At 36.2% G+C, this 93,903-nt stretch carries 100 protein-coding genes and 2 pseudogenes (1 of these 102 running past the window's edge); 35 read left to right on the top strand and 67 right to left on the bottom strand.

Annotated features, from left to right (window positions below; all coding sequences use genetic code 11):
• Positions 1-16: 16 nt before the first annotated feature.
• Both ACFQO1_RS08540 and ACFQO1_RS08535 read left to right on the top strand, forming a co-directional pair.
• Complete coding sequence (locus tag ACFQO1_RS08540) at positions 17-124, top strand: T9SS type A sorting domain-containing protein (RefSeq protein ID WP_380216794.1); 108 nt, start codon at positions 17-19, stop codon at positions 122-124.
• 117 nt (positions 125-241) lie between these two features.
• Positions 242-772, top strand: coding sequence for a hypothetical protein (locus ACFQO1_RS08535; RefSeq protein ID WP_380217582.1), 531 nt, complete (start codon positions 242-244; stop codon positions 770-772).
• Positions 773-776: 4 nt separating this feature from the next.
• On the opposite strand, the gene ACFQO1_RS08530 is transcribed toward ACFQO1_RS08535, so the two are convergent.
• The 4 genes from ACFQO1_RS08530 to ACFQO1_RS08515 form a co-directional block, all read right to left on the bottom strand.
• A complete protein-coding gene (locus ACFQO1_RS08530; RefSeq protein ID WP_380217581.1) occupies positions 777-1,745 on the bottom strand; it encodes a YpdA family putative bacillithiol disulfide reductase in 969 nt (322 codons plus the stop codon).
• The gene (gene rpe, locus ACFQO1_RS08525; RefSeq protein WP_380217580.1) at positions 1,746-2,405 is read right to left on the bottom strand and encodes a ribulose-phosphate 3-epimerase; all 660 of its coding nucleotides are present in this window, start codon (positions 2,403-2,405) and stop codon (positions 1,746-1,748) included.
• 57 nt (positions 2,406-2,462) lie between these two features.
• Positions 2,463-2,876: a BLUF domain-containing protein gene (locus tag ACFQO1_RS08520; protein WP_380217578.1), complete on the bottom strand. Its 414-nt coding sequence runs from the start codon at positions 2,874-2,876 to the stop codon at positions 2,463-2,465.
• Positions 2,877-3,066: 190 nt separating this feature from the next.
• On the bottom strand, positions 3,067-3,930 hold the full coding sequence (locus ACFQO1_RS08515; RefSeq protein WP_380217577.1) for a sigma-70 family RNA polymerase sigma factor: 864 nt from the start codon (positions 3,928-3,930) through the stop codon (positions 3,067-3,069).
• 266 nt (positions 3,931-4,196) lie between these two features.
• On the opposite strand from ACFQO1_RS08515, the gene ACFQO1_RS08510 reads away from it, so the two are divergent.
• Positions 4,197-5,195: an NADP-dependent oxidoreductase gene (locus ACFQO1_RS08510; RefSeq protein WP_380217576.1), complete on the top strand. Its 999-nt coding sequence runs from the start codon at positions 4,197-4,199 to the stop codon at positions 5,193-5,195.
• 74 nt (positions 5,196-5,269) lie between these two features.
• Here the strand turns inward: ACFQO1_RS08510 and ACFQO1_RS08505 are convergent, their stop codons facing one another.
• Together ACFQO1_RS08505 and rpsO are read right to left on the bottom strand one after the other, a co-directional pair.
• Positions 5,270-7,492: a polyribonucleotide nucleotidyltransferase gene (locus tag ACFQO1_RS08505; protein WP_380217575.1), complete on the bottom strand. Its 2,223-nt coding sequence runs from the start codon at positions 7,490-7,492 to the stop codon at positions 5,270-5,272.
• A 333-nt stretch (positions 7,493-7,825) separates the two neighbouring features.
• A complete protein-coding gene (rpsO, locus tag ACFQO1_RS08500) occupies positions 7,826-8,095 on the bottom strand; it encodes a 30S ribosomal protein S15 (RefSeq protein ID WP_380217574.1) in 270 nt (89 codons plus the stop codon).
• 171 nt (positions 8,096-8,266) lie between these two features.
• Between rpsO and ACFQO1_RS08495 the strand changes: the two genes are divergently transcribed.
• On the top strand, positions 8,267-9,082 hold the full coding sequence (locus ACFQO1_RS08495) for a hypothetical protein (protein WP_380217573.1): 816 nt from the start codon (positions 8,267-8,269) through the stop codon (positions 9,080-9,082).
• Positions 9,083-9,135: 53 nt separating this feature from the next.
• Here ACFQO1_RS08495 and ACFQO1_RS08490 read toward each other — a convergent pair whose 3' ends face one another.
• The 4 genes from ACFQO1_RS08490 to tamL all read right to left on the bottom strand — a co-directional run bounded on the left by ACFQO1_RS08490 (position 9,136) and on the right by tamL (position 14,602).
• Positions 9,136-9,921 carry an OmpA family protein gene (locus ACFQO1_RS08490; protein ID WP_380217572.1) on the bottom strand — a complete coding sequence of 262 codons (786 nt, stop codon included), beginning with the start codon at positions 9,919-9,921 and terminating at the stop codon, positions 9,136-9,138.
• A gap of 87 nt (positions 9,922-10,008) precedes the next feature.
• Positions 10,009-10,875, bottom strand: a complete 867-nt coding sequence (gene accD, locus ACFQO1_RS08485; RefSeq protein WP_380217587.1) for an acetyl-CoA carboxylase, carboxyltransferase subunit beta — start codon at positions 10,873-10,875, stop codon at positions 10,009-10,011.
• A gap of 43 nt (positions 10,876-10,918) precedes the next feature.
• Positions 10,919-11,986 carry a class II fructose-bisphosphate aldolase gene (fbaA, locus tag ACFQO1_RS08480; RefSeq protein WP_380217571.1) on the bottom strand — a complete coding sequence of 356 codons (1,068 nt, stop codon included), beginning with the start codon at positions 11,984-11,986 and terminating at the stop codon, positions 10,919-10,921.
• Positions 11,987-12,031: 45 nt separating this feature from the next.
• On the bottom strand, positions 12,032-14,602 hold the full coding sequence (tamL, locus tag ACFQO1_RS08475) for a translocation and assembly module lipoprotein TamL (RefSeq protein ID WP_380217570.1): 2,571 nt from the start codon (positions 14,600-14,602) through the stop codon (positions 12,032-12,034).
• 35 nt (positions 14,603-14,637) lie between these two features.
• Between tamL and ACFQO1_RS08470 the strand changes: the two genes are divergently transcribed.
• Positions 14,638-15,363 carry a TrmH family RNA methyltransferase gene (locus ACFQO1_RS08470; protein ID WP_380217568.1) on the top strand — a complete coding sequence of 242 codons (726 nt, stop codon included), beginning with the start codon at positions 14,638-14,640 and terminating at the stop codon, positions 15,361-15,363.
• Here the strand turns inward: ACFQO1_RS08470 and porT are convergent.
• Together porT and ubiE are read right to left on the bottom strand one after the other, a co-directional pair.
• Positions 15,350-16,072, bottom strand: coding sequence for a type IX secretion/gliding motility protein PorT/SprT (porT, locus tag ACFQO1_RS08465; RefSeq protein ID WP_380217567.1), 723 nt, complete (start codon positions 16,070-16,072; stop codon positions 15,350-15,352). The two genes, ACFQO1_RS08470 and porT, sit on opposite strands and share 14 nt — an antisense overlap.
• A gap of 2 nt (positions 16,073-16,074) precedes the next feature.
• Complete coding sequence (ubiE, locus tag ACFQO1_RS08460; RefSeq protein WP_380217565.1) at positions 16,075-16,806, bottom strand: bifunctional demethylmenaquinone methyltransferase/2-methoxy-6-polyprenyl-1,4-benzoquinol methylase UbiE; 732 nt, start codon at positions 16,804-16,806, stop codon at positions 16,075-16,077.
• 123 nt (positions 16,807-16,929) lie between these two features.
• Between ubiE and trkA the strand changes: the two genes are divergently transcribed.
• On the top strand, positions 16,930-18,279 hold the full coding sequence (gene trkA / locus ACFQO1_RS08455; protein ID WP_380217564.1) for a Trk system potassium transporter TrkA: 1,350 nt from the start codon (positions 16,930-16,932) through the stop codon (positions 18,277-18,279).
• Positions 18,279-19,784, top strand: a complete 1,506-nt coding sequence (locus ACFQO1_RS08450; RefSeq protein ID WP_380217563.1) for a TrkH family potassium uptake protein — start codon at positions 18,279-18,281, stop codon at positions 19,782-19,784. Before trkA ends, ACFQO1_RS08450 begins: the two co-directional genes overlap by 1 nt.
• A 14-nt stretch (positions 19,785-19,798) precedes the next feature.
• On the opposite strand, the gene purT is transcribed toward ACFQO1_RS08450, so the two are convergent.
• Genes purT through ACFQO1_RS08435 form a run of 3 tightly spaced genes read right to left on the bottom strand, consistent with a single transcriptional unit; the run spans position 19,799 to position 23,258 of the window.
• Positions 19,799-20,959, bottom strand: coding sequence for a formate-dependent phosphoribosylglycinamide formyltransferase (gene purT / locus ACFQO1_RS08445; protein ID WP_380217562.1), 1,161 nt, complete (start codon positions 20,957-20,959; stop codon positions 19,799-19,801).
• A gap of 3 nt (positions 20,960-20,962) precedes the next feature.
• Entirely contained in the window at positions 20,963-22,153 is a 1,191-nt protein-coding gene (locus tag ACFQO1_RS08440) for a pyridoxal phosphate-dependent aminotransferase (RefSeq protein ID WP_380217561.1), read from the bottom strand.
• A gap of 4 nt (positions 22,154-22,157) precedes the next feature.
• Positions 22,158-23,258, bottom strand: a complete 1,101-nt coding sequence (locus tag ACFQO1_RS08435; RefSeq protein WP_380217560.1) for a fatty acid desaturase family protein — start codon at positions 23,256-23,258, stop codon at positions 22,158-22,160.
• Between the two features lie 124 nt (positions 23,259-23,382).
• On the opposite strand from ACFQO1_RS08435, the gene rsmG reads away from it, so the two are divergent.
• Positions 23,383-24,012: a 16S rRNA (guanine(527)-N(7))-methyltransferase RsmG gene (gene rsmG / locus ACFQO1_RS08430; RefSeq protein ID WP_380217559.1), complete on the top strand. Its 630-nt coding sequence runs from the start codon at positions 23,383-23,385 to the stop codon at positions 24,010-24,012.
• Here the strand turns inward: rsmG and ACFQO1_RS08425 are convergent.
• Both ACFQO1_RS08425 and pruA read right to left on the bottom strand, forming a co-directional pair.
• Positions 24,009-24,578, bottom strand: a complete 570-nt coding sequence (locus ACFQO1_RS08425) for an NUDIX domain-containing protein (RefSeq protein ID WP_380217558.1) — start codon at positions 24,576-24,578, stop codon at positions 24,009-24,011. The genes rsmG and ACFQO1_RS08425 overlap by 4 nt on opposite strands.
• A 64-nt stretch (positions 24,579-24,642) precedes the next feature.
• A complete protein-coding gene (gene pruA, locus ACFQO1_RS08420) occupies positions 24,643-26,268 on the bottom strand; it encodes an L-glutamate gamma-semialdehyde dehydrogenase (protein ID WP_380217556.1) in 1,626 nt (541 codons plus the stop codon).
• A 154-nt stretch (positions 26,269-26,422) separates the two neighbouring features.
• On the opposite strand from pruA, the gene ACFQO1_RS08415 reads away from it, so the two are divergent.
• Positions 26,423-27,124, top strand: a complete 702-nt coding sequence (locus ACFQO1_RS08415; RefSeq protein WP_380217555.1) for an NRDE family protein — start codon at positions 26,423-26,425, stop codon at positions 27,122-27,124.
• A complete protein-coding gene (locus tag ACFQO1_RS08410; protein ID WP_380217554.1) occupies positions 27,121-28,140 on the top strand; it encodes a DUF6695 family protein in 1,020 nt (339 codons plus the stop codon). The genes ACFQO1_RS08415 and ACFQO1_RS08410 overlap by 4 nt, the downstream gene beginning before the upstream one ends.
• Here ACFQO1_RS08410 and apaG read toward each other — a convergent pair.
• The 4 genes from apaG to ACFQO1_RS08390 are packed head-to-tail and all read right to left on the bottom strand — an operon-like array spanning position 28,109 to position 32,453.
• Positions 28,109-28,495: a Co2+/Mg2+ efflux protein ApaG gene (gene apaG / locus ACFQO1_RS08405; protein WP_380217553.1), complete on the bottom strand. Its 387-nt coding sequence runs from the start codon at positions 28,493-28,495 to the stop codon at positions 28,109-28,111. The genes ACFQO1_RS08410 and apaG overlap by 32 nt on opposite strands.
• Position 28,496: 1 nt before the next feature.
• The gene (locus ACFQO1_RS08400; protein ID WP_380217552.1) at positions 28,497-29,708 is read right to left on the bottom strand and encodes a DUF3667 domain-containing protein; all 1,212 of its coding nucleotides are present in this window, start codon (positions 29,706-29,708) and stop codon (positions 28,497-28,499) included.
• A gap of 46 nt (positions 29,709-29,754) precedes the next feature.
• Positions 29,755-31,143 carry a pyridoxal phosphate-dependent decarboxylase family protein gene (locus tag ACFQO1_RS08395; protein ID WP_380217551.1) on the bottom strand — a complete coding sequence of 463 codons (1,389 nt, stop codon included), beginning with the start codon at positions 31,141-31,143 and terminating at the stop codon, positions 29,755-29,757.
• Positions 31,144-31,199: 56 nt separating this feature from the next.
• Positions 31,200-32,453: a type IX secretion system plug protein gene (locus ACFQO1_RS08390; protein ID WP_380217550.1), complete on the bottom strand. Its 1,254-nt coding sequence runs from the start codon at positions 32,451-32,453 to the stop codon at positions 31,200-31,202.
• A gap of 191 nt (positions 32,454-32,644) precedes the next feature.
• Here ACFQO1_RS08390 and ACFQO1_RS08385 point away from each other — a divergent pair, with 191 nt between their 5' ends.
• The 7 genes from ACFQO1_RS08385 to nqrF all read left to right on the top strand — a co-directional run bounded on the left by ACFQO1_RS08385 (position 32,645) and on the right by nqrF (position 39,188).
• Entirely contained in the window at positions 32,645-33,997 is a 1,353-nt protein-coding gene (locus tag ACFQO1_RS08385) for a Na(+)-translocating NADH-quinone reductase subunit A (protein ID WP_380217549.1), read from the top strand.
• A gap of 34 nt (positions 33,998-34,031) precedes the next feature.
• Positions 34,032-35,249 (top strand): NADH:ubiquinone reductase (Na(+)-transporting) subunit B, encoded by a 1,218-nt coding sequence (locus tag ACFQO1_RS08380; protein ID WP_380217548.1) that lies wholly within the window; start codon positions 34,032-34,034, stop codon positions 35,247-35,249.
• A gap of 2 nt (positions 35,250-35,251) precedes the next feature.
• A complete protein-coding gene (locus tag ACFQO1_RS08375; RefSeq protein WP_380217547.1) occupies positions 35,252-36,004 on the top strand; it encodes a Na(+)-translocating NADH-quinone reductase subunit C in 753 nt (250 codons plus the stop codon).
• Between the two features lie 3 nt (positions 36,005-36,007).
• Positions 36,008-36,655 (top strand): NADH:ubiquinone reductase (Na(+)-transporting) subunit D, encoded by a 648-nt coding sequence (locus ACFQO1_RS08370; RefSeq protein WP_380217546.1) that lies wholly within the window; start codon positions 36,008-36,010, stop codon positions 36,653-36,655.
• Positions 36,656-36,734: 79 nt separating this feature from the next.
• Positions 36,735-37,106 carry a four helix bundle protein gene (locus ACFQO1_RS08365; RefSeq protein WP_380217544.1) on the top strand — a complete coding sequence of 124 codons (372 nt, stop codon included), beginning with the start codon at positions 36,735-36,737 and terminating at the stop codon, positions 37,104-37,106.
• Positions 37,107-37,141: 35 nt separating this feature from the next.
• Positions 37,142-37,879, top strand: a complete 738-nt coding sequence (nqrE, locus tag ACFQO1_RS08360) for an NADH:ubiquinone reductase (Na(+)-transporting) subunit E (RefSeq protein WP_380217543.1) — start codon at positions 37,142-37,144, stop codon at positions 37,877-37,879.
• Between the two features lies 1 nt (position 37,880).
• The gene (nqrF, locus tag ACFQO1_RS08355; protein WP_380217542.1) at positions 37,881-39,188 is read left to right on the top strand and encodes an NADH:ubiquinone reductase (Na(+)-transporting) subunit F; all 1,308 of its coding nucleotides are present in this window, start codon (positions 37,881-37,883) and stop codon (positions 39,186-39,188) included.
• 103 nt (positions 39,189-39,291) lie between these two features.
• Here nqrF and ACFQO1_RS08350 read toward each other — a convergent pair whose 3' ends face one another.
• The 9 genes from ACFQO1_RS08350 to ACFQO1_RS08310 are packed head-to-tail and all read right to left on the bottom strand — an operon-like array spanning position 39,292 to position 46,132.
• The gene (locus ACFQO1_RS08350) at positions 39,292-40,080 is read right to left on the bottom strand and encodes a DUF6090 family protein (protein ID WP_380217541.1); all 789 of its coding nucleotides are present in this window, start codon (positions 40,078-40,080) and stop codon (positions 39,292-39,294) included.
• A gap of 19 nt (positions 40,081-40,099) precedes the next feature.
• Positions 40,100-40,864, bottom strand: coding sequence for a DUF6090 family protein (locus ACFQO1_RS08345; RefSeq protein WP_380217540.1), 765 nt, complete (start codon positions 40,862-40,864; stop codon positions 40,100-40,102).
• Positions 40,865-40,867: 3 nt separating this feature from the next.
• Complete coding sequence (locus ACFQO1_RS08340) at positions 40,868-41,617, bottom strand: DUF6090 family protein (protein ID WP_380217539.1); 750 nt, start codon at positions 41,615-41,617, stop codon at positions 40,868-40,870.
• Complete coding sequence (locus tag ACFQO1_RS08335) at positions 41,614-42,375, bottom strand: DUF6090 family protein (protein WP_380217537.1); 762 nt, start codon at positions 42,373-42,375, stop codon at positions 41,614-41,616. Before ACFQO1_RS08335 ends, ACFQO1_RS08340 begins: the two co-directional genes overlap by 4 nt.
• Before the next feature lie 6 nt (positions 42,376-42,381).
• Positions 42,382-43,164 carry a DUF6090 family protein gene (locus ACFQO1_RS08330; RefSeq protein ID WP_380217536.1) on the bottom strand — a complete coding sequence of 261 codons (783 nt, stop codon included), beginning with the start codon at positions 43,162-43,164 and terminating at the stop codon, positions 42,382-42,384.
• Position 43,165: 1 nt separating this feature from the next.
• Positions 43,166-43,909, bottom strand: coding sequence for a hypothetical protein (locus ACFQO1_RS08325; RefSeq protein ID WP_380217535.1), 744 nt, complete (start codon positions 43,907-43,909; stop codon positions 43,166-43,168).
• Positions 43,906-44,652 (bottom strand): DUF6090 family protein, encoded by a 747-nt coding sequence (locus ACFQO1_RS08320; RefSeq protein WP_380217534.1) that lies wholly within the window; start codon positions 44,650-44,652, stop codon positions 43,906-43,908. The genes ACFQO1_RS08325 and ACFQO1_RS08320 overlap by 4 nt, the downstream gene beginning before the upstream one ends.
• The gene (locus ACFQO1_RS08315; RefSeq protein WP_380217532.1) at positions 44,649-45,371 is read right to left on the bottom strand and encodes a DUF6090 family protein; all 723 of its coding nucleotides are present in this window, start codon (positions 45,369-45,371) and stop codon (positions 44,649-44,651) included. The genes ACFQO1_RS08320 and ACFQO1_RS08315 overlap by 4 nt, the downstream gene beginning before the upstream one ends.
• Positions 45,368-46,132 carry a DUF6090 family protein gene (locus ACFQO1_RS08310; protein WP_380217531.1) on the bottom strand — a complete coding sequence of 255 codons (765 nt, stop codon included), beginning with the start codon at positions 46,130-46,132 and terminating at the stop codon, positions 45,368-45,370. The genes ACFQO1_RS08315 and ACFQO1_RS08310 overlap by 4 nt, the downstream gene beginning before the upstream one ends.
• A 206-nt stretch (positions 46,133-46,338) precedes the next feature.
• On the opposite strand from ACFQO1_RS08310, the pseudogene ACFQO1_RS08305 reads away from it, so the two are divergent.
• The 3 genes and pseudogenes from ACFQO1_RS08305 to ACFQO1_RS08295 form a co-directional block, all read left to right on the top strand.
• Positions 46,339-46,509: pseudogene (locus tag ACFQO1_RS08305) on the top strand (DUF4846 domain-containing protein); the annotation flags it as partial.
• Positions 46,509-46,871, top strand: a complete 363-nt coding sequence (locus ACFQO1_RS08300; protein ID WP_380217530.1) for a Na(+)-translocating NADH-quinone reductase subunit F — start codon at positions 46,509-46,511, stop codon at positions 46,869-46,871. The pseudogene ACFQO1_RS08305 and the gene ACFQO1_RS08300, both read left to right, overlap by 1 nt.
• A 1-nt stretch (position 46,872) precedes the next feature.
• A complete protein-coding gene (locus ACFQO1_RS08295) occupies positions 46,873-47,883 on the top strand; it encodes an FAD:protein FMN transferase (protein ID WP_380217529.1) in 1,011 nt (336 codons plus the stop codon).
• Here ACFQO1_RS08295 and ACFQO1_RS08290 read toward each other — a convergent pair.
• From ACFQO1_RS08290 to ACFQO1_RS08260, 7 genes are all read right to left on the bottom strand, one after another.
• Positions 47,880-48,647 carry a class I SAM-dependent methyltransferase gene (locus ACFQO1_RS08290; RefSeq protein WP_380217528.1) on the bottom strand — a complete coding sequence of 256 codons (768 nt, stop codon included), beginning with the start codon at positions 48,645-48,647 and terminating at the stop codon, positions 47,880-47,882. The two genes, ACFQO1_RS08295 and ACFQO1_RS08290, sit on opposite strands and share 4 nt — an antisense overlap.
• Positions 48,648-49,460 carry a type I methionyl aminopeptidase gene (gene map, locus ACFQO1_RS08285; protein ID WP_380217527.1) on the bottom strand — a complete coding sequence of 271 codons (813 nt, stop codon included), beginning with the start codon at positions 49,458-49,460 and terminating at the stop codon, positions 48,648-48,650. It abuts the gene before it with no gap.
• 9 nt (positions 49,461-49,469) lie between these two features.
• Positions 49,470-49,874, bottom strand: a complete 405-nt coding sequence (locus ACFQO1_RS08280) for a BT0820 family HAD-type phosphatase (RefSeq protein ID WP_380217526.1) — start codon at positions 49,872-49,874, stop codon at positions 49,470-49,472.
• 41 nt (positions 49,875-49,915) lie between these two features.
• Positions 49,916-50,557, bottom strand: coding sequence for a thioredoxin family protein (locus tag ACFQO1_RS08275; protein WP_380217525.1), 642 nt, complete (start codon positions 50,555-50,557; stop codon positions 49,916-49,918).
• A gap of 8 nt (positions 50,558-50,565) precedes the next feature.
• Positions 50,566-52,080, bottom strand: a complete 1,515-nt coding sequence (gene gpmI / locus ACFQO1_RS08270) for a 2,3-bisphosphoglycerate-independent phosphoglycerate mutase (RefSeq protein ID WP_380217524.1) — start codon at positions 52,078-52,080, stop codon at positions 50,566-50,568.
• A gap of 60 nt (positions 52,081-52,140) precedes the next feature.
• Entirely contained in the window at positions 52,141-52,902 is a 762-nt protein-coding gene (locus ACFQO1_RS08265; protein WP_380217523.1) for a M48 family metalloprotease, read from the bottom strand.
• A gap of 65 nt (positions 52,903-52,967) precedes the next feature.
• Positions 52,968-53,711 (bottom strand): M15 family metallopeptidase, encoded by a 744-nt coding sequence (locus ACFQO1_RS08260; RefSeq protein WP_380217522.1) that lies wholly within the window; start codon positions 53,709-53,711, stop codon positions 52,968-52,970.
• A gap of 44 nt (positions 53,712-53,755) precedes the next feature.
• On the opposite strand from ACFQO1_RS08260, the gene ACFQO1_RS08255 reads away from it, so the two are divergent.
• Positions 53,756-54,190, top strand: a complete 435-nt coding sequence (locus tag ACFQO1_RS08255) for a GNAT family N-acetyltransferase (RefSeq protein WP_380217521.1) — start codon at positions 53,756-53,758, stop codon at positions 54,188-54,190.
• On the opposite strand, the gene pepE is transcribed toward ACFQO1_RS08255, so the two are convergent.
• On the bottom strand, positions 54,180-54,887 hold the full coding sequence (pepE, locus tag ACFQO1_RS08250) for a dipeptidase PepE (RefSeq protein WP_380217520.1): 708 nt from the start codon (positions 54,885-54,887) through the stop codon (positions 54,180-54,182). The two genes, ACFQO1_RS08255 and pepE, sit on opposite strands and share 11 nt — an antisense overlap.
• Before the next feature lie 77 nt (positions 54,888-54,964).
• On the opposite strand from pepE, the gene ACFQO1_RS08245 reads away from it, so the two are divergent.
• The 6 genes from ACFQO1_RS08245 to ACFQO1_RS08220 all read left to right on the top strand — a co-directional run bounded on the left by ACFQO1_RS08245 (position 54,965) and on the right by ACFQO1_RS08220 (position 60,452).
• Complete coding sequence (locus ACFQO1_RS08245) at positions 54,965-55,780, top strand: carboxypeptidase-like regulatory domain-containing protein (RefSeq protein ID WP_380217519.1); 816 nt, start codon at positions 54,965-54,967, stop codon at positions 55,778-55,780.
• A gap of 1 nt (position 55,781) precedes the next feature.
• Positions 55,782-56,552 (top strand): carboxypeptidase-like regulatory domain-containing protein, encoded by a 771-nt coding sequence (locus ACFQO1_RS08240; RefSeq protein ID WP_380217518.1) that lies wholly within the window; start codon positions 55,782-55,784, stop codon positions 56,550-56,552.
• A 50-nt stretch (positions 56,553-56,602) separates the two neighbouring features.
• Positions 56,603-57,112, top strand: a complete 510-nt coding sequence (locus ACFQO1_RS08235) for a DUF6702 family protein (RefSeq protein ID WP_380217517.1) — start codon at positions 56,603-56,605, stop codon at positions 57,110-57,112.
• A gap of 68 nt (positions 57,113-57,180) precedes the next feature.
• Positions 57,181-59,487, top strand: coding sequence for a M1 family metallopeptidase (locus ACFQO1_RS08230; RefSeq protein WP_380217516.1), 2,307 nt, complete (start codon positions 57,181-57,183; stop codon positions 59,485-59,487).
• 113 nt (positions 59,488-59,600) lie between these two features.
• Positions 59,601-59,888: a Sec-independent protein translocase subunit TatA/TatB gene (locus ACFQO1_RS08225; protein ID WP_380217515.1), complete on the top strand. Its 288-nt coding sequence runs from the start codon at positions 59,601-59,603 to the stop codon at positions 59,886-59,888.
• A complete protein-coding gene (locus tag ACFQO1_RS08220) occupies positions 59,889-60,452 on the top strand; it encodes a phosphatase PAP2 family protein (protein WP_380217514.1) in 564 nt (187 codons plus the stop codon).
• Positions 60,453-60,463: 11 nt separating this feature from the next.
• Here ACFQO1_RS08220 and ACFQO1_RS08215 read toward each other — a convergent pair whose 3' ends face one another.
• From ACFQO1_RS08215 to ACFQO1_RS08150, 14 genes are all read right to left on the bottom strand, one after another.
• On the bottom strand, positions 60,464-61,105 hold the full coding sequence (locus tag ACFQO1_RS08215; protein WP_380217513.1) for an O-methyltransferase: 642 nt from the start codon (positions 61,103-61,105) through the stop codon (positions 60,464-60,466).
• Between the two features lie 75 nt (positions 61,106-61,180).
• Positions 61,181-62,263: an amidohydrolase family protein gene (locus ACFQO1_RS08210; protein ID WP_380217512.1), complete on the bottom strand. Its 1,083-nt coding sequence runs from the start codon at positions 62,261-62,263 to the stop codon at positions 61,181-61,183.
• Positions 62,264-62,272: 9 nt separating this feature from the next.
• On the bottom strand, positions 62,273-63,058 hold the full coding sequence (locus tag ACFQO1_RS08205; protein WP_380217511.1) for an SDR family oxidoreductase: 786 nt from the start codon (positions 63,056-63,058) through the stop codon (positions 62,273-62,275).
• Positions 63,059-63,103: 45 nt separating this feature from the next.
• Complete coding sequence (locus ACFQO1_RS08200) at positions 63,104-64,552, bottom strand: aldehyde dehydrogenase (RefSeq protein ID WP_380217510.1); 1,449 nt, start codon at positions 64,550-64,552, stop codon at positions 63,104-63,106.
• Positions 64,553-64,554: 2 nt separating this feature from the next.
• Positions 64,555-65,394, bottom strand: coding sequence for an alpha/beta hydrolase (locus ACFQO1_RS08195; RefSeq protein WP_380217509.1), 840 nt, complete (start codon positions 65,392-65,394; stop codon positions 64,555-64,557).
• 9 nt (positions 65,395-65,403) lie between these two features.
• Positions 65,404-65,805: a RidA family protein gene (locus tag ACFQO1_RS08190; RefSeq protein WP_380217508.1), complete on the bottom strand. Its 402-nt coding sequence runs from the start codon at positions 65,803-65,805 to the stop codon at positions 65,404-65,406.
• 2 nt (positions 65,806-65,807) lie between these two features.
• Positions 65,808-67,214, bottom strand: coding sequence for an FAD-dependent oxidoreductase (locus ACFQO1_RS08185; protein ID WP_380217507.1), 1,407 nt, complete (start codon positions 67,212-67,214; stop codon positions 65,808-65,810).
• Between the two features lie 6 nt (positions 67,215-67,220).
• Entirely contained in the window at positions 67,221-68,477 is a 1,257-nt protein-coding gene (gene kynU, locus ACFQO1_RS08180; protein ID WP_380217506.1) for a kynureninase, read from the bottom strand.
• A complete protein-coding gene (locus tag ACFQO1_RS08175) occupies positions 68,477-69,169 on the bottom strand; it encodes a hypothetical protein (RefSeq protein WP_380217505.1) in 693 nt (230 codons plus the stop codon). Before ACFQO1_RS08175 ends, kynU begins: the two co-directional genes overlap by 1 nt.
• Before the next feature lie 102 nt (positions 69,170-69,271).
• Positions 69,272-69,400 (bottom strand): hypothetical protein, encoded by a 129-nt coding sequence (locus ACFQO1_RS08170; protein ID WP_380217504.1) that lies wholly within the window; start codon positions 69,398-69,400, stop codon positions 69,272-69,274.
• A gap of 52 nt (positions 69,401-69,452) precedes the next feature.
• Positions 69,453-69,611 (bottom strand): lmo0937 family membrane protein, encoded by a 159-nt coding sequence (locus ACFQO1_RS08165; RefSeq protein WP_380217503.1) that lies wholly within the window; start codon positions 69,609-69,611, stop codon positions 69,453-69,455.
• Positions 69,612-69,721: 110 nt separating this feature from the next.
• Positions 69,722-71,257 carry a cryptochrome/photolyase family protein gene (locus ACFQO1_RS08160; RefSeq protein WP_380217502.1) on the bottom strand — a complete coding sequence of 512 codons (1,536 nt, stop codon included), beginning with the start codon at positions 71,255-71,257 and terminating at the stop codon, positions 69,722-69,724.
• Positions 71,254-72,549 (bottom strand): DASH family cryptochrome, encoded by a 1,296-nt coding sequence (locus tag ACFQO1_RS08155; RefSeq protein ID WP_380217501.1) that lies wholly within the window; start codon positions 72,547-72,549, stop codon positions 71,254-71,256. The genes ACFQO1_RS08160 and ACFQO1_RS08155 overlap by 4 nt, the downstream gene beginning before the upstream one ends.
• Positions 72,546-72,689: a DUF2256 domain-containing protein gene (locus ACFQO1_RS08150; RefSeq protein WP_380217500.1), complete on the bottom strand. Its 144-nt coding sequence runs from the start codon at positions 72,687-72,689 to the stop codon at positions 72,546-72,548. The genes ACFQO1_RS08155 and ACFQO1_RS08150 overlap by 4 nt, the downstream gene beginning before the upstream one ends.
• A 94-nt stretch (positions 72,690-72,783) precedes the next feature.
• Between ACFQO1_RS08150 and ACFQO1_RS08145 the strand changes: the two genes are divergently transcribed.
• Complete coding sequence (locus ACFQO1_RS08145; RefSeq protein ID WP_380217499.1) at positions 72,784-73,581, top strand: class I SAM-dependent methyltransferase; 798 nt, start codon at positions 72,784-72,786, stop codon at positions 73,579-73,581.
• Between the two features lie 66 nt (positions 73,582-73,647).
• Here the strand turns inward: ACFQO1_RS08145 and msrA are convergent, their stop codons facing one another.
• From msrA to ACFQO1_RS08125, 4 genes are all read right to left on the bottom strand, one after another.
• A complete protein-coding gene (gene msrA, locus ACFQO1_RS08140; RefSeq protein ID WP_380217498.1) occupies positions 73,648-74,331 on the bottom strand; it encodes a peptide-methionine (S)-S-oxide reductase MsrA in 684 nt (227 codons plus the stop codon).
• 11 nt (positions 74,332-74,342) lie between these two features.
• Positions 74,343-74,591 carry a DUF7218 family protein gene (locus tag ACFQO1_RS08135; protein ID WP_380217497.1) on the bottom strand — a complete coding sequence of 83 codons (249 nt, stop codon included), beginning with the start codon at positions 74,589-74,591 and terminating at the stop codon, positions 74,343-74,345.
• 94 nt (positions 74,592-74,685) lie between these two features.
• Positions 74,686-75,465 (bottom strand): zinc ribbon domain-containing protein, encoded by a 780-nt coding sequence (locus ACFQO1_RS08130; RefSeq protein WP_380217496.1) that lies wholly within the window; start codon positions 75,463-75,465, stop codon positions 74,686-74,688.
• A 3-nt stretch (positions 75,466-75,468) separates the two neighbouring features.
• Positions 75,469-76,584, bottom strand: coding sequence for a Nif3-like dinuclear metal center hexameric protein (locus ACFQO1_RS08125; RefSeq protein WP_380217495.1), 1,116 nt, complete (start codon positions 76,582-76,584; stop codon positions 75,469-75,471).
• Positions 76,585-76,661: 77 nt separating this feature from the next.
• On the opposite strand from ACFQO1_RS08125, the gene lpxK reads away from it, so the two are divergent.
• Positions 76,662-77,672 carry a tetraacyldisaccharide 4'-kinase gene (lpxK, locus tag ACFQO1_RS08120; protein ID WP_380217494.1) on the top strand — a complete coding sequence of 337 codons (1,011 nt, stop codon included), beginning with the start codon at positions 76,662-76,664 and terminating at the stop codon, positions 77,670-77,672.
• Here the strand turns inward: lpxK and ACFQO1_RS08115 are convergent.
• The 4 genes from ACFQO1_RS08115 to ACFQO1_RS08100 all read right to left on the bottom strand — a co-directional run bounded on the left by ACFQO1_RS08115 (position 77,669) and on the right by ACFQO1_RS08100 (position 83,059).
• Positions 77,669-79,918 (bottom strand): tetratricopeptide repeat-containing hybrid sensor histidine kinase/response regulator, encoded by a 2,250-nt coding sequence (locus ACFQO1_RS08115; RefSeq protein WP_380217493.1) that lies wholly within the window; start codon positions 79,916-79,918, stop codon positions 77,669-77,671. The two genes, lpxK and ACFQO1_RS08115, sit on opposite strands and share 4 nt — an antisense overlap.
• Positions 79,919-79,972: 54 nt before the next feature.
• Positions 79,973-80,968 carry a type I glyceraldehyde-3-phosphate dehydrogenase gene (gap, locus tag ACFQO1_RS08110; RefSeq protein ID WP_380217492.1) on the bottom strand — a complete coding sequence of 332 codons (996 nt, stop codon included), beginning with the start codon at positions 80,966-80,968 and terminating at the stop codon, positions 79,973-79,975.
• A 10-nt stretch (positions 80,969-80,978) separates the two neighbouring features.
• Positions 80,979-81,851 carry a lipoyl synthase gene (gene lipA / locus ACFQO1_RS08105; RefSeq protein WP_380217491.1) on the bottom strand — a complete coding sequence of 291 codons (873 nt, stop codon included), beginning with the start codon at positions 81,849-81,851 and terminating at the stop codon, positions 80,979-80,981.
• Between the two features lie 77 nt (positions 81,852-81,928).
• A complete protein-coding gene (locus ACFQO1_RS08100; protein ID WP_380217490.1) occupies positions 81,929-83,059 on the bottom strand; it encodes a glycosyltransferase family protein in 1,131 nt (376 codons plus the stop codon).
• Between the two features lie 32 nt (positions 83,060-83,091).
• Between ACFQO1_RS08100 and ACFQO1_RS08095 the strand changes: the two genes are divergently transcribed.
• The 3 genes from ACFQO1_RS08095 (at position 83,092) to ACFQO1_RS08085 (ending at position 86,174) form a co-directional block, all read left to right on the top strand.
• On the top strand, positions 83,092-84,183 hold the full coding sequence (locus ACFQO1_RS08095; protein ID WP_380217489.1) for a glycosyltransferase: 1,092 nt from the start codon (positions 83,092-83,094) through the stop codon (positions 84,181-84,183).
• Positions 84,176-84,598, top strand: a complete 423-nt coding sequence (locus ACFQO1_RS08090) for a sugar 3,4-ketoisomerase (protein ID WP_380217488.1) — start codon at positions 84,176-84,178, stop codon at positions 84,596-84,598. The genes ACFQO1_RS08095 and ACFQO1_RS08090 overlap by 8 nt, the downstream gene beginning before the upstream one ends.
• A gap of 67 nt (positions 84,599-84,665) precedes the next feature.
• Positions 84,666-86,174 (top strand): glycosyltransferase family 39 protein, encoded by a 1,509-nt coding sequence (locus ACFQO1_RS08085; RefSeq protein ID WP_380217487.1) that lies wholly within the window; start codon positions 84,666-84,668, stop codon positions 86,172-86,174.
• Here ACFQO1_RS08085 and ACFQO1_RS08080 read toward each other — a convergent pair whose 3' ends face one another.
• On the bottom strand, positions 86,175-87,104 hold the full coding sequence (locus tag ACFQO1_RS08080) for a glycosyltransferase family 2 protein (RefSeq protein ID WP_380217486.1): 930 nt from the start codon (positions 87,102-87,104) through the stop codon (positions 86,175-86,177).
• Positions 87,097-87,999: a glycosyltransferase family 2 protein gene (locus tag ACFQO1_RS08075; protein ID WP_380217485.1), complete on the bottom strand. Its 903-nt coding sequence runs from the start codon at positions 87,997-87,999 to the stop codon at positions 87,097-87,099. The genes ACFQO1_RS08080 and ACFQO1_RS08075 overlap by 8 nt, the downstream gene beginning before the upstream one ends.
• A 62-nt stretch (positions 88,000-88,061) precedes the next feature.
• On the opposite strand from ACFQO1_RS08075, the gene ACFQO1_RS08070 reads away from it, so the two are divergent.
• The gene (locus ACFQO1_RS08070) at positions 88,062-89,714 is read left to right on the top strand and encodes a S8 family peptidase (protein WP_380217484.1); all 1,653 of its coding nucleotides are present in this window, start codon (positions 88,062-88,064) and stop codon (positions 89,712-89,714) included.
• On the opposite strand, the pseudogene ACFQO1_RS08065 reads toward ACFQO1_RS08070, so the two are convergent.
• Positions 89,715-90,100, bottom strand: a pseudogene (locus ACFQO1_RS08065) (acyl-CoA thioesterase).
• Positions 90,101-90,193: 93 nt separating this feature from the next.
• On the opposite strand from ACFQO1_RS08065, the gene ACFQO1_RS08060 reads away from it, so the two are divergent.
• Positions 90,194-90,832: an NAD(P)H-dependent oxidoreductase gene (locus tag ACFQO1_RS08060; RefSeq protein ID WP_380217483.1), complete on the top strand. Its 639-nt coding sequence runs from the start codon at positions 90,194-90,196 to the stop codon at positions 90,830-90,832.
• Here ACFQO1_RS08060 and ACFQO1_RS08055 read toward each other — a convergent pair.
• Positions 90,829-91,266, bottom strand: a complete 438-nt coding sequence (locus ACFQO1_RS08055; protein ID WP_380217482.1) for a hypothetical protein — start codon at positions 91,264-91,266, stop codon at positions 90,829-90,831. The two genes, ACFQO1_RS08060 and ACFQO1_RS08055, sit on opposite strands and share 4 nt — an antisense overlap.
• A gap of 152 nt (positions 91,267-91,418) precedes the next feature.
• Between ACFQO1_RS08055 and ACFQO1_RS08050 the strand changes: the two genes are divergently transcribed.
• Positions 91,419-92,222, top strand: a complete 804-nt coding sequence (locus tag ACFQO1_RS08050; protein WP_380217481.1) for a DUF6503 family protein — start codon at positions 91,419-91,421, stop codon at positions 92,220-92,222.
• A gap of 59 nt (positions 92,223-92,281) precedes the next feature.
• On the opposite strand, the gene ACFQO1_RS08045 is transcribed toward ACFQO1_RS08050, so the two are convergent.
• From ACFQO1_RS08045 to ACFQO1_RS08035, 3 genes are all read right to left on the bottom strand, one after another.
• Positions 92,282-92,872: a superoxide dismutase family protein gene (locus ACFQO1_RS08045; protein WP_380217480.1), complete on the bottom strand. Its 591-nt coding sequence runs from the start codon at positions 92,870-92,872 to the stop codon at positions 92,282-92,284.
• A 111-nt stretch (positions 92,873-92,983) separates the two neighbouring features.
• Complete coding sequence (locus ACFQO1_RS08040) at positions 92,984-93,724, bottom strand: LVIVD repeat-containing protein (RefSeq protein ID WP_380217479.1); 741 nt, start codon at positions 93,722-93,724, stop codon at positions 92,984-92,986.
• On the bottom strand, positions 93,721-93,903 hold the 3' end of the coding sequence (locus tag ACFQO1_RS08035; RefSeq protein ID WP_380217478.1) for a hypothetical protein. The gene runs 342 nt beyond the window's last position; the window shows 183 of its 525 coding nt (coding positions 343-525); its start codon lies off the right edge, out of view; the stop codon is at positions 93,721-93,723. Before ACFQO1_RS08035 ends, ACFQO1_RS08040 begins: the two co-directional genes overlap by 4 nt.

The following is a 93,903-nucleotide window of genomic DNA, read 5'->3' as shown; positions in this document are numbered from 1 at the left end:
TGTAAACTTAGACGGAATGATTGGAGAAAGAACTATTGATGTTTCTTCTCTTGCTTCTGGAGTCTACATGGTACAGATCTCTGGTGAGAACAACGTAGTTGTAAAAAGATTAATCATCGAGTAATCGATTAATCATATTTAACCAACCAAAGAAACCCTGTTACGAAAGTGACAGGGTTTCTTATTTTTAGTTGTTTTTTATTTTATAAATTGTTTATTTTAGATTGAAATAAAATAGAACATGAAAAACATTTTGGGAATAGGATCAAGAATTGAACATTCAGAATATGGAAAAGGGGTAGTAACTAATGTTACTTCTAATATGTATTGGGTCACATTTATAGATAAAGGACTTGAAACAATTGATGTAGATTCTGAGTTTGATGTAATTCAAGCTGTAGAAGATGAAGTTGATACCGTAAGTTTTTATGAGGTTGAAAATAGCCTGAGAGAGATTTTAAAAAAATGGAGTGATGTTAGTGAAATAGTTCCATTGGCAGATAAATATAAAGGAGGACTTTTAGTGTTGCAGCCTAAAGATGTAACTATGGCCAATAAGGAAATTCCTATAAATACTTTTTTTCATAAAATTGTAATGCTACGCGATCGTTTACGTGTTATGGAGCAAAAAATAAACAGTAGTAAATCTTTAGATGATCAGGATAAGGTTGATTTACAGCAATATATTACCCGTTGCTATGGTAGTTTGACTACCTTTAATGTGCTTTTTAAAAATAGTTCACAACATTTTAAAGGAGAATCTTCTAAGTAATAAATTAAAGTTTTAAGACAATATCATTTAGAATTTTTCTAGCATGAATTCTGGAATTCTCAATAAACCATTTATGAGTTTCAGTACCACCACATATTACACCAGCAAGGTATAAGCCTTTGACGTTACTTTCCATAGTTACATTATTATACTCGGGAATCATATTCTCTTTAGAAAGCTTAATCCCCATTGCTATTAAAAATTCAAAATTTGGTCGATAGCCCGTTAATGCTAGAACATAGTCATTATTAATGATGACTTCACCTTCAGGAGTTTGAATAACAACTTCACTTTCTTCAATTTTAGAAACTTCAGCATTGAAATAGGCTTTGATACTTCCTTCTTTTATTCGGTTTTCAATATCTGGTTTCACCCAGTATTTAACTCTTTCGCCAATACTTGCCCCTCTTACGATCATGGTCACTTTGCCTCCTTTACGCCAAATCTCAAGAGCAGCATCCACAGCACTATTGCTTGCTCCTACAACAATAATATTCTGTAGTGAATAGGGATGAGCTTCTTTATAATAGTGTGAAACTTTTGGCAGATTTTCGCCAGGGATATTAAGCAATTTTGGAATGTCATAAAATCCTGTTGCAATAATTACATTAGTTGCATGGTAACTTTCACTTTCAGAAGCTATTAAAAAAACAGATTCTATTTTTTTTACTGAAAGTACCTTCTCGTATAGATTAATTTTTAATTTATTTGAAGTGACCAACCTTCTATAATACTCTAAGGCATCATTTCGGTTTGGTTTTGCATTTGAACTTATAAAGGGTATTTCGTCTATCTCTAACTTTTCAGAAGTCGAAAAAAAAGACATGTTTAACGGATAGTTGAACAACGAATTTGTCAGAGCTCCTTTTTCGAGTACCAGATAAGACACATTATTTTTTTCACATTCAAGTGCGCATGCAATTCCAATAGGTCCTGCTCCAACAATAACAACATCCAGAATAGTTGCAGACATTTACGATACAATTTTCTTTAAATCTGCGATAGTTTCAGTAGGATTACTTGCCTTAAATACATAGCTACCTGCGACCAAAACATCTGCACCAGCACCCATTAACTGCTTTGCATTTATATTGGTGACGCCGCCGTCAATTTCAATTTTTGTAGAAGCGCCTTTTTCAGAAATAAGTTGTTTTAATTTTTTAACCTTATCATAAGTGTTTTCAATAAAACTCTGTCCGCCAAACCCTGGGTTTACACTCATTACACAAACTAAATCGATATCACGGATAGTGTCCTCCAATAATGAAACACTTGTATGCGGATTTAGTGCTACTCCAGCTTGCATTCCTTCAGCTTTTATTGCTTGTAGGGTACGATGTAAGTGGGTACAGGCTTCATAATGTACCGTTAAAATATTTGCTCCCAATTCAGAAAAAGTTTTAATGTAGCGATCGGGATCAACAATCATAAGATGCACATCGATAGTTTTGATTGCATGCTTAACAATATCTCTTAAAACAGGCATTCCAAAAGAAATATTTGGAACAAAAACACCGTCCATGATATCAATGTGAAACCAATCTGCTTCACTCGCATTAATCATTTCTACGTCTCTTTGTAAGTTAGCGAAATCTGCTGCTAAAATAGAGGGAGCAATTAATTTAGTACTCATATAAATTGACTTTCAGCAAAGGTACTAATTTATGCTGAAGGTTTAGAGTAATAGCTATTATAGTTCTGCTGGGGCCGAAATGAAGGGTGTTAGTAATCTTTTTATTTTTTCTGAAGTAGAATTATAGCGGGTGCGACTCAAATATTCTTGAATTCTTCTTAAATCTGAAGGCGTTTTAACTACATTAAAATTCGAGCTATAATCTGAAAATACATTAAATTCGGTTTCTCTTCTTATAATTTCGAACACACCTGAGTGCCTATTATCTTTAAGAATTGAATTTTGATATAGGTCTTCAATAATGGTTTTGTCTCCTTCCAGTACCTGAAAAAAATTACCTAATCCTTCAAGTAAAATCCCATTGATGTTTTTTAGATTATTCTTTTTAACAGTTTTCTCAAATATTTCATTGATGAACTCTTCAGTTAGGTTTTCTGAAGCTTTACTAACATAACAAATAGTATATGACATTGTTGTTTTTTTGTACACTAAAATTACTAAAATAATTTTTCAGTAGTAACAATATCAATTTAATTATAAATAGAATCCAAAAAAAACCTCCGGTAATCACTCCGGAGGTCATTCATCAATCAAAAAACGAACAGTATGTTACAATACCCGCATCACCAGGTATCAATACTGTAAGTTACCGTTATTAGGACTAGCCTAAATATGTTTTTAAGATCTTGCTACGAGAGGTATGCTTCAACCTTCTAATTGCTTTTTCTTTGATCTGGCGTACACGTTCACGAGTCAAATCGAATGTTTCTCCTATTTCTTCTAACGTCATAGGGTTTTGACTTCCAAGTCCGAAATACAGCCTAATGACATCTGCCTCACGAGGTGTAAGTGTTTCCAGTGCTCTTTCGATTTCGGTACGTAATGATTCATGTAATAATACACGGTCTGGATTTGGAGATTCCCCACTTCGCAATACATCGTAAAGATTGGAATCTTCTCCTTCAACGAGCGGCGCATCCATGGATACATGACGTCCAGAATTTTTCATTGACTCTTTAACATCATTGATCGTCATGTCCAATTCTTTTGCAATTTCTTCGGCAGAAGGTGGGCGCTCGTGTGCTTGCTCTAGAAAAGCAAATGTTTTATTAATTTTATTGATGCTTCCAATTTTATTGAGTGGTAAGCGTACAATACGTGACTGTTCAGCTAATGCTTGAAGGATAGATTGTCTAATCCACCATACGGCATAACTAATAAATTTAAAACCACGTGTTTCGTCAAAACGTTGTGCGGCTTTAATAAGACCTAGATTCCCTTCATTGATCAAATCTGGGAGTGTTAACCCTTGATTTTGATATTGCTTTGCTACCGATACAACAAAACGTAAATTAGCTTTTGTAAGTTTTTCAAGTGCGCGTTGATCGCCAGCTTTGATTTTTTGTGCCAATTCTACTTCTTCGTCTGCGGTAATTAAGTCAACTTTTCCAATTTCCTGAAGATACTTGTCTAATGAAGCAGTTTCTCTGTTCGTAACCTGCTTTGTAATTTTGAGTTGTCTCATTTAAAAAATACTAAGATTTAGGTGTGCATACATGCGTTCTACTTAGTTATACGTAAAGAGTTCAAAAAAGGTTACAAAATAAATAGAAAAAAATTCATTCCCTTTTTATAGCTTTTAATTTTTTAAAGTCATTTAGGTAATGGCATGTCTGCTTCAAAAGAACTTCGCTGTAATTTATGATAAAGGCTTGAAATTTTTGTTAATCTTATGAGAAATAGTCTTTCAAAACTTTTATTTTTTTTACTATTAAATTAAAATAGAAAATAATGGATAACAAACAGATAATATTGAAAAAGAGACCAGAAGGTAACCCTGAAGAAGCCAATTTTGAAATACAAGCTATTAAAACTCCAGAGGTAGAAGAAGGTGCTTTGTTATTAAAATCGGTTTATATATCAGTTGACCCTTACTTGAGGGGTCGCATGCGTGATGAAAAATCCTATATACCTCCCTTTGAGATTGGAAAACCTATTGAGAGTAGTGTGATTGCAGAGGTGTTAGCATCAAATAATTCGGAGTACAACAAAGGAGACTATGTACACGGAATGCTGCCATGGAAACTTATACAAGTTCACAGCGGTAATGAGCTTCAAAAAGTTGACAAAGAGCAGGCACCATTAAGCGCTTATCTTGGTATTTTAGGTCTTACAGGAATTACAGCCTATGTAGGTCTCAATAAAATAGGTGACCTAAAAAAAGGGGAAACCTTGTTAGTTTCAGGAGCTTCGGGTGCTGTGGGAAGTACGGTAGGGCAAATAGGAAAAATTAAAGGCTGTCACGTAGTAGGTATTGCTGGAAGTGATGAAAAACTAACTATAATGAAAGAAAAATTTGGCTTTCATAGTGGAATAAACTACAAAACTACCAAGGATATGAATTCAGCTGTTAAAAATGCTTGTCCCGAAGGTGTTGATGTGTATTTTGATAATGTTGGAGGCGAAATATTAGATGCAGCATTGGCAAATATTAATAGATACGGGCGTGTCATAAATTGCGGAGCTATTTCTTTGTATAATGCTACTGAAACTCCAAAAGGCCCCAGACATGAAACAACACTGGTTAAGAAAAGTGTAAAAATGCAAGGGTTTATAGTTCGGGATTTTAAGGATGATTTTGAAAGTGCTACAAAGCAGTTGGGTTCCTGGTTACAATCTGGCGAACTAACTTATAGTGAAACCATAAAAAATGGCTTTGATACTTTGCCTTCAGCCTTTATTGGTTTATTTGAAGGAGAGAATAAAGGAAAGATGGTGGTAAAAGTATAAGTGCTTATAAATACTTTTAAAAAAAACGCCTTTCAGAAATGAAAGGCGTTTTATATTGTAGGTATTACTACTATTTAGTCACGTTTATTACGATTGTCGCGACCACGATTATCTCTACTGCCGCGATTAGTACGATCTCCTCGGTCTTCGCGAGGCGGACGCTCTTTAAAACCTTCAGGTTTTGGTAAAATCGCTTTTCTCGATACTTTTTCTTTTCTAGTACGCTTATCCACACCAAAATATTTCACATCAAAAACATCACCCATATTTACCACATCACTTACATTTTCGGTACGTTCCCAAGCCAATTCAGAAACATGTAATAACACCTCATTTCCTGGAGCCTCTGTATATTCTACAACAGCACCAAAGTCTAACATCTTAATTACTTTTACCTCATATACAGATCCTACTTCTGGTTTAAAAGTAATCGAATCAATTTTTGCTAACACTGCGTCAATTCCTTCTTGACCCGTTCCAAGAATTTCAACAATTCCCTCTTCGGTAACAGGATCTTCGTTGATTACAATCGTTGTTCCTGTTTCTTTCTGAAGTTCTTGTATTACTTTCCCTCCTGGTCCAATTAAAGCACCAATATAATCGTTAGGTATACGTACGGTAACCATTTTAGGAGCGTAAGGTTTCACATCTTCTCTTGGCGCAGCGATCGTATCAGTTAAGTGCTTTAGAATATGCAAACGACCATCACGAGCTTGTTTTAATGCTTTTACTAAAATCTCGTAAGACAATCCTTTTACTTTAATATCCATTTGGCAAGCCGTAATACCATCTGCGGTACCTGTTACTTTAAAATCCATATCACCTAAGTGGTCTTCATCTCCAAGAATATCTGATAAAACAGCATATTTTCCAGTATCTCCATCAGAGATTAATCCCATAGCAATACCAGATACTGGTTTTATCATTTGTACTCCTGCATCCATCATCGCCATTGTTCCTGCACATACGGTCGCCATAGAAGAAGAACCATTCGATTCTAATACTTCAGAAACCACTCGAACTGTATAAGGGCAATCTGCTGGCACCATTCCTTTTAATGCACGTTGTGCAAGATTTCCGTGTCCAACTTCACGACGTGATGTGCCACGAATTGGTCTAGCTTCCCCTGTACAGAAAGGAGGGAAGTTATAGTGAAGGTAAAATGTTTCTTCTCCTTCATAACTAGGCATATCAATTTGGTTTGCTTCTCTAGAAGTTCCTAACGTTACTGTGGCTAACGCCTGAGTTTCTCCACGTGTAAATACGGCAGAGCCATGTACCGATGGAAGGTAATCTACCTCACACCAAATAGGACGAATGTCCACAGTTTTACGACCATCTAATCGTACACCTTCGTTCAAGGTTAAATCTCTGATAGCTGCTTTCTCTGCTTTGCGATAATATTTTGAAACCAATCCATCATACTCTGCTAACTCTTCTTCAGAAAAAGTGGCTTTGATCTCTTCTTTAATTTCGTTAAACGCGTTGCTTCTTTCATGTTTTGCAGAACCAGCTTTTGCGATAGCATATACTTTATCGTATGCCATGTCATATACCTTCTTCTCAAGATCTGCATCCTCACGTTCGGCAGGATATTCACGAACTTCTTTCTTTCCGAATGCTTCAGCTAATCTCAATTGCGCTTCACATTGTTTTTTAATGTGCTCATGTGCAAACTTGATAGCTTCTGTCATTTCTTCTTCAGAAATCTCTTTCATCTCACCTTCAACCATCATAACACTGTCTGCGGAAGCACCAATCATCATATCGATGTCAGATTCTTCTAGTTGAGCTCTTGTTGGATTAATGACAAACTCACCATTAACACGTCCTACTCTTGCTTCGGAAATAGCACACTCAAATGGAAGGTCTGATAACTGAATTGCAGCAGAAGCGGCAAGTCCAGCCATTGCGTCTGGCATTACATCATCATCATGAGACATTAACTGAATCATTACCTGTGTTTCAGCATGGTAATCTTTTGGGAATAACGGTCGTAATACACGATCGACTAAACGCATCGTTAATACTTCTCCGTCACTAGGTCTGGCTTCTCTTTTAAAGAAACCTCCTGGATAACGCCCAGATGCTGCGAATTTTTCGCGGTAATCTACCGTTAAAGGTAAAAAGTCCAGGTCTTTTTGTTCGTAGTTTGAAACTACGGTACATAATAACATACATTTTCCAGACTGTATCACGACAGAACCGTGTGCCTGTTTTGCTAATTTTCCAGTTTCGATAGAAATCTCTCTACCGTCACCAAGGTCAATAACCTCTTTAAATACTTTGGGTATCATAAAAATTGTGTTTTTCTTCCGTAAAAACGGAAGTTTCATCCAAGCTATTGCCGCTGGCAATACCTGTGGAAATTATTAATTTGGTCAACAATCGATTATCGACTGTAGTGTTGTTGTGTTGTTGTGGTTGACCAATGAAAAACCTAAGGGTAGCTTTTCTATGTATTATTTCAATTTTAGTACACTAGCCCTAAGAGTAGTATTATTGAAATTTAATATTCTAATTTTAAATAGTCAATCCTTTAGGGGAGGAATTACAGACTTTTTAGGTGTTTTTCAAAAACAAATTCTGAAAAAACAAAGGAGGCGCCTAGCGCCTCCTTTACAATTATATTATTTACGTAAATTAAGCTCTTTTACAATAGCTCTGTAACGTAAGATATCTTTCTTCATTAAATAATCTAATAATGAACGACGCTTACCTACTAACTTCACAAGAGAACGCTCTGTGTTATAGTCTTTGTGGTTTGCTTTTAAATGTCCTGTTAAATGCTCAATTCTATAAGTAAAAAGAGCGATTTGTCCTTCTGCAGAACCAGTATCTGTCTTAGATTTACCGTGCTTTGCGAAGATTTTTTGTTTTTCTTCTGGTGCTAAATACATGCCAATATTATTAAAATAATTTTTATGTATGAATACGTCTCTCGTAATCAGGCTGCAAAAATAAGTAAATTAGTTATACTAAACTATATGATGCCGATTTTTTTACATGTGTAATACAATTTTTGACACAAATTTAAGTTTTAAATTATATCCACAAAAAAACCATCTTATATGAAAATTCCTTTTTTAAAACTTTTTGCCATATGTTTATTGGCAGTACTTTTTGCAAATTGTGATGCAGAATCCATTCAAGAAGAATTTAATTTTTCTGCCGAAGATAGTGCCCGCGCAGCACAAACCGATAATGTTGCCGATGGTGCTTTGAGTATTATAGAAAATGCCTATACAGAAAATGAAGAGCCTCGTGGTGTTGCTGTAACCACCTTATTTCCAGATTGTACTACAATTACCATTCAACCTAATGGCAATGGGGGAAGCATTTTGTTAGATTTTGGAACAGGTTGCGAATTAAATAACGGTGCATTTGTAACCGGAAGTATCCAAATTCTATATGGGCCCTTGGACGGTGGTACTAGAACTCTCACGTATGAGTATACCAATTTCACCTATAATTCTAACGGAATTTCTGGAGGAGGAACTGTAGTAAGAGTAGTAGATAATGGTAATGGAAATCCACAATCTACTGTCACAGAAGATATCACAGTTTCATTTCCAAATACCGAAATAACTGCAACGCGTAACGCTACCCGAATTTCAGAATGGGTAGAAGGAGTTGGTAGCGGAAACTGGCAGGATAATGTGTACCATATCACTGGAAATTGGGAAACAATATTTACCAACGGATTTTCAAGAACTGGAACTGTAACCGATAAGCTGGTGAGAAAATTACAATGCCGCTACCTGGTTAGCGGATTGTTAGAAATTTCGCAACAAAATATTACTGGTGTGATAGATTGGGGAGATGGCAGTTGTGATAATCGTGCTACCCTCGAAATTAATGGACGTATCTATGATATTGTGCTATAATAAAATAAAATTCAATCCTACTATAAAAGAACTCACTTTACGGTGAGTTTTTTTTATTTAGAAAGGATCTCAATTTCAACGCGCCTGTCATCATCATCGGTTTTGCCTAACGGAAACAAAAATGCCAATCCTTCATATTGCATTCTGTCTTTAGAAATCCCTTTTTCAACCAAATAATTATATACCGCTGCTGCTCGTGCTTCTGAAAGATTTTGGACGCGTGTGCGGTTGTTCATTCCATCGATACTGGATGGAATACCAAGCCTTCCGCAGCAAACATGACCACTGATTTTAATTTTTACTGAAGGATTTTCAGTTAAAAAGAAGAAAAGTTTTTTTGCTACAGGAATACTGGATTCTCGAATAATATCAACGCCTGGATAAAATTGCATTCCCTGAAGTGTTATCTTTTCTCCTGAAACGGCAGTTTTCATTTCATTCTCTAAAGTTGGTTCTGGTACCACTTCTTTTTTCGTAATAGTATGAAATTGTCTTGTTACAATAATATCTGCTCTTCTATAAGCTGCCGAAGGATCGTCAATTTCACCAAAACCTATGGTTTGCACATTTATTGAATCTGAAAAAGCTTCAGCAATATTAGTTGCTCTTTTGTCTGAAAGTTTCTGGTTGTATTCAAAGCTGGCAAAGCTATTGGCATACCCATTAATTTTCAAAGAGATGATGGGCAGCGTGTCAGACTGAATGCTGTCAATTTTTTGAAGGTGTGCTGTGGTTAAAGCCGAAACATCATTTTCAAAATACAAAGAAACGGTATCTATTTTTTGTTGGGCAAAACAAATGTTTCCGAAGAGAAAAAGAAAAAATGTGACTTTTTTCATTAGGATGTAGTTTATGATGTAACGGAAAACTTTATACCTATAGTGTATAAAAAAACCTTCAGTTTTAAGCTGAAGGTTTTAAAGATATTAAGCTGACTTTTCTCTAAGAGGTCTATTTAATACTAAATCCAAGTAGAGGTTAATCTTTCTTTTTAAATCTTTTCTATGTGTTATAAAATCAAGGAATCCATGATCCAGGACAAACTCTGCTGTTTGAAAACCATCGGGTAATTCTTTACCAGTTGTATCACGCACTACACGTGGTCCAGCAAAACCAATTAGCGCTCCAGGCTCACTAATATTAATATCTCCTAACATCGCAAATGAAGCGGTTGTTCCTCCTGTAGTTGGGTCTGTACATAAGGAAATATATGGAACCCCAGCGTCTGCTAGTTTAGCCAATTTAGCACTTGTTTTAGCTAGTTGCATTAATGAAAGAGCAGCTTCCATCATACGAGCACCTCCACTTTTACTTATCATTAAAAACGGTATGTTATGCTTTAGTGAATAATCTGCAGCACGTGCAATTTTTTCTCCAACAACACTTCCCATAGAGCCGCCAATAAAGCTAAAATCCATACAGGCAACAACTAGGTCTTCTCCCATAGATTTCCCAACTGCAGTTCTTACAGCATCTTTCAATCCTGTTTTTTCTTGCGCCGCTTTTAATCTATCTACATATTTTTTGCTGTCTTCAAATTCCAAAGGGTCTTTTGACGTTAAATTTTTATCCAGTTCTTTAAACTTATTATTGTCAAATAGAATCTGAAAATATTCTTTACTTCCTATACGAACATGATACCCATCTTCGGGACTCACAAAATAATTGCTCTCAAGTTCATCACTATCAACAATTTTTCCAGTAGGGGATTTGTACCATAACCCTTTAGGGACATCTTTTTTGTCTTCTGTAGGTGTTTGTATTCCTTTTTTTGTTCTTTTAAACCAAGCCATAGTATCTTCGGTTAAATGAGTTTCATTAATCAAGTAAACTCTGTTATAAAGTATTTATATTATTAAGATCCTCAAAAGCCTTTTTTAATCTGCTTTTAAATGTAAGCTCGCCTTCGCGAAGCCACTTTCTTGGATCATAGTATTTTTTGTTTGGAAGTTCGTTTCCTTCAGGATTCCCTATTTGTGTGCGTAGGTATTCGATATTGGTTTCCATATAATCTCTTACCCCTTCATTATACGCAAATTGTAAATCGGTGTCTATATTCATCTTTACCACACCATAGCCAATAGCTTCTCGAATTTCATCTACTGTAGAACCGCTTCCGCCGTGAAAAACAAAATCGATAGGATTGTGTCCTGTTCCAAATTTCTTTTGCACATATTCCTGTGAATTTTTTAAGATTATAGGTGTCAATTTTACATTTCCAGGTTTGTAAACTCCATGGACGTTTCCGAAGGCAGCTGCGATCGTAAATTGATCACTCACCTTTAACAACTCTTCGTAGGCATAACTCACTTCTTCGGGCTGTGTATATAATTTTGAAGAGTCAACATCTGTATTATCCACACCGTCTTCCTCTCCTCCCGTAATACCCAATTCTATCTCCAAGGTCATCCCCATCTTGCTCATACGCTCCAAATATCTTTTACAAATCTCGATGTTTTCTTCAAGAGGTTCCTCAGACAGATCTATCATATGAGAACTGTACAACGAGTGTCCATGTTGCTTATAGTATTTTTCACTGGCATCTAAAAGGCCGTCAATCCAGGGTAATAATTTTTTTGCACAGTGATCGGTATGCAGGATTACAGTAGCTCCGTAAACTTTAGCCATTTCATGAATGTGTTTGGCTCCCGCTATGCCACCGGCAATTGCTGCTTTTTCATTGGTATTTGAAAGTCCTTTACCTGCATTAAAATGGGCTCCTCCATTTGAAAACTGAATAATCACTGGCGCATTTACTTCGGCAGCAGTTTCCATAACTGTATTTACAGTTGTGGATCCAGTGACATTAACAGCAGGCATGGCAAAGCCTTTTTGTTTTGCTAGTTGATGAATTTCCTGAACGTTTCTCCCAGTTGCTACACCTGGTTGGATATTGTGACTCATAATTTGTTTGGTATATTCACTACAAAAATAAGGAAATTATGTGGTTTAAAAGGGATAGTTGATCCCTATGTTATAGACTGCGTTGGTGAAATTGTAATCTTTAAACCAGCGTTCGCCTACGGGTCTTGCCGGATCGTGAGTTTTAAACCCTATGTCAAAGCGAATTACAAAAAATCCGAAATCATAACGTAAACCTATACCAGATGCTACTGCAATTTCTTTTAGATCGGCAATTCCATCAAATCTAAATGCAGGATCATCTACGTCATCAAAAGCATTCCAGATATTTCCGGCATCAATAAAAAACGCGCCTTTAAATCCGCCAAAAATTGTATACCTATATTCAGCATTAAACGCCAGTTTGAAGTTTGCCTCATTAAAATCGAGAACGCTCCCACTGCTACCAGGACCCAAATCATAGGCTCTCCAGCCTCTGTTGTCGTTGGTTCCTCCTGCAAAATAACTACGAGTAAAAGGAATGGAATTACTATTGCCATACGGAATTGCGATGCCTCCAAAAGCTCTTACAGCCAAGACATCTCGATTTAAAAATTCCCAGTGTTTAATATATTCTGTTTCTGCTTTTGCATACTGAGAAAACACAACATCTGAAATTTCAAAATTTCCGTTTTCGTTTTTTGTAGCACCAGCAACACTTGAAATTGCAGACAATAAGTTTCCGGCACTTTCGATTTTCCAGCGCCATTTAGAGAAATTATTGTCAAATATATTGGTGCGTGTATCTCGGTTCCAAGTAAAGTTTGAAGCAAAAATTAAGTTATCTTCGGTAAGTCGGGCTTGTCTTTCAAATATTCGTAAAACATCTCTAAAATCTTCACGCTCTATATTAAGATCTGGAAATTGATTGTTAAGAACGCCTTCAATAAAAAAATCGGCTTCATTAAATCCAGTTCCGTCTTCAGGAACAATAAAATCATTACTTTCAGGATTCATAAATTCATACCCAACCTCCTGTGCGATATCTTCAAGCTGATTAAGAGAGCTTCGGTATACGTTGTAATAATTACCCGGATTTACATTGCGTACGTATTGCACATTAAGTAGGTCAAAACGGTAGTTCTTTATTTTTGAAGGCTTCCAAGCATAGCTATAGATCCCGCTAAAATTTTGACGGTCCAGTCCGATATTATTTTGCACATTAAAACCAGCACTAATACTGGTAGCCGGCGACATGTATTTAGGTATAATTTTATCTGTACTTGCAGGAAATACAATTCGGGGAAAACTTAATTTTACATTGGCGCCAATGTCTGAAGTATCAAAAAAACTTCCTTCTTTATCTGCCGACGAACCTACGCTTCCGCCTGCAGTGATTTCTAGTGTCTCTGCTCTTCGGAAAACATTCCGAATTAAAAAAGTAGAACTAAACCCAGTTCCGAATGGCTGAATGGTAGAGGTGTACGCATCAAGATCGACACTAGCAGTATATTTCTTTTTTGGACTTAATAAAATGGTAGCTATTAATCCAGTACCCGTAGTATCTGTTGCATCTTCTTGATAGCTTATATTAGGATATTTAAAGATTTTTAAATCACTTATTTGATTATAGGTAAGCGTACGGTCTATATCCTTAAAAATTTTCTTGGGTGTAATGGATACCGCATTGGTAATTGCTTTAGGTTTAAATTTTAAATCGTCATAACTATATAAGGTGTACCCATTGTAAGATGCCGAATCTTTAAAAACCTCATTTCTATTAGAAAAATTATAATCTGTAACTATGCGTACTTCATTAACTTTAAAAATTTTAAAAGGTTCTGTATAGGTAGTGTCTCCAATTTCTATTTTCCTATCTGGAATGATATATTTAATATTTGCCTTATGATTAGTATTTACTGTATCTCCTTCAAAACCAACATAATCCTGATCAAAATGATACAATCCAGAATTTCTGAATTGAATAGTCAATCGGTCTCGTTCATTTAAAAAATCATTGGCAGCATATTGTTTCCCAGATTCAATAAAGGTATTTTTCTTTGAAGCCTGAAAGAGTGAATCTACTATAGGGGAGCTAATATCTTCAGAAATTGAATCCACATAATAAGGTCTAAATCGCTCCACGTTATAGGTGACCGATGCTCTTTTTTTCTTAGAACTGTCAACCTTAATTTTATAACTTGTTTCGGTATTAAACCATCCAAAACTTGCATAATATCGTTTTATACGTGCTGCAGATTTATCTGTTTTCTCTTTATCTATAACAACAGGAGCATCTCCACTTTTTTCCAGCCACTTGTTAAAACCTACATAGCTATTTCCTAACTCATTGGTTTGTTTTTTTGATAAGAATTTGTTTAATCGTGCCTCCCGTTTGGGTTTTTTATGCAACCATTTAATATATGTAGAATCGGGTTGAGGATCTGCTATATTGTAAATATGCAACCCAATAGGAATACCCAGTAAAGGAAAAGTTGTATTTGGTTTTTGGTAGATTTGACTTAAAACTCCTGTATCTGTCACTTCAGTACTGTCAACAATAACAGTGTTTTCTGTGAGTAAGTATTTGTCGTCGGGCACTCTTTTAACTGCATTACAGGCCGAAATTAATATGATAAGTACTAAAAATAGTGATATTTTTGTGAGGCTTCGAGTCAAGAGGGTTGTTATTTGTATTTCAAAAATAAGATAAATTGCTTAGTAAAGGTCAAATAAAATTAATAACGAGTTTACAGCAAAAAAAGTACCGTGATTCTACCGGACTTTTTTTTGCAGAAGGACCTAAAGTAATAAGTGAATTACTTTCTGAAGGGTTAAAATTACACAGCTATTTAGCTACGGAAAAATCTTCAGACGATTTAAATTATGTTCAAATTACTGAAAGAGAGTTGCAAAAAATAAGCGCTCTAAAAAATGCAAATCGGTCATTGGCTGTTTTTCACATTCCGAAGAAAAAATCAATAAAAGCTGAAGGTTTGACCGTAGCATTGGATGCGATTCGAGACCCTGGAAATTTGGGAACCATCATTCGCTTATGCGATTGGTTTGGAATAACCCAATTGATCTGTAGTCCAGATACGGCAGATTGTTATAACCCAAAGGTGATTCAGGCGACTATGGGGTCTATTGCGAGAGTAGCTGTACATTATGTTGATTTAGAAAAGTATCTAAAAAACACTAATCTCCCTGTGTACGGAGGAGTGATGGATGGGAAAAGTGTTTATGCTGAAACCTTCCCTAAAAATGCGGTTGTAGTCCTTGGAAATGAAGCAAACGGAATCTCTAAAAGCATTCAAAAATTGCTTACTCATGCGATTACCATTCCGCAGTTTGGAGCATCCAAAGACACCGAAAGTTTAAACGTTGCGACCGCAACTGCAATTTTGTTAAGCGAGTTTAAAAGAACTACTGAAACGTAAAATTAATAAGAATAGCTCTGGTGTATAGATTATCTATATTACTCGTCCAGGGGCTATTAGGGTCGTCATCACGAACTAGCTCATTACTGGTAGCAAACACTCCCCGAATAGAAGGAGTGAATTTAAAATAGTAGAGGTAAAAGTCAATTCCAAAGCCTAGTTCAAAAAAAGTGTTTCCCGTTTTTGTCCTAAACTGTCCTTCAAAGTTGTCTTCGGGGTTATTTTCATTACTCGAGAGGTTAAACGAAGTCGATAATCCACCCACAATGAAAGGTTTAAAATTGTTGAGACGTGCCGTAGAAACCTTTAAGAGTAGGGGCACGTGAATATAGGTAGATTTTATTTCGCGTAAAAAGTCTTTTTCTTCTGTAAAGCCAGGAAAATAAAGATCTCTCTTTCCGTAGTACAAGCCAGGTTCTAAGCGGAGATTTAGGTGTTTTGTCAATCGCATATCGCCAATAAGACCTACGTTAAACCCTACTTCTTCATCTATTAAGATGTCGGTGTTCTCATCACCAAACTGTTCGTTGTATTCAATCTTAAAATCGAAGCTGTTGAATCCTAAAAAGTAGCCCCAGGTAAGCGTGCGTTGGTCGTAATCTCCCTTTCCGGCATTCCCGAAATTCTGTAATTTTTCTTTTGTAAACAACTGTGCTTCTGCTGTTGAAACGAAGAATAATAAGGTTAAGATTAGAAATAAATACTTCATAGTTATTTAGTAGCGGTATAAATTGTGGCTACACCAAAAGTTTGGGGGTTATTTTTCACTGTCTTAAACCCGATTTTCTTTAAAATATTGTTCAGGGCTTCACCATGTGGAAATTTTGAAGCACTTTCACTTAGGTACGAATACGCTACTTTATCTTTTGAAAATAGCTTCCCAATGATAGGGAGAATTCCTTTAGAATACGCATAATACCCTTGCTTCCAAGGGAATTTTGTAGGAACGGAGGTTTCAAGGATCACAAAAAGGCCATCAGTTTTAAGAACGCGAAGAATTTCTGTAAGTCCTTTCTCTAAATTTTCAAAATTACGCACTCCAAAGGAGACGGTAATAGCATCAAATGATTCATTTTCAAACGGAAGCGCTTCGCTATCCCCTTTTACAAAAGTTAATCTTTCTGAAAACTTTTTATTCGCTACTTTTTTTCTTGCTACCGAAAGCATTCCTTCAGAAAGGTCCAGGCCTGTAACAGTCGCAGATTCTATTTCTGAAGCAAATTTGATAGCAAGGTCGCCTGTTCCGGTTGCAATGTCTAATATAGTTTTAGGATTTTTTTCAGCAACAAGTCTGATAACTTTCTTACGCCATTTGGTGTCGGTTCCCAATGAAATTATACGATTGAGTCCATCGTAGTTACCAGAAATGGTATCGAACATTTGTTCAACCTGCTCTTTCTTATTGAGTTCTGAATCCTTATAGGGTGTGATTTTTTCTTTCATAGCGTCTTGCTGTTGCTTTCTTGAAAGCAGCTGCAAAATTACCAAAATTTAAAGAAATAACGATGCCTTTATTATATTCCTGTTTCATATTTGTACCTTTGCATCTATATCCCAGAATAACCTATGAAAATTATCATTGCCGGTGCCGGTGAAGTTGGGTTTCATTTATCCAAACTTCTATCTTTCGAGTCACAGGATATTACGCTTATAGACAATAATAAAGAAGCATTAGTGAACGCAGATACCCATTTGGATATTCGTGTTATACGTGGCGATGCAACTTCAATTTCAGTTTTAAAAGATGCGAAGGTTGATTCGACAGATTTAGTCATAGCAGTGACTTCTTCAGAAACTACAAATATCACTGCTTGCGTTTTAGCCAAGCAACTTGGAGCTAAGCGAACCATTGCGAGGATATCTAACACAGAATTTATTGACAATAAAGATGAGGTAGGGTTTACAAAATTTGGAATTGATGAACTTATTTCGCCAGAGTCACTGGCAGCAAATGAAATAGAATTGCTTCTGAATCAAAGTGCATTTAATGACACGTATGAATTTGAAGGAGGTGCATTGACCATGATTGGGCTTCAGTTGTCAAAAACAACAGCTTTTGTTGGAAAAACAGTAAGTGAAACAGCCGAGATGTACCCAGGACTTACTTATATGCCTATTGCCATTCAGCGATTTGGAACTCAATATACATTAATTCCAAGAGGAGATACTCGTTTTAAAGAAGGGGATCAAGTATACTTTACTACGACTAAAGAAGGTGTAGAGGAAATTTATAAATTGAGCGGAAAAGACCGGGAAGAGATCAAAAATGTAATGATCCTAGGAGGAAGTAATATAGGGTGTAAAACAGCTAAGGATTTATGTCAGCGTCGCTTTAATGTAAAACTTATTGAAAATGATAAAAATAAGGCTTATGAAATTGCAGATGCTAATTCAAGTTGTCTAGTAATTCATGGGGATGGTAGAAATGTTGATTTACTCAATGAAGAGGCCATTGACGATATGGACGCATTTATTGCGGTAACAGGAAATAGTGAAACCAATATCATTTCCTGTTTGGTGGCAAAATCAAAAGGAGTAAAAAAAGCCATCGCCTTGGTTGAAAATATGGATTATTTTCAATTATCCCATTCTATAGGTATTGACACGCTGATTAATAAAAAATTACTTGCTGCTAATAATATTTTTCGTTTCGTTCGTAAAGGAGACGTTGTCGCAATGACAAAATTGAACAATATGAATGCAGAGTTACTTGAATTTATCGTTTCACCTTCAGCTTTGGTTTGTAATAAAACAATTAAAGCGATCAACTTACCGCTATCTGCAATTATTGGCGGAGTTGTTCGCGATGGAAAAGGTCAGGTACCTTTAGGAGATTTTAAAATTCTTAGTGGTGACCGAGTCGTCGTTTGCTGCCTGCCACAATCTATAGGTAAGATCGAAAAGCTCTTTATCTAATGCGTGCGCTTTCAAAGATTAACTTTAAAATTATTGCCCATATCATGGGTCTTCTGTTAAGTGTAAACGGAGGGTTTATGCTTCTTTCTGCAATTATTAGCATTGTATATAAAGATGGTGTAGTTCAGGAAATGTTACTCTCTGGAGTAGGCACCGTTTGTTTTGGTCTTGCAGTCATGTTTTTAACACGTAATCACCGTAAAGAAATACAAAAAAGAGAGGGGTATATTATAGTAACTTTTGGATGGGTTTTTATGTCGCTCACAGGAACTATCCCATATCTAGCGACAGGTGCAATTACAGAATTTACCAATGCATTTTTTGAAACTATGAGTGGGTATACCACTACGGGTGCCACAATATTGACAGATATTGAAGTGCTTCCCAGAGGCGTGTTATTTTGGCGTAGTATTACACACTGGATTGGCGGTATGGGAATTATTGTTTTGGCAGTGGCAATTTTACCATTATTAGGAATAGGAGGGATGCAGCTTTTTGCAGCCGAAGCTCCAGGTCCTGGAGGAGATAAACTTCACCCTCGAATTACAGATACTGCCAAAAGATTATGGCTTATTTATGTAGGATATACGCTAGCAGAAACCTTATTGCTTACCGTTGCAGGGATGAGCTTTTTTGATGCCATTAATCACTCTCTAAGCACTCTGAGTACAGGAGGTTTTTCCACTAAAAATGCAAGTTTAGCGTATTGGAATGATACGCCTTTGATTCAATACATAGTCATGATTTTTATGTTTCTGGCAGGAACTAATTTCGTATTAAGTTATTTTGCTTTTAAAGGGAAGTTTTCTAGAATTTTTAAAGATGAAGAGTTTAGATCTTATCTCATTTTTATTGTAGGATTATCTGTTATTGCTGCCTTCGTTATTTTATGGCAGTCAGATATTACTGCTTCGTCGATTAGTCACCCTATGGTTTTAGGAAGGGTTGAAAGTACGATTCGACATGGCTTTTTTCAGGTATTAGCAATTATAACAACCACAGGATTTGTAACCGCAGATTATACAGCCTGGACTCCTATGTTAACCATGTTCTTTTTCGGACTCATGTTTTTAGGAGGTTCTTCAGGATCAACAGCAGGAGGGTTAAAAATTGTACGGCATTTAATAATGATAAAAAATGGAGTGTTAGAATTTAAAAGAACACTTCATCCACATGCCATTTTACCCGTTCGTTACAATAACAGAGCTGTGGATCGTCCCATCGTATATAATATACTCGGTTTTTTTATCCTCTATATGTTATCTTTTATAGTAGGAGTGATCGTATTCTCTTGGCTCGGACTTGATTTTAAAACAGCGCTTGGAGGTGCTGCATCTTCACTGGGAAATGTAGGTCCTGCATTAGGTGATTTAGGCCCTATAGATAATTACAATGGACTGCCCACCGCAGCCAAATGGTGGTCTTCCTTTTTAATGCTTATTGGCCGATTGGAACTTTTTACGGTGCTTATTCTTTTAACTCCTTTTTTCTGGAGAAACAGATAATACAGGTAAGTATATTAAACCACTCTAACTTTTGCGGCTAGTTCTTTTGCTCTTTTTGTAACTGAATTAATATCTGCGGAAAGTGAATCGTACGTAACAACCACTCCCATTCTACGATAGGGTCTTGCGGTAGGTTTTCCAAAAATCCTGAAGTCACTTTTAGGAGCATCAGCAATAGCTTTAATTCCTGAAAATGAAGGGTCATCTGAAGTATCTGAAGCTAAAATCACAGCGCTTGCGCCTATTCTTTCTAAGGTGATTTCAGAAATAGGTAACCCAAGAATTGCCCTCAAATGCAATTCAAATTCGTTAAAATTTTGAGTGTTAGCTAAAGTGACCATCCCTGTATCATGAGGTCTTGGTGAAAGTTCAGAAAAATAAACTCCGTCATCTCCTACAAAAAACTCTACGCCCCAAATACCAGCACCCCCTAATGCTTTGGTCACTTTTGCTGCCATATCCTGGGCAATTTTTAAATGAACTGCTTCCATGGTTGCAGGCTGCCAGCTTTCCTGATAATCACCACGTTCTTGACGATGTCCTATAGGAGGGCAGAATAATGTTTTTCCACTTTTTTGAGTAACCGTAAGTAAGGTGATTTCGTAATTGAAATTTATAAATGCTTCCACAATAACTTCGGCTACATCCCCACGCGAACCTTCCTGAGAATATTTCCATGCTTTTTCGATATCAGCCTCATTTTTAATCGTACTCTGACCTTTTCCGCTAGAAGACATCAATGGTTTTACTACGCAGGGCATGCCAATTTCTGAAACTGCTTCAGCTAATTCGGCGGCTGAGGTAGCATATCTATAGGTTGCAGTTTTTAAGCCTAACTCTTTTGCTGCAAGATCTCTGATTGCTTTTCGGTTCATTGTAAAATTCGCCGCTTTAGCCGAAGGAATTACCGTAAATCCTTGCTTTTCGTACGCATACAATCTTTCGGTACGTATTGCCTCGATTTCTGGAACGATATAATCAGGTTGGTGTTTTTTAATTAGATTGTCAAGCGCATCGCCATCGAGCATATTAATAACCTCAAAATCATGGGCTACTTGCATGGCTGGGGCATTTGTATAACTATCCACCGCAATTACAATCTGTCCAATACGCTGCGCCGCGATGACAAATTCTTTACCTAATTCACCAGCGCCTAATAGTAGTATTTTTGCCATGATTTAGTGTGTAAGGGCTTCCTTAATTCGCTTCATTGCTTCAGTAATATCATTTTCTGAAGCAGCATACGAAATACGAATACAGTTTGCATCGCCAAACGCTTCACCCGTAACAGTTGCTACATTGGCATGCTCTAATAAAAAGAGCGAAAAGTCGGAAGCTGAATTGATATTGGTCCCTTGCAAGGTCTTTCCGAAGTAATAAGAAATATCTGGAAATACATAAAATGCACCTTCGGGTTCGTTGGTCTTAAATCCAGGTATTTCAGAAAGTAACCCTAAAATAAGTTTTCTTCTTTCTTTAAAAGCATCCACCATATATTGAATTTTACTTGGCGGATTCTCAAGTGCAGCTATCGTAGCTCGCTGCGCAATACAATTAGCCCCGCTGGTCACTTGTCCCTGCATTTTTGTGCAGGCTTTAGCGATCCATTCTGGCGCACCTATGTAGCCAATTCGCCAACCTGTCATCGAATATGCTTTGGATACTCCATTGACAGTCACCGTTCGGTCATACATATCTTCAAATTCTGCCATCGATACATGATCGCCAGCAAAGTTGATATGTTCATAAATCTCGTCACTAATTACAATAATATTTGGATAATCAACCAATACATCTGCCAAAGCTCTTAATTCTTTCTTGCTGTATACAGATCCGCTTGGGTTGCATGGAGAACTGTAAATAATGAGTTTGGTTTTTGAGGTAATTGCAGCACGTAATTCGTCTGCAGTAATTTTAAAATCGTTATCGATCGAAGTTTTAATTTCTTTTGGAACACCGCCAGCAACTTTACTAATATCTGCATAACTTACCCAGTAAGGTGCAGGTAATAAGACTTCGTCACCTTCATTTAAAAGTACCTGAGCAAGATTTGCCAACGATTGTTTGGCTCCTGTAGAAACCACTATTTGAGCAGGGGTATACGAGAGACCATTATCTCTTTTAAATTTAGTGATAATTGCCTGTTTTAGATCGCCATAGCCATCGACAGGAGTATACGAATGAAAATCTTCCTGAATCGCTTTGATAGCAGCTTCTTTTACAAATTCTGGAATTGTAAAATCTGGTTCTCCAAGGCTTAAGCCAATAATATCTTTACCCGCTTCTTTTAATTCACGAGCTTTTGCTGCCATTGCAAGGGTGGCAGATGTTGCCATATTCTTTACTCGGTCGGAGAGTTGTGGTGTCATAGGTTTAAATAGCTAATGCGGGTTTCATACCCATCTCTTTTAAATGTCTAAAATGCGCCAATAATGCTTTTCGAGTAGTTTTATATTCATGGTATGGAAGATTAAATTCCAATGCCGTTTCTTTAACAATTTTTGATATTCGGGTATAATGCACATGGCTGATATTTGGGAAAATATGATGCTCCACTTGATGATTCAACCCTCCAGTAAACCAATTCATTATTTTGTTTTTAGTCGAAAAATTAACGGTAGTGAATAACTGGTGAATCGCCCATGTATTTTTCATAGAACCCGTATTATCTGGTAGTGGCATATCTGTTTGCTCTACAATGTGGGCTAATTGAAAAACAACACTTAAAATTAAGCCGGCAACATAATGCATGATAAAGAAACCAATTAAAATTTTCCACCAGGCGATGTCAAAAAATAGAATTGGTATAGCAATCCAGATACCTGCATAAATGAGTTTAGTAATAACAAGGGTGCTCCATTGCAAACTTGCTTTTGGAAGCTTTCCATAGGAAAGCTTTTGCTTTAAATAACGTTTGGTCTGACTAAAATCTGAACTAATCACCCAATTGATTGTTAGTAGTCCGTAAAAAAAGATGCTATAATAATGCTGGAATTTGTGAAGTCGGTGCCATTTTGAATGTTCAGAAAAACGTAAAATTCTTCCTGCTTCTAGATCTTCATCATGCCCATGAATATTGGTATATGTGTGATGTAAAACATTGTGTTGTACTTGCCAGTTGTACACATTTCCTGCAAGAATGTACATACTGCCTCCCATGATTTTATTGATCCATTTTTTGGATGAGTAGGCGCCGTGGTTCGCATCATGCATTACATTCATGCCTACACCAGCCATTCCTACACCCATGACAATGGTCAATAATAATTGAGCCCACCAAGGAAAATCTAAACCTAGAAATAAAAAATAAGGAGTTAGATAAAGTGAAAACATGACAATGGTTTTAAGATGCAAACGCCAGTTTCCGTTTTTAGATTTATTATTTTCTTTAAAATAGGTGTTAACACGTTTGTTTAACGTTCTAAAAAACTTAGCAGAATCAACTCTTGAGAAGGTAACTTGTGGTTTGTTCACAATAATATTATTTTAAGGGAAGCCCAAAATAGGAATTGCAAAAATACATATCTTAATAGTAAAAGTACTTGTTCATAACATAAAATTATGAAAGAAATTATACTTTTGTTGTTGATAACAGCGCATGAAACTCGTCCAACATTACTTCCCAAATCTTTCTGAAAATCAAATTAGTCAATTTGAACAATTGAATACATTGTATCAGGACTGGAATCTTAAAATTAATGTCGTTTCCCGAAAAGACATTGATGAGTTATATCTGCGGCATGTATTGCATTCCTTAGGAATTGCAAAAGTTCAAAAATTTAAACCTAACGCTAAAATTCTGGATATTGGAACCGGAGGTGGTTTTCCAGGCATCCCTTTGGCAATCCTTTTTCCTGAAACCCAGTTTCATCTAGTCGATAGTATAGGAAAAAAAATAAAAGTAGTCCAAGAAGTTTCAGAAGGCTTAGGGTTAGAGAATGTAAAAATTACAAATGCGCGTGCCGAAACCATTACTGGGCAATATGATTTTATTGTCAGTAGGGCAGTAGCGCAAATGGAAACTTTTGTTCGTTGGATCAAAGATCGTGTCGCGAAAAAGAGCACACACGAACTAAAAAGCGGTATACTGTATTTAAAAGGGGGTGATCTTACCGAAGAACTTGCAGGCTTCCCAAAAGCAACCGTATATTCACTTCAAGATTATTTTAAAGAAGATTTTTTTGAAACCAAAAGTGTGGTACATCTTCCATTAAAATATAAAGGCTAGGATCTTTTTTTCTGAAACAAAAACCACTGTAACCCAACTATTGTTTTAGCATCTATTATTTTTTCTGAAAGCCAGTTTTCGATTTCTGAAACAGGTAATTTTACCATTTTAATATCTTCATTTTCTGAAGGATTGCCGTCCCCTTTAGCTACTTTGTCTTTTTCTGAAACTTCAGCATAAAAGAGATAGGTTTTTTCTGTACAGGCTCCCGGGGAAGGATAGAAACTATAAATCTGTTGTGGTTGGTGAAGCTGATACCCCATTTCTTCCAAGGTTTCTCTTTTTATACAAGTGAGCGGACATTCCTCTTTTTCCATCGAACCTGCTGGTATTTCAAGCATCCATCCTTGTTGGTGTTTTGTGGTTGGATAGCGAAACTGTTTTGTTAATAACACCGAATCACTTTCAGCTTCATACAAAAGAATCGCGACACTGTCGCCTCGGTAGAATGCGAGTCGGTTGGTAGAAATTTCGCTACCTTTAAAAGTGTCGTAGGTAACTTTTGCTTTCAGCATTTGATAGTGGTCATCAAAAACCACTTGTTCATTTTCAACTGTATAGTTCATAGCTATAAATATAAAAAAAGCACCTGCTTTTCAGTAGGTGCTTTCAGAAATAATAAAAATTTTATTATCCTAAAAAAGGATATTTATAATCCACAGGAGTTACAAAGGTTTCTTTAATCATACGTGGAGAAATCCAACGGTACAGATTTAATTTGCTTCCTGCCTTATCGTTAGTTCCACTAGCACGAGCACCTCCAAATGGTTGTTGTCCAACTACGGCACCTGTTGGCTTGTCATTGATGTAGAAGTTCCCTGCAGCATTTTCCAAGGCTTTTACAGCAGTTTCTAATGCATATCGGTCTTCACTAATTACAGCTCCGGTGAGGGCATATTCGCTTGTGTTATCAACAAGCTCAAGTGTTTCTTCCCATTTTTTATCATCAAAAACATAAATAGTAACTACTGGTCCAAAAAGTTCGGTACACATAGTGGTATATTTTGGATCTTCAGTTACGATAACCGTAGGATCTATAAAATAGCCAACGCTTTTATCATAGGTTCCACCTGCAATGATTTCAGCTTTTTTATCTTTTTTTGCTGCATCAATAAATTTGGCAAGTTTATCAAAAGAACCTTCGTGAATGACAGCTGTGATAAAGTTATTCATATTTTCTGGTGAACCAATCTTAAAGCTATTGATATCTGCTTGTAGAAAAGTTTTTACTTCTTTCCAAATACTTTTTGAAACATAACATCTACTGGCTGCACTACATTTTTGTCCCTGAAACTCAAAAGCACCGCGCGCAATAGCAGTTGCAACTTGTTGCGGATTGGCAGATTTATGTGCTACAATAAAGTCTTTTCCTCCTGTTTCTCCCACAATTCGAGGATACGTTTTATAGTTGTGGATATTGTTTCCAATCTTCTGCCAGATATCTTTAAACACATGTGTAGAGCCCGTAAAGTGGACTCCGCTAAAATCAGGACTTGCTAATACAGTATCTGTAATCATCACAGGATCGCCCATGACCATATTAATAACACCGTCGGGGACACCTGCTTCTCTAAAAATATCTAGAATTACTTTTGCAGAATATACCTGGCTATCACTTGGTTTCCAAACGACCACATTGCCCATCAAAGCAGCACTGGCAGGTAGGTTTCCTGCGATCGCTGTAAAATTAAATGGTGTAATTGCGTAGACAAATCCTTCTAAAGGTCTGTACTCTAATCTGTTCCATGCTCCAGAAGTAGATTCAGGTTGTTCTGCATAGATCTCGGTCATGTATTGTACATTGAATCTCAAAAAATCAATTAACTCGCAAGCTGAGTCAATTTCGGCTTGGTGTATGGTTTTTGATTGTGCCAACATGGTAGCCGCATTAATCTTAGCACGGTAAGGACCAGCGATTAGTTCGGCAGCTCGAAGAAAAATACCTGCTCGCTGTTCCCAAGGCATTTGAGACCATTTTTTACGAGCTTCCAATGCGGTAGCTATTGCCTCTTCAATATGCTTTTTCTTTGCTTTATGATAGGTTCCCAACACATGTTTGTGATCATGGGGAGGAGACATAGTTGCTGTATCTTTGGTAGTTATTTCTTTACCATTAATGTATAATGGAACGTCAATCGTTTCAGCATACATTTTTTTATATGTTTTTAATACTTCCTCACGTTCTGGTGAATCCGGAGCATAACTTTTAATAGGTTCATTAACAGCTACGGGCACTTTGAAAAATCCTTTTCCCATGTCTTTATGTTCTTGTTTAATTAGTTTAGTATTCTAAATTTTTGCAAAGATAAAGATTAGAATTGTTTAGCTAAGTTAAAGCGGTATTAAGTTTTATCAATAGTTTTGTTTCCAGTTTTGTAATTTTTAAACATATAAGCAGACAACGTATCGTATGTGCACCGTAACCTTTATTCCGAAATCTTCAAATGAATTTATTCTGACTTCCAATAGAGATGAAGCTCCCGGTAGAGTTACCAAGTCCCCAGGAGTTTATGAGATTTCAGGAACCAAACTATTGTTTCCAAAAGACAAGGTGGCTGGTGGCACTTGGATAGGATTAAGCGAAAAGAAACGCCTCATTTGTTTGTTAAATGGAGGGTTTACAGCTCATGAACGTGCAGCAAGCTATCGGTTGAGCCGAGGTGTTATTGTAACCGATCTTTTGACTTCGGAAAATGCAGTAAAGGCTATTGATGCGTATGATTTTGATGGAATAGAACCTTTTACCATTATTTTGGTGGATTGGTCTCAAAAGCTTCAGCTATATGAATTGGTCTGGGATGGAAAAACGTCTCACTTTTCTGAAAAACCACTTACACCTCATATCTGGTCGTCTTCTTTATTGTATTCCGAAGCAACTAAAAAGAAACGAACCTCTTGGTTTTCAGATTTTTTACTGAAGCATCCCAATGTTTCTGAAACCGAATTGCTTCACTTTCATAAAACCGCTGGTGATGGAAATCTTCAAACAGATCTTGTTATGGATCGCAGTTTTGTAAAAACCAAAAGCATCACTCAGGTCGTACATACTTCTAAAACCAGCATGCGATACGAGGATCTTCAGCAACAACTAACTTCAAAAATTAGCCTTTGAACCCAACCGGAAAAATAATTGTTTTGGCGTATCCAGATACGTTTGTGACCATGAGCACCGAGTTTATCTGTAGACTTTTGCCGCTCGTAGGATTAGGAACCAAAACACATATAAAAGCAGGACATGCGGCACTGGTTTTAATTGAAAATAAAACTGGGAAGATGCAGTATTTTGATTTTGGCCGCTATGTCACTCCGCCAGGAATGGGAAGGGTACGTAATGCTACTACAGATGCCGAGTTAGTAATTCCTTTTTCTGCTGCTATTTCTTCTGAAAATATATTACAAAACCTTGATGAGATACTTTTGTGGTTAGATGCTAACCCACAAAAAACACATGGAGAGGGTAGGTTGCTTGCATCGGTGTGTAATGTAATAGATTTTGAATTAGCACTCAATTACATGACTAAATTACAAAAGAGAGGAAGTATTGCCTATGGTGCTTTTGATAAAACTGGAAGTAACTGTTCTCGTTTTGTTACCGATACTATTCTAGCGGCTACGACAGATAAAAAAATTAAAAAAGCACTACAATTTAATAAACGATTTACTCCCAGTACAGTTGGCAATGTAGAAAAGGCGGCAGCAGATAAGAAAATCTTTCAGGCATATCAAGGGGAAGTAACACAATTTAAAAGTTCGGCCTTAAAAGAAAATTTAAAGAATTATTTTGATAGAAATGTACCTGAGAGTAAATTATATCAGGTAAAAAGTAAGATACCTGCACAGGCTCAAAAACTAGCTGGGACGGGAAGTAACGCCTGGTTTGAATTGGTTGCCGAAGAGCCACTACCACAAGGATATTATAGGATTCGCAGATACAATGATTTGCATGAAATAGATTATGATGGTATTTATGAGTCGAATCGTTTTAATTTGGCTAAGAAATTTCAATTTGTCTACGATTCAAACTGCGCTTATTGTACTGTAGTACAGGACAGCCAAGAGATAAGATTAAAGGGTGTAAAAGCTTTTTCAAAAGCTACTACGTCATTGCAAAAGGAGCAACTAGTTTAAAAACAGGAATTTTAACTTTAAATTCTTTGGTGGTAGTAAAATTGATCATTGTGTAGTACCCTTTCATAGCTCCTATGGGTGATACTAATAGGCACCCACTACTATATTTGTGGGTTTCTCCTGGTTCGATGACAGGTTTTTTTCCAATAACTCCTTCTCCTTCTACAATTTCAGTAGTATTGAGAGCGTCATTGATGTTCCATTTTCTCGATTTAAGCTGTACGACATCCTTGCTTTGATTCTCAATCGATATTGTGTATTTAAAAGCATAGTGTACCTTGTGATTTTTGTAGAAAGTGCCTTCAAACAAAGTGATCACCGAAATTTTTATGCCTTGTGTAACTTGTTGTACCATATTAATAAAGCGCAGCCGAAATTAAAAAGAAAACTACAGCAGCTGTAAATGAACTAAAAAAGAAAACAACATTTAATAGGATAAATTTAATAAAAGTTTTGATATAAGATTGCTCATAAAATTTTCGCATCGCAATATAAAAATATATAGGGCCTATTAGTAAGAATAGGATACTACTAAAAATTTCTGTTTTAAAGATCCAATCAGGTATCGATGTAATAATAAGCGCTAAAAAAGTAAAGCTAAAAACATGAAAAATAAATACCAAATGTTCCATATAGGTAAATTTTCTTCGAGCATACAGCAACCAGAAAAATAACGCAAATAGTGGAGCAAAAAAGAATAAGAAAAAAGGAACTTTTGAAAATAGATAATTTATAAATTCCCGTGGAGAGTCACCTATACGGTCAAAAGACTTATTGCGTTCATAAAGCCAAGTATTGGTTCGAGTCTTTTCTAGTTTAAGACTATCCATGGCATTATAAGCGTTTTTAATCTCAGTTTCTTTATAAAAATCTCTAAAGATCTGAAATTTCATTGCAAGGCTTTGTACACTTCCCACACTATCTAATTTGGCAATTCTTGCTGGATAGCTATCGTTTTTATTGTAAATGGTATCACCATTAACAATCCAGTAGCCTCCAGAATTTTGATCTTTAGATTTTGAAATAGAATCTTTTCGGCTGCTAAATTGTTGCTGTTTGCTTACAGTATCCTTCTTAATTTGATTTAGTTGCTTTAACGAGTCAACTACTAGTATATCTTTATTATTGTTAGAGTTGTTGAAGCCTTCTTCCATACCGCTTCCAAAATCTAAGAAAGGAGCATTGTATGCTGGATCAAAAAAATTGATAATACTAAAAAGAAGAAAGTAAATAATCGAAACACTTAAAAAGAACCGAAATGGGTTGGTATATCGTAACCGCTGACCGTTGATATAATTTTTAGTAATAGTGCCTGGCCGAAATAAAAGATCGGATATTGTATAGCGCAAACGGGAATCATAACTCACCAAACTGCTAAAGAATTCGGTGATAAAATCTTTAAGTGAAAGACTTTTTGTACTGTTCAATTGAGAACAATAAGGACAATATACATCGCTTAAATCCAAAGGTTGCCCACAGTTGAGACACTCATTGCTACGATATTTAAAATGCCTTCTGCTGTTTTCTGAAACTGTTTTGTTCTTTACAGCGAGTTTTTTCTTACTCATACCGTAAAGATAAAATGTTTTTTAAAATAAAAGCCGAAAGTAATTTTTACTGCTGAAAGACCTCAGATTGTACTAGACTTGGGTGGGCTTCCACAAATGTTTCTAGGATTTTGAAAAAGTGTAAAATGTCCTTTTTTTCATTGCCTGAATTAATAGTCACTAATCTTACAAACTCTTGATTTCTGAAAGTTCCGAAGCCTACCATCAATTCGCCACTTTGGTAAAGTGCCGTGCAAAGGCGTTGTGCAGGAATATTTTTGTAATTAAAGCAAATCGAAATGGAGTCATCAAAGCTATAAAGGGTATAGTCTGGATGGTTGGAAATGTATTTTCTTGCGACATCTGCCAAATAAAACTGATTGTCCACCATTTTTTCAAGCCCTTTACTACCTACAGATTTCCAAAGTGTCCAAAACTTAAGGGCATCGTTTCTTCGTCCACATTGCAAAGAGGTTTTACCTAAGTTGTAGTCATCGCCGTCTGTCTGGTATAGATAGGCCGCATCATTGCTAAACGAATCATACAGGTGTTTTTTATGTTGAGTAACAATAATAGAACATGAAAGGGGAGTGCCCAGCATTTTATGTGCATTGACACTAAATGAGTCTGTAAGCTCGATGTCTTTTACCAAATGCGTATACTTTGAACTAAAAATCACACCACCACAATACGCACCGTCAAGGTGAAGCCAAAGATTGTATTTTTTACAAATTTCTGAAATAGGTTTAATAGGATCAAATGCTCCCAAAACGGTTGTGCCCGCAGTTGCGTTGACAAAGAAAGGTGCAAAACCTTCAGCAATATCTTTGGTTATTTGTGCTGAAAGTTTTTCGGGAACCATTTCACCTACCGCATTGGTGTCAATGTATCGAACCTGTTCACGGCCAATGCCCATAAACGCTGCATTTTTTGGAATGGAATAGTGAGATTCGATCGAAGTATAAACAGTCATTTTTTTGGTAACTCCTTCAGTTGGAATTGCCTTTGCATGCGCATCACGAGCCATGAGCATCGCCATAAAGTTACTCATAGAGCCTCCTGGAGCAAAAGTGCCATCGCTATCGTTTCCGTAGCCAATACGATCACAGATTTTATGCAGAATTTCTTTTTCAACACCTACTTGAGGTCCTGCAACTTTGTACGTATACATACTATTATTAAGCATCACAGCAAGTAAATCTCCTAAAGTAGCTTTAGGATGTCGTCCTCCAAATAACTGATTAAAAAATAACTTAGTAGCCGTTCTTGGAGTGTTTAAAACCAGTTTTTCTAAAGTTTCCTCAAAGTAGGTATCGGTGGCAGGTTCTTCAGAGAGTGTAAGATCTAATTGTTCATACAATTCTGAAGTAGGTATGGGGTCAACTACAGGATCATTATTTTCTGCGGTAAGTAATTTTTCAGCTAAAGAAGTAAAGAGTTGAAGATCTTTTTGCATGTTTAGGTTTTAATTTCTTAGAAGAATTTAGAACTGCAAACTTACAGTAGAAATACTTATTGATTGGTAATATTTGTAGAATTTGCCATTCCAAAACCAATAATTCTGTCAAAACGAGCACCTAAAGCACGGTAATAAACAAGAACGGTATATTCATTCTCGGTTTCCCAATAATTCCCGCTAATAGCCCCTGGATCGATTTTACCATCTGGAGTCACCAATACATATTTATAGTTGTAAAATCCTTGCTTAAAAAGACGTGTATTTTGGTAGGTATCGCTTTCAGTATTATACTCTAAATAGGTTGAACCATCAATGGTCCAGTTATTAAAGTTTCCGTAGATATGTAATTCGTTATCTCCCAGTTCATACGGATAAATGAGATTAAAATGAATTTTTGCATACTCTGCCTCAATACTTTGATCTCTGGCGTCAATATTGCGCACAACAAAATTTCCGTTAATATCTGGATTGTAGGTATAGGGCCTGTTCGCACGAACTCCATCTGTAAAAAGAAAATTTTCATATAGCTCATTTAGTGCTACCGAACGGATGCTGTTATTTGCACCTCGAATGTCTTTATTGTCAAAAAACAAATATTCATTACCTCCCCAGAAAGCAGCTTCCTGATCATATCTGTAAATCAATTCACTTCCAATCGTATATTGAGGTTTTAAATCTGTAATTGCTGTTTTAAAGTTGCTGTTTTGCATGACCAACGTCTTGACCGTTTGTTTAGGATTGATCAATAACTCTGTTGGAGAGTTAATGGAGAACTGCACCACTTGTTTTTCATCAATGTATTTTAAGTCTCTACTGCGTTTAATTTCAACACCCACCGTAGCTACACTTTCAATGATCATAAATTTTCTAGAAAACACAGGGTATCCATCGTCATCAAAAATAGTGATGAGGTAGTTTCCACTTTTTTCTATAGCTCTAGTTTCTCTGTTAGGAATAGTAAGGGTATAATTTGAAAAAATTTGAAGCGTATTTAATGAATTTTCATAGGTTTCAATCCGAACATCATCAAATCCATCCAAATATTCTCCCTTTGAAAGATCACTCGGTGTCCAGTCAAAATTATGATGTGTGATCGTGTAATAAAAATCGGCTTCTTCACCATTAAGCGCATCAAATGAAAGCTGTAATCTGTCACCAAGTCGTATAATTGGCAACTGACTTTGAGCTGTAGTGCCCGAAAATTGTATAGTTCTTATATAATTGGGTTCAACAATTTCTGTTACTTGGGCGACATTAGAAAAGGCGAAACAAAGTAGAAAAACAGAAAGAAATAAAGGTGTACGCATGGACTAAAATTATGTGGCTAAAGATAAACAAAATTTGTGCCTTAAAATTGTGTTCAAGATCATCAAGTTTTTTTTGGAATAAAATAGTGCAATTCATTGTAAGATGGCTTCCTATTTTATAAATTTGCAAACCTTTTAATAAGACTCACTTTTTTTAAGTGAATAAAAGACAATTTTAACACAAGTATCCTATGTCCAAAGACATTAAGATTAAAAAAGGTCTTACCATTCGCCTTAAAGGCGAAGCGGATAAAACACTTTCCAACGCACCGCGTTCGCGCACATTTGCATTTAGAACTTCAGATTTTCACTTAATTACGCCAAAAATGGTGGTAAAGGAAGGGGGAAAACTGCAGGCTGGTGATACTGTTTTTTACAGTAAAGATAATGAAGCGATAAAGTTTGTTTCTCCCGTGAGTGGTACCTTAACCGAAATAGAGCGAGGAGCAAGAAGAGTGATCACTAAGATTACTATCGAAGCTGAAACGCAAGATGCCTATAATGACTTCGGAATTAAAAATCCAGATTCAATGCAGGCCGAAGACGTAAAAAATCATCTGTTAGTTTCTGGATGTTGGCCATTCGTTAAACAACGTCCGTACGATGTAATTGCAAATCCGGATATAATGCCAAAGGCTATATTCATTTCAGGAGTAAATACAGCACCACTTTCTGCAGATCTAGATTTTACGTTAAAAGGAAAAGAAAAAGAGTTACAGGTTGCGGTAACAGCTTTGAGCAAACTAACTGAAGGCGCTGTGCATATCACTATTGGGAATGAAGGCGCTTCACCGTTGGCAACTATGAATGATGTTGTGATTCATAAAGCGAATAACTTGCATCCTGCAGGAAATGTTGGAACTCAGATCAATAAAATAGATCCTATAAATAAAGGCGAAACTGTATGGACAGTAGCTGCTCAGGACTTAGTAATTATTGGAGAACTTTTCTTAACTGGAAAATTTAATGCTGAAAGAATTGTAGCACTTGCAGGTTCTTCGGTAAAAACACCAAAATACTATCGTACTAAAATAGGCGCAGAGGTGGCAACATTTGTATACGATTCTGGTTTGGATGAAGAAAATGTTCGTGTGATAAGCGGGGATGTTTTAACTGGAAAAGCGATCTCTCCAAAAGAACATTTAGGATACTACAACAATACTGTAACCGTAATTCCTGAAGGAGACGATTATGAATTCTTTGGGTGGAACAAACCTGTTTTTAATAAAATCTCAACTTCCAGAGCATTAACTTTTTCGTGGATGTTTCCGAAGAAAAAATTTGAACTGGACACTAATACAAACGGAGAGCACCGTGCTTTTGTAGTGACAGGAAATTATGAAGAGGTGTTTCCACTAGATATTTATCCGCTTCAGATTTTAAAAGCATGTATGGTTCAAGACCTTGATGCGATGGAAGCCTTAGGAATGTATGAAGTTGCGCCAGAAGATTTTGCTTTGACAGAATTTATCTGTGTGTCAAAACAACCACATCAACAGATCATTAGAAATGGACTGGATTTAATGTATAAAGAAATTGGATAATTATTCATTTTGAAAAATGAAAAATACTAAGTAAATGGGTTTAAAACAAAAATTACATACGCTTAAGATGAAGTACGAGGGTACTAAGATGGCGCCTGCTTTTAATGCATTGCACACATTCTTGTACCTCCCAAATGAGACCACACACAGTGGAGCTCATGTTCGTGCAGCAGATGATTTAAAAAGAACGATGAATACCGTCATCATGGCGTTGGTTCCTTGTTTGCTCTTCGGAATATTTAACGCTGGATATCAGCATTACTCAGCACTTGATGAAACATTACGACTGGCTCCTCTAGCTAATTTCTTTACCTGGGATAATTTTATCATGGGATGCTGGACCGTACTGCCATTGGTAATTGTTTCGTATGGTGTAGGACTTGTGGTCGAATTTATTTTTGCTATCATTAAAGGACATGAAGTTGAAGAAGGATACTTAGTTACCGGAATGTTAGTGCCTTTGATTGTGCCTATTGATATCCCACTATGGATGTTGGCAGTTGCTGTAATCTTTGGAGTAGTAATTGGAAAAGAAGTGTTTGGAGGAACTGGAATGAATATTCTAAACCCTGCATTAACAATACGTGCCTTTTTATTCTTCGCTTATCCAACGTGGATGTCTGGAGATAAAGTATGGGTACACGGTGCGGTTGAAAGACAAAAAGAAATTGCTGCCGGAGCAAATGTAGATGCTATCTCTGGAGAAACGATCTTAGGAAGCTATGCCCAAGGACAAGATGTAGTCTATAATTATTGGGATATGTTCTGGGGTTTTATACCAGGATCTGTAGGTGAAACGTCTAAGTTGCTAATTATAATAGGAGCACTAATACTAATTTTCTCTAAGGTTGGAAGTTGGCGAATTATTTTTAGCACCCTTATTGGAGCACTCGCAATGGGACTAATCTTTAACGGAGTAGTTGAAATGGGCTGGATTGGAGAAAGCTCTAAGTTTTACGGATTAATGACTGTTCCTTTCTGGCAACATTTAATTATAGGAAGTATACTCTTTGGAGCCGTTTATATGGCTACAGATCCTGTTACGGCATCGCAGACCAATAAAGGTAAATGGATCTATGGATTTTTAATTGGTTTTATCTCAATATTAATTCGAGTATTCAACCCTGCATATCCAGAAGGAGTTTTCTTGGCAATATTATTAATGAATGTGTTTGCTCCGACCATAGATCACTATGTACTTGAAGGTAATATAAAGAAAAGAGCAAAACGTTTAAAAGTTAAAACGGCTTAATTATGGCAATTAACACAGATAAAAATACGTATACAATCATATTTGCCGTAATCATGGTAGTGGTGGTAGGTTCCCTGTTGGCAGGCTTCTCTAGCGGACTTAAACCAATGATTAAGGAAAATGAAAAGTTTGAAAAGCAACAGAACATTCTGTATGCAATGGGCGTCAATGAAAATGAAGGTCCTGGTGATGTCACGTTTGTTTCTACAGATAAGGTTCAATCTCAATTTGATACTTACATAAAAAAACAATTGGTACTACAACAAGGACAGGAACCTGTTGAAGACAGTCTTGCCTATCTAATTGATATTAAAAAAGAAGAAACCAAAGCGAAAAAAGATGGATATAACAGAAAGTTACCTCTTTTTATTGGCGAGAAGGATGGAAAAGAAGTGTATGTCATGCCAGTACGAGGAAAAGGACTTTGGGATGCTATCTGGGGCTTTGTTGCAGTGGATAAATCAATGACCGTACAAGGAGTCTATTTTGATCATAAAGGTGAAACTCCTGGACTTGGTGCTGAAATAAAACAACGGTATTTTATGGATGACTTTACAGGTGAGAAGTTTTTAGATGGAGATGCTTTTAAAGGCATTGAAGTAGCAAAAGGAAATAATGATCCTGTAAATAATGACAAAACAGATAATGAAGTAGATGCACTAGCAGGTGCAACTATTACCGGAGACGGAGTGGCAGCGATGTTAAAAAAAGATATCAGGCTGTATGTACCCTACTTTAAAACATTAAACAACTAAGCAATGGGATTACTTTCAAAAAAGGATACAAAATTAATTATCGATCCGTTAACAGACGATAACCCGATTACGATTCAAGTATTGGGTATTTGTTCTGCACTTGCGATCACAGCACAGTTAAAGCCGTCGATCGTAATGGCAATCTCTGTAGTGTTTGTATTAGGCGTTGGGAATGTTGTAATCTCTTTAATGAGAAATGTCATTCCTTCAAAAATTAGAATTATCGTACAACTTATTGTTGTTGCAACTTTGGTAATTATTGTAGATCAGGTGCTAAAAGCTTTTGCTTACGAATTGAGCAAGGAACTTTCAGTATTCATTGGTTTAATTATTACCAACTGTATTATTATGGGGCGTTTTGAAGCATTTGCTTTGGGGAATGGTCCATGGCGTTCTTTCCTTGACGGAATTGGAAATGCTTTTGGATATGGAGTCATTCTAATCATTGTTGGATTTTTCCGTGAATTGTTGGGAAGTGGGACCTTATTCGGATTTCAAGTCCTGGGTGATCCTGTGACAAAAACAGGTTTGTACGCATATGGATATGAAAACAACGGATTTATGGTTTTACCTCCTATGGCATTAATCGTAGTAGGGATTATCATTTGGGTGCAACGTAGTCGTAATAAAGAACTAATAGAAGAAAACTAGTCAGTACTCAGTAATTAGTACGCAGTAATCAGTAATTAGTACGCAGTAATCAGTAATTGATTATTTGAAATATTGATATATGAAGTTTCAGGATTTACTAGCTTATAAAAAATCATTTTCGCTAGCAATGGAAATTCTTGAAATCTCAAAAGGTTTTCCTAAAGAAGAAGTATTTGCTTTGACAAGTCAAATAAGGAGATCGTCGCGAGCTGTTTCATCAGCAATTGCAGAGAGTTACGGAAAACGTAAATATCCGAAGCACTATCAAAGTAAATTAACTGATAGCGACTCGGAAAATTTAGAAACACAAACTTGGATAGAATTTGCCGAAGCTTGTGAATATATAACAGAAGAACAAAAAATAGAATTAATAAATAAAAGTGAAGAAGTTGGCAGATTGTTAAATTATATGATTAACAATCCCGATAAATTTGGAGTAGTTAAAGACTGATTACTGCATACTGATTTACTGAATACTTGAAATAAATGGAACACATTGAACTTTTTTTCAAATCTATCTTCGTTGATAACATGGTATTTGCATACTTTTTGGGTATGTGTTCATACTTGGCAGTATCAAAAAAGGTAAGTACAGCTGTGGGTCTTGGAGCTGCAGTAATATTCGTTTTAACAGTAACGGTACCCTTAAACTGGTTATTGGATCAGTATATCCTTCAGGAGGGTGCTCTTGCATGGTTAGGAGCAGAGTACGCAGAATATGACCTTAGTTTTTTGTCATTTATTCTTTTTATCGCAACGATTGCGACGATGGTACAACTAGTTGAAATCATTGTAGAGAAATTTTCACCTTCTTTGTATAACTCATTAGGTATTTTCTTACCTCTAATTGCAGTAAACTGTGCCATCTTAGGAGGCTCATTATTTATGCAATCACGTGAGATCGAAACTTTTGGACTGGCCCTAAACTACGGCTTCAGCTCAGGAATTGGATGGTTCTTAGCAATTGTCGCGATTGCAGCCATTCGCGAGAAAATTAGATATAGTAATGTGCCAGCACCTTTACGCGGACTCGGAATTACTTTTATCATCACGGGATTAATGGCGATTGGTTTTATGAGTTTTGGAGGAATGTTAACTGGAGGTGATGAAGATACAACCTCATTAGAAGGGGATGGTTCTAACGTAGGATCAATAATTGAAGAAAAAATAGAAAGTGAAACCGAAACGGCTCTAGTAGAAGTTTCAGAAATAACACAGGAATAATATGTTTTTAGCAGCTAGTATCGTAGGCGTTATTGTAGCAACTGTTGTGGCCTTTTTGGTTCTAACGTTACTTTTGGTCGCGCTCTTATTATTTACAAAACAAAAACTATCTCCTTCGGGACCGGTAAAAATTACCATTAATGACGAGAAGGTGATTGAAGTAGAAAGTGGAGGAACCTTACTTTCAACTTTAGGGAATCAAAAGATCTTTTTACCTTCCGCTTGTGGAGGAGGTGGAACTTGCATCCAATGTGAATGTCACGTCCTAGAAGGTGGAGGAGAGGCATTGCCTACGGAAACACCACACTTCAGCAGAAAAGAATTAAAAGACGGAGCACGTCTATCGTGTCAGGTAAAAGTTAAACAGGATATGAATATTCATATTCCTGAAGAGGTTTTCGGAATTAAAAAGTGGGACGCCGTTGTAGTTCGTAATTACAATGTAGCTTCGTTTATCAAAGAGTTTGTAGTTGAGATCCCAGAGGACATGAACTACAAAGCTGGTGGATACATTCAGATCGAAATTCCGCCATGCGAAGTTAAATATGAAGATATTGATATCACAGCACACCCCGAAGAGCACGAAACACCCGACAAATTTCAAGCAGAGTGGGATAAGTTTGGTCTTTGGCCATTAGTGATGAAGAATACTGAAACTGTAGAAAGAGCTTACTCAATGGCTTCTTATCCAGCCGAAGGGCGTGAAATCATGTTGAACGTACGTATTGCTACGCCACCATGGGATAGAGCTAAGAATCAATGGATGCAGGTGAATCCTGGAATTGCGTCTTCTTACATTTTTAACTTAAAGAGAGGTGATAAGTGTGTCATCTCTGGACCGTATGGCGAATTCTTTATTAATCCTTCTGAAAGTGAAATGCTTTACGTAGGTGGAGGAGCTGGAATGGCGCCAATGCGTTCACATTTATATCACTTGTTTAACACCTTAAAAACTGGTAGAAAAGTAACCTATTGGTATGGAGGACGTTCAAAAAGAGAATTATTCTATATAGAACACTTCAGAAAATTGGAGCGTGAATTTGATAACTTTAAATTCTATATGGCTTTATCTGAACCTATGGAAGAAGATAATTGGAAAGTTAAAGAAAGTTTAGATGGACCAGGTGATGGGTTTGTAGGATTTATACACCAGGTAGTGATCGATAATTATTTAAGTCATCACGAAACTCCAGAAGATATCGAGTTATACTTCTGTGGACCTCCATTAATGAACCAAGCAGTGCAGAAAATGGGAGAAGATTTTGGTATTCCAGATGAGCACATTCGCTTTGATGATTTTGGAGGATAACCTCATTATCATTTCGAACGTATGAGAGAAATCTCACTACAAGAAAAAAAACCGTTCTTATACAGAGCGGTTTTTTTGTGCTTTTTAATGTTTTTTTAAATCATTACCTTTTAATTTCCTCATTAATTAGATGTATTAGTTGGTGTAGATATGCAACCAAATCTTTATGAATTCCGGCTAAAAAACTATTATTCATCATGGCAAGTCGTAGCCCATTTTTAAAGAGTTCATTATTGTGCTGCCATTGAGCGTCTTTGATCATATCACTATGTTTTGATACTGGAATATCTTCAGCCTTTAATCGCTTCGGAAATCCATACGCTGGGTCATTCATATCAAAAAAAGCGAGTGCTGCAATATTTTCAACGTTCGTATCGTATAAGTAGGCTTCATATTCACGTCTCATGTGCTCCTCTCCAGTTGCAATTGCTGCATAGCGTTTGTCTAATTCTATTATTGCATTTTTTATTGAATCGTTTTTAATTAGACTAAGATTTCCAGAACTAAGCAATTCTTTATAGGTATTGTTATTAGGTCCAAACGTATTCCACACAAACACATGTTCATATCTATCTGTATACTCTTGTACTTCTTGGATAGTTTCCGGTTCTTTTTCTTTGAGAAGAATAGTGCAAGTTTTCGCCTTATTAAAGCGATATGTGGCAAAATGCTCGTTATTATTGATTTCACTAACAAGATCTGCTTTAAGATTCTTAAGGTAATTCACTTCTCTGGCACGCTCTTTTCTATCTTCGTTCCAATTATTGATGCTCAAGGCAATTAAAATTCCAATGACGACAAGGATGATTTCTCCAATGGCGTACAAGAGGTATTTTGAAAATCGATTTTCTCCAATAAGTCGTTGGCGGATATGGCGGAAAAATTTAATCATAAGCAATTACTTTATAATTTTATGAATTGTTTACTAGACTTTCAATAATCTGAATGATTTCCTCTAACTGTTGCTGCAATTGGTTGTAATAATTGTCTTGTAAATAGCTTCCTGTAGAAATAAATCCTCCCAATAAATTATCAAATTTTCTGGATTGCAAAAGTGTAAGATTACTTTCTATGAATTTAATATTTTCTATTTCATCATTAGCAAAGGCATCAAATTCCATTTTTCTAAGACCGACAGTCTCATCGGCCAGATCAAAAATTTTTCCTCGTTGATTCCCATGCTCTGTAGTTTCTTGAAAACGAATTTTTAGCATTAAACCGTCCAAAGAGGCCAATGCCTTTTTAAGCTTTCTATTTTTAATAATACTTAGATTTCCTGAACTGATAATTTCGTTTATAATACCCGTCCCAGGCCTATATTGTACTTCATTTATGAATGCGCCCCAAAACAATTTTGAAAATTGCTCATCGAAGATTGTGGGAGTTTTGGGACCTGTGTGTTTTGACAATTCTGAAGCATGCCTTAAGTTTTTGGCGTTTTGCGCCTTTACCCTTTTCAACTCTTGTAAATTTGACCTAAACTCTTCTTGTAATGACACTAAGTATTCAGTTTCCAGCTTGTTTTGCTTTCGTTCTTCGTTTAGATTATTGATTTGTAGTGCAATGAGAATACCAATAACAACAAGGATGATCTCACCTATCGCATAAAGAAGATATTTGCTGAATTTATTTTCAGTAAGCAATCGTTGACGGATATGGCGGAAAAATTTAATCACTTTTCAGTCTTTAATTTTCGACGTTTCAACTAAAATTTTATCAATAGTATTCTCAAGATTTTCCAACGCTAACATATAATTGGTTAAGCTCCAAGCATGATTATCTATGTTGTTCTCAAATTCAATATCCTGAAACATTTTATAAGTATCGGGGTTCAACTTAGAGGGTGCTTTCCAATCCAAAAAACCATAACTGTCTATGTTTTTGAGAGATGCATTTTTTGTAAGATATGGCATCATCATATTTTGGGAGAAATCATCGAGTGTATCCCATGCCTCTTCTTTTTCATTTAAAAAACTAGACCATTGGAATAAATGCAATCGCAAAGAATCTGATACAATCAATTTTAATTTACCAGATGAAATAAGGTCTGAAAGTACATTTTCCGTTGGTCTATAATCGTAATAATTGATGCTTTCAGATATAAGACTGTCTGTGTTGTGTTGCTGTAATGTTTCTCTGTTTTCTCCAATTAGATTTAATGTAGTTTTAGTGGAATTAATAAACCTTAAATAGTTGTTTTTTACCAATTCAAGATCCCTCCTGTTTTTTTTAAATTCAAAGTTGAGGTTCTTTAAAATGGTCTGCTCCTCTTTTTTATTGATTTGAGTGTTGTTCCAATTGTTTATCTGTAACGCAATTAAAATCCCAATCACCACGAGGATTATTTCGCCTATGGCGTAAAGCAAATATTTTGAAAAGCGATTTTCAACAACAAGGCGCTTACGGATATGTCTAAAAAATTTAATCATAAACTCAAGTCATAGTTTGATTTAATTAAACGGATTAACTCTTTTGCTTCTTTTTCCTTTTTCAGACTAACGCTCTCACCCAAACTTAAAGCACCATTGAAATAGTTGAGACTATTCATTAATTGATTAAGAACAATTGGGTCCTCAGTGAGCAAATCATCTGCACTTGCATTTTGCATTTGGCGAGTACGCATTATTTTTAGCATTACTTCTGCATCAAAAATTTTCCCTAACACTTCTACGTAGTCTGCTGCCCACAACATACCAGCTTCATTGTAACCGTTAAACTCCGAAAGCGAATTGTAGTATTTAGAAATGGCATCAGAAACTTCACTATCACTGACCAACCGAAGGTGTCCTGAACTTTTCATTTGTTCATACGTTCTGTCAACAGTGTGGATTATAGTCCATTTTATTGTTACCATTCTGGACCAATAGGCCAATTTTTTTACATTGTTTTTTCTATTTTCACTTTTTAATCCTGGAATAATAGAATCTATCAAGGCATAAACTTCATTATTGCTGTTTTGAAACTTATCGTAGATGGCTAAATCATCTTCTAAATCTTCCAGAAGATTTTTCATATAGGCATTTTCAATGCCTTGTTCAGATTTGGCTTCATTCCAGTTATTAATCTGCAATGCAATTAATATCCCAATAACCACAAGAATGATTTCACCAATAGCGTAAACGAGGTATTTACTGAATTTGTTTTCAGTAAGTAATCGTTGACGGATTTTTCTAAAAAATTTAATCATATTTCTCTATTCTAATTTCAGTTTGAGATTTCTAAGCATCCCATATCTCGCTTTAATTACAGCTAAAGCGCCAAAAGATCTTCCCATATCTCCTATTAAATAATTTTCCATAATTGGAGTCCTTAACAATCCATCATAATCTGGTGTGATGTTGCGGAAATCTTTTATGGTTGCAATCTTATTGTAAAAGTCTTGTACGTCTCCTTCACTAATGACCAGATTCCCAGTTTCTTGTGTCATATAGCTTTCTGGTAAGGTGTACATGATTGGCTCAAATTGATTCTCGATAAACCTCTGGACTGAGCTAAATGATTTTTCGATTAATGGAAAATCAGCATAGTACTGAGAAAGTTGTTTTAGTAATTCTTTGTCTTTAAAGGTGTTAAAAGCACCAGATGTCTTGGCAGATTCAAATGTGGTGTTATTATTGGTTGGATCTGATGCGTAAAAAAGTGGTTCCACATACATTCCAAATTTTTCAATACCCATTTTTATATTTGGATTTCTAACATAGGTTAAAAGGGTATCTAAATATGCTATCCTTTTCGTGTAGAATTTTTGATAGTATTCCAGTTTTGTTTGGTCTTTTTCTAAATCGATAAGGACATTTTCAAAGAAATTCTCTTCAGCTATTTTTTCTTTCCGTTCTTCATTCCAATTATTGATTTGTAGAGCAATGAGAATCCCAATGACTACAAGAACTATTTCGCCAATGGCGTAGAGCAGATATTTGCTGAAACGGTTTTCTTTTATTAAGCGTTGACGGATATGGCGAAAGAATTTTATCATGTTATTTAGGTTTTGTTACCTCAATTATTTTATCAATAAGAGTCTCGGTTTCATCCATCCTAATAATAACTTGTTGATGAAGCCATAAGGCATTATCTAACAAGTTTTCGAACGCTACATTTTGAAACAAGGAATAATAATTGGGTTTTACTTTAGATGTTCCTGACCATTTAAAATTTCCATGGTTATCCATTTCTTTAAAAGAGATATGAGGCAGTAGATAGGGTAGAAAAATGTTGTTATTCCATGAATCGAGCTTTTCCAATCTAATTTTTCTAATTTCGGCTAAAGAATTCCATTGGTAGAGTAGCGTACTGATTTCATCGTCCTTAAAAAGTTTTAATCGTCCATTTTGTACAATACTGTTTACAGCATTATTGGCAAATGCTATTTCGTTTGACGGGAATGATTCAAACAATAAACTATCTAAATTATGCGCTACAAGTTCTTCTTCACTAAGACCAATTAAGCTCATTAATGTTATGCTTGAATTCATAGCTTGTTCTTCGGCGATTTTATAATTTTTAATGGCTCTTTTATTTTCTTTAAACTCTAAATGCAGTTTTGTAATAAGCTCTTCCTTCTCTAAACTAACTAGTCTGTTTTGATTCCAGTTATTAATCTGTAACGCAATCAAAATTCCAATAACCACAAGGATAATTTCACCTATGGCGTATTTGAGATACTTTCCTGTTTTGTTTTCTACCATGAGTTTATAGCGTATGTGTTTGAAGAACTTTATCATTCTAATTTATTTAACTCCTCATTAATAAGCTTTGAACATTCCAAAATGTTTTTCTCTAAACCCTTATAGTTATCAATCATATAAACCCTTAAGTCTTCATTCATAACAATTGCATTTTTAAATTCCACATCATTCTTAAGTTCTTCAAAATTGGTTGGTTTTGCTAACTGTTCACCTGTTACAGAACCTTCCTTTTTTCTGACTTCAATTCTACTTAAAACCGTAGGCATTACTATTTGATATTGCAATGCATGGTCATCCTGAATTTCAAAATCAATAACATTTTGATAATAGAACGAATACAGTTTAGTTATGGTTTTTCTTAAACTGTCATTTGTAATAATTTCTAATCCCTTTGCCTTTAGCGTTTCATAGGCACTGTAGTTAACTACAGATCTTGTTGTATATAGTAAACTACCATAATAGATGTCTAGAGAATCAGAGTATGTAGCGTTCTCGTCAATGCTTTTTATAACCATTCGACAAGCTTTAAGTCTTTTTTCATTAAAACCTATATTAAATCTAACGTCGTCCAAATCGGTTTTTAAATTATTAGCTATTTCATTTAAGTACCTAATTTGTACACTCTTTGTTTGTCTTTCATTATTCCAGTTGTTAAACTGTAATGCGATTAAAATTCCAATGACCACAAGGATGATTTCTCCAATAGCGTAGAGTAAATATTTGCTGAAACGATTTTCAATCAAAAGACGTTGGCGGATATGGCGGAAAAATTTGATCATTCAGATGAGTTTAAATTTTCGGGCATTAGCGAAAGTGTTACATTGATCGCGTCCAAAGTATTTTGTAAATTGGCTATGGAAGCTCTTATATTATCTCTGTTTAACATTAGTATTCTCCAAACATTTGTTTCAGCAAAAAATCGCTGCATATCCTCAACCTCAAGAATTTTCCTAAATTCAAAGTGAGAGGCGTGAGCCTCCATCAACGGTAACCATTGATAGTTAAATGCATATTCAATATCTGACAAAGCTTTATTGACATGATTTACTTTATCATCGTAATAAATTCCTAAACTGTTTCTTAATTCTTTATTTTTTACAGTCTGAAGACCAGCAGATTTAAGTGCTTCGTACGAATTTGTAAGTGATTGAAACCTGCTAAAATGAACGACCTCTCCCAACCAAAGAGAAACACTATCCTTGTTTTTTGCTCTAAGACTATCACTTACTAGCTTCTCTGAGGCTTCAAAAGCCCTTTGTTGCCAGATATTAATATTAATAAGATTAGTGCGATCTTGTATGAGATTTTCTTGAATTTGAGAAAGAATTTCTTTTTCAAATGCATTATTTTTTCGCTCCTCGTTCCAATTGTTTATCTGAAGTGCAATAAGAATACCTATCACCACAAGGATGATTTCTCCAATAGCGTAGAGTGAATATTTGCTGAAACGATTTTCAATCAAAAGCCGTTGTCGGATATGGCGGAAAAATTTGATCATTGATTTTTTTGAATTTCGATTTCTAACAAGGCGATTATGTCCTCCAATAGTTTATCTGCCTTTTTTTGCGATGAATAATAACTATCTGCCGCTATCACTAAGTTTTCAACTAAATTTTCGAACTCTAGGGCTTTTAATAAATCTCTATTATCTACCTTAAAACCTGATGGTGGAAATTTAATATTCCTAGTATTCCTATCGACTTGATCAGCATTCAACCAACTCCCATTTTTAAGAATATAGACGTTTAAAATATCTTCATTTTTATCGACAGTAATAAATCCTTCTTCTAAAATTTCAACTTCTGGTTTCCATGAAGACAATAAGTTTCTTAACTCTGCATTTTTAAATATGCTTAGTTTTCCACTACTCAATAAATCTTCTAAAAAGCCATTTTGTGGGTAATATGGTGCGCTGTTGTAAAGTTCATTTAACCATGCGTTAAACTTGTTCTCTGTGCCTGGGCCTTCTTTACTACCTGTATGATTAAGAATTTGTACTCCAGAAATCATTATTAGTTGCGTATTGTGTTTTATTTCTTCTAATAATTCTTTGTTTTTTAAAAAATCGCGATGAATATTGTTTAAAGCATTTCGTTCTTGTAGGTTAGATTTTCGGTTTTCATTCCAATTATTAATTTGAAGCGCAATCAAAATCCCGATGACTACTAAAAGGATTTCGCCAATAGCGTAGAGTAGATATTTTGAAAACTTGTTTTCTGAAATAAGGCGTTGCCGTATTTTTCGGAAGAATTTAATCATGGTTGGTTAGTTGGTAGTGCTAAAAATACATAAATAATTGATTGTCACAACAAAACAAAGAAAGCTATTGTTCAACCGGTGCGAAGAAATTAGGTATACGGGCGTTGTAGGTACTGGAAGTTGCTGTGCTTTCAAATGGTTTCCAACAATGTGCAGATGCACTTTTAAGAATGCGGGCTTAATATCAATAGAACCAAAACAAAAAAGGCGAAATTTTGTTTATTTTAGCACAGGGAAATACACCGGCTCAAAGTGTACATATGCTTAAAAATTTGAATGATTCAAAGATCAATCCGTGGTATTCTTTAAAAATAGGAGCCTATCTAGAAATTCCCACGTACTATTTTAATGAAATAAAATTTATACGCTTCAATTAATGGCAAAAGAACTTAACGAACAAGAATTACACAATCTGGCAATGAATATTGTAGGAGAAGATATGAAGGCCAACGGATTTGAATTTTTGGGTGTAAATTCGAAGTTAAAAAGAGATCCTCAGTTTGTAGGACTTAAAGACAAAGAATTACATTTTGTGATTGTTCGTGCCGTTCGTTATCCCAAGGATGCTAATGTCTATGATCCTGTATTTATGGAGACAATAAAAAAACATGCAGACTCCCACGAAGCAAAAACGTATTATGCAGGTGTTGGTCTGGGACACGGAACCGATTACGCAAAACCAGTGCTAAAAGATGAAGACTATACCATGGTGTACAACGGACTTCAACAAATTAAATAAAATGCTAAAGAAAATCTTTTTTCTAATGGTCTTTGTAAGCTTGGCATCTTGCAAAGAAGAAGCTACTTCATTGAACGTACTTCAAGGGGATGCGTTTGGAACGACTTATACCATTCAGTATTATGCTTCGGAAACTATCGAGTTAGAACAAGCTTTGGACTCAGTTTTTTACAAGGTCAATAAATCGGTAAGTACGTATATGCCACAAAGTGATATTTCAAAAATTAACGCAGGCGATTCAACCATTCAAGTCGATAACATCTTTAAGGAAGTGTATCGGGTTTCAGAAATTGTATATCAAACATCTGAAGGGTATTTTGACCCAACCATCGGGGTATTACGTAATGCGTACGGATTTGGAGATACAAAGCCAATTAAAGAGATTGATTCAACCACTTTAGATTCGCTGCGACAAATAGTAGGTTTCAGTAAAGTTAAACTCAATAGCGATGGAACAATCACTAAGGAAAATACTAATATCTATTTTGACTTTAATGCGATTGCAAAGGGCTACGGAATAGACTTGATAGGTGAACTACTCGACAAAAATAATATCGAAAATTATGTGATAGAGCTAGGCGGTGAGCTACTGGCTAAGGGAAAAAATCTAGACAAAGATGCTTTTTGGATTGCTGGAATTGAAAGTCCCGAATCTGATTTGGAAAACCGAAAGTACACCGCAAGAATTAGCCTTCAAAATAGCGCGATGGCCTCTTCTGGGAACTATCGAAAGTTTCGAATGGATACACTTTCAGGAAAGAAATATGTACATACCATAAATCCGTTGACGGGAAAAGCCGAACAAAGCGATGTGACGAGTGCGACTGTGATTGCTAAAACGTGTATAGAAGCCGATGCCTATGCTACGACCTTTATGGCTATGGGATTTGAAAAATCCAAGGCATTACTAGAAAAATTGGACGGAGTTGAAGCCTATCTTACTTATAATGATTCGGGGAATATTCCGCAGGTCTATAGCACTGAGGGTATGAAGGAATTTTTGTTGGATTAATTTTTTCTACAAACAGGTAATAACTCACCTTTTGCGAGACGATATTCGTTTATTTTCTCTTCGGAAAGCGTAGCGGTATAATCAACTGCTTCTACTGTAAAACCAACACTTCTAAGTTTATCAAAATAATCCATTCCGTAGATACGTACATGATCGTACTGACCAAAAATTGCAGCACGTTCTTTAGGATCTGTGATGGTGTCATCTTCAAACGTTTTCGCTCTATCATTCTCTAACGGCACTTGAAGAATGGCCATTCCGCCAGGCGCTAATACCCGATATAATTCTTGCATCGCTTTGGTATCATCTGGAATGTGCTCTAAGACATGATTGCAAAAAATAATGTCAAAGCTATTGTCTTTAAAAGGAAGCTTACAAATATCTGCTTTCACATCGGCGATAGGCGAGTTGAGATCGGTTGTTGTGTAGTCAACATGTTGCAGTTTTCTGAAGCGTTTTAAGAAAGCTTGTTCGGGTGCAAAATGGAGTAGTTTTTTAGATGCTGAAAAGAAGTCGGTTTCATTAGTAAGATACAGCCAGAATAATCTATGGCGTTCTAAAGAAAGCGTACTTGGTGATAAGACATTCTCCCTAACATTCTCGTAACCGTAGGGTAAAAATTTTCTGAAAGACCTTCCGTCGATAGGATCTGTGTATTTGTTTCCACGTAAAAAAAATGCTACAAATGGACGAATTACATAACTCAACCTGATAAGGACGGGTCGTGGGATTAAATTCAGAAAAAATTTAAATAGTTTTTGCATCTAAGATTTCTTTCTGCGAAACTCATCCTCTTCATTACTTTCAATCCCTAAAGCTTCATAGATATAATCAAAAGTAGAAAGTAAGTGTGGTTTGCCATCAATCAAGGCTACATCATGTTCAAAATGTGCGCTGGGTTTTTTATCCTGAGTCACAATGGTCCATCCATCTGCCAACTGACTGATCCTACGAGTTCCTAAATTTATCATGGGTTCGATCGCCACGGTCATTCCCTCAACAAATTTTTTACCACGACCTCTGCGTCCATAATTTGGCATTTCAGGATCTTCGTGCATCTTGCGTCCTAACCCGTGACCCACCAACTCTCGTACCACACCGTAGCCATGGTTCTCACAATAATTCTGAATAGCAAAGCCTACGTCGCCTACACGATTTCCAGCTTTAAACTCGCGAATCCCCACATATAGCGATTCTTTAGTCACCTGAAGTAATTTCTTGGTTTCAGCGTTAACTTCTCCAATTTCAAATGTGTAAGCATGATCACCGTAAAATCCGTGCTTAATGGCGCCACAATCGATTGCAACAATATCTCCCTCCTTTAGTGGAATATTTGTAGGCAATCCATGAACAACTGCTTCATTCACACTAGTTAATAAGGTAGAAGGGCAGTCGTACAAACCCAAAAACCCAGGAATAGCATCTTGCGCTCGTATGTATTCTTCGGCCATGTCATTTAGCTGATTTGTAGTAACTCCAGGTTTTACTTCTTTGGCAAGCATCCCAAGAGTTTTGGATACTACGAGAGCCGCTTCGCGCATTAACTCAATTTCTTCGCGTGTCTTAGGTATAATCATAGTGCTTACTTAGAGGGAAAACCAGCTTTTCTTTTTGGGTTTGGGGGTAAGATTCGGAGTTTTTTCACCAATTAGTAATTGGTAAACCTCCCCCCAACCTTTTAATCCGCCAATATTACGATCGTCTATAAAGTAATCAGCATTAATCTTTCGGCTATATTTTGGATCAAATTCTTCTTCGGGGAAACTTTTGTTTACCGTGTAGAATGTAATTCCATTTTCTTTACAAAAGGCAATCGCTTCGTCTAAGGCTTTGCCATTTCGATAGGTCCATAAAATGAGTCGATGTCCTTCTTCTTGGAGTTTTTTTAACGTATCAAATGCAAAAATTATAGGTTTCCCTATTCCAGGATATTCGTCCTCGACAATGGTGCCATCAAAATCTACCGCTATAGTATAGGTTTCGTTCTTCATAGAACGCCAAAATTACAAAGAATTCGTACGATAGGAAAGTATTAGTCTTCGTAAGAATGTTTATACTCTGCACCACTCAAAATCGCATACATATCTTTTTCCAAAGTCTCTCTGGCATATTCTACAAAACGACCAATTTCTTTGCCGTCTCGATAGAATATAAAAGTAGGAACGTGCATAATATTGTAGCCTTTTTCATATTGAGCAGGAGTGTCTTTTTGACGAGACATTGCAATAATGTCCATGCTATCATAGTCATAATTAGCAGCATCTAAAATTTTATAAAATGCAGGGACTTCTCGTTGGCTGTCTTCACACCAGGTTCCCATAAAAGCCTTTATTTTAATGTCATCTAGTAAAGGTTTTAGCATTTCTAAAGTTGTTTCATCAACAACGTAATCTTTAAAATTTTCAGTAAACCAGCTATTAAACGGTTCCATTTGAAAGCCTTCTCGATTGACTTTTCCTTGTAAAATTACAGTATCTTCATCATCAGGTACAGTCTGATTTAAAGGTTCATAAATGCCACCGCCAGTTGATGGAATTGACGTATCATTAGTAGTGTTTGTTTCAGTCGTAGTTTCTGAAGTCGTTGTAGTTTCCGAGGTTGTTTCGGAAGTAGTTTTAGTACCATTACAGGCAACTAATAAAGTTGCAACCGATAGAATAAATAGTTTTTTCATAGTTTCAGTTATATTAGTGATTGTTGTGTCATTGTTTTGGGTTGTGGTAATCCCATCAATTTTAATACCGTTGGTGCTATGTCGCCTAAAATACCATTATTTATTGTTTTGAGTTCTTTATCGACTAAAATAATTGGAACTGGATTTGTAGTGTGAGCTGTATTTGGAGAGCCATCGGGATTTCGCATCGTTTCGCTATTACCATGATCTGCTATTATGAGAGTCGTATATTCATTTTCGAGTGCAACTTCCACAATGCTTTTTGTGCAACTATCTACAGTCTCGCAAGCTTTTATAGCTGCTTTAAATACTCCTGTATGGCCTACCATATCTGGATTTGCGAAGTTGAGACAAATAAAATCAGCCGATTTTTCTCGTATTTCCGGAATGATTTTATCTCGAATTTCATAGGCACTCATTTCTGGTTGTAGATCATAGGTGGCTACTTTTGGCGACGGACATAAAATTCGCTTTTCACCTACAAACGGTTCTTCTCTTCCGCCATTAAAGAAAAAGGTGACGTGTGGGTATTTTTCAGTTTCAGCAATACGAATCTGGGTTTTATTAAATTTTTCCAAAACTTCGCCAAGAGTTTCGGTTAAGTTTTCTTTATCATAAATCACGTGAATGTTTCCGAAGGAATCATCATAATTGGTCATGGTCACAAAATAGAGTGGAAGTGTGTTCATTTCAAATCCGGGATACTCATTTTGTGTCAATACATCGGTAAGTTGTCTGCCTCGGTCTGTTCGAAAATTAAAGAAAATGACCACATCATCTGCTTCAATGGTTGTGATTGGGTTTCCGTTTTTCTGAATAGAAATAGGCGCTATAAATTCGTCTGTAATCCCTTCACTATAACTTTGTCTAATACTTTCTGAAGCATTTTCTGAAGGAGTCCCTTTTCCGAAGCGAAGTAGATCAAACACTCTTTTTACACGTTCCCAGCGCTTATCACGATCCATTGCATAATATCTCCCAATTACTGAAGCAATTGTGCCAGTTGTTTGTTGCATATGTTGTTCGAGTTCTTCTATAAAACCAGCACCAGACTTAGGATCTACATCACGGCCGTCTGTAAATGCATGTACATAAACATGTTGCAGGTCTTGAGCATGAGCTGCTGTAAGCAACCCTTTAATATGGTCAATATGCGAGTGGACACCCCCATTTGATACTAAGCCTAAAAAGTGAATGTTCTTATTATGTTGTTTTGCATAGCTAAAAGCATCTTTTAAAACCTGCTCATCTTTAAGCGTATTGTTTTCGATTGCAAGATTAACTTTTGCCAGATCCTGATAGACGATTCGTCCGGCTCCTAAATTCATATGGCCTACTTCACTATTGCCCATTTGTCCCTCCGGAAGGCCCACGTGCATGCCATGCGTTAGTATTTCTGCATGTGGATATTTCGAATATAATGAATCAATAAACGGAGTATTGGCCTGTGCCACCGCTGAAACTTCATTATTTTGGGTCACTCCCCAGCCATCAAGAATAAGGAGTACTACTTTTTTGTTCATGTAGCAAAGGTAAGAATTAGTCTTAAGCTTATGGATACACAATCTTGTTTCAAGGATAAACTACCCTCCATATTTTACAATGGACTCTTCAATTTTTTGAATTCGATTTTCAGGATCTGGATGTGAACTTTTAAATTCTGGCAATCGATTAGGACCTGCTGCTGCTTTTAGAATCTCCATTACCTTAATCATTTCTCTAGGCTCATAACCTGCTTTGATCATAAACCGAACGCCCAGATCGTCACTTTCCAATTCGTCCTCACGACCGTTCCCTAATAAGGTGTTCATGCCTAACTGTTGCAAAGCTCCACCAGCACCTACAGCAACTTCGGCACCCTGGGCAACAGTTTGCCATACATCGCTGCCTGCAATTCGCTCACTACTGTGTCTACCCAATACATGACCAATCTCGTGCCCTAGCACACCGGCCAACTGATCTTCATTCTCCAGTTTTGAGTATAGTGCATAGGTGATAAAAATTTGTCCACCAGGCAGAGCAAACGCATTAACGGTTTCTGGTTCTGCCAATAAATGAAAGTCGTATTGATATTCAGAGTTGCGAGCTACTGTATTGTCTACCAGTCGCTTTCCCACCATGTCAATATAACTTTGTAGTTGCTGATCTTGATACAAACCACCATATTCTTCGATCATTTTAGGCGCATTGGCAAGTCCAATAGCAATTTCCTCCTCGGTATCCAAGGCAATCGCTTGCGTATTTCCTGTGTACGGATTTTCTTCCATACGACTACAATATTTAAAAAGTCCAAAAGCTACGATGGCCAGACCAATAAATATTCTAACTTTCCAATTTCCTCTCATCTTAAAATCTTTTTTGCCTACCCGAGAAATCGGGAATGCTAATTATTGACTTCTATTCAACTAAGTTACGAAAGTAGTTTGGGATTAATATCCAAAATATTCTCCCGGCGGTAGGTTTCTATAAATGCTTCGGAAAAAAAATCACTTCCATTTATGTTCTCTTCAGTTAGTACCTGTTTGATATCTATTTTTTTATACTCCTGAAGCATCGGTTTAGAAACGGGTGCATAACTAAAATGCCAAGGCTCATATTTAAACCCTTTTCTTTGTGCATTATTGGTGTAGGCTTCATAAAAACCGAAACTATGTGCATGCTCGTTTAGCCATTCCTTTAATTTGCAAAAGGGTCCATTACCATGAAAATGTTGAGGTTGTAACACACTTTCGGGTCTTGGAACTTTTGCTTGTATAATGTCAATATCGGTTCCCCAATGGTGTCTCGAAGTTCCAGGAATGGTAGAATACTCGATAATTTTAGAAATGGCATCTTCAGGAGACAATCCTTGGCTCGTAAACCGACTGTATTTTCCTTCAAAGATTTCTTTTTGTCGTTGAAAGCTTCGGTAGGCAGAAACCACTTCAATATAAATACCGTCTTTTTCTGCAGCTATCTTCATTTTGTCAAGAGCAACTTTGGTGTCTTTGTGCATTTTTGACGTATAACTTTCTCCAACGATATCTGGATTGCCTTTACCTATGAGTTGATCACGGGTAAATTGCTGAAATGTTGCTGCAACCATTACTTTTGGAAGCATAAGTGCCCCGATCGTCGCGAGACTGCTAATTTTTATAAATTTATTTCTGTCCATGTAGTATCTTCGTCTGCAATAAAAGTACCATTATTTTGAAAAATATGAGTGAACTGTTTCGTATTATTCCGGCTTCAGAAATCGATTGCATTATTCCCTTACTTCGTATTCTTGGTGAGGAAAAAGTTTCCGAAGAGCTGCTAAAAGAACGAGTTCAAGAAATGGCACAGCAAAATTATGAATGTGTTGGGATCTATGACGAGGATATGTTAATAGGGTGCTGCGGACTTTGGTATCAAACCCGCCACTATGCTGGGAGAAGTGTAGAAATGGACCACGTCATCGTACTGGAAAGTCACCGCAACAAAGGCATTGGAAAAAGACTAATGGAATATGTATATGAATATGCAGAAAAACGAGGAGGAGCATGGGTTGAGTTAAATACCTATGTGCATAATTTTCCTTCACACAAGTTCTATTACAATCACGGATTTGCAGCTAAAGGCTACCATTTTGTAAAAGATATTTCTAAAAAATAGTCTGCAAATTAGTCCCTGGATTTATCTCATACGCATCTTTTTCCTGCTCAAAAACACGGGCAGTTACGTTTCCATGTAAGATTATGGAATCGCCTTGAACCCGAAACCAACTTCCTTCGCGAAGTCCAACCACCGGGACAGTATGCTGGGTATGAAATTCTTTAATTCTCGTTTCACGTGTTTCCCCCATATGTTTGGTGCCAGAAATTGGATCCAAATAATGCGGATTGATATTAAACGGAATTACACCTAACGTTTTGAATGAAGGTGGATATACGATTGGCATATCGTTGGTTGTTTGCATGCTTACACCACAAATATTGCTTCCAGCACTAGTCCCTAAATACGGAAGTCCGTTAAAAATCGCTTCTCTAAGGGGTTGCATTAAACTGTGTTTGTATAACTCATTAACAAGTACAAAAGTGTTGCCGCCACCCGTAAAAATGCCTTTTGCCTGCTGAAGGGCTTCCAACGGGTTTTCAAACTCGTGAATGCCTATCAATTTTTTATTAATTTTTTTAAAGACTTCGGAAGCTTTTAAGGTGTATTCGTCGTGCGAAATGCCACCAGGTCTTGCAAAAGGTATAAAAATGATTCTATCTGTTTCAGAAAATAGTACTGAAAGAGCATCTTTTAAATAGTCTAAATAGGAACCGCCATACAAGGTAGAAGTACTGGCAATGAGTAGATTTTTCATAGCTTTTTTGAAATAATCGTAAATTTAACAAACAACCAACGATTTGGTTCGTCTTTAAAGCGTAATTTTCGAATACTATGAAACAACTATTACTTATACTCCTGTGTGCGATACCCTTTTTTGTTGGAGCTCAGCAAATTGAAAGAACTCTCGTAAATGGTAAAATCACAGCTCCAGAAGGGGAGAGTGTTGACGGTATCAATATTTATAATACATCTTCACAAAAAGGAACTGTAACCGATGAAGAAGGACTGTTTACTATAGAAGTCGCCAAGAATGATCGGGTACAGGTAACTAGTATTCAATATCAGTCATTTACAATCATCGTTGACGAGGGAATTATTTCTTCAAAAAGCATGAAAGTGTATTTAAATCCAGCAGTGAATCAGTTAGCCGAAGTTATTGTGCGTCCCTACGACCTCACAGGAAATATAAAAGTAGATGTTGGTAAAATTAAAACAGTAGATTTAGATACTGAATGGGCATTGGATTATAAGGCTTGGGAATTTGAATATGGCTTTGTAGATGACGGTCAAACAGCTATTCGAGGGAATAAAGCTGAAGAAGCTTATTACAATGGACAAAAACAAAATGGGGCTAATATTATTGGTGGCGTTGGATTATTGGCACGCCTTATTTTTGGAAAACCCGACAAAAGAAAAACTCCTAAAACAGAAGAAGAAAAGCTGGCTTTAGCAACCAATTTAACACAACGGTTTAGTCCGAGATACATTGAAAGTTTTTTTGGAATACCCCAGAGTAAGGCAGCAGATTTCATTAATTTTCTGGAAGATAAAGGAATCGAAACCAGTCTTCTAAAGTCTGAAAATGAATTAGAGTTGCTTGATTTTATGTTTGCCAGAGCAGATGCTTTTAAAAAGCAAATGGATTAAAATGAAGCAAGGTTTATTTTTGTTGTTATTTTTTTTATCTCTTTCTGTAGGTGCGCAACACAAGCAACTCGAAGGAAAAATTACCAATGAATTTGAAGTTGAAGGGATTCATATTTTAAACACTACGTCTCGAATCAATACAGTTACCAATACCGAGGGTATTTTTTCAATTCAAGTGAAGCTCGGGGACACACTTTTTGTTTCTTCGGTTAAATACATTCCTCAAAAAGTTGCCATTACTGCTGAAATTTACAATTCGACATCACTGGAAATCCAGTTGGAGGAAATTGTAAATGAACTTGATGAAGTTTTTCTAGGACCAAATCTAACAGGCAATATCGAACAAGACCTGAAAAACATTAAAACTGAAAAAGCTTTTAATTTTGATGATGTAGGCATTCCAGGATTTAAAGGAAAACCTGAAGAAAAGATAGTGCCGGTGGTTCCAACTATAGGCTTAGTTACAGCCGTAGATATTGAAGCACTTTATAAACACATAAGTGGATATTATAAAAAGTTACGAATACAACGAAAGTGGGAGGGACAGCACACAGATGCTATAAGGATCATTAATTTTTATACTGCTGCTTTTTTTACAGAAGCCTATCAAATTCCTGAAAATAGAACATACGATTTTATGATCTATTGTATTGAAACTACAGAGCTTCAGAAGAATTTTAAAAATGAAAACTTTGCGGGAGTACTTTCAGTGTTTGATGATAAAAGCAAAGAATATAGATCCAGATTGGAGTTTTCCGAAGAAAAGGAATAATATTTGGTATAGCTATTTAAAATGTTACAAACCTTCGTATTTTTACCACTATGAAAAATTTTAAATATCTAGTGCTGCTGGCAATTTTTCCAGTTTTAATGGCTTCTACATCTGCTCATAAGTTTTATGTAAGTACCACAAATGTAGAATACGTTCCAGAAAAAGCATCCATACAGATTATTTCAAAGATTTTTATCGATGATATTGAAGATGTTCTTGAAGAGCGGTATGGGATTGACATTCATTTAGCCGAAAAGAAAGAAGCTGAAATTGACCGTTCGTACCTGCGAAAGTATATTCTTCAAAAATTAACTGTTTTTGTCAATGGCAAACCAGCAAAACTCACTTATTTGGGTCAGGAATATGAAACGGACGTTGTTAAAGCCTATATTGAAATTACGGGTGTGAAGGACTTAAAATCTTTGGAGATTGAAAACACAATACTCATGGATTTATTCGATGATCAACAAAATATTCTTCATATTAAAACACCTTCAGAAAGACGAAGTATCATCCTGAAACGGGATAATCCTAAAGGATTGTTAAACTTTAATCGATAATTCGTTCAAATCTACCAATAAAGCCTATTTTAGGGGCTTCAAAAATTATCTATAAATAACAAAATCACATGAAATTATTCAAGTATTTATCTTTTGTTGCATTATTTCTAGCAGCAGGAACTATGTATGCTCAGGATGCTGGGACTACAAAAGAAGAACGGAAGCCTGGTCACAAAAATGAAAACCGATTCAAACAACTGTACGAAGAGTTTTCGACTCCTAACGTATATCGTTCGGCAAGTGGTGCTCCGGGACCAAATTACTATCAGCAGCAAGCAGATTATAAGATGAATATCGAGCTTGATGATAAAACATCAAGAATTTCTGGTTTTGAAACAATTACATATACCAATAATTCACCAGACGAACTTGAATATCTATGGGTTCAACTGGACCAAAATGTTCGTGCAGCAGATTCTCCTTCTCCTCTTATTGAGTCGGGCGGAGCAGCTCCAGCAGATCAGGCGAGTACTTTTGTAAGTCAATACATGGGAGCTCCGTTTGATGGTGGATTTAAGATTGAAGCAGTAAAAGATACAAAAGGAGGTAATCTTCCTTACACGATCAATCAGACAATGATGCGTGTTGAAATGCCTAAAAATTTAGAGCCAGGTGAAAAATTTGAATTTTCAATAAAGTGGAATTATTTAATTCCAGATCATACCATTGATAGAGCTCGTAGTGGGTATGAGGTTTTTGAAGATGGAAATAAAGGGTATGTGATTGCTCAATTCTACCCACGTATGGCCGTTTATAACGACGTTGAGGGATGGCAAAATAGTCAGTTTTGGGGCCGTGATGAATTTGCATTGCCCTTCGGAAATTTTGAAGTAAATATTACTGTTCCTGCAGACCACATTTTGGATGCTACAGGAGTACTTACCAATAGAAAGGAAGTATTTACAAAAGAGATGATGAATCGTTATGAGCAGGCTAAAAAGTCATACGATAAGCCAGTAATTATAGTTTCTCAAGCGGAAGCTGAAGCTGCATCCAAAGGATTCTCTACTCAGAAAAAAACATGGAAATTAAAAGCAGATATGGTGCGTGACTTCGGTTTTGCCACTTCAAGAAGATTTATTTGGGATATGATGGCCGTTAAAATCGGAAATAAAGATGTGATGGCAGTTTCTATGTATCCGCCAGAAGGAAATCCATTATGGGAAGATTATTCTACCATGGCAGTAGCTAGTACGTTAAAGACGTATTCTAGAATGGCTTTTGACTACCCATACCACAAAGCAATTTCAGTACATGCGAAAAATCAAGGGATGGAATATCCTATGATCTGCTGGAATTATGGGCGTCCAGACAAAGATGGCAACTACAGTGAAAGAACAAAATACGGAATGATTAGTGTGATTATTCACGAAGTAGGACATAATTACTATCCTATGATTGTAAATAGTGACGAGCGCCAGTGGACTTGGATGGATGAAGGGCTTAATACCTTTGTACAATATGTAGCCGAACAAGATTTTGGTGAGTGGTATCCAGATGCCATCGCTCCTAATAAATCGTATCCTTCACGACGCGGTCCAGCAAAGAATATTGTAAACTATATGGGAGGAAATCAGGATTATATTGCTCCTATTATGACCAAAGGTCTTAACACTTACCAGTTTGGTAACAATGCCTACGGAAAGCCAGCAACAGGATTAAACATTTTACGTGAAACCATTATGGGTCGCGAACTGTTTGACTATGCTTTTAGTACCTACTCAAAAAGATGGATGTTTAAGCATCCAACGCCTGAAGATTTCTTCCGCACTATGGAGGATGCCTCTGCTGTTGATCTGGACTGGTTTTGGAGAGCTTGGTTTTATACTACAGACTACACCGATATTGGAGTGGAGAGTGTTAAGAAATTTTATGTTACTTCAAAAATGAGTAAAGAAGTAAAAGAAATGATGGTAGCTCGTGGGTTAAGTGAAAGTGACTTACCACCATTGGTATATCTTGTAGAGGAAGGTGCAGATGATTTTGAGGAGTCCATGAAAAATGCAACGATTGAAGACATCACTACGTTAAATCAGTATCTCATGGACAACTTTTCGGCAGAAGAGCGAGCAAAGCTTAAAAAGCCTAAATATTTGTACGAGATTACTTACAACAAACCAGGAGGTATTCCAATGCCTATCATCGCTGAAATTAGCTACAGTGATGGTTCTAAAGAGCGTATCAAGTATCCAGCTCAAATCTGGAGATTAAATGATAAGTCAGTAGGGAAAGTAATTGCAACAGATAAAGAAATCACAATGATTGTTGTGGATCCAGACGAGGAAACCGCAGACATTGATACGTCAAATAATACCTGGCCACCAACATTGCAACAAGGGGAGTTTGATACTTTTAAAGAAGGAAATAAGCAATAAAGAATTGCTGAAAGTATAAAATTAAAGTCCTGCTTGTCAAAGCAGGGCTTTTTTATTTAAGGATATTTAAATAGATTAAATCGTTCTCATTTCATAATTACTATATTTGCACTATGATTTCTTCATTACATTTTCTTTTTATCAGCGGAGCCGAAATCGGATTTATCCTATTCGTCATCTTATTGGTTTTTGGTGCAGATAAAGTACCTGAAATCGCGCGCGGATTAGGCAAGGGAATGCGACAAATCAAAGATGCTACCAACGATATCAAGTCTGAAATTACTAAAAGTGCCGAAAAGCATGGTGTCGATATTGACATCACTAAAGATGTTAGAGAACAGATCGATAAAGTAAAAGAAGATGTCGGTGAAATTACAGGTCCCATAAAAAGAAAATTTTAAGTGCTACAGACGTTAAAAGAGTGGGATAGAGAACTCTTTATATACCTAAATAGCTTAGGTATTGAACGGTTTGACGGATTCTGGATTTTTGTGACCCAAATCGAAAGTTGGATTCCCTTATTTCTATTGTTTTTCTTTCTTATTTTTTATTGCTATAAACTAAAAAAAGGAGTTGTAGTATTAGGATTTCTATTGGCTTGTTTTGCTACTACATTACTTGCCACAGACTTAACAAAAGAATTTATCGCACGGTTACGACCCAATAATGTTGAAGCTTTAGGAGAATTGATCAGGATTCTACAAAAGCCTACAAATTATAGTTTTTTCTCAGGCCACGCAGCGACTAGTTTTGCAATCACCACTTTTATAGTCTTGGCTTTGAAGGATTTTACAAAATGGATCTGGTTGGTGTATATCTGGCCCCTAATTTTTGTGTTAAGTAGAATATATGTAGGTGTTCACTATCCCAGTGATCTTTTTGTTGGAGCGCTTGTAGGTACCTTATTTGCGTTTCTTTTTTGGTTTATTTGCCGAAAGATTTTAGAAAAATACAATACCATTTAATTTCTGAAAATTTATCGTACCCTGGAAATCGTCAAACCATCACGTATGGGAAGTATTACGGTTTCTAATGCAGGATGTTCATTAAGAAGCTTATTGTAGAGTAGTAATGCCTTGGTGTCGGCATCATCCTGTGTCACTTTTTCCACCACTTTTCCACTCCACAATACATTGTCACTTAGTAAGACGCTTCCTTTTTTTAACTTCGGAAGGATAAGATCTAAATATAACGGATAGTTCTGTTTATCGGCATCTATAAACACTAGATCAAAAGTTTCAGAAAGGGTTGGGATAATTTCTGAAGCTTCTCCAGTATGTTGGATGATTTGTTTCCCAAGCCCTGAAGCATCAAAATACTTGCGCTGAAAATCGTGTAACTCCTCGTTATGATCTATGGTATGAATTATTCCGTTGTCATGCATCCCTTCGGCCAGGCACAATGCAGAATACCCTGTATATGTACCTATTTCGAGAATATATTTCGGATTAATAAGTTTTGAAAGCATACTCAGCACCCGACCCTGCAAGTGACCGCTTAACATCCGTGGAGCCAATACTTTTTGCCACGTTTCTCTGCTTAATTTTTGAAGTAATTCAGGCTCCGGCTGTGAGTGGTCTTGAACATACTCGTCTATTTTTTCAGGAAGAAAATTCATAAGTTGATTACACGTTATAAGGGTCTCTTTGAGGGCGCTTTAGGAATGTTTTTGATATGAAATTTACGATTGTTACTATGAAGTAATTCTCTCAACAAGTTTTTTCTTGGCAGCTTCATCATCGCCACAAAGCCAACGTATCACATTATCTTCCCAGATAGCATCGCAATCGGTTTCAGAAAGAATTTTTCTCTCTTTTGCCAGATCCAAAATTTTTCCTGGATACGAAGATTGTACAGCGCTTTCCATTTCTCCTAAAGGATATGGGTCATCGAGGCCCATTAACACTTGTTTTACTCCTTGATTTTTTACTAATAATTCCAGTCCGCCCGTATCATGCACCAGTGTATCAAAAAAGATATTCTTGTGTCCCACTGCTTTTCTAGGGTGTGTTTTTCCTTCAAACAAATCTGGTCTTCCATCAAAGCCTTGAATACGTCTACCCAAATTGATCTGTGCTAATTGTCCACCATGGGCAAAACAAGTACGCATATTTGGGTATTTATCTGCGTAGCCATTTAACGTCAAAAAGTGGTAGGCATCTGCGCACTGTGCTAACATCCAGATGAGATGAAAACGCCAGGATGTATTTTCTAATTTGATAAACTTTTCGCCATCATACGGATGAATTTCTACAGCCAGATTATATTTACTTGCCAGCTCGAAAATAGGTTCATTTTCTTCGTCAAAAATACATCGCCAAGTTCCAATAGTATCCATATAATGTGTAGGCAAGCATAGTAATTGCAACCCTAGTTCTTCTACACAACGTTCCATTTCCCATAAAGCTCCTCTTACAAAACCGGGGTGAACGACAAATCCGCAAGTAAATTTAGACGGGTTTTCATGTTGTACTTTCGCATTAAAATCATTTTGAAAACGAAGCGCTTGTTTCATTTCTTCTACACGCAAGCCGTTTCCATAGAGTTGAGAAAGATTAAGTACCACTGCATGATCAATCTTAAAACGTTCCATCCATGCAAGTTTTTCATCTAAGAAAAAGCTAGAGTCTGTCACAGGACGGCTCCAGTCTTTTTGAAGCATAAATTTTCTGTCTTTATCTACCCAGAATATTCCTTTGTCCTTCATAAATTGAGGGATTTCCTCCGGATAGGGAAGAAGGTGTGAATGACCGTTAATGCGAAGTTTTCGTTTCATAAGATAAAGTTACAAACTTTTTGTACGTCCGCCATCGACTGGTAAATTAATCCCGTTTATATAACTAGCCGCTTCACTCGACAAAAATGCAATGGCATTTGCAATCTCACCAGGCTGTGCGAAGCGTCTGGCAGGTACGAGACTGCGCATAAAAGCTGCGGCATCTTCTTCAGATTTGTTCATTTTTTTGGAGGCATTGCCCACAATATCTGCAAGTCGGTCTGTAGCTGTAAATCCTGGGAGCACATTGTTTACGGTTATTCCGTATTGTCCCAGTTCATTTGCGAGTGTTTTGCTCCAGCTAGCCACCGCACCTCGAATCGTGTTACTTACACCAAGTCCGTCGATGGGTTGTTTTACCGAAGTTGAAATGACATTAATAATTCTTCCAAAGTCTGCTTTCTTCATTCCTGGCGCAACCGCTTGTACTAAGATCTGATTACACACCAGGTGCATCTCAAATGCTTTTGTAAATTCGTCTGTTTCCGCAGAAAAAATAGGACCGCCTTTTGGCCCTCCCGTATTATTGATAAGTATATGAAACGTTTTATTCTCTGCCGCTGCGGTTACTTTTTCCTTTAACACTTCAGGATTGGTAAAATCTGCCACAAGGTAGTTATGTTTTTGACCGTCCTGATGAGGTAGTGCTACCAATGTTTCTTTTAGCTTTTCTGCATTTCGAGCTACTAAAGTCACGGTCGCTCCCATGGAAGCCAGTTCCATGGCCGTTGCTTTTCCAATTCCTGCGGTGCTTCCGCAGACTAATGCATTTCTATTTTTTAAATCTAAATTCATTTATTAATTTTAATTCGTTTTATATAATGTACGAAATTGAGAGGGTTATTCCTCATAATGTATACATACATTTTTAGCTTCCGTAAAAAATTTAAGGACCTCAAACCCGCCCTCGCGTCCTATGCCACTTTCCTTTACCCCTCCAAAAGGGGTACGTAAATCGCGGTTAAGCCAAGTGTTTACCCAAACAATGCCTGCTTCCAATTCTTTTGAAAGCCTCATTGTTCGGTTGATATTAGTGGTCCAGAGGGTAGCAGAAAGTCCATACTTTATACCATTTGCCATCGCTAAAACTTCTTTTTCAGTTTTAAAAGGCATAATGGTCACGACAGGTCCGAAGACCTCCTCCTGATTGATTCTGCATTGATCATCATCAACTTCGATGATGGTGGGTTGTAAATAATATCCATTTTCAGCATTAGGGATATTGATGCGTTTTCCGCCAAACAAAATTTTTCCGCCTTCCTCTTCGGCAATTTTAATATAGCTTTCTACCTTTTCCAGATGTGATTTGCTTACTAACGCCCCAATATTGGTTGAACTTTCAGAAGGTAAGCCAATCTTTAATTGTGACACCTTTTTAATGAAATCATTCTTAAACTTCGGAAAAATAGCTTCTTCCACAAAGATTCTGCTTCCGCAGAGACAGATCTGACCTTGATTGGCAAAAGATGATTTTACCGTAACTGCCAGCATCTTCTCATAATCACAATCGGCAAAGATGAGGTTGGGATTTTTTCCACCTAATTCCAGCGATAATTTTTTAAACATAGGAGCGGCCGTTCGGGCAATGCTGGCTCCAGTGGCTGTTCCACCTGTAAATGAAATTGCTTTAATTTCAGGATGCTCCACGATGGCTTGACCAGCGGAAGGTCCCGTGCCATGAACAATATTTAACACTCCGGGAGGTAGCCCAGCTTCGGTTAAAATTTCGCCTAGTAAATAAGCCGTCATGGGAGTTACCTCGCTTGGTTTGGCCACCACGCAATTACCAGCAGCGATGGCAGGAGCCACTTTCCATGTAAATAAATAGAGCGGAAGGTTCCATGGTGAAATACAACCCACTACGCCAATAGGTTGCCGTAGGGTGTAGTTCATGGTGTTAAGCCCAATACTTTCATGGGCCTCACTAGCAAATTGAGTAATCGCATTTCCAAAAAAGCGGAAATTTGCCGAAGCTCTAGGGATATCTACTGCTTTAGCTAATAACAAGGGTTTGCCGTTGTCTTTGGACTCTGCAGCAGCGAGATTGTCAAGCTTTGCTTCAATCAAGTCTGCAATTTTAAGAAGAATTCTACTACGCTCGTCAATGGTTGTATGGCTCCAGGCTGGAAAGGCTTTTGTTGCAGCATGATATGCATTGGCCACATCTTCAGAATTACTATTGGCAATTTGACAATAAACTTCGCCATTTGATGGATTGTAATTATCCAACCATTGCCCTGAAACAGGCTCGGTGTATACTCCGTCGATATAGTTTAGGATTTTTTTCATGGTTACTCTTTAGTAGCTACAAATAGTTTTTCAAAAGCATTATAAACAGCTAAATGTAACGCATCACCATGATCTCTCTCTTTTAAAAAATCATAATAAACCTCACCATTATCCTTATAGACTTCTCTTAGCTTATAATATAAATTGACAGCACCGGTTTGCATTGCGGGTCCTTCGGTTCCTCCTGCAACATAGATTTTCTTTGAAGAATCCATTGTTGGTTCCATTTTTAATATAGAGTTGTCATCCCACCATACACTAGGACTTACAATAATATAATTATTAAAAAGAGCTGGTTTTTTATGTAGGATTTCCGAAGCTAGCAATCCGCCCAATGACTGACTAATAATCGTTTTTTCTTCGGAAACATTATAGGTTTTTTGAATTAGTGGTTGTAATTCTTCTGAAATAAAGGCAATAAATTTTGCTGAACCTCCAGAAGTTGGAAATTCTTCTCTATCCAGCGTATTTTCTGAAGGAAACGTAAAATCTCTTTTTCTGTCTACGTTTTCTATACCCACCACAATTGTTTCAGGAATCATATTGATCCAAGAAAATGAACCAAACTGAACCAAACCAGCAATATGAATAAAATCTTCATCTTTAGAACCGTCTAAGAGATAGATTACAGGATATTTTTTTTCTGAAGCTTTATCGTACCCATTTGGAAGGTAAATATTCAAGGCTCTTTCTTCATTTAAAACTTTAGAATCAAAAGTAAGTCGTTCACCAATATTAAATGGAGCTCTTTTTTTAATTGTTGGTTGCGCTTTTGACGGTAAACAAAAAAAAGCCACCCACAGAAAACTTAATAACTGTATCGTTCTAATTCTTACTTTCATATTATAGGTTTACAAAGGTTTATAAGCTGTGACCTTTATCTCAACCACCAAATGAGGATGCGGTAATTGATGTACAGCAACTGTGGTTCTTGCGGGACCCGTTTCTTTGTTGAAAAACTCGGCATATACTTTATTATAACCACCAAAATCGTTCATATTGACCAGAAAACTGGAGACATCGACCACATCGTTCATTGTTGCTCCTTCTTCGGCAAGGGTGTCTTTTATATTGTTGAGAACTGCTCTGGTCTGCGCTTCGATATCGATCTTTAGCGTTCCCATTTCATCGATTATTTCAACTCCTTCAAGCGTATTATCGGGTCTACGGGAGCTTGTTCCGCTTACAAACAGAAAGTCTCCTGCACGTCTAATATGCGGATAGGCCCCTCTGGGTGTGGTTTTTTTCTTCATACTTATAAATTTCCAGCCACTTCATCATCGTGTAAAATAGCCTGTGTTTGCTGTTGTACTAATTTTAATTTTTCTGAAAGTTCCATGTCTTCAGGAAGCTTTCCGTCATCCAATAAGTTTAAAATGGCTTTGTCCTGTGCACGCCCTTGCTGTAATGCTTCGGCATAGGTAATTTCTTCTTTGAAAGTTACCAAACTGTATTTGCTATAATATTTATCGGGGAACTCGGCTTCAAAAGCGGTTTCCAGTTTTCTTTTTTTCTGAAAGAGCGCACTTGCCGTATGTTCTTTCATCTCGTGAAAATTATCTACTGCTAGATCTGCAATGGCGTCGGTGTCTTTTTTTCTTGCTTTCTCGTATTCATAAAATACAGTATTCCAATCGGTACTTTCCGAAGTAAAACGATCTAAAATTTCATCAAATACAACAACATCTTCAAAAGAAGCATTCATTCCTTGTCCGTAGAAAGGAACAATAGCATGAGCAGCATCTCCAAGCAGGAGAGTTTTTCCGTAGCTATTCCAGGGCGAACATTTAATGGTGCCCAAAGGTCCTGTGGGATTACTAAAAAACTCTTCTACCAGGTTTGGCATTAGCGCTACCGCGTCGGGATATTCTTTGGTAAAGTATTCGGTTACCATTTCTGGAGTGGTCAAATTGTCAAAACAATACTCACTATTCGAGTATGGTAAAAATAAGGTCACGGTAAAACTACCATCCAGATTTGGAAGTGCAATAAGCATATCTTCACCTCGAGGCCAGATATGAAGTGCTCCTTTTTCGGTACGATACCCTCCGTCGTTTGCAGGAGGAATTGTAATTTCTTTATACCCATGGGTAAGCCATTCTTGAGAAAAACTGAACAAAAATTTCTTATGATTAAACATTGCTTTTCTTACAGAAGAACCTGCTCCGTCCGTTCCTAAAATAATATCACCAGTATATGTTACCTCTTCATTTGTAGGATAATCTTTAAACGTAGCCGAACCGTTTTCAAGATCTACCGACTTACACCCTTTATTAAAAATAATGGTAACATTGGGCATCTTTTCGGCTTCGTCCAGCAGTAGCATATTTAAGCCAGGTCTTGAAATTGAATTAATGTATTCATTTGCTCTTCCGCTGTATTTGCTTAAAAATGTGTTTCCTTCCATATCGTGAATCATTCGGCCATACATCGGGATGCAAAGTTGTAAGGCAGCTTCTTCGACACCGGCAAGTCTAAGTCCTTTAAGGCCACGATCACTTAATGCTAAGTTGATAGAACGCCCGGCATCTTGATGTTGTGTACGCAGATCTGGTCTTTTTTCTACGAGCGTAATTTTGTACCCACGTTGTGCTAGGCGAAGTGCAAGTAGACTTCCGCAGAGACCTGCACCAATAATTAGGATATTAGTTTTAGTGTTCATATGTTATTAGAGAACTTCTTTTAAACGCTGTACGAATTCAAATACATCTTCAAAACTATTGTAGAGTGGGGCAGGAGCTACTCGAATCACATCGGGTTCGCGCCAGTCACTAATAACTCCAGCTTCTGTTAGTTTAGTATGTAGTTTTTTATCTGCATTTTTAACCTGGATACTCAGTTGGCAACCTCTTTCATTCTTATTTCTAGGGGTAATGATGTTAATATTATTGGTGTTTAGCTCGTCCAATAAAAACTCAAGGTATCCAGTAAGTTTTTCAGACTTTGCTCTAAGATTTTTAAAACCTGCTTCAGCAAATACATCGAGGCTCGCTCTAATAGCTGCCATCGATAGAATTGGCGGATTGCTTAACTGCCAACCTTCGGCACCTGGTAACGCATCAAATTCATGTCGCATATTGAACCGTGTCTTCTTGTTATGTCCCCACCAGCCAGCAAAACGGTTTAGATGTTCATTTTGAGCGTGGCGTTCGTGAACAAAACATCCTCCTAAGCTTCCTGGACCACTATTTAAATATTTATACGTACACCATACGGCAAAGTCGGCACCTGTATCATGTAAATCAGGTTGAATATTACCGGCACCATGCGCCAAATCAAAACCAACCATGCATCCATGCTCGTGACCGAGTTGTGTAATTTTTTTTAACGGAAAATGTTGTCCGCTGTAGTAATTGGTGCTCCCTATCATTAGTAAAGCGATTTTGTCACCTTGTTCTTTCAAAATTGTTTCAAGGTCTTCAAAGCGGCATAATTCTTCTCCTTTTCTTGGTTTCCAAAGAATTAATCCTTCTTTAGGGTCAAACCCGTGAAATTTTAGCTGACTCTCAACTGCGTACTTATCACTAGGAAATGCATCACTTTCTACCACAATTTTAAACTTGGATTTTGTAGGCTGGTAGAACGACACCATCATTAAATGGAGGTTTGTAGTAAGCGTGTTCATAATCACGACTTCACTTGGTTTTGCACCTACGATCTCTGCCATGTTCTTTGTTAGAAATTCATGATACGGTAGCCAGGGATGTTCGGCATCCGTATGTCCTTCTACTCCATGGTGAGCCCAATCGTTTAATTCTTGCTGAAGGTATTCCCGGGTTACTTTTGGTTGTAATCCGAGAGAATTTCCGCAGAGGTATATAAGAGAATTACCTTGTATGTCTTTCGGGATATGAAACTGTTCACGAAAAGACTTTAGTGGGTCTTCTGCATCTTGTTGTTGTGCGTATGAGAGGCTATTCTCCATTATTTTACTGAAATATTTGTAAAGTATAATTTGAATCCGCCCGTAGAATCCTGATGCATTTTTGCAAATTTTAATCCGTTAAAATCTTCATAATCTTCCCAAGTAGTCATCATGCTTGGAACACTATCGTTTCCTTTTCTGAACGTCCATTCGTTTACCATAAAATCATCATCATAATAAAAATCGTAGGCATCACCTGGCGTGTACCCTCCTTCGGGGCCATAGGTAAGAGTGATCTTGTCGAGTTCTTTTTTAGATAATGGTGCCAGTACGTTTTCTTCTTCAGAAATAGTAGTGCCTTCATCTGTGACTAAATGAAAAGGAGCCATGAGCCAATATTTATCATTAATAAAACTGGCATCGGCACCTCTAGTTTTTTCGTTAAGAGAATCACGGTCAAACTCTACACGACCGTTTGGAGTGACCATAATTACTTCATTGGTTTTGGGATTCCACGTCCAGCTACGTTCGTAGTGATTGTCTTCGCCTCGATCTACATTAAATGTAAAGTTGAGTTCTGAAACCTCTTTCCAATTTTCGAAGCCATTGGCTGCTGCAATTTTTTGAGCGGTGGTTTTTTCGGTTGGAGTTTCTGTAGTTGTTGTTTCTGAAAGATCTTCAGAGGTTTTTACATCATTTTTACAAGCTTGTAATAGGAGTAAACTTGTTGCGAGGAGTACTAATTTTTTCATTTAAGATTGGTTTTCAGTAAAAATAATGAAAGTAATTAAGGAACATAAAAAAAGCCCTTCTAAATTTTTCATTAAAAGGGCTTTTCTTAAGTATTAGAATCATTAATCTACAGCATCTTCTACATCATCTGCTACTTTTTCTACTGTTGATTTTTCTCTACAACTTGTAAAGCTGGTTGCTGTGGCTGCAAAAAGACCTACAGCACATAGAATCGTGAAAAACTTCTTCATGTTTTTGGTTTTGATTGTTAAAAATAAAGATTAAAACTATTTTAATCTGCTACTATGGTCTACGACCTGTCGCCAAACGATATAAAATACCGATCACGGCCAATACTAGTAGAATGTGAATTAGGCTACCTACAGCTTCACCGAAACCAAAATAACCAACTAACCATCCTATAATTAGAATAACGACAATAAGCCAAATTAAATCTCCCATAATGTGTGTTTTAAAGATTAGTTATATTAAAACTACAATAATTTTGCACATTCTATATTTTTTTAACGCGTATTTAATAAAAACGATGAAATAAAATCAATTTTGTTACTTTATATATCTTTTGTGTTATTGATAATATACTGAGCTCTCTTTTTTATTTCTGACAGCTCTGAAGCTGATTTTTTTTCAAGCAGAGACATCATCATGTTCATCCTATGATTGTCTTTAAAATGCGCTCTTTTGTCATCCAAAAAATTCCAGTAGAGACTATTAAAAGGGCAGGAGTCTTCCTCGGTTTTCTTTTTTACGTTGTAGTGACACTCTTTACAGTAGTTACTCATTTTATTAATGTAGCTTCCGCTAGACACATATGGCTTCGTAGCGACAATGCCACCGTCTGCAGATTGTGACATCCCTCGTGTATTTGTAATTTCAACCCATTCTATCGCATCAATGTAAATGCCTAAATACCATGCATCTACTTCATCTGGGTTACATTGTGTGAGTAATGCAAAATTTCCAGTGATCATTAATCGCTGAATATGATGCGCATAGGCATGATCCAGACTTTGGTCGATTGCGTGCTTAAGGCAATTCATTTTTGTATTTCCTGTCCAATAAAAATCTGGAAGATTATTTTGGTTCTTAAGCGCGTTTAAGTTTTTATATTCTGGCATTTCTTTCCAGTAGATTCCACGCATATATTCTCTCCATCCTAGAATTTGTCGTACAAAACCTTCCACTTGAGAAATATCTATATGATCTTTGTGTTCTCGCCAGTAACCAATCACAGACTCAATCACTTCTAAAGGTGAAAGTAATTTACTATTCATAGCATAGCTCAATCTTGAATGAAATAGATAGACTTCGTCTGTATGCATGGCATCTTGATAATCGCCGAAATGAACCAAAAGATTTTTGCAGAAATAATTAAGAACAGATAGTGAGTCTTCACGGGAAGTTGGCCAATTAAACTTTTCTGGATTGATAGTTCCTATTGTTTTGATTTCAGCTTTTTTAATTCGATCAAGGGTAGCAGTAACATCTTTTCTGAAGCCCCGTTCATGTGGAATGCTATCTTCCCCCTTCCATTTCTTTCGGTTTGATTTGTCAAAATTCCATTTTCCGCCTTCAGGATCTTTTGAAGTTACCATCATGATATCATGTTTCTTGCGCATATAGCGGTAGAAATATTCCATGGTCATTTCTTTCTTTCCTTCGTAAAATTCTGAAAGTTCTGTTCGGGTTGTTAAAAAGTGCTCGGTGTCAAACGCTTCAGAAGAAATCGATAGCTTTTCGCAATACTGTTGTAATTGTTCGTCGAGCCGAAACTCATCTGGAAGCTGGTATTCAAACTTTTCAATACCATGCTTTTCTATAAGTGCTGAAAGATTTTGAGTGAGGGATTGACTATTGTCTGGATGGTTAAGTTGGTAATAGATTACCGTATGATCTCTTTCCTCAAGCCATTCGGCAAAATAGTGCATACTTTCAAAAAAGGCAACTACTTTTTGTATATGATGCGTTACATAGTCTGTTTCCTGACGCATTTCGGCAATAAAATAAATAATGTCTTCTTGAGGATCATCATACCAAGAATGTTTATGGTTTAATTGATCACCAAGGATAAGTCGAAGTGTTTTCATGTGTGTTCATTATTCCAAAGGTCTATAAATATATTTTCAGGATCGTAACGTTCTGCTTGTGAGTTGATATTGAATTTTCGGTCACGAGGATCATTTCCAACCCCTGCAACATACATCCAATTGCCCCAGTTACTATGGACATCATAATCAATAAGCATGCTTTCAAAATAGGCGGCTCCTATACGCCAATCTTGTTTAAGTTCTTTCGCCCAAAAACTGGCTACATTTTGTCTTCCTCTGTTGCTCATCCAACCTGTTTGTTCAATTTCACTCATATTTGCATTGACAAAATCGTACGTAGTATTTCCCAATATCCAATTGTCTAGTTGCTTTTTAGATTGATTCCAGTTGTAGCTTTTTTGTAAGATTCCGCCAATTTTAAAGATAGAATTTCCATGTTTGAGTGATATGTATTTAAAAAAGTCACGCCATATAAGTTCAAAAACAAGCCAGTAAGTATCCTGATTTTTAACAACGTTTTTTTCAAACTTTTTAACTTCCCAATATATGCTTCTTGAAGAGATACTACCGTTGGCAAGCCATGCAGAGAGTTTTGAGCTGTATTCAGTCCCTACAAGCCCATTCCGTGTTTGTTTGTAGGTTGCCAGCTGTTCAGTTTTCCAGAAATAAGAATGGATACGCTCCCAGGCGGGATCTTCCCCACCAGAAAATGAAAAGGCGGTTCGTGTATCTTCAGAATAAGCTTCTAATCCTAATTGTTGAAGGGTGGGGATGTTGGTCTCTGTATCTATAAAATTATCTTCTGAAAGTTTTTCAGGCTGTGGTAGCATTTCTCTTACAAAACAATACTTTTCGCATTTCTTTCTAAAATCAGTATAAACATTCGGAATTTTACTGAAAGCATCAAATGGAATATCTTCTGGATGAAAAAGAAATTGATCGTAGAAAGATTTAAATTGAATAGAATTGTCGACCGAAGTTTTTAAAGCCATTTCCACAGCTGCTTCTTCAGAAGTCCATTCCTTTTGAAAATAAATAGACGTTATTTGCTGTTGTGAAATAAGTTTGGGTAGGCAATCTTCGGGTTTTTCAGTATAAATAAACATAGGTATATTTAATGCTGCAAGATTTTCCTTTAGATTTTGGATAGTTTCAATTAAGAATTTTGATCTAAATCGGTCGGTCTTTTTAAATCCATAGACCGAATTTAAATAATGCCTTGGATCAAAGCAATAGGCAGCAATTACCTTATTAGCATCTTTTAGCGCAGTAGATAGCACAGTATTATCATAGGTTCTTAGGTCATTTCTAAACCAGACAAGGTGATTCATATAGTAGTTTTATTTCTTCTGCAACGCTCACTGCAATATGTAACCGATTCCCAATTCTTTTCCCACTTCTTTCGCCAATCAAATGCCTTATGACATACTGGGCATATTTTGGAAGGGAGGTTTACTTTTTTGTGAGACATCTGTAAACTTACTATTTGTTTAAAAATTATCCACCAAGCTTAAACAAAAATTAACAAATTGCATTTTTGTTATTTTTACTGAAATTTTAGTTCAATGGATTACAAAAAGGCTTTTGAAATTAATAAAGAAACTTGGAACAAAAAAGTGGCGGTGCATGCCAAAAGTGATTTTTATGGATTGGATGCTTTTAAAAAGGGAACGTCAAGTTTAAACATTTTTGAAAGAGAAGCATTGGGAGATGTTACTGGAAAGAGCCTATTGCATTTACAATGTCATTTTGGACAGGATACCTTAAGCTGGAGTAGGATGGGAGCTAGGTGTACAGGTGTTGATATTTCTGAAGAAGCAATACAACTTGCAACATCTTTAAATTCCGAATTAAATTTAGATGCAACCTTTGCTTGCTGTAATGTCTTAGACACTTCTCAATATATTTCTGAAACCTTTGATATTATATTTACAAGTTATGGAGTAATTGGGTGGCTACCGGATTTAAAACCGTGGGCGCAAATGATATTTGAAAGACTACAACCAGGAGGAGTTTTTTATATCGTAGAATTTCATCCTATTGCATGGATGTATGATTATACGGTCACTCCGCCCGAATTAAAATATGGATATCAGCAAAAAGAAGCAATCTTTGAAGAATATAAAGGAACCTATGCCGATGAACATTCTAACATAGTTAGTAAAGAATATGGCTGGAACCATGGGTTGGGCGAAATAATTAGTAGTCTTACAGGAGCTGGGCTGCATATAGACTACCTAAAAGAACATCAAGAATCTCCGTACGATATTTTCCCTGGCTTGGTAAGAAATAAAAAAGGACTTTATGAAATGCCCAATGGACTCTACCCATTAGTGTTCGAAATAAAAGCCCGAAAATTATAGTGATTTAGCTAAAAAACTCCATTAAGATTTTTTAACGGAGTTTTTATTAGGAACTAATTAATACGATTAGTGATCCATTGCATCTTCTTTAAGTAATTCTGGATATTTTTTTGCGAAACGTTTAAATCTTGGAATGGATACATTTTGGATGTAGGGATTGTTAGGGTTTCTTTTTTCATAATCTTGATGATAGGCTTCTCCCTCCCAGAATTTTTCAAAAGGTAAAACCTGAGCGGCTACGCTGCCTTCTCCCAATTCTTTTTCGAGTGCAGCAATCTTATTTTCTATAATTTTCTTTTGTGCATCATTTTGATAAAAAATGATAGAACGGTATTGTGATCCTCTGTCTGGACCTTGCCCATTTACTTGAGTGATGTTCTGTGAACCAAAATATACATCGACTAATGTTTCAAAGCTGACTAGGGTTGGATCGTAGATAATTTCAACCGCTTCTGCATGTCCTGTTGTACCTGTGTTACTCGATTCATAGGTTGGATTTTGTGTATGTCCGCCACTATATCCAGAAATGGATTCTTTTACACCTTTGACACTTTCGTAAATAGCCTCTACACACCAAAAGCAACCACTGGCGAAATATGCTTTTTCAAGACCATCTTGCGATGGAACCTCGACAGGTGTAATCTCTTTTTGTGCAATTTCTTCTGCTTTTTTATTAGCTTCGTTTGACGAGTTACAGGCCAACATAAGACCTGCAGTTAAAAAACTTATGGTAAATAATATCTTTTTCATTGTAAATTTTTTTAATGATTTCGTAATGCGTTAATTAATTGTTTCTTATTCATTTGAGAGCGACCATCGATTCCAATTTCTTTTGCTTTTTGATACAGTTGTTCTTTAGTTCTTTCTTCGTAAGGAGTAGCTTTACCACCTTTTTTTCCGCTGTCTTTAGTATTTGCAATACGTGCAGCTTTTTCTTTACTCATTCCTTTATTTCGAAGCGCTTCATATTGTTCATCGTTTTTAATACTTGGACCGTGATTTTTTGCCATGGTGTAGTCGAGTTAATTTTATTTCCTTTCAAATTAAATGTAACAAAAAAAGCCCTCACAATATGTGAAGGCTTTGTTATAATATAATTAGTCGTTATTTTACTTTATTAAATAACTTTTCCATTTTCTCTTTTTCTTCATTTGCAAGATCTGGATCTACCAAAATACGTCCACTGTGCTCATCTGTGATGATTTTTTTACGGGAAGCGATCTCCATTTGAACCTGTGGTGGAATGGTGAAGAACGATCCTCCAGAAGCACCACGCTCTACAGCAACAACAGCTAAACCATTTTTTACATTGGTTCTAATTCTTTTGTAAGCATTTACCAGACGGTCTTCAATTTTCTTTTCAAATTTTTCAGACTCCTTGATAAGTGCTTTTTCTTCCTTTTCAGTTTCAGCAAGAATTTCGTTAAGCTCTCCTTGCTTGTGTTTTAAGTGTTCTTGTCTTTCTGCAAGGCGCGAAGTAGTTTCTTCAATAACCACATTCTTTTGCTCAATTTGGGCTTTAAATTCTTTAATGTGTTTTTCAGCTAATTGCATTTCAAGTTCCTGAAATTCAATTTCCTTGCTTAATGAGTTATACTCTCTATTGTTGCGTACATTATCCTGTTGAGAAGTATATTTTTTGATTAACGATTTTGATTCTTCAATTCCGTTTTTCTTTTCTTTAATATTATTTTCGATTACTTCAAGATCGGCATTCAGTTTTTCAAGACGTGTGTTCATTCCGGCTACTTCATCTTCTAGATCTTCAACTTCTAACGGAAGCTCTCCGCGTACATTTCTAATTTCGTCTACACGAGAATCGATCAATTGCAAATCGAACAATGCTCTTAATTTCTCTTCTACCGTAATTTCTTTTGTTGCCATATTTTAAAAATAGCTAATTGGATTTGTATTTGTTTGTGATAAAACCACTTTGCTTTTCGTTAAAGCAGGTGCAAAATTACTAATTTTTTTTGTAAGCACCGACACTAAAAGATCTTTTGTGTACTGTTCACTTTCATAATGTCCAATGTCTGTTAACAGAATGGATTTTTCAGCTTTAAAAAAATCATGATATTTGAGGTCGGCAGTCACAAAAGCATCAGCTCCAGCAGCTTTAGCAGCTTCAATCACAAAACTACCGCTACCTCCTAACACAGCAACTTTTTTTATTTTTTTCTGAAGCAATGGCGAATGGCGAACACATCCCGTTTTCATAGCAGATTTTAGGTGTGTAAGAAAAGTATCTTCTGAAAGTGCCGCATCAAATTCACCTACCATTCCCATACCAATATGCTGATTCGTATTTTCTAGTGTTGTAATCTCGTAAGCTACCTCTTCATAGGGATGACTCTTAAATAATGCGTTTAAAATTCTTGATTGAAGATGTTTAGCAAATGTGATTCCTATTTGGATTTCTTCTTCAAAATGAGTTTCACCACGTTTTCCCTTTACAGGATTGGAATCTTCGTTTCCGTTAAAGCTTCCGCGACCTGTTATATTAAAACTACAATTGCTGTAATTTCCAATTTCACCTGCGCCAGCTAAAAATAGAGCTTCTCTCACTTCCGAAGCACTTTCCGACGGCACAAACGTTAGTAGCTTTTTTATCGTTTCAGTCTTCGGAATTAAGACTTTTCTGTTTTTTAAACCTATCTTTTCGCAGAGCGTCGCGTTAACCCCATTCCAACTATTGTCTAAAGCAGTATGGATTGCAAAAATGGCAATATCGTTTTTAATAGCTTTTTGTACTACCCGCTCAACATACGTTTTTCCAGTTATTTTTTTTAAGCCAGAAAAAACAATAGGATGAAAACTTACAATAAGATTACAATCTTTAGCAATTGCCTCTTCCACAACTTCTTCGAGAGTATCAAGAGTAACCAGAATATTGGTTAGGTCTTTTGATGAATCTCCCACCAATAACCCTGTATTGTCGAATCCCTCGGCATAGGCTAAAGGAGCAATATCCTCCAGTATGTACAACATATCTTTGATCTTCATGCTATAAAAATTTACCGTAAATATAACAGTTTCATATTTTGGGAAGAGCAATGAAGCGGAATTTGTATTTTCGTACCATGAAATTTCTACGCAAGCTACTTTTTCCTTTCGCAATTCTCTACGGAATTGTGACTGCTTTCCGTAATTATTTTTATAACGTAGGTTGGTTTCAAAGCAAATCGTACAGACAGCCTGTCATTTGTGTTGGTAATTTAAGTGTAGGAGGAACTGGAAAATCGCCCATGGTAGCCTATTTATTAAGTTTTTTAAAAGATACATATAAAGTTGCGGTGCTAAGCCGAGGGTATAAGAGAGAAACTTCTGGCTACATTGAAGTAACCACAGCGCATTCAGCCAAGCAAGTAGGAGACGAGCCCAGGCAATGTAAGCAGAACTTTCCTGAAGTAACTGTAGCCGTTTGTGCAAATAGACAGTTGGGAATGGATCACCTTCTTCCTGAAGCTGAAGTTGTAATACTTGATGATGCTTTTCAACATCGAAAAGTGAAGGCTTCCTTAAATATATTGCTTACCCCTTTTGACGATTTGTATATCTATGACTATATGTTGCCTACAGGAAATCTGCGTGAGCCAAGGGCTGGGATGCGCCGTGCAGATATTATTGTTGTTACAAAATGTCCAGAAAAGGTAGCGTATAGCAAACTACAGGAAATTCAATTTAAGTTAGATCTGAAAGAACATCAGCGGGTTTATTTTTCTAAAATTACCTATGCTTCAAAAATTTATAATGAAACAGAAGCCTTAGATATTGCGTATCTTGAAGATAAAAATTTTTCATTAGTCACCGGGATTGCCAATCCGAAACCTCTAGTAGATTTTCTGGCTGAAAAGCAGTATAGGTTTGAGCATTTAAATTATCCAGATCACCACGATTTTACAGATTCAGAAATTGAAACTTTAAAAAAACAGGAGTTAATTTTAACAACGGAAAAAGACTACATGCGATTACAGCCTAAACTAGGAAAATTTGCAGTGTACTACCTACCTATAAAAACAGAAATTTTAAACGACCAAGGTTCCTTTTTTGAAGAAAGAATACTACAACATATCAAAGAAAAACATTCTTAAGTAGTTGGAACTTTTCTATTCTCAATAGTAAGATAAATTTTCTGAAAGAATTCTTCAGTCTTAAAAGGTTTAGGAATAATCTCATTAAACCCTGCGCGGTAAAATTCGTCTAGGTTTTCGTCAATTGTCACAGCGGTTAGCGCTATGATAGGAAGCTCTTTGTCAAATTCTCGAATTTTTTGTGTAGCCTCAATACCACTAATTCCTGGCATATGGATATCCATTAATACAATGTCATAATTGTTTTCTTTGACAAGTGCAACAGCGTCGGTTCCATTATCTGCTACCATACATACCATTTTATTCTTCTCGAGAATTTTTCGAGTAATCATCTGGTTGATCTTATTGTCTTCGACGACAAGTACATTGCGATTTTCTAATGCTGCATAATCAATTTCATAGGTGGCATTTGCTGGGCTTTTTGCATCTTTTAATTCTTCAGCAATACCAAAATTAATGGTGAATGAAAACTTTGATCCTTTTCCTAACTGACTTTCAAGATAGATTTTACTATCCATTAGTTCTAATAGGTTTTTCACAATAGAGAGCCCCAGTCCAGTTCCGCCAAACTTTCTGTTAATTTGTAAGGATGCTTGTGAAAAACTCTCGAAAATGCTCTTTTGTTTTTTCTTGGAAATCCCTACGCCATTATCTTCAATTTCAAATCGTAAAGCAGCTCTATTTTCTTTATTATCGATTCGTTGCACTCTTATCGTGACATCGCCATTTTGTGTGAATTTAACCGAATTTCCTATTAAATTTATTAATACCTGCGAAAGTTTTAAAGGATCGCCAATAAGTTTAGTAGGTATGTTTTCGTCAAATTCAATATGTAGGTTGTTTTTACGGTCATCGGCAGATTTCTTAAGGGCGACTAAAACATCATTGATACGTTTCTTAAGATTAAAAGTGGACTGTTCGATTTCAACCTTATTTGCTTCAAGTTTATTGAGGTCTAGAATGTTATTTATAAGAGAAAGAAGGTATTCCCCAGAAAATTTTAAAGAATTAAGGTGATCTTTTTGCTCTTCCTTAGGGTCTTCTTCAAGCAATAAATGCGTCAAACCTGTCACCGCGTAAAGCGGAGTTCTAAGCTCGTGCGTTATAGTGGATAAAAACTGTGCCTTAGCTAAAGATGCCTTTTCTGCTTTCTCTTTTGCCAAAACTAATTCAGTATTCTTATCCTGTAATAAATCATTTGCTTTTGCTCTTAAATTATTGTTTTTATATAACGATAATGTTAGAAGTGAAAGGATTATAATTAAGGCGATACTAAGTCCGGTAGTCATTTTACCAAGATTGATGGACTTTTGTTGTTTATCAATATCTGATTGCTGATCTCGAATTTTCTGATTTAGATTTCCAATTTCTCCTTCCTGATCAACGCCCTTTGAAATTGCTGTTATATAAACAGCTACAAGAGAGTCTCTCTTGTGGAAGTACGTATTCATATTTTTCTGTGCAGAAACTTGGTCTCCTTCATTTATAGCTATAAATCCAGCTATTTTATAACTTTCAACTTTTAAGCTAGCATAATTATTCCGTTCAATTATAGCATTAGCTTGATTTAATGCATTTTTTGAAATGGCTATGGGATCTAAATTTTGAGTGGCTTCCAATTCCAGTACAGATTCTGCTTTATTAAGTAAAGCAAATGCGTGCTGATAGTTAGATGAAGATTCTTTAAAGGTGGGGATGGCAGCATCAAAATAATTAATTGCTACCTGATAATTTTTTTGTTGAAGTTCTAAAATTCCAAGACCCAATAAAACATTTGCTCTATTTAAATCATCATCGGTCTCAATAAAAATCTGGTCTGCTTTTTTTAAAGCGTCTTCTGCTACCGAAAACTTATCAACTCGTGTCGCAATGAGGCCTTTTATTGTATATGCTCTTCCAAGTAAGGTTCTATTGTTTAGCGTTGAGGTTAAGATTATCGCTTCTTCAACCTCATAGGCAGCTTTCTCATAATTTTTTATGTAATAATTTAAATTACCAAGACTGACTAATACCTTAGATTGTGCAACAGTGTCACTAATGAGTGTTGAAATGTTTTTAGCTTCATTGAATGCTAAAATAGCACTGTCATAATCTTGATTACTAAGTGCTTGATCTCCTTTTTTTTGTAAAGTCGCGACTTTAGCAATAGAATCCTGTCTAGACTCCTGTGCTGTTGTAGAAACTACAGCAAAGAAAACCATTCCAATAATGGAGAGCGTATATTTCTTTAGTAAGCTAGGGCACATTTTCTAATGTAATTCGCCGATAAATATAGTGTTTTCCTCGATAAAACGAATGTTTTACTTAGAAATTTGTAAGATTAAGTCCACGATACGAGCAGAATACCCAGTTTCGTTATCATACCAACCAATTATTTTTATCATTTTTCCAATAACAGAAGTCATTTCTGAATCGAAAACGCAAGAATAAGAATTACCCACAATATCAATAGAAACTATGGGATCTTCAGTATATTGGAGAATTCCTTTTAAGGTACTTTCTGAAGCTTTTTTAAATGCATTGTTTACTTCATTGATCGTTACTTCCTTTTTTACATTCAGGGTGATATCGCAGAGAGATCCGTTAGGAACAGGAACTCGAATGCCCGCACCTCCAATAGCCGAAGCTAATTCAGGAAAAATCTTAGTTAAAGCTTTTGCAGCTCCCGTAGTTGTTGGGACAATAGACTGACCTGCTGCACGAGCTCTTCGTAAATCTTTGTGAGGCTGATCATGTAAACTCTGGTCTGTTGTGTAAGAATGCACAGTAGTAATATAGGCTTGTTCAATACCGCATAAATCATTGACTACCTGTAACATTGGTGCTGCATTATTGGTGGTGCACGAAGCGTTTGAAATAATGGTGTCGTCTTTAGTTAACGTAAAATCATTAACACCCAGTACAATTGTTTTAATATCATCTTCGGTTGGAGGAACCGATAAAATAACTTTTTTAGCTCCATTCTTCAGATGTTTTTCTAATTGCACTCTGGTTTTAAACTTTCCGGTACATTCAACAACTACATCCACACCTTCCCAGTTGAGGTTATCTAGAGAAGTTTCCGAAGTAAAAGAAAAATGATGCGCTCCTACAGAAATAGTACTTTCTGAAAAGGAAACATTTTGTTTTAAAACCCCGTGAATACTATCGTATTTTAACAGATGACTTAATGTTTTAGAATCTGCAAGGTCATTTATTGCTACCACGGTAATCTGAGGGTGTTTCAAAAGTAATCGAAACAGCCTGCGACCAATACGTCCAAATCCGTTAATGCCAACTTTAATAGTTGCTGCCATAAAAGAGGTGTTAAGTAAGGTGCTTTTGTGCTTTGTAAGAAGAACGTACCAGCGCACCACTTTCTACATGACGAAAGCCCATTTCAAGACCAATGGTCTCATATTTTTTAAACTGCTCTGGCGTAATAAATTCTTTTACCGGAAGGTGTTTTTTGGAAGGTTGCAGGTATTGACCAATTGTAACGATATCCAGATCAACATTTCTTAAATCCTGCATAGTTTGTAGTACTTCTTCTTCTGTTTCCCCTAAGCCAAGCATGATACCACTTTTAGTACGCTCGATACCTTGTGCTTTGAGATATCGCAATACTTCAAGGCTTCGTTCATATTTTGCCTGAATGCGTACTTCCCGCGTCAAACGTTTTACCGTTTCCATGTTGTGTGAGACCACTTCTGGTTTTACAGCGATAATACGATCTATATTTCGAGTAACCCCTTGAAAATCTGGAATAAGTGTTTCTAGCGTAGTTTCAGGATTCATTCTACGTATCGCTTTTACTGTTTCAGCCCAGATAATAGAACCCATATCTTTTAGGTCATCACGGTCTACTGAAGTCACCACAGCATGTTTTATTTCCATCAATTTAATAGAACGCGCTACTTTTTCGGGTTCATCCCAATCTACTGTTTCAGGACGTCCAGTCTTTACACCACAGAAACCACAGGAACGAGTGCAAACGTTTCCAAGGATCATAAAGGTTGCAGTCCCTTCAGTCCAGCATTCCCCCATATTTGGGCAACTACCAGATGTGCAAATGGTGTGCAAATCATATTTATCTACCAATCCTCTAAGGGCGGTATATTTCTTCCCAGTAGGAAGTTTTACACGTAGCCATTTGGGTTTTGGAACTCGTTGTGGAATGTCTAATGTTTCTGTACTCATACGCAACGCAAAGATACGATTTTGATTTCAGAATGAAGAATTAGAAACCTCAAATTAAAGTCTGAAAATCCATCGATTTACTTCCAGCTTTCCAAATACTGTTTTGCCACTTTGATATGATCATGCTCTCTTTCTACAAAGGCTCTGGCAGCGGCACCTATTTGCTTTATTTTTTCTGGATTTTCAATCAGATTGGCTAAGGTTTTGGTAAGGTAATCAACATCTGGTAACGCATTAATTGCAACAGTTTCATCCAGCTTATAATGTTTTGAAAAAGCAGTTTCAGCACCCGTAAAAACTACTTTTCCCTTTGCCATAGCTTCCAGTGCATTATACCCTTGATCATAGGCTAATACTTGATCCAGAACGATATGTGCTTTGTTATATTTCTCAATATATTCTGAATATGGTAGGTTTTCAACAATGTCAATTGTAATCGCTTCGGAATATTCTTGCTGAATGTTTTTAAGCGCTGCTTCAAAATAGTGAATTCCTTTAGTATGCATATTGCCTCGATTGATGCCCATAAAAATCACAATAGGTCCTTCTGAAGCAGTTTCAGTAAAAGGAAGCTTTGATAAATTCACCGGATTAGGTATTAGTCCCAGATATTTTTTATGACCAAGCAGTGGTAAGTGGTAATCTAGGTCTGAAGCAATCACTCCGTCGATTTGACTGTAAACAAAATCATGTAATTTTTTGTGGGCTTCCTCCAGATTTTTCAAAATAAATTTATAGCGTTTAGTATCGTAGGTCCCATCTTTGTAATTGGTCAATATAGAATACGGGTGGGCATCGCTTAGGGCATGAGATACACTAATGTAGTCGGTTCCGCAGGAAAGCAAAAACAGTTTTGTATTGTACTTTTTTAAAAAGGAAATGATATCAATAGCAATTTTAGGAGTAGTGGTTAGCGGACTTTCATTAATAAGTTGCACTACATCAAAATCTTTTAACTGCTCTTTATGTGTAAAAAATTGTTTTTTTATCGATTCTGAAGTGATATCAATTCCAAACAATTTGTAAATACCCACTTTCAGTTTTTTGGCAATTCCGCTGTCGTAGGTACGTGTAAGCTTTATGTCTGAAGGATAGTTTTTAAAAAAATCACCTGTAGAAATTAGGATAACTTCGTGGCCCAAAGCCATTAGTCCTTCTTTTAATGAATTGTGAAGTCTGCTGTATTCGCCTACTAAAAGTATCTTCATATCTTTGTACTACCTCGTAAATATACTAGTGTTTGAACGAAAATAACCAAATTAAAGTTTGTATTGTCACAATTTCTTTAGGGAAAGGCGGTGCAGAACGCTCTACTGCAATGCTTTCCAGAATGTTAGACTCGCAGGGTTTCGATGTTCATCTGGTCATTCTTACAAATAGTATCGACTATGAATATGCAGGTACGCTATTTAATTTGGGGGAATTAAAAGAAAAGAGTAACTCCGTTTTTGGGCGTTTTATCCGTTTTAAGAAACTAAGAAGGTATTTAGTCTCTCAAAATTTTGATTTTATTATTGATAATCGGAACAGGCAATTTGCCAAAACAGAGCTATTTTACCTTAACTATGTTTACAAAGGTTTTAATCCCATTTATGTGGTTCGGAGTTTCAAATTAGAACAATACTTTCCGAAGAAAAAATCTGTGGCCAAAAAAATGATAAAGAGATCATTTAAAATTGTTGGTGTATCGCAAGCGATTGCAGAGGAAATAAACCGAAAGTACAAAACTCAAAAAGCGATTGCTATTTATAACCCTATAGCTCCATTGCCTGATAAAATAGTTGATGACGCAACTTCGTCTAAATATATCATCTTTTTGGGGAGGTTGGTCGAAGATGTGAAAAATTTTAGTTTACTACTTGAAGCCTATAAAAGATCTGATTTGCCAGAAAAAAACATTGAGCTAAAAATTTTAGGGGATGGGCCAGATAAGGAGTTAATTCAAAGAAAGATTGAGTTATTGCAATTGGAAAATATTGTACATCTTATCCCTTTTACACCCGCAATTAAAACGTATCTTGAAAGAGCTAAATTTTTAGTATTGACAAGTCATTACGAAGGGTTCCCTAGAGTATTGATTGAAGCGCTTTCTGTTGGTACACCCGTTGTTTCGGTCGATTGTAATAGCGGTCCCAGAGAAATAATTATACATAAAAAAAACGGATTGCTAGTGGAAAATCATAACACCCAAGCACTTTCAGAAGCCATGAATACCATGATTAGCAATGAAGAATTGTATATCGAATTAAAATCCTATGCAAAGGAAAGTGTACAACATTTAGAAATGTCGAATATCGCCAGTCAATGGTCAAAATTAGTACAACATGCATAAATCTTTAGATAGTATTCAATTAATCGATATTCCTAAAATTAGTGACCCAGATGGGCGTGGAAATCTTTCGGTGATTGAAAAAAAGATTCTTCCGTATGAGATTAAACGCGTCTATTACTTATATGATGTGCCTAGTGATAGCAGTCGGGGAGGGCATGCGCACATAGAACTGCAACAGTTCTTAATTGCTTTAAGTGGTAGTTTTGATGTGGTACTAGACAACGGACTTGAACGTAAGGTGTACACATTAAACCGTCCTAATAAAGGACTTTTAATTCCTAATGGAATCTGGCGAGAGCTTGATAATTTTTCGGCAGGAGCCGTGTGTTTATCTTTAGTAAGCGATGTATATAAAGAGAGCGATTACCTTCGTGATTATAATGATTTTAAAAGCTACACAAAAACTACTGACTAATTTGAAGTCGCAGGTGCTTGAATTTTATTATATACAATGAAAAGCATATATTAATCCAGATAAGCATATGATCCATTTAACCCCTGAAATTTTAAAGGGTTTCTCAAACAATTTACTTTTAAAGAGAGTATTGTGGGGATTTATATTTGTAGGAATAAGTGCAGCTTTTTTACAAGCAGGACTTAATAGGAGTTTATGGCTCGATGAAGGAAAACTTGCAACTAATATCATTACACGTGATTTTTTAGGTCTTTTAGAGCCGTTGGACTCAAATCAAGTTGCACCCATTGGTTTTTTGTTGTTGCAAAAACTGCTTACTAACTTATTTGGCAATAAAGATTTTGTGCTGCGCTTCCTACCATTTTTAGCGTTTCTTCTCACACTTTTATATGCTTTTAAAAGTTCAAGATTATTATTTAAGTCGGTTACCGTATCACTACTGGCTACTGCAATTTTAAGTCTTAATTACAAGTTACTCTATTACTCCTGGGAAGTAAAGCAGTATTCGCTGGACGTTTTTATATGTGTGTTACTACTTTATTATTCTCTTAGCATACTAAATACTTCAACGACCAAAAAATTAATTGTATATACAATCATGGGTGTCCTTTCAATTTGGCTGTCGAATATTTCTGTAATTGTATTAAGTGCTTTTGGAGGTTATGTGATTTACTTTCTTGCGGTAAGAAAAAATAACTTTAAAGTACTGTTAGTAGGTGTTTTTTGGGTAGTAAGTTTTTTCCCTTATTATTTTTTATTTATCAAGGGACACCCAATTAATAAAGAGCCTACAATGCTAAACTTTTGGGAATATGGCTTTCTGCCTTTAGATCCATTTTCTTTAGAATTTTACAGCTACTTTGCACACATCGCAAAGGATATTTGCTATTTTATTATGGAAGGCTATGTATTTATGATGATTCCAGCCATTTTTATATGTATTGCGCTTGTCAAATGTATCCGTACTCGTTTTTATCCATTACTTTACATTTTGATAGTTCCAGCTTTGATACATTTAATTTTGTCAGGACTGCATTTATACCCAATGCGGGATAGGCTTATTTTATATTTACTCCCACTTTTTGTTTTTTCAATGAGCTACGGAATGTTAATTACTACCAGATATTTATTTAAAAAGTATACGTTAAACCCTGTAATTATTATAGTTCTTGTCATGGGAATGATATTTTTTAGTTTTTTTAAAAAATACCCATTTCATGTAGAGGAAGTTCGAGACTCTATTGAATATATTGCTAAAGAAATTCAACCTTCTGAAACTTTATATGTCTACGGAAGCGCCATCGATGTTTTTAATTTTTATAGTTATCAAAACCCTGCTTTTGAAAACAAAAACATTGTCCGCGGAACATATTATAAAGCAACCCCTTACAAATACATTCCTGAAATTGAATCTATCAAAGGAACGATTTGGATACTGTTTGCACATAGTTTTTCTGAAGATAAATCTTTTGATGAAAAAGACTATATTTTAGAAAAGCTCACTGCAAGAGGGCATACTATCATATTTGAAAAAAAATATGATGGAAGCGAAGCTGTGAAAGTACAATTGAATTGATTATTTAAAAGCTGAAAAATTAGCTCCTTTTTTATTTAGAAAGTTCTTAATCAATTTTAATTTTCTAAGCATTTCGGCAGGCATTTTTAAAAGTGATCGTTGCTTTGAATTAAGATTTTTAGGATCAATTTTGTTATAATATGTCATAAACGTTTCTTTTTCATTGGCAAGTTTTGCCAGTATGGCCATTGAAAACCTATTCAGATCCAGAAATTTTTTTAATGGTTTGTTTGAGTCTTCATACTTTTCATACGCTTCAAAAGTGGGTTTATTTTTCGCTGAATGTGTCGTTTGTGATAGACTTTCTTGACTTCTTACAATAGTCACTAAAATTTTAGGACTAAAAACAATAGCATACTGCAACCCTATGCGTATAAACAAATCGGTATCTTCACCACTGTTTATTGATGTGTCGTAAAAGCCTACAGTTTCAAAAACTACCTTTTTCAATACAGTAGTAGAGCTATTGATAATTGAATTAATAGTACTCGCTACAAAAAAGTTTACCACCAAATCTTCTTTTTCAGTAATAGGAACAGAATAGCTCAAATTAAGATATTGATTTTTGTCTTGCACTTTACTGTTACAGGCATATACATGTTGGGATGGATATTTAAGGATAAGCCTGTTTTGTTCTTCTAGATAGGTGGTATCCCATAGATCATCTGCATCCAATAGGGCTATAAAAGGTGCTGTTGCTTTTTGTATGGCTGTATTTCTGGCAGCGCCAGCTCCTGCATTTTTTTGTGAATAATAGGAAATTCTAGAATCTTTAAAAGAGTTGATAATAGTTTCACTCTTATCTGTAGAGCCATCATTTACGATGATAATTTCAAAATCTGTAAATGTCTGTTCTAATACGCTTTGCAGTGTATTGCCAATATATTTCTCTTTATTATAAACTGCTATGACGACAGAAAATTTAGGCATTGTGCTTCTTTTTTAATTCAATATAATACTGTAACCTGTAGAGATCGAACCAAAATAGATTGGGTTTTCCTGATAAAAAATTCCGTTCCATGATGGGTTTTAGTTTTTTAAGCATAAAGTTAAAAATCGATGTTCCACCTACTTGTTTTAACCTTAGGTAACTTTTTTGAAGCGCGCGTTGGTCATCGTCTATAAGACCCTTTTGTTCAAAATACAAGGTACTTTCTACCGCTTTTAGGGATTTTCTTAAAAACGTTTTATTATCATCAAGTCCTAAATGGTACACTGGATTATTGATATGCAACAACGGTATGTTTAGTTTTTTTAACCTGCTTCCAAAGAGGATGTCAAGCCCGTACTGATTTTCAAAATTTGTATTGGCAGCAAAAAATGTATTTTTTTCAACTAGTAAATTTCCCGATACAATAAAGTAGTTTCGTTTGTTTCTTTTTTCTAGAGAAACGGCTTCCCGGTCCCTTCCGTAATACCATCGTAGTCTTTTATTATTTTCGGGAACTTCTTCTTCATATGCCAATCCGCCACAAATCACTTTATGGTTTTCTGTTTGTAGTGTAGCGATATACGTTGAAATAAAATTTTCAGAAACAGGCATCACATCGGCATCCAGAAAAAGCAACCATTGAAATACTGCTTTTTCAGCAAGAAATTGACGAGCCCCAGCGCGGCCTATATTTTTAGTTTTATGGATATAAGTGACATTTGCCGTATTTTCTACGGAAGCATTTTCAGAAAGAAATAAAGAAGAGCCATCTTCATAGACAATAATTTCTATTTTAGTGTCAATTTTTGAAGTTTGAGAAACCAGAGTTTGTACTAACGTGGTTACGTTATAATTATGTGTTGGTATTAAAATGGAATATCCCTCAAGGCTCATAAAACAAAAGTAAGGATGTTTTATAAATAGTAGGTATCTTTATCATGAAACTACGATAAACAATGGCTCGACTTATTTATTTTATATTGAGTTTGGTGTGTATGTCCATACCGGATGTTTTGGCACAATCTGATGCTGTAGTCTTAGATACTGTGCACATGTATATAAGAACATTACCAAATGTGGAGAATTTAGAATTCACAAAAACTGGAGGTATTGTATTATATACAGGAAATGATCCAGTACTTGCTACGTTGCTTAAAGATGAAACGATTTTAGAATTTAAGAAAGGATTTCCCACCTCTCAAAATGACAAGCTAAAGAGAACCTATAGCGTTAAAGTGGTTACTCCAAAAATTAATCCGCTCAGTGAAGAGCAGCTTCCTAATCTAAAAAAAACACTTATTCGAGAAGCTTCACATATATTTGAATTTGGAGAAGTGGTTGCAGATACCACGGTAAAAGTATATTACCCTAATGATTATGGAACCACTATAAAAGGGAAAAAAAACCTGGGGTATGATGTGTCGATGGCACATTACGATTATTTGGGAATGCCTCAGGCATGGGCATATACTACAGGTTTTCCAGAAATTATCATTGGTATTGCAGACGAGAAATTGCCAAAGGACCATCCTGATTTTAAGGATAAAACTATTATTTTAAGAGAAAGTGTTGTAGGTGGCGGTCATGGATATAGTGTAGGTGCAAATGCAGTAGCTCAGGGAGATAATGCATATGGTATTGCAGGGGTTTGCTATGATTGCGATGTATTTGGAAGCCGCTATGGTTCTTTTTCAACATTTGATCAATTACTAGAATTGTCTCAGGCGGGTGCCAAAATACTTAACTGTAGCTTTGTTACTACAAAGTATTATGAGACCGCCCAAGAAGTCATAAATGAAATGTATGACAACGGAACTATTATAGTAGCTAGTGCTGGGAACAGACCTTGGAGTGAAAATTATGGAAAGAAATTGTATTATCCGGCTTCTTATGAAAACGTTATTTCTGTAAGTTCGGTCACCTATAAATATGAAACTCCGTATGATAATTTTGGTTTGTCAAGCGATGGAAACTATTATGCACAGAATATTAAAAATTATCTAGGAAGGTCACTTGGCTTTACAGACAATAATCCCGAGAAAGAGCCTTATATTTATTTGGTAAGTACGCCAACTTTAAATCCGATGGTAGATATTGTTGCTCCAGGAGTTTTGGTGTTTAGCTTCGGAAACTATTTGCTAAAACCCGAATACATTTATAATAAATATCAGTCAACTTCAATGGCTGCTCCACTGGTTGCGGGAACTTTAGGTTTAATGTTTTCTTTATATCCCGAATTACCTTTGCCTGAAGCTGAAAGTATTTTAAAAATTACTTCTACAAATATCAATGAAATAGAGGGAAACAAGCCTTTCGCAGGTCATTATGGAGCAGGAGCATTGCATACGGGTCGTGCTGTAAAAATGGTCAATGACTTGATTAGCCCAACAGAAACTCTTACAGTTGAAAATCAGGATTTTAATCGGTGGGATTTTATACTTACAGCACTTTCAGAAAGCGTTGTTATTCAAAATCAAACATTTCGTGAGGAAGCTTCACTTAGGTTGACTTCAAAAAATAAAATTGTCTTAAAACCAGGCACCCGACTCCAGTCTACAAATAAAAGAGGAATTGTTTTAGCAATCGACCCAACACTGAGTAAGAAATAATTAAAAAATTGGAATGGGTTTTTTGGCATCATCTACGGCTACAAAGGTAAAAAATCCCGTAACGGCTTTGTTTCGTTCATAGCTGTACATATCTTCCATAAATACTTCAACTTTTACAACACAGCTCGTTCTCCCAACCTTGTCGATACGTGCAATGAGCTCAACGATGCTTCCCTGTGGAATGGGAGTGGTAAAATCAATTTTATCTGTGGAGACTGTTACCACTTTTTTCTGCTAAATCGTGTTGCACAAATAAATGAGGCTTCATCCATCATGTGTAAAGTAGTTCCACCAAAGAGAGTATCATAGTGGTTGGTGGTATTAGGGAATACTGCTTTAAATATGCGCGTTTCACTTTTTTCAATTAGTGCTGAAAGATCTTGCATCTATTTTTTCTTTTAAGGAATTGATAGTAACAATGGCTTAATTTAAGTTGCTAAACTAAGGTTGCTTATTTTTGTACGGTAAAGATACTGACTATGAGTTCAACAATTATAGAAAAATTGGCCTGGCGTTACGCGACAAAAAAATTTGATTCTACTAAAAAGCTTTCCGAAGAAAAACTAACCATTTTAAAAGAAGCTTTTAGGTTGACTGCAACATCTTATGGCTTACAGCCTTTAAAAATGGTTGTAATTAATAATACAGCGCTTCAAAAAAAGTTAGTGCCTTTTACGCATGAACAACAACAGGTAGCAGATGCATCTCATGTACTTGTGTTATGCACAGAAAATGAGATTACTTCAAACTATATAAAACGGTATTTTGAAAAGGTCGAAAAGACCAGAAATACACCTCGTGCTATTTTACATCCTTTTGAATTGTATTTAATTGATAGCTTTTCTGAAAAAACGAACGATGAGATCCATACTTGGATGGCCAAACAGGCTTACATTGCGTTGGGGAATCTCCTTACAGTTTGTGCACATGAACAAATAGACTCCTGTCCTATTGAGGGATTTGATCCTGAAAAATACGATGACTTCTTAGCGCTAGGTACTAGAGGACTAAGATCTGTTCTGGTATTGGCAGTAGGATATAGAGCTCAGGACGACTTACACGCAACATTAAAGAAAGTACGGCGAAGTGAATCTGAAATTATTGTAGAAATTGATTAAACGTCCAGTTGACTTGTTTTAACCCAGTCTACAATCGTTTCTCCCATTTTGAGACCTTTATCATAAGCAACTTTACCAACAAATATTTCTGTTCGGTCACCTCTAAAAACAATGATTCGATAGGTCCATTCTTGAACGCCATTTTCTATTTTATAATCGAGTAGATCAATATCTGAAACATCAACTTTGTGAATTCTTCCCAAGAGAACTTTACATTTTCTATTAGTGAGAAGTGAGTTGTCATCCTCCACGGCATTATTGTCATACAATTTCATGGCATCTCTTTTCTTTTGCATCCAGAGAACTATATTGGCAGATGTTGTCTTGTCAAGTAGATCGGTTCGTTTTTCTTTTACAACGTCACTTTTACCTTGCTCATTGCAGGAAATGATTGTAAATGATAATAAGAGGATAGATAGAATTTTAAATTTCATAACTTTGATTAAAACGATGTCATTTGATAAATTCAAAATTACAAATAAGTAAGTAAATAATATATCATTCGACGTACTATAAATAGTAAAAAACGCAGAATAAAATATGCTGTTTGTTTCAGTTTCGTATTTTTATCTTTAAAATAAACTACATGAAAAAATTCCTTTTAATAGTATTAGTTGCATTCTTTATATCGTGTAAAGATGAAACAAAAGAGACTGTGGTAGAATCCACCGTTATTGAGAATACCGAAGAAACTCCATCTTCAATACAGTATCCAAAACATATCGCTTCAGTATTTGAAGCACATGGCGGATTTGAAAACTGGAATTCAATGAATAATTTGTGTTATGAGATTGAGGGTAGAGGCGATAAAGAGACACATACTATCTCATTAAAAGATAGGAAATCTAAGATAGAAACAAAAAAATGGTCGATTGGCTATGATGGAAATGAGGTATGGTTGCTGGAAAATGAACCAGAATCCTACAAAGGAAATGCACGTTTTTATCACAATCTTATGTTCTATTTTTACGCAATGCCTTTTGTGTTAGGAGACGAAGGAATTGTTTATTCAGAAATGGAACCCACAGAATTAGATGGAAAAATGTATACTGCTACCAAAATAGGCTATAATAATGGTATTGGAGATTCTCCAGAAGATGAATATATTCTTTTCTCAGACCCAGAAACCAATACTATGGAATGGCTGGGGTACACCGTTACGTATACTAAAGGAGAAAAATCTTCAGACTGGCATTTTATTAAATATGATGATTGGTCTAATGTAAATGGTCTTGTGCTCCCTAAAAAATTAACATGGTATAATGTTAAGGATAACAAGCCAACAGATGAGCGTAATGACCTGGTATTCAAAAACAGAACTGTTTCTGCCACTGTATTAGAAAACGGTGTTTTTGAGAAACCCGAAAAGGCAATAATAGTGGAAAAATAGTATATTAAAAAGAGCTGTAGTTAAACAGCTCTTTTTACTTATAAGGTATAATTTTATTGTTATTGAATAATTCCTCCGCAACTTACTCTTGCTCCTGCATCACCAGAAGGTTGAGATGTGAAATCATCTGCTCCTTGATGTACAATGATGGCTTTTCCAATAATATTTTTCTTTTCATCATCGCACCCTAAACACCATTCGTCTGTTTGCATAGAAATCGATCCAGTACCATCTTCGCCAACTTCAAAATTTCCTATATCGCCTCGGTGATATCCTTCTTCATCTCCCCATTTTCCATGAGGTTCAAATGTTGGATTCCAATGACCACCAGATGAAGTAGCATCATCGGCAGAACAATCTGCTTTTTCATGAATATGTATCGCATGAGTACCTGGCTCTAGACCATTAAGTCTTGCTTCCATTTTAACTAGACCATCTTCTTGTAAAAATTTAATTCTTGCGCTAGAGGAACTGCCACTCTTACCCTCTAATTCAATTCCTAATGCGATAGGTGTTTCATCAACTTCAACAGTTTTGTTGTCGATAATTTCTTCAACTGTTTTTTCAACGGTTTCTTCTTTTTTAGTTTCGTTACAGCTTATAAAGCTTATAAATACTATACCTAAAAGTAGTATGCCTAGTTTTTTCATGATTTGTAGTTTATAATTAGTATTATTAAAGGTACATCAATATGCATAGTTTACAAATCATTTAGAAAAATCTTAACGTTGCATGATGTAATAGAAAACATAGAATATACTCTAAAATGTAAAACTGCTCAAAAGAGCTGTGTTTTGAATATTTGTTGGGTCAAGCTGGTATTGGTATAAGCCCGTATCTCCAATGGCAATTAATAAGTTATCTTTTATTATAACATCAAAAGCCAATCTGTTGATATTATGAACTAATACAGAGTTAGATGGGGCACTTATATCAAACACTTTAATCTCATCATCACACACAAATAAATAATCGCCATACAGCCCAAGTCCTTTTGGAAATGTAAGTTGCCTTGTGCTCAATAATAAAGGCATTTCAACATTGGTAACATCATATATTTCCAATTGATTTACAGTATTTCCGCAACCAATATCAGACCAGAGTGTAACAAAAGCTGTCGTTTCATTAGCGACTACAGGATCACACGATGTAAAATGAGCTACTTCCGAAAGTTGCTGCGGAAACTCAGGATTCTCTATAGAATAAATATACATGCCGTTTTGAGAACCGATATATAAATACTCTTTGTAGCTGAATAATGTTTCTATTCTGAAACCTATTTGGACCTGATTTACCTGCACTGGGTCTGAGGGATTTGCTATACTGAAAACCGTAAGATCCTGCTCGTCAACTGCATATAAATAATCTCCTTTTAATGCGAAGATAGCTAATGAACCTCCTTGTCCATCCTGATTTCCTTCAGAAAAGTTACTGTCTTGACTATCCTGACTGCACCCAAAACTAAATATGAATACAATTACTATGTAAAATACTTTTCTCATGGTGTAGGATTTATTAGTTGCCAGCCTATTACTACTTCATTTTCAGAAATTCCAGTTGCAAAGTACCCGTCTGGCGATATAATTTCAGGAAATACATTTCGAATACGTTTCGATACAGTAGGACTATTTTCCCGAATGGCAAGTGTGATTGCTATCAAATCTACTGCCTGATTGATATA

This window comes from Jejudonia soesokkakensis, assembly GCF_042664795.1.
In the GTDB taxonomy this organism is placed as follows: domain Bacteria; phylum Bacteroidota; class Bacteroidia; order Flavobacteriales; family Flavobacteriaceae; genus Jejudonia; species Jejudonia soesokkakensis.
This window is presented reverse-complemented; position numbering and strand designations above follow the sequence as displayed.

Excerpts from the sequence above, each read along its gene's own strand:
- ACFQO1_RS08275 (WP_380217525.1), bottom strand. The coding sequence starts at position 50,557 with ATGAAAAAACTATTTATTCTATCGGTTGCAACTTTATTAGTTGCCTGT.
- ACFQO1_RS08075 (WP_380217485.1), bottom strand. The coding sequence starts at position 87,999 with ATGAGCCTTGAGGGATATTCCATTTTAATACCAACACATAATTATAAC.
- ACFQO1_RS08530 (WP_380217581.1), bottom strand. The coding sequence starts at position 1,745 with ATGTCTGCAACTATTCTGGATGTTGTTATTGTTGGAGCAGGACCTATT.
- rpsO (WP_380217574.1), bottom strand. The coding sequence starts at position 8,095 with ATGTATTTAGCACCAGAAGAAAAACAAAAAATCTTCGCAAAGCACGGT.
- ACFQO1_RS08150 (WP_380217500.1), bottom strand. The coding sequence starts at position 72,689 with ATGTCTCACAAAAAAGTAAACCTCCCTTCCAAAATATGCCCAGTATGT.
- ubiE (WP_380217565.1), bottom strand. The coding sequence starts at position 16,806 with ATGAAAGAAAAAATCACACCCTATAAGGATTCAGAACTCAATAAGAAA.
- ACFQO1_RS08280 (WP_380217526.1), bottom strand. The coding sequence starts at position 49,874 with ATGAAGAACGAAACCTATACTATAGCGGTAGATTTTGATGGCACCATT.
- ACFQO1_RS08535 (WP_380217582.1), top strand. The coding sequence starts at position 242 with ATGAAAAACATTTTGGGAATAGGATCAAGAATTGAACATTCAGAATAT.
- fbaA (WP_380217571.1), bottom strand. The coding sequence starts at position 11,986 with ATGAGTCACAATATCCAACCAGGTGTAGCAACTGGGAGAAACGTTCAG.
- ACFQO1_RS08185 (WP_380217507.1), bottom strand. The coding sequence starts at position 67,214 with ATGAACACTAAAACTAATATCCTAATTATTGGTGCAGGTCTCTGCGGA.
- accD (WP_380217587.1), bottom strand. The coding sequence starts at position 10,875 with ATGGCTTGGTTTAAAAGAACAAAAAAAGGAATACAAACACCTACAGAA.
- ACFQO1_RS08070 (WP_380217484.1), top strand. The coding sequence starts at position 88,062 with ATGGCTCGACTTATTTATTTTATATTGAGTTTGGTGTGTATGTCCATA.
- ACFQO1_RS08390 (WP_380217550.1), bottom strand. The coding sequence starts at position 32,453 with ATGCGTACACCTTTATTTCTTTCTGTTTTTCTACTTTGTTTCGCCTTT.
- pepE (WP_380217520.1), bottom strand. The coding sequence starts at position 54,887 with ATGAAAAATCTACTCATTGCCAGTACTTCTACCTTGTATGGCGGTTCC.
- gap (WP_380217492.1), bottom strand. The coding sequence starts at position 80,968 with ATGGCAGCAACTATTAAAGTTGGCATTAACGGATTTGGACGTATTGGT.
- ACFQO1_RS08245 (WP_380217519.1), top strand. The coding sequence starts at position 54,965 with ATGAAACAACTATTACTTATACTCCTGTGTGCGATACCCTTTTTTGTT.
- ACFQO1_RS08230 (WP_380217516.1), top strand. The coding sequence starts at position 57,181 with ATGAAATTATTCAAGTATTTATCTTTTGTTGCATTATTTCTAGCAGCA.
- ACFQO1_RS08540 (WP_380216794.1), top strand. The coding sequence starts at position 17 with ATGATTGGAGAAAGAACTATTGATGTTTCTTCTCTTGCTTCTGGAGTC.
- ACFQO1_RS08155 (WP_380217501.1), bottom strand. The coding sequence starts at position 72,549 with ATGAATCACCTTGTCTGGTTTAGAAATGACCTAAGAACCTATGATAAT.
- rpe (WP_380217580.1), bottom strand. The coding sequence starts at position 2,405 with ATGAGTACTAAATTAATTGCTCCCTCTATTTTAGCAGCAGATTTCGCT.
- ACFQO1_RS08350 (WP_380217541.1), bottom strand. The coding sequence starts at position 40,080 with ATGATTAAATTTTTCCGCCATATCCGCCAACGACTTATTGGAGAAAAT.
- ACFQO1_RS08290 (WP_380217528.1), bottom strand. The coding sequence starts at position 48,647 with ATGCAAAAACTATTTAAATTTTTTCTGAATTTAATCCCACGACCCGTC.
- ACFQO1_RS08205 (WP_380217511.1), bottom strand. The coding sequence starts at position 63,058 with ATGAATTTAGATTTAAAAAATAGAAATGCATTAGTCTGCGGAAGCACC.
- ACFQO1_RS08175 (WP_380217505.1), bottom strand. The coding sequence starts at position 69,169 with ATGAAAAAATTAGTACTCCTCGCAACAAGTTTACTCCTATTACAAGCT.
- ACFQO1_RS08490 (WP_380217572.1), bottom strand. The coding sequence starts at position 9,921 with ATGAAAAAAGTCACATTTTTTCTTTTTCTCTTCGGAAACATTTGTTTT.
- ACFQO1_RS08125 (WP_380217495.1), bottom strand. The coding sequence starts at position 76,584 with ATGAAGATCAAAGATATGTTGTACATACTGGAGGATATTGCTCCTTTA.
- ACFQO1_RS08440 (WP_380217561.1), bottom strand. The coding sequence starts at position 22,153 with ATGACACCACAACTCTCCGACCGAGTAAAGAATATGGCAACATCTGCC.
- ACFQO1_RS08510 (WP_380217576.1), top strand. The coding sequence starts at position 4,197 with ATGGATAACAAACAGATAATATTGAAAAAGAGACCAGAAGGTAACCCT.
- porT (WP_380217567.1), bottom strand. The coding sequence starts at position 16,072 with ATGAAGTATTTATTTCTAATCTTAACCTTATTATTCTTCGTTTCAACA.
- purT (WP_380217562.1), bottom strand. The coding sequence starts at position 20,959 with ATGGCAAAAATACTACTATTAGGCGCTGGTGAATTAGGTAAAGAATTT.
- apaG (WP_380217553.1), bottom strand. The coding sequence starts at position 28,495 with ATGGTACAACAAGTTACACAAGGCATAAAAATTTCGGTGATCACTTTG.
- ACFQO1_RS08300 (WP_380217530.1), top strand. The coding sequence starts at position 46,509 with ATGGCAAAAGAACTTAACGAACAAGAATTACACAATCTGGCAATGAAT.
- ACFQO1_RS08235 (WP_380217517.1), top strand. The coding sequence starts at position 56,603 with ATGAAAAATTTTAAATATCTAGTGCTGCTGGCAATTTTTCCAGTTTTA.
- ACFQO1_RS08210 (WP_380217512.1), bottom strand. The coding sequence starts at position 62,263 with ATGAAACGAAAACTTCGCATTAACGGTCATTCACACCTTCTTCCCTAT.
- kynU (WP_380217506.1), bottom strand. The coding sequence starts at position 68,477 with ATGGAGAATAGCCTCTCATACGCACAACAACAAGATGCAGAAGACCCA.
- ACFQO1_RS08165 (WP_380217503.1), bottom strand. The coding sequence starts at position 69,611 with ATGGGAGATTTAATTTGGCTTATTGTCGTTATTCTAATTATAGGATGG.
- lpxK (WP_380217494.1), top strand. The coding sequence starts at position 76,662 with ATGAAATTTCTACGCAAGCTACTTTTTCCTTTCGCAATTCTCTACGGA.
- nqrF (WP_380217542.1), top strand. The coding sequence starts at position 37,881 with ATGTTTTTAGCAGCTAGTATCGTAGGCGTTATTGTAGCAACTGTTGTG.
- ACFQO1_RS08385 (WP_380217549.1), top strand. The coding sequence starts at position 32,645 with ATGTCCAAAGACATTAAGATTAAAAAAGGTCTTACCATTCGCCTTAAA.
- ACFQO1_RS08160 (WP_380217502.1), bottom strand. The coding sequence starts at position 71,257 with ATGAAAACACTTCGACTTATCCTTGGTGATCAATTAAACCATAAACAT.
- ACFQO1_RS08085 (WP_380217487.1), top strand. The coding sequence starts at position 84,666 with ATGATCCATTTAACCCCTGAAATTTTAAAGGGTTTCTCAAACAATTTA.
- ACFQO1_RS08170 (WP_380217504.1), bottom strand. The coding sequence starts at position 69,400 with ATGAAGAAGTTTTTCACGATTCTATGTGCTGTAGGTCTTTTTGCAGCC.
- ACFQO1_RS08320 (WP_380217534.1), bottom strand. The coding sequence starts at position 44,652 with ATGATCAAATTTTTCCGCCATATCCGCCAACGTCTTTTGATTGAAAAT.
- ACFQO1_RS08100 (WP_380217490.1), bottom strand. The coding sequence starts at position 83,059 with ATGAAGATACTTTTAGTAGGCGAATACAGCAGACTTCACAATTCATTA.
- ACFQO1_RS08145 (WP_380217499.1), top strand. The coding sequence starts at position 72,784 with ATGGATTACAAAAAGGCTTTTGAAATTAATAAAGAAACTTGGAACAAA.
- gpmI (WP_380217524.1), bottom strand. The coding sequence starts at position 52,080 with ATGAACAAAAAAGTAGTACTCCTTATTCTTGATGGCTGGGGAGTGACC.
- ACFQO1_RS08040 (WP_380217479.1), bottom strand. The coding sequence starts at position 93,724 with ATGAGAAAAGTATTTTACATAGTAATTGTATTCATATTTAGTTTTGGG.
- ACFQO1_RS08330 (WP_380217536.1), bottom strand. The coding sequence starts at position 43,164 with ATGATAAAATTCTTTCGCCATATCCGTCAACGCTTAATAAAAGAAAAC.
- ACFQO1_RS08340 (WP_380217539.1), bottom strand. The coding sequence starts at position 41,617 with ATGATTAAATTTTTTAGACATATCCGTAAGCGCCTTGTTGTTGAAAAT.
- ACFQO1_RS08495 (WP_380217573.1), top strand. The coding sequence starts at position 8,267 with ATGAAAATTCCTTTTTTAAAACTTTTTGCCATATGTTTATTGGCAGTA.
- ACFQO1_RS08225 (WP_380217515.1), top strand. The coding sequence starts at position 59,601 with ATGATTTCTTCATTACATTTTCTTTTTATCAGCGGAGCCGAAATCGGA.
- msrA (WP_380217498.1), bottom strand. The coding sequence starts at position 74,331 with ATGAAAAAGATATTATTTACCATAAGTTTTTTAACTGCAGGTCTTATG.
- ACFQO1_RS08400 (WP_380217552.1), bottom strand. The coding sequence starts at position 29,708 with ATGAGTAAGAAAAAACTCGCTGTAAAGAACAAAACAGTTTCAGAAAAC.
- ACFQO1_RS08240 (WP_380217518.1), top strand. The coding sequence starts at position 55,782 with ATGAAGCAAGGTTTATTTTTGTTGTTATTTTTTTTATCTCTTTCTGTA.
- rsmG (WP_380217559.1), top strand. The coding sequence starts at position 23,383 with ATGAAACTCGTCCAACATTACTTCCCAAATCTTTCTGAAAATCAAATT.
- ACFQO1_RS08115 (WP_380217493.1), bottom strand. The coding sequence starts at position 79,918 with ATGTGCCCTAGCTTACTAAAGAAATATACGCTCTCCATTATTGGAATG.
- ACFQO1_RS08215 (WP_380217513.1), bottom strand. The coding sequence starts at position 61,105 with ATGAATTTTCTTCCTGAAAAAATAGACGAGTATGTTCAAGACCACTCA.
- lipA (WP_380217491.1), bottom strand. The coding sequence starts at position 81,851 with ATGAGTACAGAAACATTAGACATTCCACAACGAGTTCCAAAACCCAAA.
- ACFQO1_RS08055 (WP_380217482.1), bottom strand. The coding sequence starts at position 91,266 with ATGAAATTTAAAATTCTATCTATCCTCTTATTATCATTTACAATCATT.
- ACFQO1_RS08365 (WP_380217544.1), top strand. The coding sequence starts at position 36,735 with ATGAAGTTTCAGGATTTACTAGCTTATAAAAAATCATTTTCGCTAGCA.
- ACFQO1_RS08200 (WP_380217510.1), bottom strand. The coding sequence starts at position 64,552 with ATGAAAAAAATCCTAAACTATATCGACGGAGTATACACCGAGCCTGTT.
- ACFQO1_RS08130 (WP_380217496.1), bottom strand. The coding sequence starts at position 75,465 with ATGGCAACAAAAGAAATTACGGTAGAAGAGAAATTAAGAGCATTGTTC.
- ACFQO1_RS08515 (WP_380217577.1), bottom strand. The coding sequence starts at position 3,930 with ATGAGACAACTCAAAATTACAAAGCAGGTTACGAACAGAGAAACTGCT.
- ACFQO1_RS08090 (WP_380217488.1), top strand. The coding sequence starts at position 84,176 with ATGCATAAATCTTTAGATAGTATTCAATTAATCGATATTCCTAAAATT.
- ACFQO1_RS08370 (WP_380217546.1), top strand. The coding sequence starts at position 36,008 with ATGGGATTACTTTCAAAAAAGGATACAAAATTAATTATCGATCCGTTA.
- ACFQO1_RS08135 (WP_380217497.1), bottom strand. The coding sequence starts at position 74,591 with ATGGCAAAAAATCACGGTCCAAGTATTAAAAACGATGAACAATATGAA.
- ACFQO1_RS08310 (WP_380217531.1), bottom strand. The coding sequence starts at position 46,132 with ATGATTAAATTCTTCCGAAAAATACGGCAACGCCTTATTTCAGAAAAC.
- ACFQO1_RS08425 (WP_380217558.1), bottom strand. The coding sequence starts at position 24,578 with ATGAACTATACAGTTGAAAATGAACAAGTGGTTTTTGATGACCACTAT.
- ACFQO1_RS08415 (WP_380217555.1), top strand. The coding sequence starts at position 26,423 with ATGTGCACCGTAACCTTTATTCCGAAATCTTCAAATGAATTTATTCTG.
- ACFQO1_RS08315 (WP_380217532.1), bottom strand. The coding sequence starts at position 45,371 with ATGATCAAATTTTTCCGCCATATCCGACAACGGCTTTTGATTGAAAAT.
- ACFQO1_RS08060 (WP_380217483.1), top strand. The coding sequence starts at position 90,194 with ATGAGTTCAACAATTATAGAAAAATTGGCCTGGCGTTACGCGACAAAA.
- ACFQO1_RS08260 (WP_380217522.1), bottom strand. The coding sequence starts at position 53,711 with ATGGACAGAAATAAATTTATAAAAATTAGCAGTCTCGCGACGATCGGG.
- trkA (WP_380217564.1), top strand. The coding sequence starts at position 16,930 with ATGAAAATTATCATTGCCGGTGCCGGTGAAGTTGGGTTTCATTTATCC.
- ACFQO1_RS08395 (WP_380217551.1), bottom strand. The coding sequence starts at position 31,143 with ATGCAAAAAGATCTTCAACTCTTTACTTCTTTAGCTGAAAAATTACTT.
- ACFQO1_RS08255 (WP_380217521.1), top strand. The coding sequence starts at position 53,756 with ATGAGTGAACTGTTTCGTATTATTCCGGCTTCAGAAATCGATTGCATT.
- ACFQO1_RS08375 (WP_380217547.1), top strand. The coding sequence starts at position 35,252 with ATGGCAATTAACACAGATAAAAATACGTATACAATCATATTTGCCGTA.
- ACFQO1_RS08195 (WP_380217509.1), bottom strand. The coding sequence starts at position 65,394 with ATGAAAGTAAGAATTAGAACGATACAGTTATTAAGTTTTCTGTGGGTG.
- ACFQO1_RS08520 (WP_380217578.1), bottom strand. The coding sequence starts at position 2,876 with ATGTCATATACTATTTGTTATGTTAGTAAAGCTTCAGAAAACCTAACT.
- ACFQO1_RS08050 (WP_380217481.1), top strand. The coding sequence starts at position 91,419 with ATGAAAAAATTCCTTTTAATAGTATTAGTTGCATTCTTTATATCGTGT.
- ACFQO1_RS08080 (WP_380217486.1), bottom strand. The coding sequence starts at position 87,104 with ATGCCTAAATTTTCTGTCGTCATAGCAGTTTATAATAAAGAGAAATAT.
- ACFQO1_RS08380 (WP_380217548.1), top strand. The coding sequence starts at position 34,032 with ATGGGTTTAAAACAAAAATTACATACGCTTAAGATGAAGTACGAGGGT.
- map (WP_380217527.1), bottom strand. The coding sequence starts at position 49,460 with ATGATTATACCTAAGACACGCGAAGAAATTGAGTTAATGCGCGAAGCG.
- pruA (WP_380217556.1), bottom strand. The coding sequence starts at position 26,268 with ATGGGAAAAGGATTTTTCAAAGTGCCCGTAGCTGTTAATGAACCTATT.
- ACFQO1_RS08045 (WP_380217480.1), bottom strand. The coding sequence starts at position 92,872 with ATGAAAAAACTAGGCATACTACTTTTAGGTATAGTATTTATAAGCTTT.
- ACFQO1_RS08265 (WP_380217523.1), bottom strand. The coding sequence starts at position 52,902 with ATGAGAGGAAATTGGAAAGTTAGAATATTTATTGGTCTGGCCATCGTA.
- ACFQO1_RS08505 (WP_380217575.1), bottom strand. The coding sequence starts at position 7,492 with ATGATACCCAAAGTATTTAAAGAGGTTATTGACCTTGGTGACGGTAGA.
- ACFQO1_RS08450 (WP_380217563.1), top strand. The coding sequence starts at position 18,279 with ATGCGTGCGCTTTCAAAGATTAACTTTAAAATTATTGCCCATATCATG.
- nqrE (WP_380217543.1), top strand. The coding sequence starts at position 37,142 with ATGGAACACATTGAACTTTTTTTCAAATCTATCTTCGTTGATAACATG.
- ACFQO1_RS08325 (WP_380217535.1), bottom strand. The coding sequence starts at position 43,909 with ATGATAAAGTTCTTCAAACACATACGCTATAAACTCATGGTAGAAAAC.
- ACFQO1_RS08190 (WP_380217508.1), bottom strand. The coding sequence starts at position 65,805 with ATGAAGAAAAAAACCACACCCAGAGGGGCCTATCCGCATATTAGACGT.
- ACFQO1_RS08295 (WP_380217529.1), top strand. The coding sequence starts at position 46,873 with ATGCTAAAGAAAATCTTTTTTCTAATGGTCTTTGTAAGCTTGGCATCT.
- ACFQO1_RS08335 (WP_380217537.1), bottom strand. The coding sequence starts at position 42,375 with ATGATTAAATTTTTTAGAAAAATCCGTCAACGATTACTTACTGAAAAC.